Annotated in this window: 105 protein-coding genes, 1 tRNA gene, 5 pseudogenes and 2 riboswitches (1 of these 113 running past the window's edge); of the genes and pseudogenes, 67 read left to right on the forward strand and 44 right to left on the reverse strand. The window is 66.3% G+C overall.

Translation table 11 applies throughout. From position 1 onward, the window contains the following. Positions 1-133: 133 nt before the first annotated feature. The 7 genes and pseudogenes from FCN77_RS00585 to FCN77_RS00615 all read left to right on the forward strand — a co-directional run bounded on the left by FCN77_RS00585 (position 134) and on the right by FCN77_RS00615 (position 7,263). Positions 134-927, forward strand: a pseudogene (locus tag FCN77_RS00585) (alpha/beta hydrolase). Positions 928-1,010: 83 nt separating this feature from the next. Next, positions 1,011-2,366 (forward strand): Na+/H+ antiporter NhaA, encoded by a 1,356-nt coding sequence (gene nhaA / locus FCN77_RS00590; RefSeq protein WP_137320669.1) that lies wholly within the window; start codon positions 1,011-1,013, stop codon positions 2,364-2,366. A 109-nt stretch (positions 2,367-2,475) separates the two neighbouring features. After that, positions 2,476-3,848: pseudogene (locus FCN77_RS00595) on the forward strand (rhodanese-like domain-containing protein). Positions 3,849-3,917: 69 nt separating this feature from the next. Continuing rightward, on the forward strand, positions 3,918-4,928 hold the full coding sequence (locus tag FCN77_RS00600) for a carbohydrate kinase (protein WP_254678783.1): 1,011 nt from the start codon (positions 3,918-3,920) through the stop codon (positions 4,926-4,928). Between the two features lie 38 nt (positions 4,929-4,966). After that, positions 4,967-5,494: a YbhB/YbcL family Raf kinase inhibitor-like protein gene (locus tag FCN77_RS00605; protein WP_137320671.1), complete on the forward strand. Its 528-nt coding sequence runs from the start codon at positions 4,967-4,969 to the stop codon at positions 5,492-5,494. Positions 5,495-5,557: 63 nt separating this feature from the next. Continuing rightward, a complete protein-coding gene (locus FCN77_RS00610) occupies positions 5,558-6,376 on the forward strand; it encodes an HAD family hydrolase (RefSeq protein ID WP_137320672.1) in 819 nt (272 codons plus the stop codon). A 68-nt stretch (positions 6,377-6,444) separates the two neighbouring features. Next, positions 6,445-7,263 (forward strand): glycerophosphodiester phosphodiesterase, encoded by an 819-nt coding sequence (locus FCN77_RS00615; protein ID WP_137324578.1) that lies wholly within the window; start codon positions 6,445-6,447, stop codon positions 7,261-7,263. Here the strand turns inward: FCN77_RS00615 and FCN77_RS00620 are convergent. The 3 genes from FCN77_RS00620 to FCN77_RS00630 form a co-directional block, all read right to left on the reverse strand. Beyond that, the gene (locus FCN77_RS00620; protein WP_137320673.1) at positions 7,169-8,707 is read right to left on the reverse strand and encodes a bifunctional diguanylate cyclase/phosphodiesterase; all 1,539 of its coding nucleotides are present in this window, start codon (positions 8,705-8,707) and stop codon (positions 7,169-7,171) included. The genes FCN77_RS00615 and FCN77_RS00620 overlap by 95 nt on opposite strands. Beyond that, positions 8,697-8,900: a hypothetical protein gene (locus FCN77_RS00625; protein WP_137320674.1), complete on the reverse strand. Its 204-nt coding sequence runs from the start codon at positions 8,898-8,900 to the stop codon at positions 8,697-8,699. Before FCN77_RS00625 ends, FCN77_RS00620 begins: the two co-directional genes overlap by 11 nt. 107 nt (positions 8,901-9,007) lie before the next feature. Next, positions 9,008-10,003: a hypothetical protein gene (locus FCN77_RS00630; protein WP_254678784.1), complete on the reverse strand. Its 996-nt coding sequence runs from the start codon at positions 10,001-10,003 to the stop codon at positions 9,008-9,010. Between the two features lie 177 nt (positions 10,004-10,180). Here FCN77_RS00630 and FCN77_RS25765 point away from each other — a divergent pair, with 177 nt between their 5' ends. Continuing rightward, entirely contained in the window at positions 10,181-10,336 is a 156-nt protein-coding gene (locus tag FCN77_RS25765) for a hypothetical protein (protein ID WP_175417097.1), read from the forward strand. A gap of 61 nt (positions 10,337-10,397) precedes the next feature. Here the strand turns inward: FCN77_RS25765 and FCN77_RS00640 are convergent, their stop codons facing one another. Further along, positions 10,398-12,041 (reverse strand): ATP-binding protein, encoded by a 1,644-nt coding sequence (locus tag FCN77_RS00640; protein WP_254678785.1) that lies wholly within the window; start codon positions 12,039-12,041, stop codon positions 10,398-10,400. A gap of 93 nt (positions 12,042-12,134) precedes the next feature. Between FCN77_RS00640 and FCN77_RS00645 the strand changes: the two genes are divergently transcribed. From FCN77_RS00645 to FCN77_RS00655, 3 genes are all read left to right on the forward strand, one after another. Beyond that, the gene (locus FCN77_RS00645) at positions 12,135-12,506 is read left to right on the forward strand and encodes an STAS/SEC14 domain-containing protein (protein WP_137320678.1); all 372 of its coding nucleotides are present in this window, start codon (positions 12,135-12,137) and stop codon (positions 12,504-12,506) included. An 89-nt stretch (positions 12,507-12,595) separates the two neighbouring features. Further along, a complete protein-coding gene (locus FCN77_RS00650) occupies positions 12,596-13,405 on the forward strand; it encodes a class I SAM-dependent methyltransferase (RefSeq protein ID WP_137320679.1) in 810 nt (269 codons plus the stop codon). 102 nt (positions 13,406-13,507) lie between these two features. Continuing rightward, positions 13,508-14,632 carry a glycerate kinase gene (locus tag FCN77_RS00655; RefSeq protein WP_137320680.1) on the forward strand — a complete coding sequence of 375 codons (1,125 nt, stop codon included), beginning with the start codon at positions 13,508-13,510 and terminating at the stop codon, positions 14,630-14,632. Between the two features lie 52 nt (positions 14,633-14,684). Here the strand turns inward: FCN77_RS00655 and FCN77_RS00660 are convergent, their stop codons facing one another. Further along, positions 14,685-15,347 (reverse strand): DUF6766 family protein, encoded by a 663-nt coding sequence (locus FCN77_RS00660; protein ID WP_137320681.1) that lies wholly within the window; start codon positions 15,345-15,347, stop codon positions 14,685-14,687. A gap of 49 nt (positions 15,348-15,396) precedes the next feature. After that, positions 15,397-15,888 (reverse strand): DUF6328 family protein, encoded by a 492-nt coding sequence (locus FCN77_RS00665; RefSeq protein ID WP_137320682.1) that lies wholly within the window; start codon positions 15,886-15,888, stop codon positions 15,397-15,399. A gap of 204 nt (positions 15,889-16,092) precedes the next feature. Between FCN77_RS00665 and FCN77_RS00670 the strand changes: the two genes are divergently transcribed. Together FCN77_RS00670 and FCN77_RS00675 are read left to right on the forward strand one after the other, a co-directional pair. Further along, positions 16,093-16,992, forward strand: coding sequence for an SDR family oxidoreductase (locus tag FCN77_RS00670; protein WP_137320683.1), 900 nt, complete (start codon positions 16,093-16,095; stop codon positions 16,990-16,992). A gap of 53 nt (positions 16,993-17,045) precedes the next feature. After that, a complete protein-coding gene (locus FCN77_RS00675) occupies positions 17,046-17,597 on the forward strand; it encodes a hypothetical protein (RefSeq protein WP_137320684.1) in 552 nt (183 codons plus the stop codon). Positions 17,598-17,658: 61 nt separating this feature from the next. Here FCN77_RS00675 and FCN77_RS00680 read toward each other — a convergent pair whose 3' ends face one another. Next, positions 17,659-19,014: a uracil-xanthine permease family protein gene (locus FCN77_RS00680; RefSeq protein ID WP_137320685.1), complete on the reverse strand. Its 1,356-nt coding sequence runs from the start codon at positions 19,012-19,014 to the stop codon at positions 17,659-17,661. Positions 19,015-19,242: 228 nt separating this feature from the next. Here FCN77_RS00680 and FCN77_RS00685 point away from each other — a divergent pair, with 228 nt between their 5' ends. Together FCN77_RS00685 and FCN77_RS00690 are read left to right on the forward strand one after the other, a co-directional pair. Continuing rightward, positions 19,243-19,848 carry a malonic semialdehyde reductase gene (locus tag FCN77_RS00685; protein WP_137320686.1) on the forward strand — a complete coding sequence of 202 codons (606 nt, stop codon included), beginning with the start codon at positions 19,243-19,245 and terminating at the stop codon, positions 19,846-19,848. Between the two features lie 210 nt (positions 19,849-20,058). Beyond that, positions 20,059-20,568 (forward strand): 2'-5' RNA ligase family protein, encoded by a 510-nt coding sequence (locus tag FCN77_RS00690; RefSeq protein WP_137320687.1) that lies wholly within the window; start codon positions 20,059-20,061, stop codon positions 20,566-20,568. Here the strand turns inward: FCN77_RS00690 and pgm are convergent. Continuing rightward, positions 20,558-22,207 carry a phosphoglucomutase (alpha-D-glucose-1,6-bisphosphate-dependent) gene (gene pgm, locus FCN77_RS00695; protein ID WP_137320688.1) on the reverse strand — a complete coding sequence of 550 codons (1,650 nt, stop codon included), beginning with the start codon at positions 22,205-22,207 and terminating at the stop codon, positions 20,558-20,560. The genes FCN77_RS00690 and pgm overlap by 11 nt on opposite strands. Before the next feature lie 259 nt (positions 22,208-22,466). Here pgm and FCN77_RS00700 point away from each other — a divergent pair, with 259 nt between their 5' ends. Both FCN77_RS00700 and FCN77_RS00705 read left to right on the forward strand, forming a co-directional pair. Next, entirely contained in the window at positions 22,467-23,330 is an 864-nt protein-coding gene (locus tag FCN77_RS00700) for a nuclease-related domain-containing protein (RefSeq protein ID WP_137320689.1), read from the forward strand. An 88-nt stretch (positions 23,331-23,418) separates the two neighbouring features. Further along, entirely contained in the window at positions 23,419-23,844 is a 426-nt protein-coding gene (locus tag FCN77_RS00705) for a DUF4190 domain-containing protein (protein ID WP_137320690.1), read from the forward strand. 56 nt (positions 23,845-23,900) lie between these two features. On the opposite strand, the gene FCN77_RS00710 is transcribed toward FCN77_RS00705, so the two are convergent. The 4 genes from FCN77_RS00710 to FCN77_RS00725 form a co-directional block, all read right to left on the reverse strand. Then, a complete protein-coding gene (locus tag FCN77_RS00710; RefSeq protein ID WP_137320691.1) occupies positions 23,901-24,803 on the reverse strand; it encodes a phosphotransferase in 903 nt (300 codons plus the stop codon). 4 nt (positions 24,804-24,807) lie between these two features. Beyond that, the gene (locus FCN77_RS00715) at positions 24,808-26,277 is read right to left on the reverse strand and encodes a peptide MFS transporter (RefSeq protein ID WP_137320692.1); all 1,470 of its coding nucleotides are present in this window, start codon (positions 26,275-26,277) and stop codon (positions 24,808-24,810) included. Positions 26,278-26,433: 156 nt separating this feature from the next. Further along, positions 26,434-27,915, reverse strand: coding sequence for an amidase (locus tag FCN77_RS00720; protein WP_137320693.1), 1,482 nt, complete (start codon positions 27,913-27,915; stop codon positions 26,434-26,436). After that, a complete protein-coding gene (locus FCN77_RS00725; RefSeq protein ID WP_137320694.1) occupies positions 27,908-28,651 on the reverse strand; it encodes a peptidase E in 744 nt (247 codons plus the stop codon). Before FCN77_RS00725 ends, FCN77_RS00720 begins: the two co-directional genes overlap by 8 nt. Before the next feature lie 112 nt (positions 28,652-28,763). Here FCN77_RS00725 and FCN77_RS00730 point away from each other — a divergent pair, with 112 nt between their 5' ends. The 3 genes from FCN77_RS00730 to FCN77_RS00740 all read left to right on the forward strand — a co-directional run bounded on the left by FCN77_RS00730 (position 28,764) and on the right by FCN77_RS00740 (position 30,466). Next, positions 28,764-29,090, forward strand: coding sequence for a rhodanese-like domain-containing protein (locus FCN77_RS00730; RefSeq protein WP_137320695.1), 327 nt, complete (start codon positions 28,764-28,766; stop codon positions 29,088-29,090). Positions 29,091-29,180: 90 nt separating this feature from the next. Continuing rightward, a complete protein-coding gene (pheA, locus tag FCN77_RS00735) occupies positions 29,181-30,164 on the forward strand; it encodes a prephenate dehydratase (RefSeq protein WP_137320696.1) in 984 nt (327 codons plus the stop codon). Between the two features lie 92 nt (positions 30,165-30,256). Beyond that, positions 30,257-30,466 (forward strand): hypothetical protein, encoded by a 210-nt coding sequence (locus FCN77_RS00740; RefSeq protein ID WP_137320697.1) that lies wholly within the window; start codon positions 30,257-30,259, stop codon positions 30,464-30,466. 36 nt (positions 30,467-30,502) lie between these two features. Here the strand turns inward: FCN77_RS00740 and FCN77_RS00745 are convergent, their stop codons facing one another. After that, positions 30,503-31,597 (reverse strand): diacylglycerol kinase family protein, encoded by a 1,095-nt coding sequence (locus FCN77_RS00745; protein ID WP_137320698.1) that lies wholly within the window; start codon positions 31,595-31,597, stop codon positions 30,503-30,505. Between the two features lie 77 nt (positions 31,598-31,674). Between FCN77_RS00745 and serS the strand changes: the two genes are divergently transcribed. From serS to FCN77_RS00760, 3 genes and pseudogenes are all read left to right on the forward strand, one after another. After that, positions 31,675-32,955, forward strand: coding sequence for a serine--tRNA ligase (serS, locus tag FCN77_RS00750; protein ID WP_137320699.1), 1,281 nt, complete (start codon positions 31,675-31,677; stop codon positions 32,953-32,955). A gap of 577 nt (positions 32,956-33,532) precedes the next feature. Continuing rightward, entirely contained in the window at positions 33,533-34,147 is a 615-nt protein-coding gene (locus FCN77_RS26515; RefSeq protein ID WP_254678787.1) for a hypothetical protein, read from the forward strand. Between the two features lie 209 nt (positions 34,148-34,356). Continuing rightward, positions 34,357-35,216 (forward strand): annotated as a pseudogene (locus FCN77_RS00760) (HAD family hydrolase). Between the two features lie 69 nt (positions 35,217-35,285). Here FCN77_RS00760 and FCN77_RS00765 read toward each other — a convergent pair. The 5 genes from FCN77_RS00765 to FCN77_RS00785 all read right to left on the reverse strand — a co-directional run bounded on the left by FCN77_RS00765 (position 35,286) and on the right by FCN77_RS00785 (position 39,107). Beyond that, the gene (locus FCN77_RS00765; protein ID WP_137320700.1) at positions 35,286-35,885 is read right to left on the reverse strand and encodes a MarR family transcriptional regulator; all 600 of its coding nucleotides are present in this window, start codon (positions 35,883-35,885) and stop codon (positions 35,286-35,288) included. Between the two features lie 115 nt (positions 35,886-36,000). Next, positions 36,001-36,708: a hypothetical protein gene (locus FCN77_RS00770; protein ID WP_137320701.1), complete on the reverse strand. Its 708-nt coding sequence runs from the start codon at positions 36,706-36,708 to the stop codon at positions 36,001-36,003. Then, entirely contained in the window at positions 36,701-37,336 is a 636-nt protein-coding gene (locus FCN77_RS00775) for an RDD family protein (protein WP_137320702.1), read from the reverse strand. The genes FCN77_RS00770 and FCN77_RS00775 overlap by 8 nt, the downstream gene beginning before the upstream one ends. Next, the gene (locus tag FCN77_RS00780; RefSeq protein ID WP_137320703.1) at positions 37,333-38,133 is read right to left on the reverse strand and encodes a hypothetical protein; all 801 of its coding nucleotides are present in this window, start codon (positions 38,131-38,133) and stop codon (positions 37,333-37,335) included. Before FCN77_RS00780 ends, FCN77_RS00775 begins: the two co-directional genes overlap by 4 nt. Beyond that, on the reverse strand, positions 38,130-39,107 hold the full coding sequence (locus tag FCN77_RS00785; RefSeq protein WP_137320704.1) for a hypothetical protein: 978 nt from the start codon (positions 39,105-39,107) through the stop codon (positions 38,130-38,132). The genes FCN77_RS00780 and FCN77_RS00785 overlap by 4 nt, the downstream gene beginning before the upstream one ends. Positions 39,108-39,299: 192 nt before the next feature. Here FCN77_RS00785 and FCN77_RS00790 point away from each other — a divergent pair, with 192 nt between their 5' ends. Further along, the gene (locus FCN77_RS00790; RefSeq protein ID WP_137320705.1) at positions 39,300-41,690 is read left to right on the forward strand and encodes a phosphoketolase; all 2,391 of its coding nucleotides are present in this window, start codon (positions 39,300-39,302) and stop codon (positions 41,688-41,690) included. Between the two features lie 3 nt (positions 41,691-41,693). Here the strand turns inward: FCN77_RS00790 and FCN77_RS00795 are convergent, their stop codons facing one another. Next, complete coding sequence (locus FCN77_RS00795) at positions 41,694-43,019, reverse strand: carboxylesterase family protein (RefSeq protein ID WP_137320706.1); 1,326 nt, start codon at positions 43,017-43,019, stop codon at positions 41,694-41,696. 95 nt (positions 43,020-43,114) lie between these two features. Then, entirely contained in the window at positions 43,115-43,603 is a 489-nt protein-coding gene (locus FCN77_RS00800; protein ID WP_137320707.1) for an inorganic diphosphatase, read from the reverse strand. A gap of 160 nt (positions 43,604-43,763) precedes the next feature. On the opposite strand from FCN77_RS00800, the gene dacB reads away from it, so the two are divergent. Continuing rightward, positions 43,764-45,326 carry a D-alanyl-D-alanine carboxypeptidase/D-alanyl-D-alanine-endopeptidase gene (gene dacB, locus FCN77_RS00805; RefSeq protein WP_254679073.1) on the forward strand — a complete coding sequence of 521 codons (1,563 nt, stop codon included), beginning with the start codon at positions 43,764-43,766 and terminating at the stop codon, positions 45,324-45,326. Here the strand turns inward: dacB and FCN77_RS00810 are convergent. After that, complete coding sequence (locus FCN77_RS00810; RefSeq protein WP_137320709.1) at positions 45,323-45,550, reverse strand: hypothetical protein; 228 nt, start codon at positions 45,548-45,550, stop codon at positions 45,323-45,325. The genes dacB and FCN77_RS00810 overlap by 4 nt on opposite strands. Before the next feature lie 180 nt (positions 45,551-45,730). On the opposite strand from FCN77_RS00810, the gene FCN77_RS00815 reads away from it, so the two are divergent. The 14 genes and pseudogenes from FCN77_RS00815 to FCN77_RS00880 all read left to right on the forward strand — a co-directional run bounded on the left by FCN77_RS00815 (position 45,731) and on the right by FCN77_RS00880 (position 59,607). Beyond that, positions 45,731-46,849, forward strand: a complete 1,119-nt coding sequence (locus FCN77_RS00815; protein WP_137320710.1) for a zinc-dependent metalloprotease — start codon at positions 45,731-45,733, stop codon at positions 46,847-46,849. A 69-nt stretch (positions 46,850-46,918) separates the two neighbouring features. Then, entirely contained in the window at positions 46,919-47,980 is a 1,062-nt protein-coding gene (tilS, locus tag FCN77_RS00820; protein WP_175417401.1) for a tRNA lysidine(34) synthetase TilS, read from the forward strand. 29 nt (positions 47,981-48,009) lie between these two features. Then, a complete protein-coding gene (gene hpt, locus FCN77_RS00825; RefSeq protein WP_011690021.1) occupies positions 48,010-48,561 on the forward strand; it encodes a hypoxanthine phosphoribosyltransferase in 552 nt (183 codons plus the stop codon). 204 nt (positions 48,562-48,765) lie between these two features. Then, positions 48,766-50,835: an ATP-dependent zinc metalloprotease FtsH gene (ftsH, locus tag FCN77_RS00830; RefSeq protein ID WP_137320711.1), complete on the forward strand. Its 2,070-nt coding sequence runs from the start codon at positions 48,766-48,768 to the stop codon at positions 50,833-50,835. 9 nt (positions 50,836-50,844) lie between these two features. Beyond that, positions 50,845-51,498: a GTP cyclohydrolase I FolE gene (gene folE, locus FCN77_RS00835; RefSeq protein ID WP_137320712.1), complete on the forward strand. Its 654-nt coding sequence runs from the start codon at positions 50,845-50,847 to the stop codon at positions 51,496-51,498. A gap of 10 nt (positions 51,499-51,508) precedes the next feature. Further along, entirely contained in the window at positions 51,509-52,444 is a 936-nt protein-coding gene (folP, locus tag FCN77_RS00840; protein ID WP_137320713.1) for a dihydropteroate synthase, read from the forward strand. Between the two features lie 13 nt (positions 52,445-52,457). Then, complete coding sequence (folB, locus tag FCN77_RS00845) at positions 52,458-52,817, forward strand: dihydroneopterin aldolase (protein ID WP_137320714.1); 360 nt, start codon at positions 52,458-52,460, stop codon at positions 52,815-52,817. Then, a complete protein-coding gene (gene folK, locus FCN77_RS00850) occupies positions 52,814-53,368 on the forward strand; it encodes a 2-amino-4-hydroxy-6-hydroxymethyldihydropteridine diphosphokinase (RefSeq protein ID WP_137320715.1) in 555 nt (184 codons plus the stop codon). The genes folB and folK overlap by 4 nt, the downstream gene beginning before the upstream one ends. 3 nt (positions 53,369-53,371) lie before the next feature. Continuing rightward, a complete protein-coding gene (locus FCN77_RS00855; RefSeq protein ID WP_137320716.1) occupies positions 53,372-53,899 on the forward strand; it encodes a DUF3180 domain-containing protein in 528 nt (175 codons plus the stop codon). Next, on the forward strand, positions 53,880-54,392 hold the full coding sequence (locus FCN77_RS00860) for a PH domain-containing protein (protein WP_137320717.1): 513 nt from the start codon (positions 53,880-53,882) through the stop codon (positions 54,390-54,392). Before FCN77_RS00855 ends, FCN77_RS00860 begins: the two co-directional genes overlap by 20 nt. 32 nt (positions 54,393-54,424) lie before the next feature. Then, a pseudogene (locus tag FCN77_RS00865) lies at positions 54,425-55,939 on the forward strand (PH domain-containing protein); the annotation flags it as partial. Positions 55,940-56,140: 201 nt separating this feature from the next. Beyond that, positions 56,141-57,061, forward strand: a complete 921-nt coding sequence (locus FCN77_RS00870) for a Rossmann-like and DUF2520 domain-containing protein (RefSeq protein WP_137324580.1) — start codon at positions 56,141-56,143, stop codon at positions 57,059-57,061. A 1-nt stretch (position 57,062) separates the two neighbouring features. Continuing rightward, complete coding sequence (locus FCN77_RS00875) at positions 57,063-57,992, forward strand: pantoate--beta-alanine ligase (RefSeq protein ID WP_137320718.1); 930 nt, start codon at positions 57,063-57,065, stop codon at positions 57,990-57,992. A gap of 127 nt (positions 57,993-58,119) precedes the next feature. Continuing rightward, positions 58,120-59,607 carry a DHA2 family efflux MFS transporter permease subunit gene (locus FCN77_RS00880; RefSeq protein ID WP_137320719.1) on the forward strand — a complete coding sequence of 496 codons (1,488 nt, stop codon included), beginning with the start codon at positions 58,120-58,122 and terminating at the stop codon, positions 59,605-59,607. 8 nt (positions 59,608-59,615) lie between these two features. Here the strand turns inward: FCN77_RS00880 and FCN77_RS00885 are convergent, their stop codons facing one another. From FCN77_RS00885 to FCN77_RS26520, 5 genes are all read right to left on the reverse strand, one after another. Further along, positions 59,616-60,443, reverse strand: coding sequence for a sulfurtransferase (locus FCN77_RS00885; RefSeq protein WP_137320720.1), 828 nt, complete (start codon positions 60,441-60,443; stop codon positions 59,616-59,618). Positions 60,444-60,563: 120 nt separating this feature from the next. Beyond that, entirely contained in the window at positions 60,564-61,400 is an 837-nt protein-coding gene (locus FCN77_RS00890) for an alpha/beta fold hydrolase (RefSeq protein WP_137320721.1), read from the reverse strand. A gap of 65 nt (positions 61,401-61,465) precedes the next feature. Continuing rightward, complete coding sequence (locus FCN77_RS00895; protein ID WP_137320722.1) at positions 61,466-62,338, reverse strand: alpha/beta fold hydrolase; 873 nt, start codon at positions 62,336-62,338, stop codon at positions 61,466-61,468. 13 nt (positions 62,339-62,351) lie between these two features. Further along, the gene (locus tag FCN77_RS00900) at positions 62,352-63,164 is read right to left on the reverse strand and encodes an alpha/beta fold hydrolase (protein WP_254678788.1); all 813 of its coding nucleotides are present in this window, start codon (positions 63,162-63,164) and stop codon (positions 62,352-62,354) included. After that, positions 63,143-63,295, reverse strand: coding sequence for a hypothetical protein (locus tag FCN77_RS26520; protein WP_254678789.1), 153 nt, complete (start codon positions 63,293-63,295; stop codon positions 63,143-63,145). Before FCN77_RS26520 ends, FCN77_RS00900 begins: the two co-directional genes overlap by 22 nt. A 125-nt stretch (positions 63,296-63,420) precedes the next feature. On the opposite strand from FCN77_RS26520, the gene lysS reads away from it, so the two are divergent. The 9 genes from lysS to dhaM all read left to right on the forward strand — a co-directional run bounded on the left by lysS (position 63,421) and on the right by dhaM (position 74,457). Next, positions 63,421-64,953, forward strand: a complete 1,533-nt coding sequence (lysS, locus tag FCN77_RS00905) for a lysine--tRNA ligase (protein ID WP_137320723.1) — start codon at positions 63,421-63,423, stop codon at positions 64,951-64,953. 2 nt (positions 64,954-64,955) lie between these two features. Then, positions 64,956-65,168, forward strand: coding sequence for a hypothetical protein (locus FCN77_RS00910; protein WP_137320724.1), 213 nt, complete (start codon positions 64,956-64,958; stop codon positions 65,166-65,168). A gap of 136 nt (positions 65,169-65,304) precedes the next feature. After that, complete coding sequence (locus FCN77_RS00915; RefSeq protein ID WP_137320725.1) at positions 65,305-65,631, forward strand: Lsr2 family protein; 327 nt, start codon at positions 65,305-65,307, stop codon at positions 65,629-65,631. Between the two features lie 415 nt (positions 65,632-66,046). Next, complete coding sequence (locus FCN77_RS00920; RefSeq protein WP_137320726.1) at positions 66,047-68,539, forward strand: ATP-dependent Clp protease ATP-binding subunit; 2,493 nt, start codon at positions 66,047-66,049, stop codon at positions 68,537-68,539. 363 nt (positions 68,540-68,902) lie between these two features. Continuing rightward, a complete protein-coding gene (locus tag FCN77_RS00925) occupies positions 68,903-71,038 on the forward strand; it encodes a prolyl oligopeptidase family serine peptidase (protein WP_175417098.1) in 2,136 nt (711 codons plus the stop codon). Between the two features lie 145 nt (positions 71,039-71,183). Beyond that, the gene (locus FCN77_RS00930) at positions 71,184-71,693 is read left to right on the forward strand and encodes an amino-acid N-acetyltransferase (RefSeq protein ID WP_137320728.1); all 510 of its coding nucleotides are present in this window, start codon (positions 71,184-71,186) and stop codon (positions 71,691-71,693) included. Positions 71,694-72,149: 456 nt separating this feature from the next. Further along, complete coding sequence (gene dhaK / locus FCN77_RS00935) at positions 72,150-73,151, forward strand: dihydroxyacetone kinase subunit DhaK (protein WP_137320729.1); 1,002 nt, start codon at positions 72,150-72,152, stop codon at positions 73,149-73,151. Between the two features lie 2 nt (positions 73,152-73,153). After that, a complete protein-coding gene (gene dhaL / locus FCN77_RS00940; protein WP_137320730.1) occupies positions 73,154-73,786 on the forward strand; it encodes a dihydroxyacetone kinase subunit DhaL in 633 nt (210 codons plus the stop codon). Further along, entirely contained in the window at positions 73,783-74,457 is a 675-nt protein-coding gene (gene dhaM / locus FCN77_RS00945; RefSeq protein ID WP_137320731.1) for a dihydroxyacetone kinase phosphoryl donor subunit DhaM, read from the forward strand. Before dhaL ends, dhaM begins: the two co-directional genes overlap by 4 nt. Positions 74,458-74,475: 18 nt before the next feature. Here dhaM and FCN77_RS00950 read toward each other — a convergent pair whose 3' ends face one another. Both FCN77_RS00950 and FCN77_RS00955 read right to left on the reverse strand, forming a co-directional pair. Continuing rightward, positions 74,476-74,973 (reverse strand): hypothetical protein, encoded by a 498-nt coding sequence (locus FCN77_RS00950; protein ID WP_137320732.1) that lies wholly within the window; start codon positions 74,971-74,973, stop codon positions 74,476-74,478. Positions 74,974-75,048: 75 nt separating this feature from the next. Continuing rightward, the gene (locus tag FCN77_RS00955; RefSeq protein ID WP_254678790.1) at positions 75,049-75,867 is read right to left on the reverse strand and encodes an A/G-specific adenine glycosylase; all 819 of its coding nucleotides are present in this window, start codon (positions 75,865-75,867) and stop codon (positions 75,049-75,051) included. A gap of 254 nt (positions 75,868-76,121) precedes the next feature. Between FCN77_RS00955 and FCN77_RS00960 the strand changes: the two genes are divergently transcribed. Beyond that, positions 76,122-76,799 carry a hypothetical protein gene (locus tag FCN77_RS00960; protein ID WP_137320734.1) on the forward strand — a complete coding sequence of 226 codons (678 nt, stop codon included), beginning with the start codon at positions 76,122-76,124 and terminating at the stop codon, positions 76,797-76,799. Positions 76,800-76,824: 25 nt separating this feature from the next. Here FCN77_RS00960 and disA read toward each other — a convergent pair whose 3' ends face one another. After that, positions 76,825-77,901: a DNA integrity scanning diadenylate cyclase DisA gene (gene disA / locus FCN77_RS00965; protein WP_137320735.1), complete on the reverse strand. Its 1,077-nt coding sequence runs from the start codon at positions 77,899-77,901 to the stop codon at positions 76,825-76,827. A 387-nt stretch (positions 77,902-78,288) separates the two neighbouring features. Between disA and FCN77_RS00970 the strand changes: the two genes are divergently transcribed. Continuing rightward, positions 78,289-79,902: a peptide chain release factor 3 gene (locus FCN77_RS00970; RefSeq protein ID WP_137320736.1), complete on the forward strand. Its 1,614-nt coding sequence runs from the start codon at positions 78,289-78,291 to the stop codon at positions 79,900-79,902. A gap of 39 nt (positions 79,903-79,941) precedes the next feature. Here FCN77_RS00970 and FCN77_RS00975 read toward each other — a convergent pair whose 3' ends face one another. The 3 genes and pseudogenes from FCN77_RS00975 to FCN77_RS00985 form a co-directional block, all read right to left on the reverse strand. After that, positions 79,942-80,808 (reverse strand): class II glutamine amidotransferase, encoded by an 867-nt coding sequence (locus tag FCN77_RS00975; protein WP_137320737.1) that lies wholly within the window; start codon positions 80,806-80,808, stop codon positions 79,942-79,944. A gap of 21 nt (positions 80,809-80,829) precedes the next feature. Further along, positions 80,830-82,229 (reverse strand): annotated as a pseudogene (locus FCN77_RS00980) (glutamate decarboxylase). Between the two features lie 110 nt (positions 82,230-82,339). Continuing rightward, on the reverse strand, positions 82,340-83,542 hold the full coding sequence (locus FCN77_RS00985) for a CdaR family transcriptional regulator (protein WP_175417099.1): 1,203 nt from the start codon (positions 83,540-83,542) through the stop codon (positions 82,340-82,342). A 99-nt stretch (positions 83,543-83,641) separates the two neighbouring features. On the opposite strand from FCN77_RS00985, the gene FCN77_RS00990 reads away from it, so the two are divergent. Together FCN77_RS00990 and FCN77_RS00995 are read left to right on the forward strand one after the other, a co-directional pair. After that, a complete protein-coding gene (locus FCN77_RS00990; protein WP_137320739.1) occupies positions 83,642-84,763 on the forward strand; it encodes a ferredoxin reductase in 1,122 nt (373 codons plus the stop codon). Between the two features lie 13 nt (positions 84,764-84,776). Further along, a complete protein-coding gene (locus tag FCN77_RS00995; protein WP_254678792.1) occupies positions 84,777-86,012 on the forward strand; it encodes an acyl-CoA desaturase in 1,236 nt (411 codons plus the stop codon). Positions 86,013-86,092: 80 nt separating this feature from the next. Here FCN77_RS00995 and FCN77_RS01000 read toward each other — a convergent pair whose 3' ends face one another. From FCN77_RS01000 to FCN77_RS01020, 5 genes are all read right to left on the reverse strand, one after another. Then, positions 86,093-87,214: an FAD-binding oxidoreductase gene (locus FCN77_RS01000; RefSeq protein ID WP_137320740.1), complete on the reverse strand. Its 1,122-nt coding sequence runs from the start codon at positions 87,212-87,214 to the stop codon at positions 86,093-86,095. A 56-nt stretch (positions 87,215-87,270) separates the two neighbouring features. Then, positions 87,271-88,314, reverse strand: a complete 1,044-nt coding sequence (locus FCN77_RS01005; protein WP_137320741.1) for a Gfo/Idh/MocA family oxidoreductase — start codon at positions 88,312-88,314, stop codon at positions 87,271-87,273. Continuing rightward, positions 88,314-89,096, reverse strand: coding sequence for an amino acid ABC transporter ATP-binding protein (locus FCN77_RS01010; RefSeq protein WP_137320742.1), 783 nt, complete (start codon positions 89,094-89,096; stop codon positions 88,314-88,316). Before FCN77_RS01010 ends, FCN77_RS01005 begins: the two co-directional genes overlap by 1 nt. Beyond that, complete coding sequence (locus tag FCN77_RS01015; protein ID WP_137320743.1) at positions 89,093-89,881, reverse strand: amino acid ABC transporter permease; 789 nt, start codon at positions 89,879-89,881, stop codon at positions 89,093-89,095. The genes FCN77_RS01010 and FCN77_RS01015 overlap by 4 nt, the downstream gene beginning before the upstream one ends. Before the next feature lie 121 nt (positions 89,882-90,002). Beyond that, positions 90,003-90,881 (reverse strand): ABC transporter substrate-binding protein, encoded by an 879-nt coding sequence (locus FCN77_RS01020; protein ID WP_137320744.1) that lies wholly within the window; start codon positions 90,879-90,881, stop codon positions 90,003-90,005. 146 nt (positions 90,882-91,027) lie between these two features. On the opposite strand from FCN77_RS01020, the gene FCN77_RS01025 reads away from it, so the two are divergent. Continuing rightward, complete coding sequence (locus FCN77_RS01025; protein WP_137320745.1) at positions 91,028-92,128, forward strand: LacI family DNA-binding transcriptional regulator; 1,101 nt, start codon at positions 91,028-91,030, stop codon at positions 92,126-92,128. Here FCN77_RS01025 and radA read toward each other — a convergent pair. Both radA and FCN77_RS01035 read right to left on the reverse strand, forming a co-directional pair. Then, the gene (gene radA, locus FCN77_RS01030; RefSeq protein ID WP_137320746.1) at positions 92,118-93,491 is read right to left on the reverse strand and encodes a DNA repair protein RadA; all 1,374 of its coding nucleotides are present in this window, start codon (positions 93,489-93,491) and stop codon (positions 92,118-92,120) included. The two genes, FCN77_RS01025 and radA, sit on opposite strands and share 11 nt — an antisense overlap. A gap of 69 nt (positions 93,492-93,560) precedes the next feature. Then, complete coding sequence (locus FCN77_RS01035) at positions 93,561-94,688, reverse strand: aromatic acid exporter family protein (protein WP_137320747.1); 1,128 nt, start codon at positions 94,686-94,688, stop codon at positions 93,561-93,563. A gap of 236 nt (positions 94,689-94,924) precedes the next feature. Between FCN77_RS01035 and pstS the strand changes: the two genes are divergently transcribed. The 4 genes from pstS (at position 94,925) to pstB (ending at position 99,108) form a co-directional block, all read left to right on the forward strand. Beyond that, entirely contained in the window at positions 94,925-96,046 is a 1,122-nt protein-coding gene (gene pstS, locus FCN77_RS01040) for a phosphate ABC transporter substrate-binding protein PstS (RefSeq protein ID WP_137320748.1), read from the forward strand. Between the two features lie 195 nt (positions 96,047-96,241). Next, positions 96,242-97,174 (forward strand): phosphate ABC transporter permease subunit PstC, encoded by a 933-nt coding sequence (gene pstC, locus FCN77_RS01045; protein WP_137320749.1) that lies wholly within the window; start codon positions 96,242-96,244, stop codon positions 97,172-97,174. Then, positions 97,174-98,283: a phosphate ABC transporter permease PstA gene (gene pstA, locus FCN77_RS01050; protein WP_137320750.1), complete on the forward strand. Its 1,110-nt coding sequence runs from the start codon at positions 97,174-97,176 to the stop codon at positions 98,281-98,283. Before pstC ends, pstA begins: the two co-directional genes overlap by 1 nt. Before the next feature lie 45 nt (positions 98,284-98,328). After that, complete coding sequence (pstB, locus tag FCN77_RS01055) at positions 98,329-99,108, forward strand: phosphate ABC transporter ATP-binding protein PstB (RefSeq protein ID WP_137320751.1); 780 nt, start codon at positions 98,329-98,331, stop codon at positions 99,106-99,108. A 40-nt stretch (positions 99,109-99,148) separates the two neighbouring features. On the opposite strand, the gene FCN77_RS01060 is transcribed toward pstB, so the two are convergent. From FCN77_RS01060 to FCN77_RS01070, 3 genes are all read right to left on the reverse strand, one after another. Then, entirely contained in the window at positions 99,149-100,165 is a 1,017-nt protein-coding gene (locus FCN77_RS01060) for an inorganic phosphate transporter (RefSeq protein ID WP_137320752.1), read from the reverse strand. A 1-nt stretch (position 100,166) separates the two neighbouring features. Then, positions 100,167-100,784, reverse strand: coding sequence for a DUF47 domain-containing protein (locus FCN77_RS01065; protein ID WP_137320753.1), 618 nt, complete (start codon positions 100,782-100,784; stop codon positions 100,167-100,169). A gap of 305 nt (positions 100,785-101,089) precedes the next feature. After that, the gene (locus tag FCN77_RS01070) at positions 101,090-101,749 is read right to left on the reverse strand and encodes a hypothetical protein (protein ID WP_137320754.1); all 660 of its coding nucleotides are present in this window, start codon (positions 101,747-101,749) and stop codon (positions 101,090-101,092) included. Positions 101,750-101,962: 213 nt separating this feature from the next. Between FCN77_RS01070 and FCN77_RS01075 the strand changes: the two genes are divergently transcribed. After that, positions 101,963-102,035: transfer RNA gene (locus FCN77_RS01075), tRNA-Lys, on the forward strand. A gap of 172 nt (positions 102,036-102,207) precedes the next feature. On the opposite strand, the gene FCN77_RS01080 is transcribed toward FCN77_RS01075, so the two are convergent. Continuing rightward, positions 102,208-102,630 carry a YkvA family protein gene (locus FCN77_RS01080; protein ID WP_137320755.1) on the reverse strand — a complete coding sequence of 141 codons (423 nt, stop codon included), beginning with the start codon at positions 102,628-102,630 and terminating at the stop codon, positions 102,208-102,210. Positions 102,631-102,902: 272 nt separating this feature from the next. Then, a riboswitch (Fluoride riboswitch) is annotated at positions 102,903-102,984 on the forward strand. 21 nt (positions 102,985-103,005) lie between these two features. Between FCN77_RS01080 and FCN77_RS01085 the strand changes: the two genes are divergently transcribed. The 7 genes from FCN77_RS01085 (at position 103,006) to FCN77_RS01115 (ending at position 108,620) form a co-directional block, all read left to right on the forward strand. After that, positions 103,006-103,866 carry a hypothetical protein gene (locus FCN77_RS01085; RefSeq protein WP_137320756.1) on the forward strand — a complete coding sequence of 287 codons (861 nt, stop codon included), beginning with the start codon at positions 103,006-103,008 and terminating at the stop codon, positions 103,864-103,866. A gap of 43 nt (positions 103,867-103,909) precedes the next feature. Next, positions 103,910-103,998, forward strand: a riboswitch (Fluoride riboswitch). A 21-nt stretch (positions 103,999-104,019) separates the two neighbouring features. Further along, complete coding sequence (locus FCN77_RS01090; protein WP_137320757.1) at positions 104,020-104,526, forward strand: hypothetical protein; 507 nt, start codon at positions 104,020-104,022, stop codon at positions 104,524-104,526. Between the two features lie 25 nt (positions 104,527-104,551). Next, on the forward strand, positions 104,552-105,847 hold the full coding sequence (gene eno / locus FCN77_RS01095; RefSeq protein WP_137324583.1) for a phosphopyruvate hydratase: 1,296 nt from the start codon (positions 104,552-104,554) through the stop codon (positions 105,845-105,847). 11 nt (positions 105,848-105,858) lie between these two features. Next, positions 105,859-106,410, forward strand: coding sequence for a universal stress protein (locus tag FCN77_RS01100; protein WP_137320758.1), 552 nt, complete (start codon positions 105,859-105,861; stop codon positions 106,408-106,410). Next, complete coding sequence (locus tag FCN77_RS01105; RefSeq protein ID WP_137320759.1) at positions 106,410-107,018, forward strand: CrcB family protein; 609 nt, start codon at positions 106,410-106,412, stop codon at positions 107,016-107,018. The genes FCN77_RS01100 and FCN77_RS01105 overlap by 1 nt, the downstream gene beginning before the upstream one ends. A 5-nt stretch (positions 107,019-107,023) precedes the next feature. Beyond that, positions 107,024-107,392 (forward strand): CrcB family protein, encoded by a 369-nt coding sequence (locus FCN77_RS01110; RefSeq protein ID WP_137324584.1) that lies wholly within the window; start codon positions 107,024-107,026, stop codon positions 107,390-107,392. Between the two features lie 121 nt (positions 107,393-107,513). Further along, positions 107,514-108,620, forward strand: a complete 1,107-nt coding sequence (locus tag FCN77_RS01115) for an MFS transporter (RefSeq protein ID WP_217496207.1) — start codon at positions 107,514-107,516, stop codon at positions 108,618-108,620. 155 nt (positions 108,621-108,775) lie between these two features. On the opposite strand, the gene FCN77_RS01120 is transcribed toward FCN77_RS01115, so the two are convergent. Then, entirely contained in the window at positions 108,776-109,579 is an 804-nt protein-coding gene (locus FCN77_RS01120; RefSeq protein ID WP_137320760.1) for a dioxygenase, read from the reverse strand. Between the two features lie 207 nt (positions 109,580-109,786). Here FCN77_RS01120 and FCN77_RS01125 point away from each other — a divergent pair, with 207 nt between their 5' ends. Together FCN77_RS01125 and FCN77_RS01130 are read left to right on the forward strand one after the other, a co-directional pair. After that, a complete protein-coding gene (locus FCN77_RS01125; RefSeq protein ID WP_137320761.1) occupies positions 109,787-111,445 on the forward strand; it encodes a substrate-binding domain-containing protein in 1,659 nt (552 codons plus the stop codon). Positions 111,446-111,449: 4 nt separating this feature from the next. After that, on the forward strand, positions 111,450-111,959 hold the 5' portion of the coding sequence (locus FCN77_RS01130) for a LacI family DNA-binding transcriptional regulator (RefSeq protein ID WP_137320762.1). 504 nt of this gene lie beyond the right edge of the window; 510 of the gene's 1,014 nt are visible here — the first part of the coding sequence; the start codon lies at positions 111,450-111,452; its stop codon lies off the right edge, out of view.

Below are 111,959 nucleotides of genomic sequence, written 5' to 3' on the forward strand. Positions count from 1 at the left end.
CCCAAGGTAGGCTCGGCATATGGCTGATAGGCGGCGCCGGACCCTGCTTACCCGCGGGCTTCCCGGCGCGGCAGCAGCAGTGACACTGGGGGCACTGTCCGCTTCCTGTTCGTCGGGCCCGAAGGAGGACGCAGTGAAGCGGCACAAGTACCAGTACGGCGATGACCCCAGCCAGTGGGGTGAGCTGTTCCTGCCCGAGGCAGCAGTGGCACGCGGCGTGGTGGTGGTCATCCATGGCGGCTATTGGCGCTCTCAGTACGGTGCAGAGCTCGGCGAACCGCTGGCGCGGGACCTCGCCATGCACGGAATGGCGGCCTGGAACCTGGAATACCGGCGCGCAGGCAACGGCGGCGGCTGGCCCCACACCTTCGAGGACGTGCTGGCCGGAATCGACAAACTCAGGGACGTCGCCGCCGCCCACGGGCTGGGCCTGGACAAGGTCGTGGCCCTGGGCCACTCCGCCGGCGGCCATCTCGCCGTCTGGGCGGCTGGCCGGGACAGGCTCGCGCAGCTTGGCGCGCCTGACGCGGACCGCCAGCTGGTCCGGAAGAACGACGGCGGCGCCGTGCACCTCACCGGGGTGGTCAGCCAGTCCGGCCTCCTGAACCTGGCCGCTGCCGACAAGCTCAACCTCAGCAACGGCGCGGTCAGTAATCTCCTGGGCGGTTCGTCCGGAAAGTACCCGAAACGCTACAAGTACGCCGACCCCATGAGCGCGGTCCCGCTGCGGATCCCCGTTTACGCCGTCCACGGCAGCGACGACGAGGATGTGCCCGCCAGCCAGTCCGAGGCCTACGCCGGGGCTGCCAAGGCCGCGGGGGTCCCGTCCAGCTGCTGAAAGTGCCCGGCGACCACTTCTCGCTGATCGACCCCAAAACGCCGGCCTACCGGAAATGCCGGGACCTGGTGCAGGAACTCCTGGGCTGAGCCGGCTTTCCCCTACACTGGATAAAGGTGCGCCGGGAAGTCTGGTCGGCATGATTTTGTCGACTCAACGTTTAGGACGCTTCATGAGCCACACACCTACGCCCGGCCCCGACGCCAAGCCGCGCTTCACCGTCCTTGGCTACGGCAGCTACGCGGAATCGCTGCGCATCGGCGAGATCCTGCGCAAGGAAACGGTGGGCGGCGCCCTCCTGGTGGCCGCCGCCGTCCTCGCACTCATCTGGGCAAATTCACCGGCCTCCGACAGTTTCTTCGCGTTGCGTGACTTCCGGATCGGCTACGAACCCTGGCACCTCGACCTGAGCCTGGGCGCCTGGGCTGCAGACGGGCTGCTGGCCATCTTCTTCTTCCTGGTGGGCCTGGAACTGAAACGCGAGTTCGTGGCCGGCGACCTGCGGCAGCCCAGCAAATCGGTGGTTCCGGTGGCCGCCGCGGCCGGCGGAGTGGTTGTCCCGGCGCTGATCTACGCCGCAGTCAACATCTACAGCCCCGAAACCCTGCGCGGGTGGGCCATCCCCACGGCCACGGACATCGCGTTCGCAGTGGCCGTACTTGCCATCATCGGCTCACACCTGCCCAGCGCCCTGCGCATCTTCCTGCTCACCCTGGCAGTGGTGGATGACCTGATTGCCATCAGCATCATCGCGTTCTTCTATTCCAGCGACATCCAGCCCGCCCCGCTGCTGCTGGCCCTGATCCCGCTGGGGCTGTACGCCTTCCTTGCCCAGAAATACCGCCGCTTCTTCGGTGCCCACTTCATGGCCGCCTGGGCCATCCTCCTGCCGCTCGGCATAGCCACGTGGGCGCTGGTGCACGCCTCCGGCATCCACGCCACGGTGGCCGGCGTGCTGCTGGGGTTCGCCGTGCCGGTACTCCGCTCCAAGGCCAGCGGGGGTCCTGAAGCGGGTCCCGGCCTGGCGGAAATCTTCGAACACCGGTTCCGCCCCATCTCCGCCGGAGTGGCCGTTCCCATCTTCGCCTTCTTCTCCGCCGGCGTGGCCGTAGGTGGCTGGGAAGGACTGGGTTCGGCCCTGGCCGACCCGGTGGCCCTCGGTATCATCCTGGCGCTGGTCCTGGGCAAGCCGCTCGGCATCATGGGCACCACGTGGGCCATCACCAAAGCCACCAGGGCACGGCTGGACGCCTCCTTCAAATGGATTGACGTCTTTGGCGTCTCGCTCCTGGCCGGGATCGGCTTCACGGTGTCCCTGCTCGTCGCTGAACTCAGCTTCGGCCCGGGAAGCCTGCACGATGACCACGCCAAGGTGGGGATCCTGGCGGCGTCACTTCTCGCCGCGATTCTGGCCACGGTGGTGCTGCGGGCTAGGAACCGCCAGTACCGCCAGGCAGAAGAGCGTGAGCAGGTCGACTCGGACCACGACGGCATCCCGGACGTCTATGAGCACGGGAACCGCCTATGAGCACGGGAACCGCGGACGTCCGGACGGTTGTCCGCATATACCCATAGGGGTATAATCCGACTGTAAGCAGGCACGCTGGCCCGACGGGGCCGGGCCGTTGGAGGAAGCCATGGACGTCGTCGTCATCGAGACCCCCAGCTGGGGGACCGGAGCTACCTGGTGCATGACGGTTCGGTGGCACTCGTCATTGATCCGCAGCGGGACACGGACCGGGTGGAAGCCGCCGCCCGCGACGCCGGCGTGAAAATCACCCACGTTGCCGAAACCCACCTGCACAACGACTACGTCACCGGCGGACTTCTTCTCGCCAAGGCCCTCGGCGCCAGGTACCTGGTGAACTCGGCGGACCCCGTGCAGTTCGAGCGCGAAGCCATCGCGGACGGCCAGACGTTCAGCGTTGGATCACTGACGGTTAGGGCCCTCGCCACCCCGGGCCACACGCACACGCATCTGTCCTTCATCGTGGAGGACGGCGAACAGCAGGCCGTCTTTTCCGGCGGAAGCCTCCTCTACGGCTCGGTGGGCCGCACCGACCTGGTTGCCGAGGCTGACACCGTGGGCCTGACCCGGGACCAGTACGCTTCCGTGCGCCGCCTCGTTGCGGAGGCCCGGCCTGACGCCGCCCTCTTCCCAACGCACGGCTTCGGCTCGTTTTGCTCGGTTGGCCCTGCCACGGGCGCCGGCTCCTCCACCGTCGGCGAACAGCTCACCGCCAATCACGCCCTGACGGACACCGATGAGGACCACTTCGTCCGGGAGCTCATCGCCAACCTCACGGCCTACCCCTCCTACTACGCGCACATGGGTGCCCAAAACGCCAAGGGGCCCGGCCCCGCAGACCTCGCGGTGCCGGAGGCGCTCGACGCCGCCGAGCTCACCCGCCGCCTTGACGAGGGCGAATGGGTGGTTGACCTCCGCCGCCGCATCGCCTTCGCCAGCAGCCACCTCAAAGGCAGCGTCAGCTTCGAATACGGCAGCGGATCCAGCTTCACCACGTACGTCGGCTGGGTGCTGCCCTGGGGTGCAAAACTCACGTTGGTGGGGTCGCGAGAGGACGTTGAAAAAGCCATCCGCGACCTCTCGCGCATCGGCATCGACTCGCCGGATGCCGCCGTCGGGACGGAACCGCACGCGCTGGCGCCGGAGGCCGCCGTCGCGTCCTATCCGCGCGTGGGCTGGGACGGCCTGCTGGCCGGCCGTGCCGATGGCGAGGCCGTTGTTGACGTCAGGCGTACCGACGAGTTCGCGGCGTCCCACATCACGGGGGCGGTCAATGTGCCGCTCCATGAGCTGCTGATGCGCCTGGACGAAGTCCCCGGCGGCAAGCTTTGGATCCACTGCGCCACAGGCTACCGCTCAGGTGTTGCCGCCAGCCTCCTGCAGCGCGCCGGCAGGGACGTGGTCCAGATCGATGCGAAGTTCGGTGACGCCGAAGCCGCCGGCGTGCCTGTGGACGGGGCGGACCTGCGGCCGGCCGGTTAGCACCCGCCTCTGCCTTTTTCCGGCCATAACGGAGGAGCGCCGCACCGCGTTCTCTGGCAGAGTATGACCATGCTCACTGTTATTGGCGAAGGCCTGGTTGACGTCGTCCAGCGGTCCTCGGGGATCGAAGCCCACGTGGGCGGCAGCCCCCTGAACGTGGCCGTGGGACTGGCCCGGCTGGACCACCCCGTGCAGTTCATCGGGCGCTTCGGCCGCGACGCCTACGGAGAGGCCGTCGCCGCCCACCTCAAGTCCAGTTCGGTGCTGGTCCCGCAGGCCCCGGACGCCCTGCCCACCAGTGTGGCCACCGCCCTGATCGACGACGACGGCGCGGCCACCTATACGTTCGACCTCGCCTGGGAGCTCCCCGGCCTCGCGGACCGGCTGCCGTTCACGCTGCAGGGCACCACCCTGGTGCACACCGGTTCGATTGCCACAATGCTGGCGCCGGGTGCCGCGGAGGTGCTTGCCGCCGTCGAGCATGCCCACCCGTCCGCCACCATCAGCTACGACCCCAACTGCCGCCCCAGTATCATCACGGACGTGGACTATGCACGCGTGCAGGCCGAAAAGTTCGTGGCGCTCGCGGACGTGGTGAAGGCGTCCGACGAGGACCTCGAGTGGCTCTACCCCGGCGTGGGCGTCCTGGATTCGGCCCGGCGATGGCTGACCCTTGGCGGCTCCGCCGGACCCGCCATGGTGGTGGTCACACGCGGGGCGGCCGGTCCCTGGGGCATCACCGCAGCCGGAGAAACCGAGTTTGCCGCCCCCACTGTGGAGGTGGCGGACACGGTTGGCGCCGGGGATTCCTTCATGGCCGCGCTGATTTCCGGCCTGGTGGACCGCGGCCTGGACGGTGCGCAGAACCGGAAGGAACTGCACGAAATGCCGGCTGAAACACTCCGTGAACTGTTGGCGCACGCAGCGTGGGCTGCGGCCGTGACAGTGTCCCGTCCGGGGGCCAACCCGCCCACCAGGGCAGAGCTCAACCACCTGGAACTCGAAAGCCTGGAACGCGCCGCCGCAGCGCTCGCCGGTGACGAGCCCGCCGGTGACGAGCCCATGGGGGCCGACCAGTAACCGGGCCGGCTCCGCCACTAACTGAAAGGCTGCAGAAGATGTCCCGTCACGATTCCCCTCCCGCCCGCAGTGCTCCGTCCCTGCACCTCAGCAGCGAGTCCGTCCGGGAAGGCCAGACACTGCCCCCTGCCCAGCGCAGCGGCAAGATGCGTGCCGGCGGCAAGGACGAATCGCCGCAATTGAGCTGGAGCGGGGCGCCGGCCGGAACCAGGAGCTACGCCGTGACGCTGTTCGACCCGGACGCCCCGGGCCGTGGCGGATTCTGGCACTGGGCCATGCTGGACATCCCCGCCGACGTCACGTCGCTGCCCGCCGGAGCAGGCGCCGAAGGCGTACGCCAGCTGCCGTCGGGCGCGCTTCAGCTGAAGAACGACGCCGGTTTCCACGGCTACGTGGGCGCCGCGCCGCCACCCGGACACGGGCCCCACCGGTACGTCTTCACGGTCTACGCCCTGGACGTGGAGCACCTCGGGCTCGACGCCGGATTCAGTCCCGCCAAGCTTGAGCCGAAGCTGTCCGCACACTCCCTGGGGCACGGGACGATCACGGGTATCTTCGAGCGCTGAGGCCAAACTCGCGCCGCCGGGCTCAAGGGCACACCCGCCGCGGCCCCCACGTAGACTGGCTGTATGCGGCTGGTAGCAAGTGACATTGACGGTACGATCCTCGGGCATGACGGCAAGATCAGTGATCGCACCATCCGCGCCTTCCACGCGTGCCGCGACGCAGGCGTCGAACTGGTGTTCGTGACCGGTCGCCCGCCCCGCTGGCTGCACCCGCTGGAGGACCAGCTGGGGCATTCCGGAACGGTGATCTGCTCCAACGGCGCCGTAGTGTGGGACCTTGAGGACGGCCGCCTGGTCTCGGCCCGCGCCCTCAGCCTGGACGCGGTCTTCGAAGCGCGCCGCATCATCAAGCAGCTGCGGCCTTCGGCACTGTTCGCCGCGGAAACCCTTACCGGATTCCACCTAGAACCCGGCTTCATCGAAAACGACTCCAGCGAACTGCTGTCCGAGTTCACCCCGGCCCCGCTGGCCAGCACGCTCACGGCGGACGACGCCGTGGTCAAGTTCCTGGCAATTGTCCGCGAAGGCACCGCCGACGAATTCCTCGCCGAAGTCTCACAGTCGGTGGCGCACATCGCATCCGCCACGCACTCGGCACCTACCGTGGCAATGCTGGAGCTTGCACTGCCCGGCGTCAACAAGGCCGTCACCCTGGCCGAATATGCCGCCTCGCTGGGGATCGACGCGGCGGACGTGGTTGCCTTCGGTGACATGCCCAACGACATCGAGATGCTGCGCTGGGCAGGCGACGGCTATGCCATGGCCAGCGGCCATCCGGAAGCCATCCGCGCCGCGGGCCAGCAGGCACCGCACTTCGACGACGACGGCGTGGCCCAGATCCTCGAAGCCAAACTCGCCGAACGTGGCGTGAAGCCCGCCTAGATGGGCGCCCGGGAGTGACCGAGCCGCTGCCGTTCTTCGCCGCCGGCGGTCCAGCGGCACGCATTGCCATGGCGCACCGCGGATATTCGCCGGACGGACTGGAAAACTCCATGGCCGCGTTCCGGGCCGCCGTCGAACTTGGGTACCGGTACCTTGAGACAGATGTCCACACCACCGCCGACGGCGTCCTGCTGGTTTTCCACGACCCCTCGCTGGACCGGGTCACGGACGGGCAAGGCCGGATCGCTCGGCTCCCGGCAGCTGCGGTGGCCCGGGCCAGGATCGGCGGCCTGGAGCCCGTCCCGCTCTTTGCGGAGCTGGCGGCGGCCTTCCCCGGCGTCCGGCTGAACCTCGACGTCAAGGACTGGGGTTCCGTGCCCAGCCTCGCGGCCGCCATTGAGCAGTACGGTGTCCACGACCAGGTGCTGATTGCCAGTTTCTCGGACCGGCGGCGCCGGGCTGTCCTCAGGCTCCTGAGCCGCCCGGTGGCGGGGTCGGCGGGAATCGTTGCCAACGCGCTGTTCACCGTACTGGGCCCGGTGCTTCCGGCTGCGGTTTTGCGGCGAGTGCTGCAGGGCGTGCACGCGCTCCAGGTGCCGGTCCGCTACGGTGCCGTGACGGTGGTGACCCCTGGCTTTGTCCGCCGCGCCCACCGGCACGGACTGCAGGTCCATGTGTGGACCATCAACGATCCCGCGGAAATGAACCGGCTCCTTGATCTCGGCGTGGACGGCATCGTCACCGACCGGGCGGACCTCCTCAAGGCCGTGCTCCAGTCCCGGGGGAGTGGGACTAGCTGCTGCCGTGTGAGGCGCGCTGCGCGTCCAGCACTGCCGCGAAGTCGTCGGCAGAGACCGGTCGGCCAAAGTAGTATCCCTGGGCGCTGATGCAGCCGATGCTGGTCAGGTGCTCCGCCTGCTCCGCGGTTTCCACCCCTTCCCATACGGCTTCGAGGCCGCAGGCGCGGATCAGCTGGAGAATCGCGGCAATCAGGGCCGGCTGGGCCGGGTCCGTCCCCAGGTCCTTGAGCAGGGAGCGGTCCACCTTCACCTTGTCCACGGGAAGCCGGCGAAGGTAACTGATGGAGGAGTAGCCGGTGCCGAAGTCGTCGATTTCCAGCCCCACGCCCAGCTTCCGCAGGCTGTTCAGGGAGTACCGGTCCAGCTCGTTGCCGCTGACGATTGCCCCCTCCGTCAGCTCCAGGACCAGCAGATCCGGGCTGAGCTCCGCACCGCTGAGTGCCTCCCGCACCTCCTCAATGAATTCGAGGCGCTGCAGGTCCGTGGGCGAAATGTTGATTCGCATGGAGAATTCGTCGCCCACCCTGGCCTCTGCGCGCCAGATCCGGAGCTGTTCGACGGCGGTGCGAAGGACCCAGCCGCCCAGCTCGGAAATCAGCCCGGCGTCTTCCGCGAGCGGGATGAACTCATCCGGCATCACCATTCCACGGGCAGGATGCTTCCAGCGGACCAGGGCTTCCGCGCCTTCGATCCTCCCCGAAGCTAGTTCAACCACGGGCTGGTAGAAGAGCACCAGCTGCGATTCCGTGATTGCCGTTCGCAGGTCCTCTATCAGCTGGCTCCTCAGCTGGCGGGCGTGCAGCATGGCCGGTTCGAAGACCTTAAGCCTGTTCCGGCCGCCGGCTTTGGACGCGTACATGGCCACGTCGGCTTCCATAAGCAGCTGTTCCGCGCTTTGGCCGGCTCCGCCGATGCACAGCCCCATGCTGGCGCCGCAGTGGACGGCATCGTTCTCGAGCTCCACCTGGTCTTCCATGGCCGCGAGGATCCGGTTACCCACGCTCGCGGCACGGGCCAAGGTGGTGGCCGGCATGAGCACGGCGAATTCATCGCCGCCCAAGCGCGCCACGGTGTCCGTGTCCCGGACTGATTCCCTGATTCGCTCCCCGACGGCGGTCAGCACCTGGTCTCCGGCGGCGTGGCCTAAGGTGTCATTGATCCCCTTGAACGCATCCAGGTCCAGCAGCAGGACCGCAGGCGGCAGTCCGCCATCTTCCGTCCCGGCCAGGGCTTCGTTCAGGGCGCTGACCAGGGCAACACGGTTCGACAGGCCTGTCAGCGAGTCCGTCAATGCCATCTCCCGCATTTCCAAATGCGCTTCGTTGAGCAACCGGGTGCGGAGTTCCACCCGCTGTTCAAGCTCCTGGTACATGATCTGCAGGTCCTCGGCAAGGAGGTTGGTGCCCATGATGACCGCATCCAGTTCATCCCTGGCGGGGGACACCTCGATCCTGGAATGGAGTTCCCCGGCAGCAAGGCGGACTATGCCGTCCAGCAGCTTGCCCAGGCGCGGGTCGCCGTCAGTGAACATATGCATGCTCCTGCAACCAGTTGACGGCCCCGGCCTCGGAATTGAAGTAGCGGGCCGGACACGACTTGAAGTCGCCGCCGAGGATGAAGTGGGCCAGGATGCGGTCCACGGGTGTCTGGCCCAGCAGCGTCCGTGCCGCCACTGCAGTGACATTGCCGATTTGATCCTGGATCAATCCCAGCGGCTGAGACATTCTTCCCCCGACTCTAAGAGACAAGGCTTTTGGCCTCTCTTGGCGCCACCCGGCGTCCGGTGATGCTGAGACTAAAAATACACGCTCCAGCCGCCGGTGGGGACCTGTCAGCCCTCGCCACCCGCAAACGCACGGACCTGGGCGCTCCGTTCGGAGGCTGCCGCGTCATCAAAGAGCGCGGCAGCGTCCTCGAGCCTTTGCATCCCCTCCGCGTGTTCCCCGCTGGCCAGAAGGGCCTTTCCCAGCAGGAATGACGCTTCCCCTGCTGTCTGGGCCGCCAGGATCCCGGCCTTGGTGCACAGCGGCCTGAGCAGGCTGATGGCCGTATCCATATCGCCGGTCAGGAAGTGCCAGTGTGCCCTCGCAAAAGACATCTCGAGCAAGTCGCGGCCGCTGCCGCCCACAACCTCCGTGGCCAGTTCTGCCCGCTCGATGCAGCGCAGGGTGGCGGGTTCGATGAGTTCCGCCTCAAGGCGCATAACGGCGGATGCGCGGTTGAACCGCGCCCAGAGATCAACGTCCTTCGAGGGCGACAGCCACTCGGCGGCCATGTCGTGGTAGCGGCCGCCGTCAGTCAGCCTGCCAATGAGGAACGCCACGTTCCCAATGACCCAGTAGGCCTTGCCCGCAGTATCCTCATCAACCAAATCCGTGAGCAGCGACTCGAGGAGCAGGCACTGGGTCCAGGCCTCATCCAGGCGGCGGCTTTCGGCCAGGCCCGCAATGAGGGCGCGCTGCGCCTCGATGTAAAGGTAGATGTCCTCCGGCTCGCCAGCCACCAGCCGGGCAGCACTGGTAGCTGCGGCGACGGCTTCCGGAAGGTGGCCAAGCCCCTGCTGCGCCACGGCAAGCAGGGTGTAGGCGCGGGCTGCCATGGACGGATACTCCGACGACAGCGGATCATCCGCGAGGAGCTTTGCCAGTTCCAGGCACTCGGGGATCGATCCCTCGTCCCGGAGGCACTCCGCCCGAAGGTAGTTCATGGTCCAGGCTCCGGACCGGTCGCCGGCTTCCAGCGCCAGTGCTGCGGCTTCTGACGCCCTCGCCTTCGCGGTGGTGTAGTCGCGGTTTTTCCAGCTTTCGCGCGCCTGCAGCTCAGCCACTACGTAGGGTGACAATTTCCGGGGACTCGGCATTCGTCAATTATCCACCCGCACGGCATCTTCCACAGTCACCAACGCAATATTCCAGTCCTATTACGACCCTTCTTATTGAGCATTTGACCGTATACTGTCAAGCGTAATGCTAAACCACGCTCAATTGATTGAAAGGACCAACGGATGAAAAAGTTTGCCGCGACATTCCTGCTCACCGGCCTCCTGGCAGTAGCAGGATTTGCTGCGCCCGCTACGGCTGACCCGAAGTCGGACACTACCGTCAGCAGTTCCAGCAAGACGACGGTAACGCAGTCCTCAATCGGTTGGTGGCCCAACTAGCTCGACCTTCCAGGCTGCCCCCGGATTTCTGATCCGGGGGCAGTTACTTTTAACGGCCGTATTACGGCCCGGAAACGGGTAGCTGCACCGAAATAGTGGTGCCGTGACCGAGCTCGGACGCCACCTCCATGTGCCCGCGGTGTGCCTTCACAATGTCGTGTGCAATGGCAAGCCCCAGACCGCTTCCGGGGACCGCAGTGGACGTTGCATTGGAAGCACGGAAAAAGCGGGTAAACAGATGCGGAATTTCTTCCTCCGGGATACCCACTCCTGTGTCCCTGACGTCAACATTAACTCCCGGAGTCCCGTCGGTCATTGTCTCAATGCGACAGCCGACAACGATGCTTCCGCCGCGTGGCGTGAATTTGATGGCATTTGAAACCAAGTTTGTAAATACCTGTTCAAGTTGCACTTCGTCGGCCGTAATGGTGGGATCACCGCCGTCGAGATCCAGGGTTATGGAGACGTCTCCCAGCTCCGCGAGGGGCCGCAGCGCCACCGTGACGATCTGCAGGGTGTGTCCCAGCCGCACGGGTGCCAGGTGCAGGCTGGCGCCTTCGTAGTCCTGCCGCGAAACGGTGAGCATGTCCTCGATCAGCCGGCGCAGCCGTTCGGAGTTCCGCACGATGATGTCCAGCATGCGGTCAACGTCGGCGGGTACCGGGCCGCCCACCCCGTCCTGGATCATGTCCAGGTAGGCGGAGATGGAGGTCAGCGGAGTCCGCAGCTCATGATTCACCGTGGCCAGGAAGTCGGTCTTTGCCTGGTCGAGCTGCCTGAGCTGTTTTACTACCTGCTGCTGGGCGCTCATCAGATGGCTTTGGATCAGCCCGTAGGCAACGTTCCCGGCAACGTGCTGGATCAGCGAGATTTCGGTGCGTGTCCACTCCCTCGGCTCGTCAAGCTGAGCAATCCAGATGACACCAAGGGAGGACTTTCCTTCCCCCACCGGAACAAAGGCGGAGGCCCGTGGGCTCATCTGCTGTGCCCACGCCTCCAGTTCCTTGTCCCCGGCGGACCAGTCGAGATGGTGGTCATTCACGGCAAGGACTTCCGCATCGGACCAGAGGTGGTCGGCCACGCGGCGGGCGGAGTCTTCGTGGATTCCGAGGCCGGACGTCAGCGGCATCAGGTCCGCACGGTGCCACTGGGCCGAGATTCGGGGCACGCGGTGGTCGTCGAAGGTCGTAAAGATGACGCGGTCGGCGCCGAAAGTCTCGCCGAATCCCCGGACGAGGTAGTTGGAAATGAGGTGGGGATCGTGCGTTGCCCGGACAGCGGCTGAAACGTTGCGGAGCTGTTCGCGCAGCCGCTCGGCGCTTTGCCGCGCATCGGATCGCTGGGCAGCCCGGCTGATCAGGACGTCCGCCCGGTGGATGAGCTCGGCCGGTGAGGCTGGCTTGGCGATGTAGTCCGCCATGCCGAGACTCCGGACGCTGTCAGCCTCCGCTGCTTCGTCTTCCAGATCGATCAGGAGAAGCAGCGGGGCTTCCACGGGAAGTCCCGCAAGGGATTGATCCACGACGACGATACTTGGGTCGCGCTGGTCCAGCAGGGCAGCGAGGCTGTCCCGGCTGGACGCCTGTGAAACGGCAAAGCCCGCGGCGCCCAGGGCTGCCGAGGTCGCGGCGAGGCGCCCGGCATCCGGGTCCGCCACGATGGCCGTGCGTGGTACAAGTGACTTCTCCGCCGATTGTGTTACCACACTGCCCCCTTCGGTCGCGGTTGAGTACATTGTAGGGTGACATGAGTCGCACGCATCCAGTGCGGGCTAACCCTGGCTGGAGAAAGGGTGGAAATGTCCGGATATCGCGAGGAAGGTACGGAGGCAGGCCTGACGCTGGGGGCCGACGGAATGCTCCGGCTGAAGTGGCCCAGGGGTGCCGTGAATACCGAAGCTGATGCCGAGCGCGCCATGCTGAAGGTCAACCAGCTGTGCGGCGAAAACCGGCATCCCATGTTGGTGGACATGGCTACGACCGCCGACGTCAGCCGGGGCGCCCGGTCGGTGTTCGGACGCCCGTGCCAGGCGTCCCGGATCGCGTTGCTTGGGTCCTCGCCGGTTGATCGGGTCCTTGCCAACTTCTTCCTGGGAATCAATGCAGTGCCGTGCCCTACCAGGTTCTTCACGTCCGAGCAGCAAGCCATCGCCTGGCTTGCCGTGAGCTGACGGCACTAGGAGTTCCTGCATTAAGGGGGCCCTGCACAAAGAGACAGTGCATTATGAGCCGGGACGGCTGCTGCACTTATATTGGGACCATGCTGTCCGCCCTGAAGAAGTATCTGATGGTCCCCAAGCTCATGCGGCTGTCCGCGGGGGCGCCCACGGACCACCATGTGGCGTGGGACCTCTTCTGGTCCAAAGTGAAAACCACGGGGGCGGCTGGCGACGTTCTGTGGGACGCCGGCACCGACAGCGAGATGCAGGGCTACGTGGAAAGGCTGACCCGGCACCTGGACGCCGCACTCCCCGTAGTGGATGTGGGCTGCGGCAACGGCAGCTTCACCCGCCGGCTCGCCGCGCACTTCCCGTGCGCCGTGGGAGTGGACGTTTCCGCCCATGCCGTCCAACGTGCCACCGCCGAGTCCGCCGGAACGCCGGACGTCACCTTCGCTGTCCGCGACATGACGGAGCCGGGGGCCGGGAGCCGACTGGCGGAAGAGTTTGAAGAGCTGGGCGGAACAGACGGGGCCAACGTCTTCATCCGTGGCGTCCTCCATGTCCTGAACGAACGGGACCGCGGCGCGCTGGCCGAAAACGTCCGCAGCATCGCGGGGCTGCGGGGCCGGGTATTCCTCGCCGAGACCGACTTCCGCGGAAACGCAATCGAATATGTGTCGCATCTTGGCGCGACGCCCCGCTCCATCCCCGCTCCCCTCGAAGGTGCCATCCGCGGGCTGCCGATGCCCGGGCACTTCGGCCCGAAGGAGCGGAAGCTGGCCTTCCCGTCCGACCGCTGGGAGCTGATCGAGGACGGCCCCACCGTGATCGAGACGGTGCCGTTGTCCGATCCAACGCGGGCGGACCAGATCCCCGGATATTTCGCGGTGCTGAAGCCCCGGAACTGACCCCGCCGCCCGCCCTTTCATTACGGACCGGGCTTCATATGCCCTGCGGGTTTCATTACGATACGGCAAGCGCTTTCCGGGAGTTACTGGCAGGATAGACCCATGCGCATTCTCATCGCCCCGGACAAGTTCAAAGGATCCCTGACCGCCGCCCAGGCAGCCAGCGCCATCGCCGAGGGGGCGCTCCGCGTCTACCCGGATGCAGTGGCCACCCAGTTCCCTGTAGCCGACGGCGGCGAAGGCACCCTTGAGGCGGCCGTCGCCGCCGGCTACGAGGAACGGCTCAACGCCGTCGTCGGTCCCATCCTGGCACCCACCGGCGCGGCCTGGGCCATCCACAAGGATTCCTTCGGCGGGGCCACCGCGGTGATCGAAACGGCCCAGGCGTCCGGCCTTGCGCTCATGGATCCGACGCCCGAAAACGCCCTGCGGGCCCACAGCTACGGCTGCGGCCAGCTGATCGCGGCCGCGCTGGACGCCGGCGCCACCGAGATCGTGCTGGGTGTCGGCGGATCGGCCATGACCGACGGCGGCAGTGGGGCCCTCCGCGCCCTGGGTCTGAAGCCGATGGATGGGGCCGGGAATGTTGTCCCCCTGGGCGGAGGTTCCCTGGCGGACGTTGCAAACATCGACCACTCTGGCCTCGACCCCCGGTTGGCAACCGCAAGAATCCGGATTGCCGTGGATGTGCAGAACCCGCTGTTCGGAACCGACGGCGCGGCGCACGTCTTCGGCCCGCAGAAAGGAGCCGACGCCGACACTGTTGAACTGCTCGACGCCGGGCTCCGCAACTGGGCATCCGTGCTCCGCCAGGCAACCGGACGCGATGTCAACGTGCCCGGCGCCGGAGCGGCGGGCGGATTCCCGGCGTCGTTCCTTGCCTTCAGCGGTGCCACGCTGGAAGGCGGATTTGCCCTGGTGGCCGGTCTGACAGGCCTGGCGGCCCAGCTGGCGGAGGCTGACCTGGTCATCACCGGCGAGGGCTCCATGGACGCGCAGTCGCTGACGGGCAAGGCTCCCATTGCCCTGGCGGACGCGGCACGCGAACGCGGGATCCCGGTCATTGTGGTGGCCGGCCGCATCCTTGTCACCCCCGAGGAACTGGCGCACCACGGCGTCGTGGCCGCCGCGCAGCTGCTGGACGTCGCGGCCAGTCCGGAAGACGCCGTCGCCAACGCCGCAAAGTATCTCGCCTGGGCCACCAGCCAGGTGCTCGAAGGCGCCTAAAGGCAGCCGCAGGAGCTAAGGGGGCTTCCGGGGCTGCCGTATGGCAGCACGGCTAGGCGCCGGTCTCGTAGTGCGGCTCGGCCACGGGCTTGGACTCGGGTGAGCCTTTTTCGCGCAGGTAGACGGATGCGCCAACCAGGACGGCCACGGCCAGGAACTCACTTTGCCAGTTCTGGAAGGACTCGAACCAGAAGCGGCTGGTGGCGAAATAGCCGAGCAGTGTGACAGCCGGCTGGCCATGGCTTAGCTGTTCGTCGCTGTATTCCTGACTGCCGCCGACGGCATGGAGTATGAAGGATGCCAGGAAAAGGAGCAGGAACAGGATGGACAGGGAGTGCTCGTAGAGCTTGAGCACCAAGCCTCCACGGCGTACCGGCCAGGGAGTGGCCGCCTTCACGGTGGCATCGCGCGGATCCTGGTCCTGCGGTGCCGGCCGGTCCATTGGCTTGGACTCTGAGGAGCCCTTCTGGAAAAGGAATACGGTCAGGACGACGTACATTCCCATCTGCAGGAATTCGGATTCCCAGTTCTCGAACGTCGCTTCCAGGAACGCTCCGGTGGTGAGGTAGCCTGCGACAGTCACGGCGGGCTGGCCATGGGCAAGCTGGTCGTCGCTGTAGTCGTTTGCCCCGCTGATGATCATGCCGCAAAAGAACAGCGCGAAAAGTCCGATGTTGGCCAGAAGCAGCCCGTGTTCCTTGATCCACTTGCCCATGGGGCCTCCCCTATTTGTCTGGCGAACATCCTTGATGGCACCCATTGCCCTAGCCTCTCGTGGCACGTCTGTTGAGCTGGACCGGAACGACTACCAGCAGGATCAGCAGCACGGCCAGCAGCGCCCCTCCTGCCGTGAGGCCAGCGTCGCGTCCGGCGGTGACATCGAAGACGAGCGCTGACGTTCCCACGCTCAAGAGGGCGACGCCGCCAAGGGCAATCTTTGTGATCCTGTCCGCACTCGAAACCAGGGTGGCTTTCAGCCGCTGGCGGAAAAGCCTGCGGTGCACGCTGACGGGCAGCAGGATCAGGGCAGTGGTCAGCGCGGCAAGGACAACGTTGGTGAGGTAGAGGCGCACCTGGAAGGTATCGAGTTCCTCAAACCTGGACTGGAAGGGAAGCGTTAGCAGGAAGCCGGCGAGGATCTGGACGCCGGTCTGGAGCACCCGGAGCTCCTGGATAAGTTCCATCCAGTTGCGGTCCATCTGCTGCTCGACCGTTTCGTCTCTTCCGTTGCCCGGCGTCACCTCAGGATCGGTCATTGGCTCACCTCCGGTGCCGCGGGCGGCTGTCCATAGCCGCAACTATCTCTCAACCTAAGCTTGAGGCCTAACAATTACAACCAATACTAAGCTCACTGACTAATTTGCGCGAAACGGTGGACTTGGCCATGACGCTGGGATAGTTTCGAAGGGCCGGTTGCACACCCGAGCCGATAGAAAACCGATACTTGAGCGAGGTGGACTATGACCGATTCTGACAAGCGGCCAGACCAGCCAAAGGACCCCCGGGACAGCTACCACTCGGGCGGATTTCCCGAACAGGTGCAGGAACAGCCGGGGCTTACCGCGCCCATGGAACCCAAACCGGACCACGGCGAGGAAAGCTACGAGGGAAGCAACGCGCTCGCCGGCAAAGCGGCGCTGATCACCGGCGGGGACTCCGGCATCGGCAAGGCGGTGGCCATCGCCTTCGCCCGCGAAGGCGCAGATGTCGCCATCTCCTACCTCCCCGAGGAGGAAGCTGACGCCCAGGACACTGCGGCGTGGGTCCGCAAGACCGGCCAACGGGTATTGCTGTTGCCCGGTGATGGCCGAAGCGAGGAATTCAGCACCAGTATCGTCAACGATGCTTTGGCGGAATTCGGACGCCTGGACGTGGTGGTGCTCAACGCGGCTTACCAAAAGAACCGGGACAGCTTCGAAACCCTGTCCACAGGAGAGTTCGACCGGGTTTTCAAGACGAATCTGTACTCCCTGCTGTGGACGGCACGGGCCGCCGTGCCGCACCTCAAGGCGGGTGCATCCATCATCACCACCGCATCCATCCAGGCGTTCAATCCGTCGCCGGGCCTCATCGACTATGCCATGACCAAGGGTGCGCAGGTGGCGTTCACGAAGGCCCTGGCCCAGGAGCTTGGCCCCAGGGGCATCCGTGTCAACGCTGTTGCGCCCGGCCCCATCTGGACGCCCCTGATTCCCGCCACGGAATGGCCGGAAAAGCTGCCAAAGTTCGGCCAGGACACGCCGTTGGGGCGGGCCGGGCAGCCCGCCGAGCTTGCGGCGGCCTACGTCCTGCTCGCCTCGGATCATGGCTCGTACATCTCCGGCGCAGTGCTCCCCGTGACGGGCGGTAAAGGCCTCTGACGACGGGTGCCACACCGATTTTCCATTCAGACCCGGTCATCAGGAGGAATGAAATGACGAAGGACAGCCAAGGAACGCCCATCGAGGACGAAGGTGGATACGGCACGCCCACAGTGGAGCAGGAATTGGGCGGCGCGGACGCGAAGAAGTTTGCCCAGCCCAGGGAGGAAGAGGCATTCGATGCCGCGGGCCTGAGCCAGGACAGCCCCGACGGCGAGACCTTTCCGGCCGGAGTGCCGGACCTTAGCCAGTTTGGCGCCGAGGACCAAGACAGTGCAGGAGAGCCCGGAGCCGGACGCTTCGGAGGAACAGAGGATCAGATGAACGCGGAAAACGAAAGCACAGACGCTGGCCTCAAGCCGGACAATTCAGCGACGGACAATTCAGGGCCGGGCAATGATTCTGGGGCGGAAAGTGCCGACGTTGCGGTGCCGTCGGCGGAAGCGGAGATGGATGAGTCGAACACCGAGGATCCCGACGCCGGGCGCCCGTTCTCCTCGGAACCGGCCCCCGACGCCACAGGAATCCCCGACGGCAGCGGCACGGACCTGCCGGACAGCAAGTCCCCGAAGGACCGCGACGACGACACGTTCGACGCCGGGTAAGCCTTGGGCCTGTTGCTCGTGACGGGCGGGACGGCCGAAGCGGCTGTCCCGCCCGTGGCTGTTACGGCCGCCTTTTGGGTGTCCGTTTGGCTGCCGCGTTGATCGCCGCCTTGACGGCCGGCGGGAGGCCGGCCTGCTCGGTCTCAGGCTCCGCAACGCTGCCGCGGGCCTTCGCGATCGCCTTCATGCCGTGGTAGATCACCAGTGCGGCGGCTGACCCCAGGGCGATGCCCGTGAACTTCAGTTCGCCGATGGTCCAGGTGTAGTCGGCGATGCCGATGATCAGGGCCACCGCGGCGGTGGTCAGGTTGACCGGGTTGGAGAAGTTGACCTTGTTCTGGACCCAGATTTTCACGCCCAGGATGCCGATCATGCCGTAGAGCATGGTGGCGGCGCCGCCCAGCACTCCCGGCGGAACTGTGGCGATCAATTCGCCGAACTTGGGGGAGAAGCTCAGCACTATGGCGAACATGCCCGCTACCCAGTAGGCCGCTGTCGAGTACACCTTGGTTGCGGCCATGACGCCGATGTTTTCGGCATAGGTAGTGGTTCCGGAACCGCCGCCGAAGCCGGCCAGCACGGTGGCGGCACCATCGGCCAGAAGCGCCCGGCCGGAGACGCCGTCGAGATTCTGGCCCGTCATGGCGGACACGGATTTCACGTGGCCGATGTTCTCGGCGACCAGCACCAGCACTACGGGGACGAACAGGCCCACAACGCCCAGGTGGAACTCGGGCGTCTGGAAGTGCGGGAAGCCAAGCCAGGCGGCTGCGTCCATCTTGGCGTAGTCCACTTCGCCGCGGATCATGGCCACCAGATAGCCCACCACAACCCCCACCAGGATGCTCAGGCGGCCCAGGATGCCTTTGAACAGCACACTGACAAGGATGATGGTGGCCAGGGTGACCACCGCCGTGACAGGGGCGGCGTCGAAGTTGTTTTTCGCAGCCGGGGCGAGGTTCAGCCCGATCAACGCCACGATGGCGCCGGTGACGATGGGAGGCATCAGCCGGTTAATCCAGCCGGCCCCGAACTTCTGCACCACGGCGCCGATGACGGCCAAACCGGCCCCGGCAAGAACCACCCCACCGAGGGCTCCGGGAATCCCGAACTGCTGCTGGGACGCCATGATCGGAGCAATGAACGCAAAGCTCGAGCCGAGATAGCTGGGTACTTTGCCCCGGGTGATCACCAGGAACAGCAGCGTGCCGATTCCTGAGAAGAACAGCGTAGTGGCCGGCGGCATGCCCGTGATGATGGGCACCAGGAATGTGGCGCCGAACATGGCCACCACGTGCTGCATTCCCACCCCGATGGTCAGCGGCCAGGTGAGCCGCTCACCCGGGGCCACCACCTCGCCGGGCCGGACCGACTTGCCGTTGCCGTGAAGCTTCCATTTGGTACCGAGCATGCTCATTGCCGGGAGCCTTTCAAAGAAATGTGTGGCGGGACGGGGAAGGAATCTTCCGGGTGCAACATTACCGCGCAGGACGCCGCGGCTGGAGGCCGCCTCAACCCTTCAGGAACTGTGCCCAAGGTCACGCGCCGTCACGGGAAGAGGAAAGATTCGGTTGAAGTTGCAACTATGGAAAGCAGAACCGCCGGCCACCCTTCCCGGTGCGCGGGCCCAGCGAAAGGTATGCAGATGACAATCGCCCATGAAGAAGCAGTGATCGACGCAGCCGCAGTGGATGCGATTTTCGCTGAAGCCCGGACTGCCAACGCCTTTACCGGCGAAGTGACGGACGAGCAGGCCCGCGCCATCTACGAACTGACCAAGTTCGGCCCCACGGCCTTCAACTCCCAGCCGCTCCGCGTGACGTATGTGCGCTCCGACGAGGCCCGCGCGACGCTCGTTGAGACCCTGTCGGCCGGCAACCGGGCCAAGACGGCGTCGGCGCCCCTCGTTGCCGTGCTTAGTTACGACACCGCGTGGCAGGAACAGTGGGACAACTTCCTGCCCGGCTACAACGCGCCGAAGGCCATGTACGACTCCGCCCCGGAGCTCGCCGCCGCAACGGGCAACAACAACGCCCACCTGCAGGCCGGCTACTTCATCCTTGCAGTCCGCTCGCTCGGCTTTGCGGCCGGGCCCATGACCGGCGCGGACTTCGCTGCCATCGACGCAGAGTTCTTCCCGGCCGGAGACCAGAAGAGCTTCCTGGTGGTCAACATCGGCCAGCCCGGTCCCGATGCCTGGGGCGCGGCCAAGCCCAAGTTCGCTTACGACGACGTGGTCCGCACCGTCTGAAATCGGCACCAAAGGGCGCCCTCTCCCACAGAGAAGCCCCCGGCACGATGGGGGACACGCCGGAGGCACTCTGGGCAACATTTCTGCAGTTAAGTGCAAGGCATGTATCCGGGGCCACTTCCCATTTTAGTCGAATTCGGCACTCTGGCTACTGTGCCGGGCTGTCCGCCGCCGTTCCCGTGCGGGCGGGCACGGTGGCACACTGGCCCTATGCGGAACCTGATCCTGGTGGCCTTCATCGAGCCCGTCGCGGACGGCCTGGTCTTTCCCCGCGACGACTGGCCCCTGCACATCACCCTTGTGAAGTTCGATGTTGACGTGACATCCGATGCCGGGGGTGGCCCGGGCGCCGGGCTCGCCGATCGCATTGCAGAACTCATCGACCAGCCGGTCCGCGCGGCTCTGGGCACCGCCCTCACCATCGGGGCGGACGCCTGCTTCGGCCGGCTGGAGTCCATCCCCGTCAGCCTCGTTGAGCCCAGCGGCCCCCTGCAGGAACTGCACGAGGCACTGATGGGCTCCGTTGTGGAACTGCAGGGCCGGGTGCCCACGCCGCTCTACACAATGGAGAACTACCGTCCCCATGTGTCGCACCACGGTGACAAGCGCGCACAGCCGGGGGACGCCGTCGTGCTGGACCGCGTCGCCCTGGTGGACATGGCGCCGGACGGCAACCATGCCGTCCGGCGCGTCCTCCAGTTGTGGGAACTTACGAAATGACCCCGTCAACCAGTGCCTTGGCTTCGGCCTGGACCTGCTTGAGGTGGTCGGCGCCCTTAAAGGACTCGGCGTAGATCTTGTAGACGTCCTCGGTGCCGGACGGCCGTGCAGCGAACCAGGCGTTGTCGGTGACAACCTTGAGGCCGCCGATCGAGGCACCGTTGCCGGGTGCCTCAGTGAGCTTGGCCGTGATCGTTTCGCCGGCGAGCTCGGTGGCGGTGACATCGGACGGCGACAGCTTTCCGAGCGCCGCCTTCTGTTCGCGCGTGGCCGCGGCGTCGATCCGGGCATAGACGGGATCGCCGAACTGGTCCGTGAGGCCCTTGTACAGCTGCGACGGCGACTTGCCCGTTACGGCGGTGATCTCCGAGGCCAGCAGCGCCAGCAGGATGCCGTCCTTGTCCGTGGTCCAGACGCTGCCGTCCATCTTGTTGAACGAAGCGCCGGCGGATTCCTCGCCGCCGAACGCGCCCTCGCCGGACAGCAATCCGGGGACAAACCACTTAAAGCCCACGGGGACCTCCACCAGCTTGCGGCCCAGGCTCCCGGCCACCCGGTCGATGATCGAGGAGGAGACGAGCGTCTTGCCGATCACCGACTGCGGGTTCCAGCCGGTGCGGTGGCGATAGAGGTAGTCGATCGCCACGGCGAGGTAGTGGTTCGGGTTCATCAGCCCGCCGTCCGGCGTAACGATGCCGTGGCGGTCGGCGTCAGCGTCGTTGCCCGTGGCGACGTCGTAGCTGGCGCCGTCGGCCATTCGGTTGATCAGCGAGGCCATGGCGAACGGCGAGGAGCAGTCCATCCGGATCTTCTCGTCCCAGTCCAGCGTCATGAAGGCCCACTGCGGGTCCACGGTGGGGTTGACCACGGTGAGGTTCAGATGGTGCCGTTCGCCGATCTCGCCCCAGTAATCAACGGACGCCCCACCCATGGGGTCGGCGCCGATCCGGACGCCGGCTTCGCGGATGGCGTTCAGGTCCAGGACGGAGGGGAGGTCGTCCACGTAGCTGCTGAGGAAGTCGAACTTGCCCGTGGTGTCCGCCGCCAGGGCGTCCGCCACGGGGATGCGCTTGACGCCGCGGAGGCCGTTTTCGAGGAGTTCGTTGGCGCGGTTGGCGATCCAGCCGGTGGCGTCGGTGTCGGCGGGTCCGCCGTGGGGCGGGTTGTACTTGAAGCCGCCGTCGCCGGGCGGGTTGTGGCTGGGGGTGACCACAATGCCGTCCGCCTGCGGGGCGCCGGCCGGGGCGTTGTTGTTGTGCGTGAGGATGGCGTGGCTCAGCGCGGGAGTGGGCGTGTAGCCGTGCCGCGCGTCGATGAGGACGTTTACGCCGTTGGCTGCCAGCACCTCCAGCGCGGAATTCTGGGCCGGCTCGCTGAGCGCGTGCGTGTCCTTGGCCATGTACAGGGGCCCGGTGATGCCCTGGCCGGCACGGTATTCCACGATTGCCTGGGTGATGGCCACGATGTGCGGCTCGTTGAACGAAGCCTTCAGGCTGGACCCGCGGTGACCGGAGGTGCCGAACGCAACGCGCTGGCCGGGGTCACTCAGGTCCGGGGAAACATCGTAGTACGCATCCAGGAGCGCAGTGAGGTCAACAAGGTCTTGGGGTTGGGCAACTGTGCCCGCGCGGCTAGCCATGGCTCCAGCATGCCAGACGCTGGCGGCACCGCAAGACGGTTTGCCCGGAATCCGGCCCCTATGACGCCGAATTTCATCCGGCATTTACCAATTCATTCCCATTCGCATTTATCCGGGTCAGTATTTGGCCGTGGAAAAGCGAGTAGCCGGGCGAAAACTACCTATATACCGCACATCCCGCCGGCTGCTAATTTCTAAACAATTACGACGGCGGCTCTCCGCCGGCAGCAGGTTTGCGCTTAGTCAAAGGGGACGTTCAATGGCGGCAGGGGACGGTGCGTCCGAACAGTCGCGGCTGGCTGCGGAGCGCATCGCCCGCCTCAAGCGCCAGCTGGACCATGCCGAGCGCGCAGCCGAAACGTGGGGCGCGGGCGCCGAAGGTGAGCGGCGTACCGCCCGGCGGCTCAGCGAGCTGACCCCGCGCGGCTGGTTCCTCCTGCATGATGTCCACTGGCCTGGCCGCCCGCTGGCCAACCTGGACCACGTCCTGGTGGGTCCGGGCGGCGTGGTGGTGGTGGATGCCAAGAACTGGACCGGCAATGTGGAGATCAGGGCCGGTGTCCTGAGGCAAAACGGCTACAGCAGGAGCCCCGCCGTGGAAGGTGCCTTGGGCCAGGCAGCGGCCGTGGCTGCGCTGCTGGAGGCCCCGCACCGGCACCTGGTCCGGTCCATCATCTGCATGGCCGGGCAGCCGGACTTTGCCGGGACGACCGGTTCCGGAGTCGAGGTCCTGGGCATCAACAAGGTTGTTGCCCGGGTGGCGGCGCTGCCTGCGGTGCTGGAACAGCAGACAGTCGTGGGCCTCTACTCGCACCTGGGCCGGCAGCTGACCCAGCCCCAGGCAGCCTCAGCGCCGCACTATCGCGCCAACACGGCCCGATATCCGGCGCCACGACCCCACCACGGATCCGTGTACCCGTCCCCTGTTTCCGCACGCAGCACCGGCTGGCCGGCCGCCGCATCCCCGTCCGCAGCTTCCCCCAGGTCCGCCGGTTCCAGGTCCGCTGGTTCCAAATCCCGGGCCAGGCCCATCAGCAGCCGCCAGGTGACAGGCGGCCTGTGGAGCCTGTTGCTCCTCGGGATCGTGGTGTTTGCAGTGACGGCCCCGCTCTGGATCCGGTAGTTATTTTCACAGCCGGCAGCATTCCCTGGACGGCGTCGTCATGGCGCGTTGATAGGCTTGGATAAAGCCGCTCAAAAGGGGAATTCCCATGACTAACCAGCCTGCTCCCGGCGACGAAGGGACGCCAAATGGCTACCAGCCGCCGTCGAATATTCCGCCGCAGGGATCCTGGATCCCGCCGCAGTCCAACGGGTACGGCCAGCCGTCCGCGGGGGCGTACGGCACAGCCTACGGGCAGCCTTCCTACTACGGTTTTCCGCCTGAACCCAAAGGCCTGAGCATTGCCAGCCTGTGTTGCGGCATAGCTGTATTCCTGGGCCTGGGGATTTTCATCCTTCCCCAGATTGCTGCCGTGGTCCTGGGCCACTTGGCCTTGTTCCGGGAACCTGCGGGCCGGGGACTGGCCATCGCCGGCCTGGTCCTGGGCTATCTGGGCCTTGCATTGACGGCCATCGTGCTGACGTTTATCGTTGTGGCGATTTTCGCGGCAGCCAACTCCGGCTACAGCTACTAGCCGGCCCGTCGGGCCCGGCCAGCAAGCCGGTCAGTCCGCGAGGTCAGTCGGCAAAGTCAGTCGGCAAAGTCAGTCGTCAGTGCCCGCACCAGGCGGGCGGCGTTCGCCTCCAGCCATGCGGCCCTGCGCTCAATGAGTCCGCCCACGCCTTCGTCCCACATCCGCGCCCAGCCGCCGCCGAGGGTCCGGGCATTGTATTCCATGCGGTCGTAGGACAGGCGGACGGCGTCCGCGCCGAAGTGCGGAAGCCGCCGTCGTTCGTGGTCTGTCCAGCCATACGCATCGGCGAAGATTCGGAGCCGCCGGAGCGGATCCAGTTCCTCCCAGCCGGGCCACGCGTCGGCCGGGTCCCGGAGGGCCACCCAGTGCATCGCGGTGTTAAAGGAGTCCTTGAGGGCAGTACTCGGCCCCGCGAGGTCGAAATCCACCAACCCGGCTGCCCGCCCGTCCCGGACCACCACGTTCTGCGGGGTCACATCGAGGTGGCAGACCAGCCGGGCAGGGTCGCCCGTGAGGGTGTCCTGCCGGACCGGCCGCGGCGGGAAGGGGTGGTCCTTGGGCACGAATCCGGCGGAGGCCAAGTGCAGCCGGCGGAGCAGGCGTCCCACGGACGCCAGGAGCTCCTCCGACTGCGCCCAGCGCTCAGGCAGCGCGCCCGCACAGTCCCCGGGCACGAACGTCAGGACATCGCGGCCTTCGGCGTCGCGGCCCAGGAACCGGGGGGAGCCTTCGAAGCCGGCGTCTTCCAGCCAGTCAAGGTAGTCAGCCACGGCGTAACTCTGAGACTGGTGCGGGCGGCGGATCGTTCCGCCCACCCGCACCACACCTTCGGTGACGTCGCCCGCCGGCATGAGTTCGACGTCGGGCGCCTCACCCGGAGCGGCGCGGTAGAGGCGCCGGCTAACCGGTGACCGCTCGGCCGGTGCCCGGTCAAGTGGAACGCGGCGGTTGGTGCTCATCCGGCTAGCGTACGCCGCCCATGAGTTTCCTGATCGCGGGCGAGGCAGCCGCCAGGCCAACGGCCAGCACCATGGCCGTACCGCCGATGCCGATGAAGTAGGGCAGTTCGTCCTTCGGGTTGTACAGGCCGGACAGGATGCCGGCCAGCGTCGTGCCCAGGGACACGGACAGGAAGAACAGCGCCACCATCTGGGTGTGGAAGGCCTGCGGCGCGAGCTTGGTGGTCACGGACAGGCCGATGGGGGACAGGAACAGTTCCGCCAGGGTGAAGAGGAACAGGATGCCCACGAGTGCCAGGAGCGGCGTCTTGTCGCCGCCGGCCAGCGGAATGAAGGCCAGGAAAGCCAGGCCCATCACGAACAGGCCGATGGAGAATTTCACTGCCGAGCCGGGCTGCTTCTGGCCAAGCCTGGTCCACAGCGCCGCCATGACACCGGCGAAGATGATGATGAACACCGGGTTGATGGACTGCACCCACGCGGCAGGCATTTCCCAGCCGAACAGGTTGCGGTCCAGCTTCTCTTCCGAGTAAACGGCGATAAACGTGAACTGCTGCTGGAACAATGCCCAGAACGCCGCGGACGCGACGTACAGCGGGATAAAGGCCACAACGCGCTTGCGCTCCGTGCCGGTCACCTTCTTGCTGGAGAAGATCAGGCCGAAGTACAGCACGGAGGCTCCAATAGCTGCGTAGGCCATGGACATGGCCAGGTTTTCGGCGTTCACGGCACCGGTGGCCAGGAGGACGGCCACCACGGCGGCGATACCCAGGAAGATCAGGCCGTACCTGGTGCGTTGGGCCGCCGGGAGCGGGTTGGGCACATGGTGTGCCCCTTCAGGGAGCTTCTTGCGCCCCAGTGCGTAGATGGCCAGGCCCAGTGCCATGCCGACGGCGGCGGCGCCGAAGCCCCAGTGGAACCCCTGGCTTTCCTGCAGCCAGCCGGTGACCAGCGGGCCGATCAGGGCGCCGGCGTTGATGCCCATGTAGAAGATGGAAAAGCCTGCGTCGCGGCGTTCGTCCTTCTCGCCGTACAGGGTGCCTACGAGTGCGGTGGCGTTGGCCTTCAGGCCGCCCGAGCCGACGCCCACGAGTACCAGACCAGCGATGAGGCCGGGAATGCCGGGCACCAGAGCCAAGGCGATATGGCCGGCCATGATCAGGACGGCCGAGCCGAACAGGACCCGCTCGGAGCCGAAGAGCCGGTCAGCCAGCCAGGCGCCCAGAATGGTGGAGAGATACACTCCGCCGCCGTAGGCGCCCACCAGGCCGGCGGCGAGGCCCTGGTCGATTTCCAGGCCGCCCTGCGCAGCAGTGAAGTACATGTAGTAGAGGAGGATGCCCTGCATGCCGTAGAAGGAGAATCGCTCCCACATTTCTACGGAGAAGAGGCTGGCCAGCATCTTTGGGTGGCCAAAAAATGACGTATCGCCCGGCGTTGTAGCGGGGCGATCGGATAAATGAGTTGTGCTCATTTACTTAAGGGTGACACCGGATCGCGCGATTGTCACATTCCCGCGGGCCGGACGCAAGGCCGACACGCGGCACCCGGTCTCCCCCGAGCCCGTGATCGGACCCGGAAGCTGTGACCCGGTTGGTTCTAGCTGCCCAGGCGGCTGGAACCCGGGCAGCTAGAACCCGATCTGTGCTGCGAGCTGCAACAGGAGGGCCTCGGATCCCATGGGCCCCACGAGCTGGATCCCCATCGGCAGGCCGGCGCCGCGCGCGCCTCCCGTCCAGTGCACGGGAATACTGATGGCGGGCAGGCCGCACACATTGACCATCGAGGACCAGGGCGCATATTCGCACTGTTTCCGGTAGTCGCCGTCGGCGTCCCCGGCCCACTCGGAGGCGGGCCAGTATCCGCCCCCGTGCGAGGCCCCCGTAAACCAGCCCACGGGTCGCGGTGTCTGGGCCAGCGCCGGCATCAGGATGAGGTCCCAGCGGGCGTACTGCGCGATGGTGTCCCGCTCAAACTGCCGCAGGAAACCCAGCGCCTCGTTCAGTTTTGACGCGCTCCGTTGCTGTGCGCGCCGGCGGAACGTGCGCGTGAGCGGGGTCAGGAGTGCTTCCCGTTGCGGCGCAATCCGCGCGCTGCCCACCCCGGATGTCCACGCGGTGGTGAACGCATCGGGATACCGGTTGTCATATCTGACGGCGGCTTCCGCGGTGGCATGGCCGGCCGCCTCAAGCAGCCGGATTCCCTCGTTCAGGGCGTCCATTGCTTCCGGCTCCGGGGTAAAGGGGAAGATGCCCTGCCAGGGGCTGTCCAGGCTCACCCCGATCCGCAGTTTGCGCGGCTGTCCGGACAGGGACGCGAGGTAGGTGCCGGCGCGTCCTGAACTACCGTGGACCGCAGTCTCAGCTGGCGGCGCGCCCGTTCCCGCTTCCGGCGAGGCCACCAGGGCGTCCAACATCAGCGCGGCGTCCTCGGCGGAGCGGGCCAACGGGCCGGCCACCACCAGGCGGGCGGGATCGCCCGTGCTTTCGCCGGCGGGAACCAGCCCGCGCCCCGGCTTCAGCCCCACCAGACCGCAGGCGGCCGCGGGAATCCGCACCGAGCCGCCGCCGTCGGACCCCGGCGCAAACGGAACAAGGCCTGCGGCCACTGCGGCGGCGCTCCCGCCCGATGATCCCCCGGAACTCCGGCTCAGGGCATAGGGATTGCGCGACGGCGGGGCGATCAGGTTCTCGCTGTAGGCCGTCAGCCCGAACTCCGGAACCTGGGTTTTGCCCAGCGAGATAACTCCTGCACTCTTCAACGCAGCCGCGAGGGCGCCGTCCACGGGAGCAGGCTTATGTTCCAGAGCTGCGCTGCCATGCGTGGTCACCACGCCGGCAACGTCCGTTAGGTCCTTGAACGCCACCGGCATCCCATGCAGCAGCGGCAGCTCCCCCGGCGAACGGGAGTGCGGAGAACGGGCGTACAGTGCATCGGCGCTCGCAGCTTCGGCCAGGGCCCGCTCCCCGGTCACCGTGATGAACGCGCCAAGGCCGGGATTCCGCGCCTCGATCCGGGACAGGAAATGCCCAGTCACTTCCCTGGCGGAGAGCTCGCCGGATCGCAGGGCATCACGGAGCCTGACGGCGGACAACTCGTGGATGTCAGCCAAGGAAACGTGGCTCCAGGCGCTCTTCGGCCGCCGCGGGAGCAGCGCCGTGCCCTGCCTCCCTGGTGACCCGGTACGCAGCCTTGCCACGCACTTCGCTGACCGCCTCCACAAGGTCAGTGCCGAAATAGACCAGACCCACGCCGTCGTCCGTGCAGTGGGTTTCGCCGAGCGTGCCGTCAGCCACCAGCCGGTGGACCAGCGGGCGGCGCTGCTCCTCGGAGTCGTAATGCACGCCGTTCGCGTACGGCAGGAAGCCCAGCGCGTTCGTCACCGGACGCAGCTGCGGGCCGAACGAGTCCGTGGTGCCGCCCTGGTACCAGCAGATGGACCCCGCCGACACGCCGGCCAGGACCACGCCGCGTTCCCATACCCGCCGAAGGATTCCGTCGAGGCCATGGGCCCGCCACACGGCCAGCAGGTTCACTACCGATCCGCCGTTGACCCACACCACGTCCTGCTCCATGAGGTGCGCTTCCGGATCCTCGATGCTGGGCATGGTGAACAGGTTCAGGTGGCTGAAATCGAAGCCTGCGGTCCTCGCGGCCTGGTCCATTTCCGCGTTGAACCATCGCTGGTCTCCCGCCGCCGTGCCGATGTGGGTGACGCGCGGGGTGCGTCCCGTAACGCCGGAAAGTTCGACGGCGTGGTGCAGCAGGGCATCAAACTCCAGCCGTGAACGCCGGCCGGCTTTGTAGCCGCCGGACGTTGCCAGAATGGTGGGCTGTTGGGCTGCCATCGAAGACTCTCCTTTGCGATCCCCTTGAAGCGTAACGTGCCACCTGAATCGCGGCGCCGTCTCCGGCGGGGATACGCTGGAGACAGACCTTCATTCCCTGGAGAGGACTAGTATGGGCGAGTTCGAAACCGTGACCGTGACCGACATTCCCGGCGACGCCAGGATCCTCGACGTGCGGGAGGACTACGAATGGTCAGCCGGGCACGCCGAACGTGCACTCCACATTCCGCTGGACCAGCTGCCGGCCCGGCTCGGTGAGCTGGACCCGGACGAGGACCTGTACGTCATCTGCCGGACGGGCGGACGTTCCTTCCGCGCGGCCAAGTGGCTGGTGGGCCAGGGCTACTCCGCATTCAACGTGGGCGGCGGAATGGACCAGTGGCTCGAGTCAGGCCTGCCGCTCGTCTCGGACAACGGCCTCAAGCCGGTCATCCTCTAACCTTTGCGGCCGGTGCCGTCCTTCGGTGCCCGACAGCCCGCTGCGCCTGCCGCCCGCCGGGCGCCCCTGAAATAAAGACAAGGACCGTCCATGCCCGCTTCGCCCGTCACCTACACCTTCCTCGGCCCGGAGGGCACGTTCACTGAGGCTGCGCTGATGCAGGTGCCGGGCGCCGTAGAAGCCATCCGCATCCCTTCCTCCAACGTGAACACAGCCCTGGACAAGGTCCGCAACGGCTCTGCCGACGCCGCCATGGTGCCGATCGAGAATTCCGTGGAGGGCGGCGTGACCGCCACGTTGGACGCCATCGCCTCCGGCCAGGAGCTGAGGATCGTCCGGGAGGCGCTGGTGCCTATCAGCTTCGTGCTTGTTGCCCGCCCTGGCGTGGAGATCGCGGATATCCACAAGATCTCGACGCACGGCCACGCCTGGGCCCAGTGCAGGCTCTGGGTCGAAGCCAATATGCCTGATGTGGAATACATCCCGGCCTCCTCCACCGCGGCGGGAGCCATGGGCCTGCTGGAAGAGGATGGCGTCCACTACGACGCCGCGATCTGCGCGCCGATCGTGGCCACAGAGCAGCCCGCGCTGCGCGTGCTGGCCGAGAACATCGGCGACAACCCGGGGGCGGTTACCCGCTTTGTCCTCGTCAGCCGGCCGGGAGCGCTGCCGCACCGCACCGGCGCGGACAAGACCACGGTGGTGGTTCCGCTGCCCGAGGACCGTCCGGGTGCGCTGATGGAAATCCTGGACCAGTTCGCTACCCGCGGCGTGAACCTGAGCCGCATCGAATCACGGCCCACGGGGCAGTACCTTGGGCACTACTTCTTCAGCATCGACGCTGACGGTCATGTGGAGGATGCCCGCGTGGCCGATGCCCTGGCGGGGCTGCACCGGATCAGCCCGGCCACGCGCTTCCTGGGGTCCTACCCGCGTGCCGACGCCCAGAGGCCCCAGGTGGAACCGCACACCTCGGACCACGCATTCCAGGCGGCACATGAATGGGTGGCAGGCATACTGCAGGGGGCATCAGTCGAGCCCGTGCATGCCCCGCAGGGTTCGCCCACAGCTTAGGCAAATGCCCTTCCGGGTACTTCCCCGCCTGCACCGCAGTGCGTATGCTTGCCTGATCCATTGGGGAAGGCCTCTAGCGGAAGGAGCAGGTCATGTCAGGAACCAGCACAGACAACGACGGCCAGGGAATGATTGTCAATCCCAAGCCGACCGCCGACAACCAGGACTGGGACGGCGACGATGCGGACAGGGCGGATCGCCTGCGCTTCGAGGAGGAGCAAGCCATGATCCGGGAGCAGTCCGAAGCCCGGGCCGCGGCGAAGGCCGCCGCCGAGGCGGAACAGAAGAAGGCCAGCGCCTGAGCGTCGGTCCTCCGGGGAGCCGTGCTTCCCGGAGGCCTACTTCGGGGCGGTACTTTCCCCTGCTGCCGCTTCGCTGCCCATGCTTTCGGCGACCCGGACCAACAGCGATCCCGGCTCAATCTGGACGGTGACGTCGGTCGCCTCCCCGGAGGGGTCGCCGTCGATCTGCGTGGCCACCGGCTCAGCACACCTGATGACAATCTTGCCTGACCGGTAATAGCTCATCACCGGCAGGTTCCGCTTGTGCTTGAACATGATCTTGGCGTACATGGCTATCCACCCGATTGCACTGCGAGGGCTCATCACCACAACGTCCAGCATCCCGTCGTCGATCATTGCCTGCGGGATGAAGTCGATGCCGCCCGGGATGAGGCCGCAGTTGGCGAACAAAACGCTGCGGATCTTCCGTGACTGTTCCGGCTGGTCATCCAGGGCGATCGACACTTTTTTGCGCCGGCCGGGAAGGTGCCGCACTCCGGCCTCGGTGTAGGCCAGCCAGCCCACGGCCTTCTTCAGCCCGTCGTTGGTGTCGCCCACTACTTCTGCGTCCATACCCATGCCCGCAATCACCAGGAAGACGTGCTCTGAAGAGTGGCCCGTCCGCGAGTTCCGGATGCCCATGCGCGCGGTGTCGATGTGGCGCTGGTGCCCGAACAGGGCCGTCTGGATGCTGCCGTGGAGGTCGTAGACGTCGAGGTGAAGGTTCCTGGCCAGCAGGTTTCCAGTGCCCAGCGGGATCAGGCCCATGGCCACGTCCGTATGGGCCAGCTTCTCGGCCACCACGCGTACCGTCCCGTCACCGCCGCCCACCAGGACAACGTCGGCCCCGCTCTTGAGCGCTGCCTCGGCCTGGGAGAATCCGGGATCCGCGGCGGTGGTTTCGAAGAAGACGGGAGCTTCCCACCCCGCGGACAGGCAGGCGCGCCTGATCAGGGCGCGGGCTTCGGCGGACTTTGCCTTGACCGGGTTCATCACCACGGCCACCTTCTGCCGGGACATGCCCGGGTGGTACGTATCCTCCTGGACGGCGCTGCGTGTATGGAGTGCCTTGAGGCTCCGCACGCCCCACCAGCTGGAGACCGCGAAAGCCAAGGCCGCAGCGATGATGAGGTATAGCAGCCAGTCGTTCATGGTGCTCCAACACTATCCCGCGCGGGCACCCGCCCGGCCCACCATGTAATGGCGGGCCGATTCGATACTCTTGTCTGGTGATCGACGTAAAAGACCTCAGCGAAAATCCGGACAAGTTCCGTGCAAGCCAGCGCGCCCGCGGCGCCGACGAGTCAGTGGTGGACGCGATCATCTCGGCGGACGCGGCCAGGCGGGCGGCCCTGATCCGCTTCGAAAACCTGCGCGCCGAACAGAATGTCTTCGGCAAAAAGGTGGCACAGGCCAAGGGCGAGGAAAAGCAGGCCCTGCTGGCAGAGGTCAAGGTTCTCGCGGCATCAGTCAAGGCAGCCTCCGCCGAGGCCGACGTTGCCCAGGCCCAGCAGGAGGAACTGCTCCGCGCCATCCCGAACCTGATCGTGGACGGCGTGCCGGAAGGCGGCGAGGACGACTTCATTGTGGTCAAAACCGTCGGCGAACCGCGGGAGTTCCCCGATTTCGAGCCGAAGGACCACCTGGAGATCGGCGAGCTGATCGGTGCCATTGACATGGAGCGCGGCGCCAAGGTGTCCGGTTCACGCTTCTACTTCCTCCGCGGCGTGGGGGCCCGGCTGGAAATGGCGCTCCTGCAGATGGCCATGGAGCAGGCCATCGACGCCGGCTTCGTCCCGATGATCACCCCTACGCTGGTGCGCCCGGAAACGATGCAGGGTACAGGCTTCGACGTGAAGCACGACGCCGAGATCTACCGCCTCGCCGAAGACGACCTTTACCTGGTGGGCACCTCCGAAGTGGCCCTCGCCGGGTACCACGCAGACGAGATCCTGGACCTCTCCGCCGGCCCCATCCGCTACGCCGGCCAGAGCTCCTGCTACCGCCGCGAGGCAGGTTCGCACGGCAAGGACACCCGCGGGATCATCCGGGTCCACCAGTTCAACAAGGTGGAAATGTTCATTTACACCACGGTGGAAGAGGCTGCCGCCGAACACGAGCGGTTGCTGGCCTGGGAAGAGGAGATGCTGGCCAAGTGTGAGCTCCCGTACCGGGTGATCGATACGGCTGCCGGCGACCTCGGCAACTCGGCCGCCCGCAAGTTCGACTGTGAAGCCTGGGTGCCCACGCAGGGCGCGTACCGCGAACTGACGTCCACCTCGAACTGCACCACCTTCCAGGCGCGCCGCCTGAACATCCGTGAGCGCGTCCTGAACGAGGATGGCGCGCCCAAGGGTACCCGCGCCGTCGCCACCCTGAACGGCACGCTGGCCACCACCCGGTGGATCGTGGCCATCCTTGAGCACCACCAGAACGAGGACGGCTCGGTGAACGTCCCCCGGGCGCTGCAGAAGTACCTCGGCGGCCTGGAAGTACTGCCGGTCCTCTAGCATTCAGTTTTCCTAGGCTTGTCCGCGGTTGCTGCCCTTCACAGGGCATATACGCGGACAAGCCACGGATTCTGTGGGCTGCACAGCTTAACTGTTCCTCCACACGCAGCCCTGTCCACATGACGCGCCAGGCCCGGCGACATCCGCGGCCCGGCGCTTCATCCTGTTGATATGGAAATCCCGCCTGGACTAATCGACTCCGCCGCCGTTCTGCGAACGCGGGCCGGCACCGATCTTACCCATCGCGAGTTCCGGGCGGGAAAGCTCGTGCGGATCCGCCGCGGGTTCTACGTGGGCACAACTGAATGGATCCGCGCTCATCGTTCGCACCGCTTCGCATGGAGGACGGCGGCGGTTGCCAGATCGGTGAAAGGCGCCGTGCTGTGCGGCGAGACTGCCGCCCTGGCTAGACGGTTTGCCTACGCTCAAGACGTCTGCATGCGTTGAGCTCGCAACAACCCTGCCCGGACGCAGCGGGAGAAGGAGTTCGGCGCTTCTGGTATTGGGAGAAGACCGCACCGCCAAGGAAGTTCGGGACATTCGTTCATACCCTCTTCGATATTGCCTCAAGGCAGCAGTGGAGCCCGTGCAGCACGGCGAGTTTCGGTGCACGGGGCTGATGCAGACCGCGGTGGACGTGATGGTGTCCGGAAGGCTGAGCAATGAATTAGTGGTTGCTGATGGCGTGGCGCGAAGGCTTCACAGTGACGGTGTGCTGGCCGCTGACTCCAGCCTCCTCAGCGTGCCCGGAATTGGAATTGCAGACCGCATCGCCGCCCACCCGTTTGGAGCTGCGCGGCGCCGCGCGGAACTGGCGGCTGCCCTCGCCAGCCCCTTAGCTGAGTCCGTTGGCGAGTCCTACAGCCGTGCCGCCTTTGAGTATCTTGGCTTCGAGCAACCCGTGCTTCAGCACGTCTTCAGCGATGACGATGGATTCATCGGGAGGAGCGACTGCTGGTGGCCAGGGCAGGGTGTTGTGGGGGAGTTCGACGGGAATGCGAAGTACGTGGACGCAGCGCTCCGCGTCGGTATCACGGCGGAGGAAGCCGTGTACCTCGAGAAACTTCGCGAAGACCGGATCCGTTGCCTGGGTTATGGCTTCGTGCGCTGGAGCTGGGCGGATGTGGATAACCCAGACCGCCTGCGGGGCAAGCTCCTGGCCGCAGGGCTTCGCCCACGGAACCCGCACTAGTCGGCGCCTCCGAAGGCTCAAGGGCCGGAACTGCGAACAAGCCTCGGAACCCGGGCTGCGAGGCGGGGATTTGAGGCCGCGCGGGCTGCGGCATTAAGTGGGGGTAAACATTCACAGTGTGGACAACGCTGTGAGTGTTTACCGCGAGTTCACAGCGGGCTGTGGCCTGCGTCCTAGCGGGTGCCCGGGGTGTCTGCTGTACTAGTTGAATGACAACACTGACTGAAACCTCAGTCGCTGGCAACGATGACCAGCGAAACAACGGCAAGAACAACTCAACCCGGAAGCTCATGGTGGCACTGGATGTCGACGGCACCCTGGTCAACCACGACGGCCACATGTCGGCCCCGTCCGCGAGGCCGCCCAGGCGGTGGTAGCCGCGGGCCACGAAGTCCTGATCGCCACCGGCCGTTCCCTGAACGCCACCCTGCCCATCATCGAGCAGATCGGGATCGAGACGGGCTACGCAGTGTGCTGCAACGGCGGCGTGACACTCAGGCTCGATCCGGCACACCCCGAGGGCTACGAGGTGATCCGCAAGGCCACGTTCGACCCGGGTCCCGCGCTCCGGGCCCTCCGCAAGCGGCTTCCGATGGCCAAGTACGCGCTGGAGGACGAGGACGGCAACTTCCTGTCCACCGAGCGCTTCCAGGACGCCAGCTTCGGTGTGGAGGCAATCGGCGTGGACTTCCAGACCATGCTCGACGCCACCGCAGTGCGCGTGGTGGTGTTCAGCTCGGAGAACACCTCCGAGGACTTCAACGAGGCCATCAAGCACATCGGCCTGGCGGGCGTGACCTACTCCGTGGGCTGGACCGCCTGGCTGGACATCGCAGCCGAAGGGGTCACCAAGGCCAGCGCCCTGGAACACCTCCGCGGGCACCTGAGCATCGAGTCGCATCTCACGGTGGCGATCGGCGACGGCCGCAATGACATTGAGATGCTCACGTGGGCTGGCCGGGGCGTTGCCATGGGCCAGGCTCCGGACGAAGTGATCGCCGCGGCGGACGAGGTCACCATGTCCGTCCACGACGACGGCGCCGCGCACGTTCTCCGCAGCCTCCTCTAGCGCGGGGCTGCTTCGGGTTCGGCCGTGCAGAGCGGAGCCGGCGTCCTGGCGGAAGCGGGGCCAGCGGACCTAGCGGACTTCGAGGATCAGCTGGAGCAGCCGGGCAGCGGCCGGGCGGGCCGCATGTTCCTCGTTCCACTGTGCCCTGGCAACGGCCTTGCTGACCGCCTGCGTGGTGATGCCAAGCTCCTGGGCCACAGCTTTCTGCTGGCCGCGTACTCCGGGCGTCAGCAGGTCCAGGACGCGCCACTCGGCGGCGCTGCGGTCATGCACGATGTGGCCGAGAAGCTTCAGTACGGCCTCGGATTCCGCGGCGAGATCGGCAAGCGGGCCGTCAACCGCGACCGGGATGCGTTCCTTGCCGTTCCGGAGCCGGTCCACCGCCCGGCGGGCGTAGATCAGGCCGTGCCCGGTGGCGTCCTTGATCTGGTTGGGCAGCGGCTCATTCACCGGCCCCACACCAATCCCCACAAACCAGCTCCCGCAGCGAAGGGCGATCAAGGCCGCCTCCACCGCCTGGTGCGGGCAGTCCACGATGCCCTGGACTTCGTCTTCCACGGAGCGGTCGAAATCAAGGCGCGCGGGGATGTGCCGCAGGTCCTTGAGCAACTGCGGCACCCGGTCGCCATCGCGCCGGCTGTCCGTTTGATTGATGGTCAGCGTGAACATTGTGGATCACAGAATACCCGGTGGCGGCCCCGGGTTCAGCGGCAATGTGTCAGGCGGGCATCCCCGCGCTGTTGCCGCCCACCTTGGAGGCGGCGGGCTCCTGACCATCCATCACCTAATCCAAAGACACCGCGGAATGGACGACGGCGGGCGGCAGGGCTTGGAATGCTGCTGCGGCTTCCGGGACACCAGTATTTCTAAGACCCTCCTGGATCATGCCCACCAGCTGTTCAGGGCTATTCCGTGTGGTGAAGGTGAAGAAACGGAGAGGCCTCCCTGCGCCGTCCGGACCTCGTGCGGGCAGTGCTGTAGCCGTTACCCGTGATTCCCTTGCGCGGAACACTACCGCAAACTGTCCCCGCACGCCGAGGGAAATCTTGTCCTCAGGATTCAGTGTCCTCAGCAGCCGGTCCGCGTCGGTTCCTGCCGGAGCCACAACGGCGCGGAGGGTTCCGGCGTCGATGTCCTCCCAGAGGACTGCCCTGGCGGCGTGCTTCTGGCTGTAGCGGTAAAGAAGGCCGCGGTCGAAAACGAGGAGCCGCCGGAAGCTCCACAGGAGCGTTAGCGACCACAGGGCCAGGCCAGTGAGAATGCTCGCCACAACGTACAGCGGAAGGTTGGAGAATAGTCCGGGACTTCGGGAGGACGTCGGTTGGCCCGTGAACTCGGCTACGGCGGCGAAGACGAAGCCTGCGCCGATGAACCACGGCATCAGCTTCCAACTGATGTGCCATGACAGCTCCGAGTGCCGCAAGGGGCCCAGTTCCTGACCGTACTGTCGCTCAGCCTGGCGTACCAGCCAGGTCCTTCCGGGTTCAGCCACGCCGGTTGCCATTGTTGTAGAGATTGGGCAGCTGATGGTGCTGTTCAGCGGCGGCCTGGTCAGCGGCAGCCAGCTGGGGATCTCGTACGGGTGCAGCCCCCTGGGAGACGCCTGACCGGAGGTCTACGGCAGTGAACTTCGCGTCGAAGGTGTCCCCGCCTCCTCCACTGAGGGCGGAAGCGAAGGCCACCAGGTAATAGAGCGGTGCGAAGGACCAGCAGATGGCCCTCCAGCCGCCCAGCCAGGCTCCCGACGTCGTGCCGTCCGCGATTCTGACAGAACGCATACCGGCGGCTGCGTCGCCCAGGCTGCCGGTAGACCCCATGATCATGCCGTAGGCAAAAAGCACCAGGAACCAGACGGCTGCGAGGGTCGCGAGGAACAGCCCGTTGCTGGCAAGAAGTGCAAGGGAGGCCGAGCCCAAGACGAGGTTCTGGATCAGGGAGTTCAGCACCGCCATAAGGATTCCAGCAACAGCAAACACTACGACGGCATCCAGCGCACGTCCCCAGAAATGGGGCCAACCGGCCTTGCGGACGTAGCGCTCACCCGTGCGGGTGTAGGCCAGCACGGGGCGTCCCGTGACTGTGTCCAGCAGCCCCGTGCTGCTTTTCGGGGCGCGGCTCATGCGGTGCGGACCAGCGAAGCGAGGGCGGATTCAAGGGTGACCGTGGAAGCTTCCCGCAATTCGAGACGGACCGAGTCCCCGGAAAGCCCTGGAGTCGCCGCGCGCGATACTTTAGGCGTCAGGAGGTGTACGCCGGAGGGACCGGTGTAAACGGTCACCGTGGGAAAATCGTCCGAGCCGGTGCTGAAGGCGACGACATTGCTGGCCGCGAGCGTGTCGGCGAGAGCGGTGGAGGCGTGGGCTTCGAAATCGGATTCGGAATAGCTGGACGGTTCCGAGTCCCGGGCAGCGGCCCCTTCGGGGTCGACGAATTCCGCCAGGCGGGCCGGCAAACGTTCGGGCGTGATGACGGTGAAGCCGTGCAGCCCGCCGTCGTCCACTTCCTCCAGTAGCACGCCTTCCACATGGACGTAGGCATAGAGCCAGCGTTTCCCGGTGGAGACCGTCCGTTCAATGGAGACGACGCTGTCGCCACTGCGACGAAGGGTCAGCGCTCCGGTGATTTCCTCCACGGCGTGCAGCCTGCTCGGCTCGCTCTCGCCTTGGAAAATCACCGGGTACACGATCTCCTTGGCCAGGAGGCCACGCAAGGCAACGGCGCACAGGACTGCTTTTTCGGTGGGCTGGGCCGAGAGCCAGGGCAGGGCGACAACCTGGTCATGCTGGACGCCATCGAGGGCGACAACTTCCTCGTCCGTAAGCGTTGGCAGGACCGCCCCGTCAGCAGTAGCCGATTGCAGGACTTTGGCCGCACACTGAACGTCGCGTTCCGTCCATTTCATGGTGTTTGTGGTCATCCGAATATTCCTCCGACAAATTTACCGACTGATTTGGCCGCATCGCCGACCCCATCTGCCACCTTACTGCCTGCATCTTTTGCGAAATCGACAACCTCACCGGCGCCGTCCGCGATGTAGCTACCGGGGTTCCGTGCGAAATTGCTGATGGAATCCCAGTTGTCGGCCACCAGGTTTCCAAGGGCCCACGCGCCGGCCACGATGCCCGCACCAACGATGATGGGGGCGCCGATCGGCCCCAGTAGTGCCGCACCGCCGGCTGTCATGAGCATGATGCTTCCCACGCCGCCTACCACTGAGAGCCCGCCGGCCACCTGGTCACCGGTGCCGCGCCAGCCTTCGTGCTGCGGATTCACGATGTCGCTGATGCCGCCCACAATATTAAGGGGCGCGGTTAACGCCCCCGCAACGCGGAGTCCCTTGGAAAACTTGGTGGCGTCCTGGAAGGCTTGGCTGTAGGGAATGTTGGCCTTGAGGTCGGCGATGACGTCAGTGATCTTGCCGCCGCTCCGCAGGGAGTCAAGGGCCTCGTTGAGCACAGTGCCGCCGGCCCGCCAGTTGGTCAGGACTTCCCGTGTCTTGGCGAAGTCCTCCCAGCCCAGTGTTCCGAGCTTGTAGGCAGCCCAGAGCTGTGATCCGAGGTCCTTGGCCGCCATCCCTGTGTCGTACACGTCCTTGATGACGCCCACCGAGCTTTCGCCGCCTTTGTGGCTGGCGAACTCCTGCTGCTCAGCTTGCGCCTTGAGTTCTTTGGCGCTGGCCTGCAGCAGGCTGACAGCCTTTATGAGGGTTTGCCGGTGCTGGCCGTTCCAGTCGGCCGTGAAGCGAACGGCATCCTGGCCTCGCCAGGAGGTGTCTGCGTTGATGACTTTGCTTAGCTGCAGGCTTTGCAGGTTGATGCTGTCCGCAGCTTTGCTCATGGTGCCTGCAAGCGTCCGCAGCTGGGCAATGTCTGCCCCGTATAATCCGGCCATCTGGAGTCCCCCGTGGTGCTTCGCTCTCAAGTTTCCAAGCCAGCCTAGACGTTCCCACGGTCTGGCGCGATGGAGAGACCTACCCATCGCTGTGAAGGGGCCCATCGAACTGTCCGGGGTTGTTTCAGCCGCCCGGAGATGTTGCGATGGGAGTTGTGCCACCGACGGAGCCCGAGTGAAGCGAGGACTGCAGTGACCAGTGACGTGAATGATGCCCTGCTTGGTGACACCGAACTTGAGCTGGTGGACCGCTGGTGGCGGGCGGCCAACTATCTGTCCGTGGGCCAGATATACCTCCGCTCCAACCCGTTGCTGCGGGAGCCGCTCGGTGCCGAAGATACCAAATCCAGGCTCCTGGGCCACTGGGGCACCACGCCCGGGCTCAACTTCATCTACGCCCACCTCAACCGGGTCATCCGCAGGGACGGGCAGCAGATGCTGTTCATCGCGGGTCCCGGCCACGGCGGACCCGCGGTGGTGGCCAACGCCTGGCTGGAGGGCACGTACTCCGGGATCTTCAGTAATGTGGGCGACGACGAGACCGGGTTGGCAGAGCTCTTCCGCCAGTTTTCCTATCCCGGCGGCATCCCGAGCCACGCGGCCCCCGAGACTCCCGGGTCCATCAGCGAAGGCGGCGAACTCGGGTACTCGCTGGCGCACGCATACGGATCCGTCTTCGACAATCCTGAGCTGATCACCGCCGTCGTGATCGGCGACGGCGAGGCCGAAACCGGTCCGCTGGCCGCCAGCTGGCACTCGCACAACTTCCTGGACCCGGTGGCTGACGGGGCAGTGCTGCCCGTCCTGCACCTGAACGGCTACAAGATCGCCAACCCCACGGTCCTGGCCCGGATGCCGGAAGCCCAGCTGGAACAGCTGCTCCGGGGCTACGGCCACAATCCGCATTTCGTCACCGTGGCGGACCCCAGCGATACGACGGCCGCACACCGGGACTTCGCCGCTGCCCTGGAAAGCTGCCTTGCGGAGATCCGTGGCATCCAGGCAGAGCGCCGGGCGGCTCCGAACGCGGACGGCGCCGCGGCCCGGTGGCCCATGATTGTGCTGCGTTCACCCAAGGGCTGGACCGGTCCCAGGCGGGTGGACGGCAAACAGGTGGAGGGGACCTGGCGCAGCCATCAGGTGCCGCTGGCAGAGGTCCGCACCAACCCGGAGCACCTTGCACAGCTGGAACAGTGGCTCGAGTCCTACCGGCCCCGTGAGCTCTTCGACGATCACGGCCGGCTCCGTGCCGAGGTCGCGGAAAACGCACCCGCGGGGGAGCTGCGCATGAGTGCCACGCCGCATGCCAATGGCGGCATCCTGCTACGCGACCTGAAACTGCCGGACTACCGCAAACACGCCGTCGAAGTTCCCCGGCCCGGGGCGGAGCGGGTCAGCGCCATGGCCACGCTGGGCGCCTGGATGCGGGACGTCATTGCGCTCAACCCGGAAACGTTCCGGCTCTTCGGCCCGGACGAGACCGCCTCCAACCGCCTCCAGGACGTCTACGACGTCACGGACAAGGTGTGGCAGTACCGGATCGACGACGTCGACGAGCACCTCGCGCGCGCCGGCCGGGTAATGGAGGTGCTCAGTGAGCACCTGTGCCAGGGTTGGCTGGAAGGCTACCTCCTCACCGGCCGGCACGGTGTTTTCAGCTGCTACGAGGCCTTTATCCATATTGTCGACTCGATGTTCAACCAGCATGCGAAGTGGCTCAAGGTCCACCGGCAGCTCGCCTGGCGCCGACCCGTTGCGTCGCTTAACTACGTCCTTTCCTCGCACGTCTGGCAGCAGGACCATAACGGCTTTTCGCACCAGCACCCGGGCTTCATCGACCACGCGGTGAACAAGAAAGCCGAGGTCATCCGCGTGTACCTGCCGCCGGATGCCAACACCCTGCTGTCCGTAATGGAGCACTGCCTGGATTCCCGGGACTACGTCAACATCGTGGTCAGCGGCAAGCAGCCCTCACCCGCCTGGCTGGGGCCGGCAGATGCCGCCCATCACTGCCAGCGCGGACTGGGGATCTGGGAATTCGCCGGCTCCGAAGTTCCCGGAGAAGAACCGGACGTGGTGCTGGCCTGCGCCGGGGACGTGCCCACCGTGGAGACGGTCGCAGCCGCCGAACTGCTCAAGGAGGGCGCGCCGGGGCTGAAGATCCGGGTGGTCAACGTGGTGGACCTGATGCGGCTGCAGGACGCCAGCGAGCACCCCCACGGCCTGACATCGAGGGACTTCGACGGCATTTTCACCGCGGACAAGCCGATCATTTTCGCCTACCACGGCTACCCGTCCCTAATACACCGGCTGGCCTACCGGCGCACCAACCAGGAGGGCATGCACGTCCGCGGCTACAAGGAAGAGGGGACCACCACCACGCCGTTCGACATGGCCATGCTCAACGGAATCGACCGCTTCCAGCTGGCCATCGACGCCATAGACCGTGTCCCGGGCCTGGCGGAGCGGCACTCCCTGCTACGTCAGTCCCTGCAGGACCGCCGCATGCGGGCCCACAACCACACGCGGAGCCACGGCGAGGACCTGGAGGAGATCCGGAACTGGTCACTGAACGCGGGGTAGCGGTCAGACCAAGCAGTATTCGAGGGCATCATCGACGCCGCCCGCTGCGCCGAGGCCGTCACCGCGGGCAAAAGCGGCCCACAGACCGCGCACACTCCTGCCAACGGCGTCGATCTCGTTCCAAGTGGCACCCTCCAGGAGTCCGGCGCCTTCCCAGGTCCGCTGGTTTCCGAACAGCAGCGGCAGATCCACGGTGTGGGCGGCGCCGTAGTAGTTGCCCGGCGCGGCCCAGGACAGCACGTAGTTGTATGCCTTGCCTCCGGCGCGGGCGTGCCGGCGGGCAAACCTGCGGGCTGACCTGCCGTATACCGCTTCGGTCACAACCCAGCTAATGCCGTTAACCACCGCATTGCCAAGGACCGGGATCTTTGCCAGCCGCCTTGCCAGGGGGCTGCTTGGCAGGAACAGGCGCGTTTCCTCGGAGGTGTGGCCGATCAGCACCTCGATGTTCGGCGCGGTGGTGTTCCACGCGGCTTCGATGCCGTATTCCGGCGGTAGCGGGGCATGCCCGTATTGGGTGCCGAACGGCATGGCGGCCATCAGCCCGTACTTCCGGGCCACCTGGGAGACATGGTCCTCGATGGCGACGACGTCCATGGCCGGGGTGTCCTCGGTGACGGCTTCCGCTGCGACGCCCATGGCGGCGTTCATTTTCGCCCGGCCCCTCGCAATTCCTAAGGGTGCACTCTGGATGATGGCGCGCTGGAACAGTGTCGGCGCCTCCGGCGTCGCCATGAGGTGGGCGACGGCGTCGCCCCCTGCTGACTGCCCGAAGGCGGTGACGCGTCCAGGATCGCCGCCAAAGGCGCCGATGTTGCGCTGCACCCACCGGAACGCCTCAAGCTGGTCCAGCAGGCCAAGGTTCGCAGGCCGGCCCGTTCCGGTTGCAAGGTAGCCGAACAGGCCCAGGCGGTACGTCACGGAGACGACGATGACGCGGTTCTCGGCCACCAAAGCCTTGGGGTCGAAGATGGCCAGATCCCCGGAACCTGACGTATAGGAACCGCCGTGCAACCAGACCATGACCGGCACCCGTTCATCGTCGCTGAGGTCGGCCGGTACCGTGATCGAGAGATTCTGGCACGCCTCACTGCCGGGAAGCTCCCCGTAGCGGGTGCCGAGGATATCGTCCAGGAAAGGCACCGGACCCTGCGGGCAGGCCGGGGACAGCGAGGTGGCCGCCAGGGCCCCGGTCCAGTCGGCCGCGGCCACCGGCGGCCGGAACCGGCCTGCTGTGGCATAGGGGATCCCCGTTGCCCGCAGCACGGCACCGTCCCGCCATCCGGTGACGGGACCGCAGGGCGGATTGAAGGAAGGCTCGGAAGTCACAGGGCAACGATTCCACAGGTTCCTGACCCGCCGCTGAAAACGACGACGGCGGGTGCCGGTTCGCGTGAACCCGGCACCCGCCGTCGAACTGCTTGCTAGTGCGCTGCCGGAACGTAGCGCTTGATGGAAGCTTCGAGTTCGGCCTCGGCGGCGGCGCGGTCGCCCCAACCCTCGGCCCTGACCCACTTGCCCGGCTCCAGGTCCTTGTAACGGGTGAAGAAGTGCTCGATTTCCTTGATCAGGTATTCGCTGACGTCGCTGACCTCTTTGATGTGGTCGAAGCGGGCGTCGGTGGGCACGCAGAGGACCTTGGCATCGCCGCCGCCGTCGTCCGTCATGTTGAATACGCCGATGGGGCGGGCTTCAACGATGACACCAGGGTGCAGATCGAAGTCCTGCAGGAGCACCAGCGCGTCCAGCGGGTCGCCGTCTTCGCCGAGGGTGTTCTCGAAGAAACCGTAGTGGGTGGGGTACTGCATGGACGTAAACAGGACGCGGTCCAGGCGGACGCGGCCGGTCTCGTGATCGACTTCGTACTTGACGCGTGATCCCTTGGGGATCTCGATGGTCACGTCATGCTTCATGGAATGCTCCTCGACTTCAGGGGTGTTCGCGGCACACTTGACGTTCGACGAAAGAAGTGTCGGTGCCGCCGACTACTATTGAGGATATAGCGATAGGCCCAGGTTTCATGAACTAGTGGGGACATTTCAGGACTAAAGGACCAACAGCAGCATGAAACGCATGATGAGCCGCGCGGCCAGCCATCCCTGGTTCGCCATCATCGGGCGCCAGCTCCCACTGGTTCTGCTGACCATCCTGGTCGTGGCGCTCGCCGTCCCCGCGGCCACGGTGCTGGCTCCCGCCTTTACCGGCCGCGGCACCGGGCCGGAAGCCCCTGCCGCCACAGTTCCTGCCTGGCAGCAGGTTCCGCGCGATCTTTCGCTCCCGCAGGGCATTGCGCCCCTCAAGGGCTCGGCGCCTGTCCCGTGGCCGGACACGCTCGCCGCCCAGCTCAACGCCACACTGAAGACCGACGGCGGCGGAACATTTACCGGCGTTGTGAAGGATGCCGCCACCGGCCAGGTGCTCTTCGACCGGGGCGGGGCGGAAAGCCGGGTGCCGGCCTCCAACATGAAGCTCCTGACCGCCGCCGCCGCCGTCCGCGCCATGGGCCCGGACCAGCGCTTCAGCACCAAGGCCATTGCGGGCGCCACGCCGGACCAGGTGGTCCTGAAAGGCGGTGGCGACGTCCTGCTCGGTGCGGGGGAGTCATCCCGGGACGCCGTGATGGGCCACGCCGGGCTCGCCACCCTGGCGCAGCTCACGGTCAAGTCCCTCCAGGAAAGCGGAGTCAAGGGGCCGGTCCGCATACAGCTGGACGACACTCTTTTCAGCGGCCCCGCCCTGAACCCGAGCTGGAGCCCGGAGGACGTGGCGGCCGGTGAGACCGCCCCGCTGTTCCCGATGGCCCTCAACTCGGCCCGCTACGATCCCGCCGTCACCACGGGACCGCGTCCGCAGGACGCCGCCATGACGGCGGCCGAGGCGTTCTCGGCCCAACTCACCGCGGCGGGTGCCGCTGCAGGACTGACTGTCACACCCGGCGTCGTGCGGGGCCAGGCTCCGGCGGCGACTGGGGTGCCAACCGAAAAGCCGGCGGGCGGGGAACCTGACGGCAGTGCCGCGCCATCCGGAAATGCCCCGCCGGGCGCCGCCGCGGCAAGCAGCCCCGGCAAAGTGCTGGCGGAAGTTCAGTCGGCGACCCTCCGGCAGCAGGTGGACCTGATGCTGCAGACCTCGGACAACTATCTGGCCGAAGTGGTGGGCAGGATGGCTGCTCTGGCCGCGGGACAGCCCGGCAGCAACGACGGCGCCACTGCCACCGTGTACAAGCAGGTCCAGGACCTGGGCATCCCCACTGACGGTCTGCGCCTGGCGGATGTGTCCGGGCTGTCGCTGGGAAACCAGGTCTCGGCCGGGCAGCTGTCCGAGATTGTCCGTGCAATTACATCGGGCACTGAACCGAGCCTGCGGGCAGCCATCGGCGGCTTCCCGGTGGCAGGCCTGACCGGAACGCTGGGCAACAGGTATACGGACCCCTCCACCGAACGGGGCGCGGGGCTGGTGCGGGCCAAGACCGGGACCCTGAACTCCGTCATCGCCCTCAGCGGGTATGTAGTCGACGCGGACGGACGGCTCCTGGTGTTCTCGTTCATTGGAAACGGACTTGACCCGGGCGCGGCCGGAAACAAGACGGCGCTGGACCGCTCGGCGTCGGCCCTTGCCTCCTGCGGCTGCCGCTAGCTCGCCGCCACCTCGGCCGCGTCGCCTGCGCCTTCGCCCGCCGGGCCGGCGTCCGCAGTGCCAGCAGCCGAACTGAGCTGAAGACCGGTGGCCGGGGCAGCCGCCGGGGCGGCGCCGAACGCGGCGGTGCCCAGCAGGCCCGCCATCACCACGGACGCCAGGACTGACCGCCAGCCGGTGCTCTTACCCAGGGTCAGCGGCGGAACGGGACGGTACGCAATCATCGGACTCTCCTCTGTAGGGCTGGCTTCTGCATCAAGTCTGGCCCCGGACAATTGCGTTCTTCTGTTTCAATCCTGTGGCTCGCCTGTGCTTTGCAGGCGGCGTTGCGGCCGGGGCACAGGCCGTTCGTCGCACAGCGAACTTAAGGCGCAACCGCGGTGTGCTGTGATGTGATGGACGCTATGGAGTCAACTGCAGGCGATTCATCAGCACCGGCCCAGGCACTCATCAACTGGGAACTCGCAGCATCAACGGCAGCCCGTCTGGCTCCGCCCGGCCCGTCGCTGGGGTCCGCCGAAATCGGCACGGCCGTTGACAACCTGCGCCTCATGGCGGACATCTCGGTGCCGCACGTCCACGACATCACCGGGCTGGAGGCGGCACGGGACCTTCGTGATTCCTCAGTCCTGGTGGTGGACCGGGCCTCGTGGGCCAAGGCCAACACCCAAAGCTTTGCCGTCATGCTGAAACCGGCCATGGAAAAGATGCTCGAAAGCCGGCACGGCACCCTCAGCCCGGGTGCGGCGGCCGTCGGCGGAGCCATCACCGGAAGCCAGCTGGGCGCGGTGCTGGCCTTCCTCTCCAGCAAGGTCCTGGGACAGTACGACCCCTTCTCCGCGCTTGCCGAAGACTCCACCGCGCCGGCGGCGGGGCGCCTCCTGCTTGTGGCGCCGAACATCGTCCAGGTGGAGCGTGAACTCAACGTTGCGCCTGAGGACTTCCGGCTGTGGGTCTGCCTCCACGAACAGACCCACCGGGTGCAGTTCGCCGCGGCACCCTGGCTCCGCCACCACATGCTGAATGAAATCGACAACCTCAGTGAGCATTTGCTGGGCAACGTCGACTCCCTCCTGGAACGGGCCTCAGCCGCTGCCAAGTCGCTCAGGGACCGCACTGCGACCGGATCAGCCCCGGGCCGCGGCGCCATCCTGGACCTGCTGCAGGACCCGGAGGAAAAGGCTTCACTGTCCCACCTGACCGCCGTGATGAGCCTGCTGGAAGGCCACGCCAACGTGGTGATGGATGCCGTGGACTCGAGCATCGTTCCCTCGGTCAGGACAATCAGGCAGCGCTTCAACGCCCGGGGCAAGGACCGCGGCGTCGTGGAGAAATTCATCCGCAGCCTGCTGGGCCTCGATGCCAAGATGCGCCAGTACACGGACGGCGCCAAGTTTGTCCGGGCCGTGGTGGATGTTGCGGGAATGGAAGGCTTCAACCGGGTTTGGGAATCCGCCGGAAACCTGCCCACCGAGCCGGAAATCCATGACGCAAAGCTCTGGCTCGAGCGGATGGGTCTTTAGTTGTCCCAACCCAAAACCGGACGACGGCGGCCCGGCCGGCTGTCGCCGGTCGTCGGCAAGGCACGCAAGATGCTGCAGAACGCACTGGCCGACGCCGGTTACCCCCAACGGGTGCTCGTCGCCTGCAGCGGCGGTCCGGATTCCCTGGCCCTCGCGGCCATCGCGTCCTACTTCGGCCGCCGCGGCCATGTGGACGGCCACCCCGTTTCGGTGGGGGCCGTCGTCGTCGACCATCAGCTGCAGCCCGGCTCCGCCGGCGTCGCCGCCCAAACCGCCGACACCCTCAGGGAGCTGGGGCTCTCCCCGGTGGAAGTGCAGCAGGTGGACGTCGCATCGACCGGCATCGGCCCCGAAGCCGCGGCACGGGACGCCAGGCACGCTGCCCTGGAGAACGCCGCAGCCCGGGCCGGTGCCGGTGCGATCCTCCTCGGGCACACGCTGGATGACCAGGCGGAGCAGGTGCTTCTTGGCCTGGCCCGCGGCTCCGGAACGCGTTCCCTTGCGGGAATGCGGCCGGCCCGCGGGCTTCTCCTGCGGCCATTCCTGGGCCTGCGCCGCGCTGACACCCTCGAAATCTGCGCCGTCGAGGGCCTTGACCCATGGCATGATCCCAGCAACTCCGACCCCTCCTTTGCCCGCTCGCGGACCAGGGTGGAGGTCCTGCCGATGCTGGAGGAAAAGCTCGGTCCGGGCGTCGCTGAATCCCTGGCCCGGACGGCAGCGATCCTGCAGTTGGACGCCGACTACCTCGACGACGTGGCGAACAGCACTTATGGGCAGCTGGCGGAGCATTCCGGCACCGAAATCAGCCTCCCCGAGGCTGCCCTGCGCGAGCTGCCGCCGGCCATCCGGTTCCGTGTCATCGCCAAGGCGTCCGCCGCCGTCGGGGGCCAGCAACCCAGCTACCAGCGGCTGCTCGCCGCGGAGGGGCTCCTGCGCCGGCAGGGTTCCGCCGGCCCTGTTGAACTGCCCGGCGGCGTCAGCGCCTACCGGCTTTCGCTGGCGCAGATCCTCGCCGGCGAAGGGCGGAATCAGCCCGGATCGGCGCGGGATGGTGCCGACGCCGGTCCCCGCGAAGGCGCCCGCTGTGGGAAGCTAGTATTCCGGCTTCAAAAGCCACCCCAAAAATAGTCGCACCCGCATCTACACAGGAGCCATTGGTGGATTCAAACGACGTCCAGGCAGACCTCAAGCACGTTCTCTACACCAAGGATCAGATCCAGCAGCGGATTACCGAACTCGCTGCCCAGATCGACAAGGACTATGAAGGGCGGGAGCTCCTGATCGTCGGCGTCCTCAAGGGCGCAGTCATGGTCATGGCAGACCTGGCCCGGGCACTTCACAGCCACGTTTCCATGGACTGGATGGCAGTTTCTTCCTACGGCTCCGGCACGCAGTCTTCCGGTGTTGTGCGGATCCTCAAGGACCTCGACACGGACCTCATGGGCAAGGACGTGCTCATCGTTGAGGACATCATCGATTCCGGCCTGACGCTTTCCTGGCTCAAGACCAACCTGGAATCCCGCGGCACCGCGTCCGTGGAAATCTGCACCGCGTTCCGAAAGCCCACGGCCGCCAAGGTCCAGATCGACGTCAAGTACGTCGGCTACGACATCCCGAACGAATTCGTTGTGGGCTACGGCCTGGACTACGCCGAGAAATACCGCAACCTGGACTTCGTGGGCACGCTGGCCCCGCACGTTTACGAGTAGTCGAATCCGCCGGGCTCCCTCCTGGCCTTGCCGGGCCCGTCGCGGGCCACGGCCGGTGCCGCTACGCCTAGAGGGAACTTTTGCCCCTGATCGTGCGTGAATCATTCCGAACGGTGTATAGCTAGTAGCTGACGCAGCACCACACGCGCGCAGACCAGTCGCCGTGCAGCACTACCAGGAGGGACGGGGCCAGCCCCCGATCAGATGAAAGCTAAGAGTTTCTTCAAGGGCCCGGGCATCTGGATCGTAGTTGTGGTCGGAATGCTTCTACTGGCCTTTGCCATGCTGGCTCCGGGCGGATCAACCCGGATTGACACGAAGCCGGGCCTCGAGCTCCTCGCGGACAACGGCAAGGTGGAGCAAGCCAAGATCTTCGACGCGGAGAACCGCGTGGACCTGGTGCTCAAGGACAACCTGGTCATTGACGGGCAGGACAAGGGCAAAAACGTCCAGTTCTTCTTCGTCAACGCCCGCGCCGCGGATGTGGTCAAAGCCGTCACCGACGCGAACCCTCCCAGCGGCTACACGGACCAGCCGATCGAAAGCAACTGGTTCTCCGGGCTGTTCTCCCTGATGGTCCCGGTGCTGCTGCTTGGTGTCCTCTTCTGGTTCCTGCTGTCCCGGATGCAGGGCGGCGGCTCCAAGATCATGCAGTTCGGCAAGTCCAAGGCCAAGCTGGTCAACAAGGACATGCCCCAGGTGACCTTCAACGATGTCGCCGGCGCGGACGAGGCCGTGGAAGAGCTCCAGGAAATCAAGGAATTCCTCGCGGAACCGGCAAAATTCCAGGCCGTGGGGGCCAAGATCCCCAAGGGTGTGCTGCTCTACGGCCCTCCGGGCACCGGCAAGACCCTGCTGGCGCGCGCCGTCGCCGGTGAAGCGGGCGTGCCGTTCTTTTCCATCTCGGGTTCCGACTTCGTCGAAATGTTCGTCGGTGTGGGTGCGTCCCGTGTCCGAGACCTCTTCGAGCAGGCCAAGGCCAGTGCGCCGGCCATCATCTTCGTGGACGAGATCGACGCCGTCGGCCGCCATCGCGGCGCCGGCATCGGCGGCGGCAACGACGAACGCGAACAGACCCTCAACCAGCTGCTGGTTGAGATGGACGGCTTCGACGTCAAGACCAACGTCATCCTGATCGCCGCCACCAACCGTCCCGACGTCCTGGACCCGGCCCTGCTCCGCCCGGGCCGCTTCGACCGCCAGATCACCGTGGAAGCCCCGGACCTCGTGGGCCGCGACCAGATCCTGCAGGTCCACGCCAAGGGCAAGCCGATGGCTCCCGGCGTCGACCTGAAGGCTGTTGCCAAGAAGACGCCCGGCTACACCGGTGCTGACCTGGCGAACGTCCTGAACGAGGCCGCCCTGCTGACGGCCCGCTCCAACGCCAACCTGATTGACGACCGCGCCCTCGATGAGGCGATCGACCGCGTCATGGCCGGCCCGCAGAAGCGCAGCCGCGTCATGAAGGAACACGAGCGCAAGATCACGGCCTACCACGAAGGCGGGCACGCCCTGGTGGCGGCGGCGCTGCGCAATTCGGCCCCGGTCACCAAGATCACCATCCTGCCCCGCGGCCGCGCCCTGGGCTACACCATGGTGGTCCCGGAGAACGACAAGTACTCCATCACCCGCAACGAACTCCTGGACCAGATGGCCTACGCCATGGGCGGCCGAGTGGCAGAGGAAATCGTCTTCCACGATCCTTCCACCGGAGCATCCAACGACATCGAAAAGGCCACCTCAACGGCCCGCAAGATGGTCACGGAATTCGGCATGAGCGAACGCGTCGGTGCCGTCCGCCTCGGCCAGGGCGGCGGCGAACCGTTCCTGGGCCGCGATGCCGGCCATGAGCGCAACTACTCGGACCAGATCGCCTACATCGTGGACGAGGAAGTGCGCCGCCTGATCGACCAGGCCCATGACGAGGCCTACGCGATCCTGACCGAAAACCGCGACATCCTGGATTCGCTGGCCCTCGAGCTCCTTGAGCGTGAAACCCTGAACCAGACCGAAATTGCGTACGTCTTCCGGGACATCCGCAAGCGCGACTTCCGTGAAGTGTGGCTCTCCAAGGAAACCCGTCCCGTGCAGTCCTCCGGTCCCGTGGAATCCCGCCTGGAAAAGGCGGAACGTGAAGCCCAGGAAGAAGCCACGGAAGCCCGGCTGGAGGAGCCGCTCGACGCGCGGCCGCCGCACCCGCAGGGTGTGGCCGGGCACGAGACCTTCGGGGGCGGTGTTACGGACGTCGGCACCGACGGACCGCAGCACGGCTAAGCTTCTGCTGTGAATCATTTCGACGACGACGACGTTTCCGCCTCCGCCGATCCCTCGACGGGCCGCTCCTCACATGGCTCCGGGAGCCGCTCCGACCACAAGGTTGACCGCCGCCGGATCGAGGCGGCCGTGCGGGAGATCTTGCTGGCCATCGGCGAGGACCCGGACCGCAGCGGGCTCCTGGACACCCCCAAGAGGGTAGCCAAGGCCTACTCGGAGGTGTTCGCGGGCCTGCACCACGATCCCGCGGAGATCCTGTCCACCACCTTTGACCTGGACCACGAGGAACTGGTCCTGGTCAAGGACATTCCGTTCTACTCCACGTGCGAGCACCACCTGGTGCCGTTCCACGGAGTGGCGCATGTGGGCTACATCCCGTCCCATGACGGCAAGGTCACCGGACTGAGCAAACTCGCCAGGCTGGTGGACATGTTCGCCAAGCGGCCGCAGGTGCAGGAACGCCTCACTACCCAGATCGTCGAAGCACTCGTAACGCACCTCAAGCCGCGCGGCGCAATCGTGGTGATCGAATGCGAACACCTGTGCATGTCCATGCGCGGCATCCGCAAGCCCGGTGCGAAGACCGTCACCAGTGCCGTACGCGGTCAACTGCATGACCCGGCCACCCGCGCCGAAGCCATGAGCCTCATACTCGGAAGGTAATAAACAGACTATGGACTCCCTAGCTGCAGCCCCTGGAACCGGACCCGCAACAAGCCCCTTGCCAATCCTGCGCAAAGCGCGGCCGGCAGCCAAGTTTGAAGATCTCCCCACGGACCGCACGCTGGTGATGGGCATACTGAACGTCACCCCGGATTCCTTCAGCGACGGCGGCAAGCACCCGACGCCGGACACTGCCATCGCCGCCGGCCTCCGGATGTTTTATGCCGGCGCCGACATCATCGACGTCGGCGGTGAATCCACCCGGCCCGGGGCGGAGGAAGTCAGCCCCGAAGAGGAACAGCGGCGCGTCCTGCCCGTCGTCGAGGCAATGGTCAAGGCCGGCGCCCTGGTAAGCATCGACACCACGCACGCCTCGACCGCGGCCGCCGCCCTGAAGTCCGGTGCCGCCATCATCAACGATGTGTCCGGGCTGACGATGGAACCCGAAATGGCCGATCTCGCCGCACGCACCGGCGCTCCGTACGTGCTCACGCACCGCCGTGGCGACGCCAAGACCATGAACTCCCTGACCGAATACGGCAATGTGGCGGAGGAAGTCGCGGCCGAACTGGTGGGCGTCCGGGACAAGCTGTACGCGGCCGGCGTGGCGCCGGAACAGATCATCGTGGACCCGGGCCTGGGCTTCTCCAAGAACGATGAGCAGAACTGGGAACTCCTGCGGAACATGGGCCCGCTGGAGTTCCTTGGCCACCGGATCCTGGTGGGGGCTTCGCGCAAGCGCTTCCTCGGCACCCTCCTGGCCGTGGCGGGCAAGACTGCCGCCCCTGAGGAACGGGACCACGCGACTGCCGCCATCACTGCCATCAGTGCCACACGCGGCACGTGGGCGGTACGGGTGCACGACGTCGGACCCAGCCTTGACGCCGTCAAGGTGGCTGCCCGGATGACTCCCGGGCCGCTCGGCGACACCGGCACCACCAACTAGGCAGGCAGCCACGATGGACAAAATAACGCTGAGCGGTGTTACCGCCGTCGGCCATCACGGGGTGTTCGATTTCGAACGCCGCAACGGCCAGCCGTTCATCGTTGATGCCGTGCTGCACCTGGACTTCAGCAAAGCCGCGGCATCCGACGATGTCCTCGACACCGCCCACTACGGTGAGGTGGCCGAACGCATCAAGCACTGGATTATTGGCGAGCCCCTGAACCTGATCGAGGCCCTCGCCGTGCGTATCGCGGAAGACCTCCTGCAGGAATTTCCGCTCGCCGCCGTGGACATCACCGTCCACAAACCCAAGGCACCCATAGAGGTTGAGTTCGGCGACGTCTCCGTCAGCGTCCATCGGAAGCGGTCATGAACCCGCCACAGTCGAACAACCCGTACATCCGCGCTGTGCTTGCCCTGGGCAGCAACCTGGGGGAGCGGAACGACACTCTCTCCAGCGCCGTCGCGGACCTTGTGGACCGGCCCGAGGTGCGGCTGACCGCCGTGTCCCCGGTGGTCCAGACGAAGGCCGTGGGCGGCCCCGAAGGCCAGCCGGACTTCCTGAACATGGTGATCACGGTGGAGACATCGCTGCCGCCTCTCGAGCTGCTGCGCCACTGCCAGGCGGTTGAAAACAAGCACCTCAGGGTGCGCGAGGTGCGGTGGGGCCCCCGGACCCTGGACGTGGACATCATCGCCTACGGGGACGTTGTGAGCTCCGACCCCGTCCTGACGCTGCCCCATCCCCGTGCCGCGGAACGGGCGTTTGTGCTGTATCCGTGGTCGCTCGTCGACCCGGCGGCCGAGCTTAATGGCGTGCGCGTGGGCGAACTGGCCCTCCGGGCCACCGATTTCCCGGACCTCGCCATGTTTGACGGTTTTGGCGACTTCGACGGCCTGCCCACCGCCGGTGCGGTGGAGTAGCCCGTGAAACCCATCAACCCGTTCCTGCTGACCGTGGTGGGGCTGATCCTGGCCATTGCCGGATGGTTCGCAACGGTCATGGCCACCCGCTACAGCATGGCCACCCCGGTGCTGCCCCAGACTGCCCTGGTGACCATGGGGGTGATCGTTGCGCTCACCCTGGTTTTGGGGATCCGTGTGCTGCGCTGGCGGAACGGCAAGAAGAAGAAAATGCTGAACCCCATCCTGGCTGCCTGGACCCTGGTCCTCGCCCAGGCCTGTGCGTACACCGGAACGGTGCTGCTGGGCTGGCATGCGGGGATTTTCCTGGACCTGCTGCGGCTGTGGAACCTGCGCAGCGACCAGGGGATCACCTGGCTTACGCTCTCCATGGCCGGCGGCGGCCTGGCCATGATCATTGTGGGACTGGTAGTGGAACGCTTCTGCCGGATCCCGCCGGAGGACGGCGATGCCGAAGGCACCCCGGGGCTGCCCGGACGGGGCGCCCGCAAACCCAAGGGGGAGGGCGAATATGCCTACCGAGGCGATTGACCCGCCGGGCATCGCCTGGCTCCGCGTTTCGCCAAAGTACGTGACCGTCCGACTGGTCGGGTGGGCGGCCGGAAACCTGATTGCCGTGGCGCTGTTTTCGCTGCCTCTGGTTTTCACCTTGCTGGGCTGGTGGACGTGGCCGCCGCTCTGGCTGGCCGTTACGGTTCCGGCGGTCATGCTGGTGCTGGCCCTCTGGCGGCTCGCGCTCATCCCGCGGCAGGTCCGGGCCATCGGCTACGCTGAGCGCGATGACGACCTCCTGATTCGCAGCGGTATCTTCTTCCAGCGCGCAATGGTGGTTCCGTACGGCCGGATGCAGTACGTGGACATCGGCGTAGGCCCGGTGGAACGCGGCCTGGGCCTGTGCACCCTGAAACTGCACACCGCCTCGGCCGGCACCAACGCCGAGATTCCCGGCCTGCCCGCCGACGAAGGGGCCAGGCTCCGCGAACAGCTTTCGGCCCGCGGCGCGGCACGGCTGGCCGGGCTGTGACCTCTGACCATCCCGTGACCTCTCACCACCCCGTGACCGCCGACGGAGCGGGACCGGTTTCCGTTAAGCCCGACGGCGAGTGGCTGCGGGTACATCCCGCGTCACCGTTCATCCGGGGCTGGGTGGCGCTTGCCGCCATCGGCTTTTTCTTCGGCCGTGACACTTTCGAACGGTTGCTGCAAGGCCGGCCTCTCCTGGACGAGGCGTATTCCGGACGGGTGCCGTTCCTGGTTGCGGGCGGCGGGCTGGTCCTGGTGCTGTCCGTGCTGGGGTTCATCCTGACGTGGTATTTCACCCGCTACCAGGTTGCCGAGGGCTATGTCCGCGTGAACACCGGCTTCCTGTTCAAGCAACAGCGCCAGGCCCGGCTTGACCGCGTCCAGGCCATCGACATCGTCCAGCCGCTGCTCGCCAGGATCTTCGGCCTGGCCGAACTCAAGTTCGAGGTGGCCGACGCCGGCGAATCAGCCGTGCGCCTGGCCTACCTCCGGATCGGCGACGCCCGCCAGCTGCGGGCCACCATCCTGGCACGGGCGGCGGGGCTGGAACCCGACCCGGAGCGCCCCGAAGAAGCCCCGCCCGAGGCGCCGGAATTTCCGGTCCTGTCTGTCCCGCCGTCGCGCCTGGTCGGTTCGCTGCTCCTGAGCGAGCAGAGTTTCTTTGTGGTGCTGGGCGCTGTCGCGTCCGTGGTGCTGTCCGCCGTCACCGAGAACCGCGGCTTCTACTTCTACCTGATCCCCGCCGCCCTGGGCCTGGCCGCCGCCTACTGGGGGTCCTTCAACAAGGGCTACAACTTCACTGCCGCCATCTCGCCGGACGGCATCCGTCTCCGCTACGGGCTGCTGGATACACAGGCGCAGACCCTTCCGCCCGGCCGGATCCAGGCGCTGAAAATTACGCAGCCGCCGCTGTGGCGGATCTTCGGCTGGTACCGGATGCAGGTCAATGCGGCCGGCTACGGCGGCCCCGGCAGCAACGGTGAGGGCGCCTCCCGCACCACCCTCCTACCGGTGGGTGTGCTGGCGGACGTCATGAGCATGCTGTCGCTGGTGCTCCCGGATCCGGGAACCCCGGATCCGGCACGCGTCTTTACCGCCGGACTGACCGGGCTCGCTCCCGCAGACCGGAAGATTCCGGCAAGGCAGCCGGCCGCCGCGCCGGCTTCGGAGGCCGTCACAGCAGTGGAGCCCGACGGCGGGTTCGTCACCAGTCCGCGCCGGGTGCGGCTGCTGGCTCCGCTGGGCTGGCGCCGCAACGGCTTCACCGCCACGGACACCGCGCTGCTGCTCCGTTCCGGCCGCCTGTGGCGTGAGCTGGTTGTTGTTCCCCACCAGCGCACGCAGTCGATGGCCCTGCAGCAGGGGCCGCTGGCACGGCGCTTCCGTGTGGCCGACCTTGTCCTGCACACCACCGCGGGCCCCGTGTCGCCGCGACTCATCCAGGCCGGCCTGGACGAAGCCCGGACCCTGTTCGATGCCCAGGCCGCCCGCGCGCGGGAAGCGCGCAAGCGCCAGACCAGCGAACAGTGGCTTGCGCAGGTCGCCCCGGCGGTGGCGGTTGAGCATCCGGTGGTTGAGGCTGGGCCCACGGCCGCAGGATTCCCTGACCGAGCTCGCGAGGTTAGGGAGCGGCTGGGGAGCGAAACAGGGCCCGCCGAAACCGCGGATCCCGGAAAGCTTGATCCCCAGGGACATCCGATCTCCCGGGGCAGCCCGGTAACCGACAGAACTACCAGGAGGACCCGCAACATGGCTAAGCCAGGACGCCTCGGCGTCGGAATCATCGGTGCCGGCAAAGTGGGTGCCGTCCTCGGTGCGGCGCTCCGCGCTGCCGAACACGCCGTCGTCGGCGTTTCAGCGGTCTCGGACGCGAGCCGGGAACGAGCCGAAACCCTGCTGCCCGGCGTTCCGGTGCTCGACGTGCAGGACATCGTGGAACGGGCCGAGCTGGTGCTCCTGGCCGTACCGGACGATGCCCTCGGCGGACTCGTCAAGGGCCTGGCGAAACTCGGGGCCTGGCAACCCGGACAGCTCGTGGCGCACACGTCCGGCCGCTTCGGCGTCGGAATCCTGCATCCGGTGCGGGCCGCAGGCGCGGTCCCGCTCGCCTTGCACCCGGCCATGACCTTCACCGGCATGAGCCTGGACCTCACCCGCCTGCTGGACTGCACGTTCGGCGTCACGGCGGATGCCGCCATGCTCCCCATCGCCCAGGCCCTTGTGGTGGAGATGGGCGCCGAGCCGGTGGTCATCGCCGAAGGTGACCGCACGCAGTACCACGCCGCCCTGGCGCACGGCTCGAACCATCTGGTCACCCTCGTGGCGCAGGCCTCGCAGCTGCTCCGCGAGGTGGGGGTTGAGGCGCCCGAGCGCATGCTGGGGCCGCTCCTTCGTGCCACGCTGGAGAACGCCTTGGCCTCCGGCGAAGGAGCCCTGACCGGCCCCGTGGCCCGCGGCGATGTTGGCACGGTCGCCGCCCATGCCGAAGCCCTGCGCGAGCACGACGCCGGTGCCGGCGGCGATATTCTGGAGGCCTACCTGGCCATGGCGCGGGCCACCGCGAGCCGCGCCGGGAGCCGCGGACTGCTGAAGCCGGATCAGCTGAATGCGATCCGCGCGGCCCTGGAGGGCACAGGAAATGACGGGCCGCAGGCCACTGAAGGAGACTGACTTGGCGATCAAAGTCGTAACCACCGCGGCGGCGCTGCGGGCCGAGAGCGCGCGGCTGCTGACGGAGAAACAGGGCGCATCCCAGGGTCTTGTTCCCACCATGGGCGCCCTGCACGAAGGGCACGCCATGCTGGCGCGCACCGCCGTCGAACAGAACGACGTTGTGGTGGCCAGCATCTTCGTCAATCCGCTGCAGTTCGGCGAGGCCGCGGACCTGGACCGCTACCCGCGGACCCTGGAGGCGGACATGGAGCTGCTCGATGCAGAGGGTGTGGACCTGGTGTTCGTGCCGCCGGTGGACGAGGTCTATCCCGGGGGCGAACCGCTGGTCCGGGTGACCGCGGGCCGCCTCGCCGAGAAATGGGAAGGCGCTTCCCGCCCCGGGCACTTCGACGGCGCGCTCACCGTGGTGGCCAAGCTGCTGCACTACGGGTTTCCGGGTGCCGGGCTTTCGGGCCGCGGCGCCTTCGTGACCGGCACCGTCGCTGGCCAGCCTGCCTACCGCGCCTACTTTGGCCAGAAGGATGCCCAGCAGCTGACGCTGGTGCGGCGAATGGTGGCGGACCTGAATTTCCCCGTGGAAATCGTGGCTGTGCCGACGGTCCGATCCGAGGGCGGTCTGGCCCTGAGCAGCCGGAACAGGTTCCTTTCCGGCGAGGAACGCGAGGCCGCCCTGGTCCTGTCCCGGGCCCTTCGGCTCCTCGAGGAACGGGCGAATGCCCACGAACCGCTTGACCTGGAATCAGCACAGGCGCTGGTGGAGTCCCAGCCTTTGGTGGGGCTGGACTACTTCGACGTGGTGGACCCGGACACGCTGGAGCCCCTGGCCGAGAACTGCAAGGAGACACCGTTCCGCGGCGAAGGCCTGGCCATCATTGCGGCGAAGGTGGGGCCGGTCCGGCTCATCGACAACGTGCCGCTGAGCTCCTGACACGGGAAATTTCCGGCTTCTCCGCCGCTTTTCTCTAATGACGGGAATTACCCTGGGGATACACTGTTGGAATCTGCAGCGACGACGCTCGCCGGAAACCACATCGCATCTCCCTGAGGGAATCCCCATGTCTACAGACGTCTCTTCCAACGCCCACGGCGACCCAGCACGGAGCCAGGCAGCAGCAGGGGCGCCGGCAGCTGCCCCGGTGAAGATGTCCCGTGAATCGGTCACCATCATCACCACGCTGTTGGTTGCCACCTTCGTGGTGATCCTCAACGAAACCATCATGAACGTCGCACTCCAGCGGCTGATGGTTGACCTCGGTGTTGACGCGCCCACCGTGCAGTGGCTGTCCACGGGCTTTATGCTCACGATGGCCGTGGTGATCCCCACCACCGGGTTCATTTTGCAGACTCTCTCCACCCGGGCCGTGTTCATGCTGGCAATGGGGCTGTTCTCCGGCGGCACACTCCTGGCCGCACTGGCCCCCGGCTTCGAAGTGCTGCTGCTGGCCCGAATTGTGCAGGCCGGCGGCACAGCCATCATGCTCCCCCTGCTGATGACCACCATCCTCACCCTCGTTCCGCCGGAACGCCGCGGCGCCGTTATGGGCAACGTGAGCATCGCGATCTCCGTGGCACCGGCAATGGGGCCAACGGTGTCCGGTCTGATCCTTGAGCACTTCACGTGGCGCTTTATGTTCGTCTTTGTGCTGCCCGTTGCCCTCGCGGCCTTCGCCATCGGCGCCCGCTTCCTCACGAACGTCGGCGAATCCGAGAAGACCAGGCTGGACTTCCTGTCGGTGCTGCTGACCATGCCTGCGTTCGGCGGCGTGGTTTACGGCCTCAGCCAGATCGGCGGCGGCCACGGCGGACAAAGCGGACCCGGCGCGCCCGCGGTGGCGGCCCTGGCCATTGGCGTGGTGGCCATGCTCGCCTTCGTGTTCCGCCAACTGAGGCTGCAAAAAAAGGACGCTCCGCTGCTGGACCTGCGGGCATTCAACTTCCGCATGTTCACGGTGTCAGTGCTGCTGATGGTGGTGGCGATGGTGGCCCTGTTCGGTGCCGTCATCCTGCTGCCGCTCTACCTGCAGGAGATCCGCGGACTGAAGTCGCTCGAAACCGGCCTGGCGCTCCTTCCCGGCGGCCTGGCGATGGGTCTCCTCGGGCCGTTCATCGGGCGCCTGTTCGACAAGGTGGGCCCGCTGCCGCTGACAGTTTCCGGCTCCGTCCTGATGGTGCTGTCGCTGTGGCAGTTTTCCATGCTGAATGCCGAGTCCGCCGTGTGGTGGATCGTGGCGCTTCACGTGGCCCTGAGCTTTGGCCTGGCGCTCCTGTTTACCCCGGCGTTCACCACCGGGCTCAACCCGCTGCCGCCGCACCTCTACTCGCACGGATCGGCGATCATGAGCACACTGCAGCAGGTGGCCGGTGCCGCCGGGACGGCGTTGCTGGTGTCGATCTACGCCGTGGTGTCGGCAGCGTCAGGCATCGTCGCAGGCATGCACGCGGCGTTCCTGACGGCAGCCATCATAGCCGTCGCCGCCGTCGTGCTTTCCGCCATGATGCGCAAGACGGCCGGTGCGGAGCACCCCGCCCCGGCCGCCCACTAACGCCCGGGTCAGGCCGTCTCGACAGGCCTGTCCGTGGCGTGTCCATACTGCGACCAGCCGCCGACGAACAGCCTGCCTCTCCCCGCCCCCAGTTGCTCCAGGACCAGCAGGTTGTGGCAGGCAGTCACTCCGGATCCGCAATATGCAATGGTGTCCTGGGCGGAGACAATTCCCGCACGCTCGAAATTCGCGCGTAGCTGGTCCTCGGGCAGCAGTCTTCCTGAGGAGTCGAGGTTCTCGCGGCAGGGAACATTCACGGCACCGGGTATATGCCCGGGGCGGGGGTCCACAGGGTCTTGGCACCCGTCGAAGCGGTCACGATTCCTCGCGTCCACCACCTTGTACTGATCAGACGACGCCTCCGAGATATCGGCAAGCAGGCTCTTAGGCCATGCATGGGCCGAGAATTCTCCCTCCCTTATTTGCGGGGCATCCTTGGCGAGTTGTCCTGGATAGCTGGCGATACCCCCGTTCAGGATCGCGGCGCTGCGGCCCGTGGATCGGAGCATCCAGACAAGTCGGGCCGCGATGACCCCGCCCGCGTCGTCGTAGGCGATCACGGTGTCTGAGTCATTTATGCCGGCTTCCCGCATCCCCTGGGCAAACACTTCGGGATCGGGCAGCGGGTTCCTCCCGGCTTCTTGCGAAGCTGGCCCGGAGAGCCACTGATCCATGTCGACGAAGACGGCATCCGGGATATGGCCGGCATCGTAGGCGTCCTTCCCCGAGGACCCGTCCAGGTACCAGCGGGTATCCACGAGAACGAACCGCCCTGCGTTGCCCGCGCACCAGTTCCAGTCGACAAAGGGCTGCAAGTTGGAGTCGCTATTGCTCATGATCGGCAGTCTAGAGCGATAGATCATATGTTGAGATTTCGATCTCAATATATGGAACCCGGGGTTCCTTCGCGGGAAGGCCCGAAGCGTCCCTTGGCGCGTTGGGGCCTGTAAGGAACGTCAGCCGGCGAAGAACTCGCTCAGTTCGGTGATCAGCTTGTCTGGCGCCCTGTTGACGCCGTCGTGCCCTGACCCGGGCAGGATGGTGTAGCTGGAACCTGAGAGGACGTCGTGGATCTGCCCGCATGCGATGCCGAAGTAGGCCGGGCTCTTTTCGCCGACAATGATGAGGGTCTCGAGGGGCAGCGCCAGGAAAGGCTCGGCCGGCATGTCCGCGGCGATGATCGCCTTGATCTCCCGGACGCCGGTCTTCATCAGGTCGCGGTGCTGTTTGCCGATGGGCGTCCCGGCGATGAGCTTGTTGGCGAGCGTCAGCATCGAAAGCGGCATCCGTGAGGACAGGGCCCCGCCCGTCTCGAGACCCCTGACCAGCACGGCGAGGGCGCGGTCGTCGTCGCCGGCCGCCGTCGCGCGTTCGTATTCGGAGATCCAGTCAGCCTTGACGCTGTGGTTGACGGACACGGCAGGATCGTAGACGGCGAGCCGTTCAACCGGAAGCGTGCGCGCCGCGTGCAGAGCAACCGCGCCGCCGAAGCTATGGCCGAAGACGTCCGTGCTGGCCGTGTGCTTCATGACGGTATCGAGGTCCCTGATGTCTACATCCAGCGTGTAGTCCCCGGGCTGCGGCGACGATTCGCCGCGGCCGCGCCGGTTGAACGTGTGCACCGGCCGACCCAGTGAAGCACTCAGCTTCTGGGCAAAGCGGGTGTAGTCCGCGGCGGTGACCATTGAAGCCTGCACGACGACGACGCCCGAGCCTGCCGAGGCCAGCTCGGCGCCCGTGGTGTACAGCTCCAGCGTTCCGCCGTCGGGTGTTGTGATGTTCTCGCGCGTCATGTTCCGAGCCTACCTGTGGCGGCTGGAACCGCACAGCAGCCGGGCGTCACAAGGCCCACAGGGCGTCAGCCCTTGAAGTAAGCGGAGATGTCCTCCACCAGCTCCTTGACCGCGGCGGGAATGGAGGCGTGGACGCATTTGGGCGAGACCTGGAAGGCGCTGCCGGGCACGGCCCGGTGCAGCAGTTCCGCCGTCACGTTGTAGTAGCTGGGGCTCTTGGCGCCCACCATGAACCTGGTGTTCGGCGGCAGCACGGAGAAATCGCGGGCGTGGTCGGCTTCGTCGAACGCGGCCTTGAGCTCACCCACCCCGCTGGGCATGAGCTCCTTGAACAAACGGTTCACTTTGGTCCGAGACACCAGCGCCATCAGCCCGGCGAGGACCGGCTCGGGGATTCTGGCCAGGGCTGTGCCGGGCTGCATGCCCTTCTTGAGCTTGGCCAGTGCATGGGGGACGTTGCCGGCATTGACCGAGCGTTCGAAACTGTCCAGCCATGACGTGTCCACGCTGCCGTCGATATTGACTGCAGCGTCGTAGACCGCGAGTTTGTCCGGCTGGTGCCGTGTTCCGGCGAACTCCTGGACAGCGTTCAGGGCCACCGAGCCGCCCAGGCTGTGGCCAAAGAGGTTGCGGGCGCCGGTGGTGTCCATGATGGTCCGGACGTCGGCGATCTCGGTGGCCATGGAATAGTCCGGCGGCTGCGGTGTGGAGTCACCGCGGCCGCGCCGGTCATACACGTCCACCGCCCAGCCGTCGCCGAGGCCTTTGGCCAGGGCTTCCGAAAACGGCCGGTAAATCAGTGCCGTGAGGAATGCCCCGCCGATCACCACGACCCGCCTCTCGCCGGGGGCATCCACCGTGCCGTAGCTGTAGAGAGCAAGCCGGCCGCCGTCGTGCGTGGGTACGGCCTGCTGCTTTACTGCTGCCCATTCCTTCACTGGTGCTTTTCCATCACGGGCCCATCCTAAAGCGGTGGCCCAGCGGGTGCCTGGCGGCCCGGATGCGCCGGAGCCGCAGCCCGACGTCGTCGGCCAGGAACCTTGCGGTGGTGAGCGCCAGGCGGTGGCCCGGACGGAGCGGCCCCTCGTGGAGCTGCCCCGGGACCAGTGCGAAGTCGATTGCCGGCACCGCCGCGGCGAGCTGGCGGCCGGTTTCGGCAAAGTACGCCGGGCTCCAGCCGCCGCTGAGCATCAGGGTGGGGGTGGTGATGCCGGTGAAGTCCTGGAGCTCGGCGTCGGCCTTGAGCACGGCCTGCATTTCGGCGAGGGCGGTGGGCAGCAGCTGCCGCATCTCGGCGCCCAGGCGGGTCCGGGCGGACAGGATGCTCAGCATGCGCAGCGCCCCGAGCGGGAGTTTGGAGACCGGGCCGGCCGTTTCCAGGCCCTGGACCAGATGCGCCCAGGCGTGGTCCAGCTGGCCGGCCGCCATGGTTTGCTCCAGTTCAGGGCGCCACCGGCGGCTGAGGCTGCCAGCGACGGAGACAGCCGCGTCATAAGTCACCAGCCGCCGGATCAGCCCGGTCCGGGCGGCCTGCAGCGCCACGAATCCCCCATAGCTGTGGGCCGCCACGTCAGTGGAACCAGTGGATCGGAGGACAGCGGCAAGGTCGCCGACTTCGGTGGCCGCGGAATATCCTCCCGGCTGTTCCGAGGAGCCCGCACGGCCACGGCGGTTGTAAGTGTGCACCGGCCGCCCCAGGAGGCGGGCAAGCTTCATGGCGAAGGGGCCGTAGAGGGCATCCGTCACCAGGGTTCCGTGAACCACGACGACGCCGGGTTGCGCCGGGGCGTCCGGGTCACCGGCCGCTGCGGCCGCGGAGGGGCCACAACAGGGCTGAAGGAGTGCACCTCAAGGTGCCCTTCGCCGTCGTCCGTCCTGATGGTCCGAGTCTCCACAGCTTCGAGTCTATTCCCCTCCCGAGGCCGCTCGGCCCGGCTCGTCCGGGCGAAAACGGCGAGGTGAGGGGGATCATGGCGGCGGGAAAAACCATGCTGCTGAACTCCCGGTAAACTTAGGGACTGTGACTTCCCAAAACACCCCCACCCCGACCAATGCTGCCGAGCCGGCGGACGCCAGCGAGCAGATGCGCATCCGCATGGAGAAGCGCGCCAAGCTGATTGAACGCGGCGTCGAGGCTTATCCGGTGGGTGTTGAGCGCACACATTCCCTCAGTGAGATCCGCGAAAAGTACGCGCACCTCGAAGCCGACGAGACCACCGGGGACACTGTCGGCGTCACGGGCCGGATCGTGTTCATCCGCAACACCGGCAAGCTGTGCTTCGCCACCCTCCAGGAAGGCGGCACGGACGGCAAGGGCACCCGGCTGCAGGCGATGCTGAGCCTGGCCAACGTGGGCGAAGAGGCCCTGGCTGAATGGAAGGCCCTGGTGGACCTGGGTGACCACGTGTTCATCCAGGGCGAGGTCATTTCCTCCCGCCGCGGCGAGCTGTCCGTCATGGCCGACTCCTGGTCCATGGCGTCCAAGGCGCTGCGTCCGCTGCCCGTGCTGCACGCCGGCCTCAACGAGGAAACCCGCGTCCGCCAGCGTTACGTTGACCTGATGGTCCGCGACGAGGCCCGCGAGATGGTCTACACCCGCGCCGCCATCACCCGCTCCATCCGAGAGAGCCTGCACCGCCGCAACTACGTCGAGGTGGAAACCCCGATGCTGCAGCTGGTCCACGGCGGTGCCCTGGCCCGGCCGTTCGAGACCCACATGAACGCCTTCGACCAGAAGATGACCCTGCGCATCGCCACCGAGCTGTACCTCAAGCGCGCCGTGGTGGGCGGCATCGACCGTGTCTACGACATGGGCCGGGTGTTCCGCAACGAAGGCGTGGACTCCACGCACAGCCCCGAGTTCACCACGCTGGAATGCTACGAGGCCTGGGCCGACCAGTTCGTGATGGCGGACCGGATCAAGGAAATCATCCTGGACGCCGCCGACGCCGCGGGTGTGGGACGGACCCTCCAGACCGAAGCCGGGGAGATCAACCTCGACGGCGAATGGGCCTGGCTTGCTGTCTACCCGGGTCTCTCCGAGGCCGTGGGCCAGGAAATCACGCCGGACACCACTGTGGAAGAACTGCGTGCCGTGGCGGCCAAGCATGACGTCAAAGTGGATCCCAAGTGGGATGCCGAGAAGCTGGCCGTTGAACTGTTCGGCGAAATAGTGGAACCCACGCTGCTGAACCCGACGTTCGTCTACGACTACCCGCCATCGGCGCAGCCGCTCGCCCGCCAGCACCGCGACGACGACCGGCTGATCGAGGCCTGGGACCTGATTATCGGCGGCATGGAACGCGGCACCGCGTTCTCTGAGCTCATCGACCCCGTGATCCAGCGTGAACGCCTCACCGAGCAGTCCAGGCACGCCGCAGCCGGCGACGTGGAGGCCATGCAGCTGGATGAGGATTTCCTCCGGGCGCTGGAGTACGGCGCCCCGCCCATGGGCGGCATCGGGCTGGGCATCGACCGCCTGGTGATGCTGTTCACCGGGGCCGGCATCCGCGAAACCATCCTCTTCCCGCTCCTGAAGCCCGAAGGACACTGACCGTGGAGTATGTAGCAGTCCTCCTGCCGTCCCTTGTTGTCGGGTTGCTGTTCTGGTTTGCCATGAAATCGATCTTTAATGCGGACAAGTCCGAACGGCAGGCCGAGGCACGCGCACAGGCTGAGGCCGACGCGCACGGCGGCGAATCCAATCATGGACCGAATGGCTCACCCAATACCGGCACCAATGCTGGCAATGGATCAAGCACAAACTAATACTTCCTGCTAATTCCTGCCCACCATTCACAGGAACCTTTTGCCGCTTTGACGTGTTGCCATAATAAGAGGGATACTTTTTACTGATACATCCTGCTTTTCTGCATACCCGTCCTTTCCAAAAGAGAGAATTTTTATGGCACAGAAAGTAAAAATCATCCTCGTAGATGATCTGGATGGGGGAACCGCGGACGAAACTGTCCGATTTGGCCTTGACGGCGTCAGTTACGAAATTGACCTGTCGGCGGCCAATGCTGCAGAACTCCGCTCCTCCTTGGAGCGGTTTGTTTCCAGCGCCCGCAAGACGTCCACCGGCCGCGCCACCCGTACAAAGGTCTCAGGCGGCAGGAACCAGGACTCTGCACAGATTCGTCAGTGGGCCAGGGAGAATGGCTATGCGGTTAACAGCCGCGGCCGCATCCAGGCTGAAATTCAGGAAGCCTACCAGAAGGCTAATTCCTAGCATCGACGCAGTTTTGCGCGCAAAAGCAATGCCCCTGCCAACTGGCGGGGGCATTGCCATTTGAATAGCGGAACCGCGGGGGTTGGGGCATCCCGTAAAGAGTCCGGATATTTCCGGTTATTACGCTTCGGAGCATGCTCTGTCGGGGTCCGCGGCAAATGGGCCGGCAGTTGGCCTGATTCCGGACGGCATTCAAAGCAATACGCGGCCCTGTGGTCAAAGTGCTGAAACTTGGGGGCCATCACTTCGTCGGATTCCCGGGCGGAATTCCGCCGGCGGGGCACTGTCGGGGCAGCCTCCGGCAGGTCGACCCAAGCTGCGCAACCTTCCCGGGTTTCCCCTGTGGCGAACACGCTCCACAAGTCGGGGTCTGCCACGTAGCATCAAAGTACGTCGTAGCTAGGAGTGTGGCGAAATGTTTGAGCGATTTACGGACCGTGCCCGTCGCGTAGTTGTGCTTGCCCAAGAAGAGGCACGCATGCTGAACCACAATTACATCGGTACTGAACACATCCTCTTGGGTCTGATCCATGAGGGTGAAGGCGTTGCCGCCAAAGCTCTGGAGTCCTTGAGCATTTCGCTCGACGGCGTACGCGAGCAGGTGCAGGAGATCATCGGCCAGGGCCAGCAGGCCCCGTCCGGCCACATCCCCTTCACTCCGCGCGCCAAGAAGGTGTTGGAGCTCTCGCTCCGCGAAGCGCTGCAGCTGGGCCACAACTACATCGGCACGGAGCACATCCTGCTGGGGCTCATCCGCGAGGGTGAAGGCGTGGCGGCCCAGGTGCTGGTGAAGCTCGGAGCGGACCTCAACCGGGTCCGCCAGCAGGTGATCCAGCTCCTCTCTGGTTACCAGGGCAAGGAGACCACCGGCGCAGGAGTCGGCCCCGGCCAGCCGGAAGGCACGCCTGCCGGATCCGTGGTCCTGGACCAGTTCGGCCGCAACCTGACCCAGGCCGCGCGCGAGAACAAGCTGGACCCTGTCATCGGACGCGAACAGGAAATGGAACGCGTCATGCAGGTCCTGTCGCGGCGCACCAAGAACAACCCCGTCCTCATCGGTGAACCCGGCGTCGGCAAGACCGCCGTCGTCGAGGGCCTCGCCCAGGCGATCGTGCGCGGCGATGTCCCGGAGACCATCAAGGACAAGCAGCTCTACACGCTGGACCTTGGCTCCCTCGTGGCAGGCTCCCGCTACCGCGGTGACTTCGAAGAGCGCCTGAAGAAGGTCCTCAAGGAGATCCGCACCCGCGGCGACATCATCCTGTTCATCGACGAAATCCACACCCTGGTGGGTGCCGGTGCAGCCGAGGGCGCCATCGATGCAGCTTCGATCCTGAAGCCCATGCTGGCCCGCGGTGAGCTGCAGACCATCGGCGCCACCACGCTGGACGAATACCGCAAGCACATCGAGAAGGACGCAGCGCTGGAGCGCCGTTTCCAGCCGATCCAGGTCAAGGAGCCTTCGGTTGCGCACGCGATCGAGATCCTCAAGGGCCTGCGTGACCGCTACGAGGCGCACCACCGCGTGACCATCACCGACGGCGCCCTCGCCTCGGCAGCCAACCTGTCCGAACGTTACATCTCGGACCGCTTCCTGCCGGACAAGGCCATCGACCTCATCGATGAAGCCGGCGCACGCCTGCGCATCCGCCGCATGACCGCTCCGCCGGAGCTGAAGGCCATGGACGAGCGCATCGCCGAACTCAAGATGGAGAAGGAGTCCGCGATTGACGCGCAGGACTTCGAAGGCGCCGCTTCGCTGCGCGACAAGGAGCAGAAGCTCATTGCCGAGCGGGCAGAGAAGGAACGCCACTGGAAGACCGGCGGCATGGACGACATCTCCGAGGTGGATGAGGATCTCATCGCCGAGGTGCTGGCGAACTCCACGGGCATCCCGGTGTTCAAGCTGACCGAGGAAGAGTCCTCGCGCCTGCTGAAGATGGAAGACGAACTGCACAAGCGCGTCGTTGGCCAGAATGAGGCCATTAAGGCCCTGTCGCAGGCCATCCGCCGCACCCGTGCCGGCCTGAAGGACCCGAAGCGTCCCGGCGGCTCGTTCATCTTTGCCGGCCCCACCGGCGTCGGCAAGACCGAGCTCGCCAAGGCCCTCGCCGAGTTCCTGTTCGGTGAAGAGGACGCCCTCATCACGCTGGACATGTCCGAATACTCCGAGAAGCACACGGTTTCGCGCCTCTTCGGTGCCCCTCCGGGCTACGTCGGGTACGAAGAAGGCGGGCAGCTGACCGAAAAGGTCCGCCGCCGTCCGTTCTCCGTGGTCCTGTTCGACGAAGTTGAGAAGGCCCACGCGGACCTCTTCAACTCACTGCTGCAGATTCTGGAAGACGGCCGACTGACCGACTCCCAGGGGCGCGTTGTGGACTTCAAGAACACCGTGATCATCATGACCACGAACCTTGGAACGCGGGACATTTCCAAGAGTGTTGCCACGGGCTTCCAGTCCGGCACGGACACGCAGACCGGCTACAACCGGATGCGCGCCCGGGTCACCGAGGAGCTCAAGCAGCACTTCCGCCCCGAGTTCCTGAACCGTGTTGACGACGTTGTGGTCTTCCCGCAGCTGACCCAGGACGAGATCATCGAGATCGTGGACCTGTTCGTGGGCCGCCTGGAGAAGCGCCTCAAGGACAAGGACATGGGCATCGAACTCACCAAGGCTGCCAAGGTGCTCCTGGCCACCCGCGGCTACGACCCGGCCATGGGTGCCCGGCCGCTGCGCCGCACCATCCAGCGCGAGATCGAGGACCAGCTGTCCGAGAAGATCCTCTTCGGAGAGATCCACCCGGGCGACATCGTGGTGGTGGACGTTGACGGCGAAGGCGACGACGCCAAGTTCACCTTCGCAGGGAACGCCAAGCCGCGTATCCCCGAGATCGCCCCGAGCGTCTAAGCACCAAACCAACGGCCCCGTCATCCCGCAAGGGAAGGCGGGGCCGTTGTCATGTCCGTCGCCTCCAGCTCGACACCGGCGACATTTGCCGCTTGCTGCTCCTTCGTCGCTTTGACGCAAGCTACACAAATGCCACCGATGCCTTCGCTTCTGTGATGGGCGGCTCGGCGACTCCACACGCGGCGGTGGCGGTCAGGCATTTGTGTAGGCGCCGTCTAAGCGAGGTACGAGCGAGGCGCCGGCAAATGTCTCGGCCGTCAGCGCCGCTCCCAGGTTCGTGCCTCGCCGTCGGGGTCTGAAAGTACCGTTTCACCGGTAGTGAACTTGCTGTGATCCAGCGCACAGCAGGTGTTGAATCTCCTCATGGCTTCCCAAGACTCAGCGATCCTGAGCGAACAACCCGCGACCCCATTTCACGACGTCGACCACTATCTCGCCATCCCCCGGGTGAGTGGCCTTGCGCTGAGCCCTGACGGAAAGCGGTTGGTGACCACTGTTTCCACACTTAACGGCAAGGGCACCGAATATGTAACGGCCCTGTGGGAATTGGATCCCGCGGGCGGGAAGCATGCCCGCCGGATCACCCGCAGCGCCAAGGGCGAGGCCGGGGCTGCGTTTGCCTCCACCGGCGACCTCTACTTCACGTCGGCGCGGCCCGATCCCGAAAGCCCGGACGCCGACCCCGTCAGCGCGCTCTGGCTGCTGCCGGCCGACGGAGGCGAGGCCCGTGTTGTGCACTCGCGGGCTGGCGGAATCAGCCACGTGATGTCGGCCGGGGACTCCGCGGCCACCTTCGTTACGGCCTCAGTTCTCGCGGGCTCCGCCGACGAGGAGGCGGACGAGGCGCGGCGAAAGAACCGCAAGGACAACAAGGTCTCCGCCATCCTGCACAGCGGGTACCCGGTGCGTTACTGGGATGCGGACCTGGGCCCGGACCAGCCGCGGATTTTCGCCGTGGAGCCTGGGGAGGAGAAGGAGCCCGGCAAGCCGGCAACGGTTGACGCGGCCGCCCCGCTGGAGCTCCGCAACCTGACGGCGGACGCGGCCGGATTGCTGCGCAACGCCGATTCGGTGGTCAGCCCCGACGGCAAAACCGTCTACACCAGCTTCAACAAGCCCCTCGCCAAGGCGGACTCCCGCTCGGTCCTGGTGGCCGTCGACGTGGCCACTGCGACGCATCAGATCCTGCTGGACCGCGAGGGCGTAAGTTATTTCGCCGGGCCGGTGAGCCCGGACAACCGGAGGCTGGTGGTGATGAGTGAAACCGACACCACGCCCCACCAGGCGCCGCAAGTCGGGCTTCAGCTGCTGGATCTGACGGGGGAGGGGCCGGCGGAAAGCCGCCTCCGTCCGCTTGCCGCGGACTGGGACCGCTGGGCCATCCAGGCGGTCTGGCTGCCGGACGGCTCCGCCCTGCTGGTGACGGCCGACGACGACGGCGCGTCCCCGGTTTTCCGGGTCAGCCCTGCCGGGGCGGGGGCCGGCGGCGGGGCCGAGGGTGCGGAGGTCACCCGGGTGACCCGCGCCGCGGCGGCCTACACCGATGTCGTGGTTTCGCCGGACGGGCTGAGCGCCTACGCCCTGCGCAGTTCCTATGAATTTCCCCCGGAAGCAGTCCGGATCGACCTGGCGACCGGTGACGTCACCCGGCTTCCGGCGCCGGCAGGGCGCCCACGCATCCAAGGATCCCTCGAGCGCCTCGAAACCACTGCCGCCGACAGGTCGAGGGTTCCTGCGTACTTGGCCCTGCCGGAAGGGGCCTCGGCGCAGAACCCCGCACCGCTGCTCCTCTGGATCCACGGCGGTCCCCTGGGCTCGTGGAACGCTTGGACGTGGCGCTGGAATCCCTGGCTGCTGGTGGCCAAGGGCTACGCAGTGCTCTTGCCGGACCCGGCCCTTTCCACGGGGTACGGGCAGGCCTACATCCAGCGGGGCTGGGGCCAGTGGGGCAAAGCGCCCTACACGGACCTCATGGAGATCACCGACGCCGCGGTGAAACGACCGGACATTGATGCATCGCGGACAGCCGCGATGGGCGGCTCCTTCGGCGGCTACATGGCCAACTGGGTGGCCGGCCAGACGGACCGCTTCGACGCGATCGTGACCCACGCCAGCCTGTGGGCCCTTGACCAGTTCGGCCCAACCACGGACGACTCACAGTACTGGCTCAAGGAAATGACCGCCGAGATGGCACTGGACAACTCACCCCACCTGCACGTCGGGAAGATCAGCACGCCCATGCTGGTGATCCACGGAGACAAGGACTACCGCGTTCCTGTCGGCGAGGGCCTGCGGCTCTGGTACGAACTGCTGTCCAAATCGCAGCTGGCAGCCGACGACAACGGCGAGACGCCCCACCGCTTCCTCTACTACCCGGACGAGAACCACTGGATCCTGCAGCCGCAGCACGCCAAGGTCTGGTACGGCGTCGTGGAGCACTTCCTGGCGAAGAACGTGCTGGACCAGGACTTGCCGCTTCCCGCTGACTTGGGGCTCTAGGCGAAGGAGGCTGGGGCATTTATGTAGCGTGCGTCTAAGCGACGAAGGAGCGAGCACGCGGTAATTGTCGCAGGCTCCGAGGCGGAGGTGGGGCGGACGTGAGTGTGGAGCCGAGCCGAGCCGGAGCCGCCGTAAGATTGGGGCTGTGACTGAGACTTTCCGCATCCGCCCTGCCCGCACCAGCGACGTAACTGCCATCAAGAGGCTCGTGGCCCCGCTGGCGGACAAGAGGATCCTGATGGCCAAGGAGACGGTGGCCTACTACGAAAGCCTGCAGGAGTTCAGGATCGCGGAGTCGGCCGACGGCGAGGTGATCGGCTGCGGCGCCCTGCACGTCATGTGGGAGGACCTGGCCGAGGTGCGCACGTTGGCGGCCTCGGACGCCTGGCGCGGTAAGGGCGTGGGCCATGTCCTGGTGGAAAGCCTCCTGGAGGAGGCCAAGGCGCTGGGCGTCTCCCGGGTGTTCTGCCTGACGTTCGAGGTGGCCTTCTTCAAGAAGCACGGGTTCGACGTCATGGCCGACCAGACGGCCGTGGACCCTGAGGTTTACTCCGAGCTGCTGCGCTCGCACGACGAGGGCGTGGCGGAGTTCCTGGACCTTGCCAGGGTGAAGCCGAACACGCTGGGAAACACGCGCATGATCAAGGCGCTCTAGGTCCTTCCCCGGGCGCGTCCCGATTATGTCTGACTTCTGGGGTCTTCCCATATATCGAATCGATGTATAAAGTTACTAAAGCTTGCTTAGTAAAACCCGAACCCCGAACCACTCGAAGGACTGAAATGCGCGAGCACGCCATTTTTCCGGATTTTTCGGCGTTTCAAATGGATCTGCCAACGGCGCTGACCGCACGCGATCCACTGAGCTGGCCCCGTGAGGCGTCGGCATTCCACATAGGCGCCGCGGCGTGGCCGGATTCCGTGCCTGACTCAAGCGGGAAGCGCTGAGGCGGGCTGGGAACACAAGCTGGGAAAGAAAAGGGACAGTCAATTGGGGGCTGTCCCTTTTCCTTTACCCCCCGGCTGACTGCCGTTTGGCGGAGGCGCTACCGTAGCCGGGGTGGCGGTAGTAGGGTCAAGACAAAGCCGCCAGGACACTCCAGGGAGCACTCCAATGAAGAAGCTGATCAACGATCCCCGCGCCGTAGTGGACGAGTCCGTGGAAGGCTTCGGTCTTGCCCATGCGGACCTCGTCACAGTCAGCGCCGAGCCGAAATTCATTACCCGCAAGGACGCCCCGGTGGCCGGGAAAGTGGGCCTTGTCAGCGGCGGCGGCAGCGGCCACGAGCCCCTGCACGGCGGATTCGTTGGGATGGGAATGCTCGACGCCGCGGTACCCGGCGCCGTGTTCACGTCGCCCACGCCCGACCAGATCATTCCGGCGACGCTCGCCGTGAACTCCGGCGCCGGCGTCGTGCACATCGTCAAGAACTACACCGGCGACGTCCTCAATTTCGAAACGGCCGCCGAAATGGCGGAAGCCGAAGGCGTGCAGATCCGCACGGTCCTGGTCAACGACGACGTCGCCGTGGAGGACTCGCTGTACACGGCCGGCCGGCGGGGTGTTGGCGGCACTGTCCTGGTGGAGAAGATCGCCGGTGCCGCGGCCGAACGTGGGGACGACCTGGATGCGGTCGCGGCCATCGGAGACCGTGTGAACCAGAACGTCCGCAGCATGGGCGTCGCGCTGTCCGCGTGCACGGTCCCGCATGCCGGCGTGCCCAGCTTTGACCTGGAAGAGAACGAGATCGAGATCGGGATCGGGATCCACGGTGAGCCCGGCCGGCACCGGATCCCCATGGAAAATGCCGATGCCATTACCGACCGCCTTCTTGAACCGATCCTGAGCGACCTGGGCATTGCCTCCGGAGACAAAGTGCTGCTGTTCGTGAACGGCATGGGCGGAACCCCGCAAAGTGAGCTCTACATCGTGTACCGCCGCGCAGCGCAGGTGCTGGCGGACAGGGGCGTGACGGTGGAGCGCTCGCTGGTGGGCAACTACATCACGTCGCTGGAGATGCAGGGCTGCTCCATCACGGTGCTGCGGCTCGACGACGAACTCACCGGTCTCTGGGATGCCCCGGTCCACACCGCCGCGCTGCGTTGGGGCGTCTGACCGTGGGGCTGGACGTTGACTGGGCCGTACGGTGGCTGACTCTTTCCGCGCAGGCCATGGCGGACCACCGGGTGGAACTGATTGAACTGGACCGTGCCATCGGGGATTCCGACCACGGCGAAAACATGGACCGCGGCTTCAAGGCCGTCATGGCGAAGCTTGCCGAGGCGCCGCCCGCCACGCCGGGGGCGGCATTGAAGCTCACGGCCATGGCCCTGATGTCCAAGGTGGGCGGTGCAGCCGGCCCGCTTTACGGCACCGCCTTCCTGCGTGCTTCCACTTCGCTGGGCGAGGTCGCCGAGATTGACCCTTCGGCCCTGGCAGCCGCGATCCAGGCCGCCCGGGACGGCGTTGTGGCCCGCGGCAAGGCGGAGTCCGGGGACAAAACCATGGTTGACGCCTGGACGCCCGCCGTCGACGCGGCAGCTGCGGCGGCCGCCGCAGGGGACGGCGACGTCCTCAAGGTCCTCCTCGCGGCGGCTGAAGCCGCGGAGGCCGGTGCCGTGGCCACTGATCCGCTCATCGCACGCAAGGGGCGTGCCAGCTACCTGGGGGAGCGCAGCGCGGGCCACCGCGACCCCGGGGCGGTTTCCACCGCCCTCATCCTGCGCGCCGCGGCCGGGGCGGCCGAATGACGGTCCGCCTGGTGGTGGTGTCCCATAGCGAAAAGATCGCCGACGGCGCGGTGGAGCTGGCCGCGCAAATGGCGCCCGACGTGGTGATCCTGCCTGCCGGCGGAACCGACGACGGCAGGATCGGCACCAGCCTGGAAAAGGTCATGGCCGCGCTGGACCAGGCAGCCGGCGAAGACGGCATCGTGGTGCTGACCGACCTCGGCTCCGCCGTGATGACCGCCGAATCGGCGGTGGAGTTCCTGGCGGATCCCGGCGCGGTCCTGTTGGCTGATGCGCCCTTGGTCGAGGGCCTGGTAGCGGCTGCCGTCGCGGCGCAGTCGGGGGCGGACGCAGCCGCCGTCAGGCAGGCCGCCGAGGCAGTCCGGCGCGCCCCGGCACCCGGGGCGCCTGGCGAAGCGGAGACGCTGGGGCCGCCCGAAGCTACTGGCGATTTCGAGCTGGTCAACCAGGCAGGCATGCATGCCCGTCCGGCGGCGAAGATCGCCGGGGGACTCGCGGGCCTGGACGCCGAGGTGACAGTCAACGGCGTGGACGGCGCCTCCATGACCGGCCTCATGACCCTGGGCGCGGGCAAGGGATCGGTCCTCCGCATCGAGGCCTGGGGGCCGGATGCCGCAAAGGCGGTCGAGTACGTCGGCGCCATGGTGGAAGCAGGATTCGGGGAGCCCTGACGGGGGCTGCTGTGCTGGTCAGCTTTCCTGCCGGAGGCCGTCGGCGTCCAGCACTGTGCCGGCCGTGATGAACTTCCCGCACTGCTCCCCGTACGGGTAGGCCGCCTTTGGCATGAAGCTCAGTTTGCGTTCAGGCAGTGGCGCGCCGACGCTGGAGGTGCCTGTGGCCGTGGCGTCAATCCGCGATTCCGTCAGGACATCCATCATCAGCATGCCCCGGAGCGTGCCGTCCGGCGAGGACGTTGCCGAACATGTCCCGTCGGGGCCGGACGCCGGTTCGCAGCCCAGGTCCACGGATACGCTGCCCGGCATGAGTTCCAGGTCGGCTTCCCGGCACGTACCGTCCTGGCAGGCTTTCAGATGGATGCCTTTGACGCTGGGCGCATAGCTGGCCGCAACTGTCAGGGCCACCACAGGCGCCTGGGCGATCGCCGGACACGGCACTGCCTCGGGCAGGCACGCGGACGGAATCAGCGACGTCGTGACCACCGCGAGAAGTACGCCCAAGCTGCGCATGCTTCAGGGTAGATCCGGCAAGGCCGGCGGCGCCAGCATCCGCGGGAACCATATCCGCGCCTTGACGGACAGGCCTCAGGCGGGGAGCCTGAGGCCGCCCGGGTGGAGCTCGGCCAGGCCATCGCTGACGAGCCCCGCCACGGCACGCTCCAGCTGTTCCGGTGCGGAATTCAGCCGGTGCAGCGCCGCGAGGGGGATGCCGATGCCGTCCGCTTCAAAGCCAAGGTCGGCGGGCGCCTGGTGGAACATTTCCGGTGCCACCGGCGCGTCCGCCATGCGGAGGACTGCCATCACGGCGCCCCGCACCTGCCTGTCAGTGCCGTGCCAGGACTGGCCCTTTGGCGTATACGACGGCGGCGGCTCGCCCGCGGCCAGCCACGCGCAGGCGCCCCGCACGGGGCAGTCACCGCACTTCGGCGCCCGCGCCGTGCACACCAGCGCTCCCAGCTCCATGACCGCCGCGTTCCAGCGGACGGAGAGCCCGACGTCGGCCGGCAGCAGTTCCCCCGCCAGCCGCATCTCCGCCGCGGTCAGCGACTGTGACGGCAGCGCAGTGCCCGAAAAGAGCCGCGCATGGACGCGGCGGATATTTGTGTCCACCACCGTCTCGCGGCGGCCGAAGGCGAACGCCGCGACGGCGGCTGCCGTGTAGCTGCCCACACCGGGAAGCTCCAGCAGCTCGGCGTAGTTACCGGGAACCTCGCCGTCGTGCTCTTCCACGATTGCGACGGCGGCCGCGTGCAGGCGCAGGGCACGCCGCGGGTAGCCCAGCCTGCCCCAGTGCCGGACTGCCTCACCGGACGCTTCGGCGGCAAGGTGTGCGGGCGTGGGCCAGCGGCTGAGCCATTCTTCCCAAACGGGCAAAACGCGGACCACCGGCGTTTGCTGCAGCATGATCTCGCTGACCAGGACTCCCCAGGCGGAGCACTCGGGCTCCCGCCATGGAAGCTCCCGGGCAGTGGCCCCAAACCAGGTGTCAAGGGCTCCGTGGAGGGCGGCCAGTGGCGGCAGCGCGGGGCGACTCGCCGGGGGCGTGGCAGTGGGTACGGCTAAGGCTTTGATGCAAATACTGTAGTGGATACCTGCCCGCAGTCCGCCTTCCGGCGTGGTGGTGCCCCAATGCGCCCGCTGTTCTCTAGCCTAGAAGGATGGTCAGGCAAGGCACTTCAGGAAAGAACCGTTCAAAACCGAAGGGCACCGCCGGCCGGCAATCAGGACGTCCGCCCTTGACGGCCGTCTACCGCCGTCGCAGGCTGTTCGTTGGCCTGGTGCTGCTTCTTATCCTCTCGGTGGCACTGGGAGGATTCGCTGCCGTGTCCGGCGCCATGAAGGGCGCATCCGAACAGGCCTCCGCCACGAACCGGAACGGTTCCGACGGCGAAACCGCCCCGCCCGTACCTTCCGCCTCGGCCACCCCCAGCATCCCGGCGACCCCCACCTGCGACCAGAGCCTGGTGACGGTCTCGGCATCGACCGACAAAGCAGCCTATGCCGCGGGGGAGAACCCGCTGCTCACCCTGAAAGTCACCAACGGCGGGAAGGTCGCATGCGAGGTAAACCTGGGCACGTCCCAGATGGAGTACACAGTGACCAGCGGTTCCGACCGGATCTTCTCCTCCGTTGACTGCCAGTCCGAGAGCGGCGACCTGGTGAAAACCCTCGCGCCGGGGCAGAGTGAAACCGCAAACTTTCCGTGGCAGCGCAACCGGACAGTGCCAGGCTGCGGTGCGGTGTCTGCCAAGCCCGGTGCGGGCGGCGCCTATTACATGTTCGTTGCCCGGTTGGGGACCAAGTCCAGTTCAAAAGCCGTCTTCCAGCTTAACTGAGCCCCCTGATGGACCGATGAGGTGTTTAGAGGAACCGGTCCAGCAGGCTGGCTTCGGCCATCCGGCTCAGGCCCTCACGGACTGAGCGGGCGCGCTGGTCGCCGATGCCGTCCACGGTCATGAGGTCGTCGATGGTGGCCGCCATCAGGTACTGCAGGCCGCCGAAGTGGTCAACGAGCCGGTCCGCCACGGCCTTGGGTACGGCCTTGAGGCCGGACAGGAGGCGGTAGCCGCGCGGCTGCACCACAGCGTCGAGCGTGTCCACGCCGCCTGCGAAGCCGATGATGCCGGCGATCTTGCTGAGGTCGATGAGCTCGGTGGGGCCAAGGTTGAGCAGGGCGCTGACTGCGCCGTCGATATCCTCCGGGGACGCGTTCGGTCCGGCGTAGTCGCGGATGATCACATCGCTGCCGGGTCCGCGGCCCACCGTGAGCTCGTCCAGCTGGAGCGAAAGCAGGCGCCCGTCCTCGCCGAGTTCAAGGACGTACTGCGAGATCTCCTCGGAGATCCGGCGCACCATTTCCTGGCGCTGCAGTGTCACGGCGACGTCGCGGACCGTGACCATGGCTTCGATCTCCAGGGCCGAGAGCGAGCTGGTGACCTGGTCCAGGCGGGAGCGGTAGCGTTCCAGCGTGGCCAGTGCCTGGTTGGCGCGGGCCAGGACCTTCTCGGAGCCCTCCAGGACGTGGCGCAGCCCGTTCACGTAGAGGGCGATGATCTGCATTGACTGGCTGACGGAAATCACGGGGACGCCGGTCTGGATGGCGACGCGTTCGGCGGTGCGGTGCCTGGTGCCGGATTCCTGGGTTTCGATGCTCGAGTCCGGAACCAGCTGGACGGCGGCCCGGAGGATGTTGCCGGCGTCCTTGTCGCAGATGATGGCGCCGTCCATCTTGGCGAGTTCACGCAGCCGCGTCGGGGAGAAGTCGATTCCGATGTCGAATCCGCCGGAACAGATGGACTCGATGGTCCGGTCCGAGCCGAGGACAATCAGCGCGCCGGTGCGTCCACGAAGAATACGTTCCAGGCCATCCCGCAGTGGGGTGCCTGGAGCCACTCTGCCCAGAGTCGCCTTCAGCGAATCTTCAGGGCTCCGAGCCATAGATTTTCCCTTCAAAGGTGCAGACTGCTGCCTGCAGGTATGCCGGTTTTACCATTCCGCCGGCAGGATCAAAAGTACTCAATTTCCCGTCTGCTCCATCCTAGGGCCAAAGAGGGCATTAACCGCACGGACAAGCCTCAAAGTGGCCCATTTGGAATGCGCGGAAAATGCGCCCGGACGGCCCGGACGGTGGCGCCGGCAGGGGCCAGTTGGGAGTCCACCGGCGTCTCCTCCCACCCTGCGATAAACTGGGACCCTTGGCTGCACAGTCAGCACCGGCCGGCCCCACGTTGATCGCGTCAGTTCAGCAGCCCGGCCGACCAGTGCAGTTCAGCACCCGCGTTCGAATCCCTGACAAGCCCTCCATGCCGCAGCGAAAGTAGCACCGTGTCTCAAGAAGTCCTTAGCCCCGCCCGAGTCCATGAGATTCACAAACAAGCGGCCCGGCGTCGGACTTTCGCGGTCATTTCGCACCCCGACGCCGGCAAGTCCACCCTGACTGAAGCGCTTGCGCTGCACGCCAAGGTGATCGGTACGGCCGGCGCGTCCAGCGGCAAGGCCAACCGCAAGGAAACCGTCTCGGACTGGATGCAGATGGAAAAGGACCGCGGCATCTCCATCAGTTCCGCCGCCCTGCAGTTCGCTTACCGGGACACTGTGATCAACCTGCTTGACACCCCCGGCCACGCCGATTTCTCCGAGGACACCTACCGTGTCCTGGCAGCCGTCGACTGCGCCGTGATGCTGGTGGATGCGGCCAAGGGCCTGGAAACGCAGACCATGAAGCTCTTCGAGGTCTGCAAGCAGCGCAACTTGCCCATCATCACCGTGATCAACAAATGGGACAGGCCCGGCCTGGATGCGCTGGCGCTCATGGACGAAATCACCGAGCGCACGGGCCTCCAGCCGATGCCGCTGACCTGGGCCGTGGGCATCTCCGGTGACTTCCGCGGAGTGTGGGACCTCCGCAACGACCGCTTTGCCCGGTTCCAGCGCAACAACGCCGGCGCCAACATTGCCCTCACCGAGTACTTCACCCCGGAGGAGGCCGCCGCAAACCAGGGCGACGACTGGTCCAACGCCGTGGACGAAGCCGGGCTGGTGATCGAATCCAACCTTGAGTTCGACGTCGACGCCTTCCACGCAGGCAAGGCGACGCCCATCCTGTTCAGCTCCGCCGCCCTCAACTTCGGCGTCAAGGAAATCCTGGACGCACTGGTGGACTTCGCCCCGCCGGCGGCTCCCCGCCCCGACGTCGACGGCGACCCCCGCCCCGTGGACGCGCCGTTCGCCGGCTTCGTCTTCAAGGTGCAGGCCGGCATGAACAAGGCGCACCGCGACCACGTCGCCTTCATCCGAGTGTGCTCCGGCGTGTTCGAGCGCGGCATGGTGGTGACGCAGACCCGCACCGGGAAGTCGTTCGCCACCAAGTACGCCCAGCAGGTGTTCGGCCGTGAACGCGAGGTCATCGACGAAGCCTTCCCCGGCGACGTGGTGGGCTTGGTCAACGCCTCATCGCTCCGGGTGGGCGACAGCCTGTTCCTGGAGCAGCCCGTGGAATTCCCCGCGATCCCGCTGTTCGCCCCGGAACACTTCCAGGTGGCCCGCTCCAAGGACCCCAGCCGGTTCAAGCAGTTCCGCCGCGGCATTGAGCAGCTGGAACACGAAGGCGTCATCCAGGTGCTCCGCTCCGACATCCGCGGAGACCAGGCACCGGTGCTCGCCGCCGTCGGCCCCATGCAGTTCGAAGTGGTGGAGGACCGCATGGCGCACGACTTCAGCGCGCCCATGCGCCTGGAACGGCTCCCGTACTCCATGGCAAGAATTTCGACGGCGGACGCCATGCCTGCGCTGGCCAACGTGCCGGGCGCCGAGGTGCTGCTGCGGTCCGACGGCGAATACCTGGCCCTGTTCAACGACGTCTGGGCCCTGCGCCGGATCGAGAAGAACCACCCGGACCTGACCCTGGTGCCGATCGGCACGCACAACCCCGCGAAGTAGGGGCTGCCGGGTCCTTGCTTGGCGCGGACAGCAGCCGGGTCAGTGCTTCTGGGACTCCGCCGCAGCCTCGTCAAGGTCGGCCAGCGCAAGCGGATGCGCCGGTGCCTCCGCGAACGGGAGGGTGGCGGTCACCGCCAAATCCGGACCGACGTGCACCAGTTCACCGGCCGCCATGAGTCGCCACCCCGGGTTGGGATCCATCGGCTCGGTGGCGATGAGGACATGCGCCGAACGGGAAAGATCCCTGCTGCGGGCGTGGATTCGGGCGCTCCGGGCATCCAGGGGAGCAGGTTCGGCAGAAGCGGCGGGGTTCCGTTCCAGAATGTGCAGCTCATGGGTGGCCGGGTACCTGACCGCCCAAAGGTCCGTCGCCGTCGTCATGATGAGGTTGAGGCTAAATACGGGCAGCTCCCTGGCGACCCACCTGATGGCCTGGGTGATGCCTTCCCCGACATCGCCGCCTGCGCGCCGGCTCTCGGCAGTGATCAGCGCGAAGAGGCGTTCGCTGTCGGTTTGGCCGTGCACCAGATCCGCCGCCCCAAGCTCGGCCAGGCGCTGATTGATCCGCTCGAGGCCACCGAAGGCGCCGTTGTGGGCGAACAACCGCCCGTCCTGTTCAAACGGGTGGGTGTTGGCCATCGTGTGCGCCCCGGTACTGGCATAACGCACATGGGCAAGAAACGTTGTGCTCCTCAGATCCCGGGCCTCGCGTGCGAACGCGTGGTCCTCCCACGCGGCAAGCGGCTGCTTTGCCACGCGGGCTCTACCGTCCGTGTCAAAGGTGCCTATGCCGGCGCCGTCGGGCTCCCGCCGGCTCTGGGCCGACAGACTGTCCGGGGCGTCCAGGAGCCAGAAAGTCGCCCTGACAGGTCTGGAACCGGCGTGCAGGCCGAATAGTCGGCACATGGGCCCTCCTTTTTGTGCCGGCTAGTGGTGGAAAGCCTGGGTCTGCCCGCCCGGGGCATCGGTGCGGTGAGGCCGTCCAGGTAGGCGACCTCTTTCTTCAGGTCGGCCAGGAAGCTGGCTGCAAGGTCGCGGGTGAAGCCGTTGCGGACAACGATCCTCTGGACCGTAATCTCGCTCAGGCCGTCAGGCATCGGGTAGGCCGGCACGAGCCAACCGTTCATCCGCAGGCGCTCGGACAGGTGGTGAAGGTTCCAGTTCCCGGTGTGGCCGTCAGCGAGCTGCCACGCAAAAACCGGTATGTCGGATCCGTCGCTCCACAGGGTGAAGGCGTCCATCGCTCCGATTTCACCGGACAGATACAGCGCAACGTCCCGGGACGTGGCCTGGACCGACCTGTATCCGGCAAATCCGAGCCGGAGGAAGAGGTAATACTGCAGCAGCACCTGTGCGCCGGGCCGGGAAAAGTTCAGCGCGAAGGTGGGCATGTCCCCGCCGAGGTAGCTGACATGGAAGACCAGGTCATCCGGGAGAGCCTGCGCATCCCGCCACACGATCCAGCCGAGCCCCGGATACACCAGGCCGTACTTATGGCCCGAAGTGTTGATCGACGCGACACGGGGGAGGCGGAAGTCCCAGACAGTGTCCGGCTGCAGGAACGGGGCAATCATTGCTCCGGAGGCGCCATCCACATGGATCGGAATATCAAGGCCACGGCGTGCCTGGATCTCGTCCAGGGCTGCCGAGATCCGGTCGACGGGTTCGTACGCTCCCGTATAGGTCACGCCCATGATGGCGACGACGCCGATGGTGTTCTCATCCACGTACGTGTCCAGGTCGTGGCCGTCAAGCATCCGGTGTTCCATCGACACAGGGACAAAGCGGGCTTCCACGTCCCAGTAGTTGCAGAATTTCTCCCAGCACACCTGCACGGCTGAGCTAAGGACAAGGTTTGGTTTGTCCGCCGCCAGGCCGGCTGCTCGCCTGGCGTGCTGCCATCGGCGCTTCAAGGCAAGACCGCCCAGCATGCATGCTTCGGAGGAACCGATGGTGGATGTGCCGATAGCCTGGGCCGGATCGGAGGCATTCCACAGGTCGGCGAGCATGCGCCAGCAGCGGGTCTCGATCAGTGCCGTCTGCGGGTATTCGTCCTTGTCGATCATGTTCTTGTCGAAAGTCTCGGCATAGAGCTTCGAGGCTTCCGGTTCCATCCACGTTCCGACGAACGTCGCCAGGTTCAGCCGCGAGTTTCCGTCCAGCATCGCTTCGTCGTGGACAACCTGGTAGGCGGTCGACGGCAGGGATTCGCCGTCCGGAATCACGAAACGCGGGAAGATAGTGGATTCGCCGGGCCGGCTGAACAAGGGGTTCAGTTCAACTGCAGCGTTGGGTTCATGGCCTAATGTCCGGTGTGACCTGCTGATGGTTCGCTCCTCGGAATCGTCGCGGCACAGGCACGGCCTGCCTTGGTTGCCCACGCTACCCCGGGCAACCCCCGCGCCCAAGGCCCGCGCGTCCCCAAGGCCTGCGCGTCTTAGCGCCGCCCGGCGTGCAGAGCCAGCTCCAGTTCGAAGCGGGCGCGCGGGTCCTCCAGCGCGTCACCGAACAGTTCGCGCAGCTGCGCCGCCCGGTAGCCCACTGTCTGCGGGTGGATGCCCAGCTCGGCAGCCACCGGGGCGCGCTGGCCCCAGTTCCGCAGCCAGGAGAGAAGCGTCTCCGCCAGCCGCTCGCGCTGTGCCGGACGCAGCCCTCCCAGGGGTGCCAGGCGGCGCTCGGCGAGTTCCGCGATGGCCGAAGGTTCGGAGCCGAGAACAATCTGGGCCAGGTGTTCATCCGCCCAGATGGGCGGGTCTTCCGGGGCTTCACGCGGCGGCAGCACCGATGCGGCACCCACAGCGAGCCGCAGGGAATCAGGCACCTTTTCCCACCCGCCGGCAGGCCCCACGGAGGCGGACCTGCCCTTCAACACTCTCTCCAGCCCGGCCCTCCCGGCCGCGGATTCCCGTGCCGGGACAAGTGCAACGGCGTCCGTTTCGCGTTCAACCACCAGCGTGCCCGGCCCCAGCTGCAGCCGGAGCCCGGCGGCCCGGTCCAGAGGCAGCGTGACCACCACCAGCCTTGCCGGCAGGGACCAGTCGGCCATGGATGCGGCCTGGCGCAGGGCGGCCTCATCGGCCTGCCCCATCAGGAGCAACTCCAGGAGCTCGGTCCGCCGCCGGTCCACCGCTCCGGCGCGCTCGGACTGCTCAAAGGCGTAGGCTTCCGCGCTCACGGCAGACAGTTCGTCGATATAGGCCAGGATTGATTCGCCCAGGTCAACAACAACATTGAGGCCCAGGTCCTTTTCCACCGAGATCCGCGACATTTCCCGGAACGTCACCCGTGCACCCATCCGGTAGGCGCTCAGCAGCGCGTCCATGCTGCGCCCCTGGCGGAATTCGCCGCTGCCCAGCCCGGCCACCAGTTCCCGGCTCTCCTCGGACAGCGCTGGCAGCTTGGTGCCCGGCAACTGCAGGAACCGGTCCAGTGCCGCAGCCACGCCCCGCCGCAGGCCGCGTCCGAATCGTCCTTCGATGGGCCTGGCATAGGCGGGAACCAGCTGCGGAACGGCGTCGATGATGGCTTCCACAATGCCCGGCATCATAGGGCGGAGCAGATCGCTGACCTCGCGGGGCAGGGCGAGCCACGGCGGGTCGTACGTGGGGGCGGCAGGACTCTTCGACGCCGTAGGGTTCATGAGAGACTTCCATAAGTTGTTTCGGGGGAACAGTTTAGAACGTTCGATCGTATGCCTTGGGAGAAGAAATATGCCTCGGTCTAACATAAGGTTAATAACATGATCCGGCTCCGTAAGCTGGCGCGCGCCGCATCTGTACTCACCACCCCGCTAGCTCCAGAAGACATTCTGTCGCTTTTCAATCCTGTGTTCTCCGCACGCCAGCTCCGCGGCGTAGTCACCAGGGTGGTTGCCGAGACGGCCGATTCCGCCACCATCTTCTTCCGTCCAGGCCGCGGCTGGAAGGCCCACCAGGCCGGCCAGTGGGCACGCATCGGCGTCGAACTCGACGGCGTGCGGCACTGGCGTTCCTATTCCCTGAGTGCTCCCGCCGGCCAGGATCCCGCCATCACCGTGACCGACGTCGGCGCCGTTTCCGGCGTCCTGGTCCGCAACACCCGCCCCGGTGACGTGCTGTTCCTGGCTCCGCCGCAGGGCGACTTCGTCCTCCCCGAGCACCCCCGGCCGCTGCTTATGCTCACCGCCGGCAGCGGCATCACGCCCGTGATGTCCATGGTCCGCACGCTGGTGCCGCACCGCCCGGACGCCGACGTCGTGCTGATCCATTCAGCCCGGACCCCGGAGGACAGCATTTTCCGGGAAGAACTGTCGGAGCTTGCCGACCAGTTCCCCAACTTCAAGGTCATCCACTGGTCTACCGGCGAACGCGGCCGGGTGGACTTCTCCTCTGCCGCCGTGCTGGACGAACTCTGCCCGGACTGGCGCCACCGCGCAGCCTACGCCTGCGGCCCTGAAGGGTTCCTGGACGACGCCGAGGCGCTGTGGTCTGCAGAAGCAGCTGCTGCGGCAGCGGGCAGCGCCGCCGACGGGGAATCCCACCAGCCGGAGGGGCCGTTCGCGGCCGACCCGATCAACCTGATCATCGAACGTTTCACCACGAGCCTGGCCGCCGGCGCCGGGCACGACGGCGGACTGGTCACCTTTGAGGCGTCCGACCGTGAGGTCGAGGCGGACGGAAGCACCCCCCTCTTGGACGTCGGCGAAGACGCCGGAGTCCTGATGCCCAGCGGCTGCCGGATGGGCATCTGCCACAGCTGCCTCACTCCACTGCGGGCCGGACATGTCCGCGACCTCCGCACCGGCGAAGTCCACGGCGAACCGGGCCAACTAATCCAGACGTGTGTTTCGGCAGCCGCCGGACCCGTTAACCTCGACATTTGAGGAGCACCACCGCATGGCAATAGTTACCAACCACGAAGCCGAGACCACGGAAGACACCGTTGTGCCGTCCTCGGGCGACGACGCCGCATTGCAGGCGAAGGAGGCAGCCGCGGCTGCCTCCGGCGTTGTTAAGACGCGCCGCGGGGCGCTGGCCACTTCCGGCAGCCCGTTGGTCCGTCCTCCGGCCGCAGCGCACCTCTCCGACGAGCAGGTGGCCGAGCTGGGCCGCGAACTTGACGCTATCAAGGACGACATCCTGGCCAAGCGCGGTGCCTCCGACGCCGCCTATATCCGCCGCATGATCAAGATCCAGCGCGGCCTGGAGATCTCCGGCCGTGCGACGCTCCTGGTGAGCCGGAACAAAGGCGCCTGGATTGCCGGCACCACCCTGCTGAGCCTGGCCAAGATCCTGGAAAACATGGAGATCGGGCACAATGTGCTGCACGGCCAGTGGGACTGGATGCGGGACCCGGACATCCACTCCACCACCTGGGAATGGGACTTCGTCACCCCGGCCCGCGCCTGGCAGCACACGCACAATGACCTGCACCACCGCTGGACCAACGTGGTGGGCAAGGACAACGACGTCGGATATAACCTGCTGCGCATGGACGCCCAGCAGGAGTGGAAGCCGTTCAACCTCGGCAACCCGCTCTACAACGCCATCCTGGCCCCGGTATTCGAGTGGGGCATCGCGATCTACGATCTCGAGCTGAACGACTACAAAGAAGGCAACAAGTCCAAGGAAGCGCTGGTCAAGGATCTCAAGGCCCTCGGTGTCAAGGCGCTCAAGCAGTTCACCAAGGATTACGCCGCCACCCCGGCAGTCGCCATGCTGACCGGTTCCGGCAAACAGGCGCTCTACGGCACGCTGACCGCCAATGCGGTACGCAACGTCTGGGCCCACGCCGTGATCTTCTGTGGTCACTTCCCCGAGGGGACGGACACCTTCACCGAGGAAATGGTGGAAGGGGAGACCCGCGGAGACTGGTATGTGCGGCAGATGATCGGCTCCGCCAACATCTCCGGTTCCAAGTTCATGCACCTTATGACCGGCAACCTGTCACACCAGATCGAGCACCACCTTTTCCCGGACATTCCGTCCAACCGCTATGCCGAGGTGGCGCCGAAGGTGCAGGAGATCTGCAAGCGTTACGGCCTGCCGTACACCACGGGCCCGATCTGGAAGCAGGTCGGCTCCACGTGGGCCAAGGTCTTCAAGCTGGCACTGCCGCCCAAGAAGGCGTAGGCACCGACGCCCGGGGACTGGTTTGAAGAAGGGGCGCCTGCCATTGCGGCAGGCGCCCCTTCTTGTGGCCTGATGGTCCCTCAGGCGAAGCGGGCCGGGCGGAAGGTGGCCAGCATGGGGTGCTTGTTCCCTGTCATGATCTCGCCCGCGAGAAGTTCTCCGGCGATGAGTCCGAGCGTGGCCCCGGAGTGGGTGAAGGCCACGAAGCAGCCGGGCACTTGGCCCAGCTCGCCGAGGACGGGTTCACCGTCGCCGGGAATTGGCTTGTAGCCGATCTTCCAGGACGCCGGCTTGAGCTCGGGGTTGCCGGCGATGAGCCTGGATGCCTCATCGGCCAGTTCCTGGACCACATCATCGGGGATGCTGAACGAGCCGTCGGCATGCTCTGTGATGTGCTCCTCGTACCAGTCGTGGTCCAGGGCAAAGGTGTTTCCGGGGTTGGGGCGGACAGCGGCCCGCGGGGTATTCATCACGGCCTTTACTTCATGGTCTACCGGCTTGGTCAGAACAAGCATCGAGACCGGGGAACCGTTCGGGATCTCGACGCCGAGCGGTGCCACGACGGCGGGCGTTGCGGCGCCGCAGGCCACCAGCACCGCATCGGCCTGGTAGGTCTCGCCGGCCGCCGTCTCGACGCCGGCGGCCCGCCCGCCGTCGACCGTTACGGATGCTTTGCCGGCGTTGAGGACGAGCTGGCCGCCGAGGGCGTGGAATTCCTCCATGAGGAATTCCACCAGGTCCGGGAGGCTGACCCAGCCTTCCCCGGGATTGAAGATGGCGTTTTCCGGTACTGCACTGGAATCGATGCCGGGGGTGACGGCGGCGATGTCCGCGGGTGCAAGCAGCCTGGAGTCGTAGCCGACGGACTTCTCGTAGGCATGCCGGGCTTCGGTTACGGCATGTTGTCCGGCTGCCTTCCACATCAGGCCGCCATCGAACTGCAGCCATTCCCTGCCCGGATCTGCTGCGAAGAGGGTGCGGTAACGGTCCACGCCGGCGAGGCGCAGCTGGTGATACGGGGTGGATCGCTCGCCGGCGGAATTCAGCCAGGAGAGCGAGCGGCCGGTGGCTTCACTCGCGAGGCCCTGTTCGGTCAGCAGGACCACGGATGCGCCTTGGCGGAGCAGGTGGACCGCGGTGGAGACTCCGAGGATGCCGCCGCCGATGATGGCGACAAGTTTGGTTGAGGCGGTGGAGGACATGCGTCTTCCCTTTCTTCGGTGATTGATGTGCTTGGTCGCGCGGGATGTCCCGCGGGCTACGCGAATGCGTGGATTTCTTCGATGATCTTGAGGACTGCGAGGGACTCGGCGGGCTGAACCGGTAATGGCCCCTGGCCCCGGAGGGCCGCAGCGAGCTCCGCGTAGAACCGGGGGTAGTTACCCCGTTCGGCCGGCACGGGTGTGGCATCTCCGTCAGTTCCCAGGACCCCCCAAGAGTCCTGGGGATCCACGCCGTAGGCAGGATCCGACGGCGTCTTTCCAGCCGCGAGGGCCTGCTCCTGGCTGTCCAGGCCCCACTTGGTGTAGCCGGCCGCCGAACCCAGGACGTGAAAGCGCGGACCGACCTGGGCGGCCATGCCGTTCATCCACAGCCTGGACCGGACTCCGGATTCGTGGAACAGGGACACGAACGCTTCGGTGTCGGCACCCTCCGGGTGGGAACTGTGGTTTGCCGTCACCCCATGGCTGTCCTGGACAGGCCCGAACAGCTGGACGGCCTGGTCTATCAGGTGGGCGCCGAGGTCGTGGAGGATGCCGCCGCCGTCCGCCAGGGTGGCGGTGTCGCGCCAGTTCCCGAACCCTTCCGGCCGCCACCATTCAAAGCGCGACTCGAAGGTGCGGATTTCACCCAGAGCGCCCTCCCGCACGAGCTTTTGGAGCGTCAGGAAGTCGGCGTCCCACCTTCGGTTCTGGAATACCGTCAGCTGCACGCCGGCGTCGGCCGCACGGGAGATGAGCTCCTCGCCGTGAGCCGGCGTGGTGACGAACGGCTTGTCCACCACCACGTGGAGGCCATGGGCCATTGCCGTTGCGGCCAGGTCGAAATGGGTGAGCGGTGGGGTGCCAAGGACGACGAGGTCAAGGCTGGCGGACAGGGCGAACAGGGCCTCCGGCGTCGGAACGATCCGGGCTTGCGGGTAGCGCCGTGCCGCCTCGGCGGCGCGCTCCGGGTCCGCCGTCACGATCACGTCGAGGGAGTAGGCAGGATCAGCCGCGATCAGCGGTGCGTGGAAAACACCGCCCGAGACCCCGAAGCCGACGACGGCGGTCCGGATGGGTGCCGTTGAAGCATCAGGCATTACAGCACCTCCGAAAGGAAGCGCTGGAGACGTTCGCTGCGGGGGTTGTCGAACAGTTCGGCGGGTGTTCCGGACTCCACGACTTCACCTTCGTCCATGAAGACCACCTGGTCGGCGACTTTGCGGGCGAAGCCCATTTCGTGGGTGACCACGAGCATGGTCATGCCGCGCCTGCCGAGGCCGGCCATGAGGTTCAGCACGCCCTTGACGAGTTCCGGGTCCAGGGCACTGGTTGCCTCGTCAAAGAGCATCACTTCCGGCTCCATGGCCAGGGCGCGCGCGATGGCGACGCGCTGCTGCTGCCCGCCGGAGAGGTCCCGGGGCCGGTGGTCAGCGCGCTCCGCGAGGCCCACCTCGGCGAGGCGGCGCCGGGCGCGTTCCCTTGCCTCCGCCTTGGACATGCCCTTGACGCTCCAGAGCGCCAGGGCCACGTTTTCCAGGGCCGTGTGGTCCGGGAAGAGGTTGAAGTGCTGGAAGACCATGCCGATGCGGCTGCGCAGGAGGTCCGGGTTGACCTCGAGGGCGCTCTCGCCGGCCAGCAGCACGTCCCCGCTCTTGGGTTCATGCAGGCGGTTGACGCCGCGAAGCAGCGTGGACTTTCCGGAGCCTGAGGGCCCGATGATGCAGGTTGTGGTTCCGGGGGCGACAGTAAGGCTGACGTTGCGGAGCACCTCGATGTCCCCGTACGCCATGGTCAGGTTCTTCAGTTCCAGGCCGGAGCCGTGGAAGGTCTGGCTTTCCGCGGCGGCGGCCGTGTTGGCGGTGTTGCTTGCGAGGCTCATGTGTTGCTCCCGGTGATCAGCGGCGAGGCCGCGTCGAGTTCTTTGACTTCATTCAGTCCGCTGCTGGGGGCCGAGGGGCGGCGGCGGCCGGTCCGGAACCTGTTGTCGAAGTAGTTGACCAGGTGGGTCAGGGGCACCGTGATCACCAGGTAGAAGATGCCTGCCATGACCAGCGGTGAGAGGTTTCCGGACAGTACGGCCGCGTCCTGTCCTACACGGAAGAGCTCACGCTCGCTGACGAGCAGGCCAAGGAAATAGACCAGGGATGAGTCTTTGACGATGGCGATGAACTGGTTGACCAGGGCCGGGAGGACGCGGCGGATGCCCTGCGGCACCACCACCAAGGCCATGGACTTGGCGTAGCTCATGCCCAGTGCGCGGCAGGCTTCTCCCTGGCCTTTGTCCACGCTTTGAATGCCCGCGCGGAAGATTTCGCCGATGTAGGCGCTGGCGATCAGGCTCAGTGCGATGATCCCCAGCGGGTACGGAGAAGGGCCGAAGATCGACTGGCTGAGCCGGGCAAAGCCCTGCCCGATCAGCAGGATGGTGAGGATGGCGGGCAGGCCGCGGAAGAGGTCGGTATAGATTCTTGCCGGGACACGCAGCCATTTGGACGGTGAGATGCCCATGACCGCGACCATCATGCCCAGGGCGACCCCGATGATGGTGGCGGCGATGGAAATGATCAGGGTGTTGAGAAGGCCCACTCCGAGGAGTTGGGGCAGGACTTCGGCCATTGCGCCGAAGTCGAAAAAAGTACGGATGATGGTGTTGAGCCAGTCCATGGTTGCTCTCAGACGTAGGTAGCTTGTGAATCCCGGGCCGGCCGCGGATGGCGGCCGGCCCGGTCATTGGCAGCCGGACTCTTTACCGGGCAGGGGCGCCCGGCGATCGGCTTGTGTCGGACTACTTGCTTGGGGCGGGAGTAGCCGTCTGTTCTGCCTTGGGCAGGTACTGCTCGGGCATCGGGGACCCCGGGAACCACTTCTGGTAGAGCTTCTTCCAGGTGCCGTCTTCCATGGCTTCTGCCAGTCCCTTGTTCAGGGCGTCCTTGAAGGTGGTCTTGCCCTTTGCCACGGCGAACCCGGCGGGAGCATCGAAGGACGGGATATCGGCGGCGCTGACCAGGCCGAACTGTTCCTCGTAAGCCTTGGCGGCCTCGTAGTCCAGGAAGTGCGCATCCACTGAGCCACTGTTGACCGCCGAGATGGCCGTGTTATTGTCCGGGAAGCGCACGAGGTTGGCCGAGGTGAAGTTCTTGACCGCATAGGCTTCCTGCAGCGTTCCCTGGACCACGCCAAGGCGTTTGCCGGAGAGCCCGTTCGCGTCCTTGATGCCTGAGGTCTTGGTGGTGATGACCGTCAGGTAGCCGGCGAGGTATCCGTCGGAGAAGTCGACAGTCTGCTTGCGCTTGTCCGTGATCCCGATGGCGGCGACGCCGGCGTCGAACTGGCCGTTGGCGACGGCGGAGAGCAGTCCGGAAAAGTCCTGTCCGGTGAAGACCACCTTGTCCACACCGGCCCGGTGGGCGACGTCCTTGAAGAGCTCAACGTCGAAGCCGGTGAAGTTGCCCTGCGCATCAGCGAAGGCGTAAGGCTTGGAATCGCCGAGGCTCGCGACGCGGATGGTGCCGGGCTGGATAAGGCCGTAGGGGTTATCGGCGGCAGTGGAGGACGAGGCGGGCGTTGATCCGCCGCAGCCTGAAAGTGCCAGGAGGGTGGCGACGGCAGCCGCAACGATCACCCCCGGGCGGAAGTTCAGTCGTTTAGTCACAGAGTTTTCCAATCTTGGGAAGCAAGCGGCCTTCGGCCTTTTCGAGGACCCTTGCTGAGTCCGGTCTCACCAACTAGGATTGAGACCGGACTCACAGTGGGTTGCTAAAAATGTAACCTAAGCCACAGTGGCCGTCAAGGCCCCTCCGGAAGGCATAAATGAGCAGTAATGGTTCGAGGCGACGGGACACCACAGTCGCCGATGTCGCAAAAGCCGCCAATGTGTCCAAGGCACAGGCCGCACGCGCCCTGGGGAACTACGGGGCCGTAAGTGACGACGTGCGGGAACGGGTGCTGGCCGCTGCGGAGGAGCTTTCCTATCGCCCCAATGAACTCGCGCGCAGCATGAATACCGGGAAATCCAACACCATCGGGGTCGTAGTGGGGGACATCGAAAACCCTCACTTCGGACTTGCCACGAGGGGCATCACCGACACTGCGAAGAAGAGCGGCTTCAACGTCATCCTGATCAACACCGATGAGGAAAGGGCGGCGGAAGTCGAAGCCGTCCAGGTGCTCTTGGACAAGCGGGTGGACGGCCTCATCGTGGCACCCGCGTCGTCGGTCGAAACACAGCATCTGCAGCACGTCCAGGATTCCGGGCGCCCCCTGGTGCTTCTGGACCGCGCTGCAGACGGCCTCCAGGCGGACACCGTTACCGTGGAAATGACCGGCGTGGCATATGAATCCACCCGGTACCTCATCGAAGCCGGGCATCGGAGAATCGCGTTCATCTCCACTCTTAAAACCGCTGCCCCCTACCGCGAGGGGGCGCAGTTGGATTCCTCGCAGATAGCCGAGCGTGTCAGCGGCATGAGGCAGGCTTTCCTTGAATCGGGCCTGACGCTTCCCGAGGACCTGGTGCGCCTCAACGCCGGCGACGCCGAATCCATCCGGAACATCACACGCGAGGTTCTCCTCAAGCCCGATCCGGCAACCGCAGTAGTCGCCTCGGACGGCCTCATCGCCCTCAGCGTCGTTGAAGCCATCCAGGAGCTGAACCTCTCGATCCCCGAAGACGTCTCGTTCCTGATGTACGACGACTTCGCCTGGACGCGACTTACCAATCCGCCGCTAACTGTCATCGCCCAGCCTGTCTACGAGATGGGCGTGGCGGCCGCGGAAGCACTGATCCGGCAGATCGAAGGCCGCAAACCCGCAGCCATCGCTCCCACGTTCAGCGCACGGCTGATCAAGCGGAGCTCAGTCGGCGCACCACGGTCATCGGAGCGCCCGAGCAAAGCTGTCCCTAGCCGATAAGCAGGCTCAGCGCTTCCGTCAGGTGTTCCACTTCCCGGACGGAGAAACCGGCCGGAATGGGGCCGGGGCCGTTGTGGCTTGCCGGGACCACGGCGTGGGTGAAGCCTAAGCGGTGGGCCTCCTGGATGCGCTGGTTGATGCCGGGCACGGGCCGGACTTCGCCCGCCAGGCCAACCTCGCCGAACGCGATCAGCCGGATGGGCAGGGGCTTCCGCGCCTTGGCCGAGGCCACCGCCAGCGCAACCGCCAGGTCCGTGGCGGGTTCGCTGAGCTTCACGCCGCCCACCGTGGCCACGTAGGAGTCGTCCTTGTGCAGCAGGCACCCCGCGCGCTGCTGCAGGACGGCCAGCAGCATTGACACGCGCGAACTGTCCAGGCCACTGGTGGCGCGGCGGGGCTGCGAGTTGGGGCTCTCGGCGAGGAGCGACTGGACCTCGGCAAGCAGCGGCCGGCGGCCTTCCATGGTCACGGTGATGCAGGTGCCGGACACGGGCTCCTTGGTGCGGCTGACGAACAACCCGCTCGGGTCCGCCAGGCCAACGATGCCGTCCTCGTTCAGGTCGAAGCAGCCCACATCGTCGGTGGGTCCGTAGCGGTTCTTCACCGCCCGCAGCAGGCGCAGCCTGGAGTGCCGTTCGCCCTCGAACTGGCACACCACGTCCACCAGATGCTCCAGCAGGCGGGGCCCGGCGATGGAACCGTCCTTGGTCACGTGGCCCACCAGGAGTGTGGTCATGTTGCGACGTTTGGCCGCGGCGATGATGGAGGCGGCAACTTCGCGGACCTGCGAGACGCCGCCCGCACTGCCGTCCACGTCCGCGCTGCTGAGGGTCTGCACGGAGTCCACAATGAGCAGCCTCGGCTCGATTTTCTCCACCTGGCCGAGGGCCTGGCCCAAATCCGTTTCAGCCGAGAGGTACAGGGAATCCGCAACCGCGTCTATCCGCTCGGCCCGGAGCTTCACCTGCGCCGCGGACTCCTCACCGGTGACATAGAGGACGTCCTGGGCCGTGCGGGCGAACTTGGCCGCGACGTCCAGCAGCAGGGTGGACTTGCCCACTCCGGGTTCGCCGGCCAGCAGGATCACGGCGCCCGGCACCAGTCCGCCGCCCAAAACGCGGTCCAGCTCGTCCACTCCGGTGGGCAGGAACGCCGCCGTCGTCGCGTCCACCTCGGCAATCCGGCGGGCCGGCTCCAGAACTGTTGTTGCCGCCGTCGTGCGGGCCACCGCGGCGCCGGTTTCCTCAACGGTGCCCCAGGCCTGGCACTCGCCGCAGCGTCCCACCCATTTAATGGTGGTCCAGCCGCACTCGGCGCACTTGTAGGCGGGCGCCTTGGACGCCCGGGAAGTCTTTGTTGCCATGGGTTCCACCCTAGCCGGGGGCAACGACACCGGGGCGACCGCCACTTTCAGCAGCCGCGTCAGCAGCAGTTACAGCGGCGGGAGGATGTCCCGGGCTTCCTTCGAGTCCATCCCGGTGGCCTCCAGCAGGTCCACCATCAGCGGGCGGAACAGCATGACCACGGTTTCGCCCTCCAGCCGCTGCACGTCCAGCAGCCGCGGATGCAGCCGCCCGGCGATCTCGGCCAGCTCCAGCCGGGATGTGCGGAGGTGTGCGCGCCGGGCGCCTTCATGCATTTCCGCCAGTCCCAGCGACAGTTCGTCGATGGCTGCCGCGGTCTCCTGCAGGACCTCCGCGATGTTCTCCGTTGCTTCGTCCGACAGTGCCGCATGGTTGATGGCGCTGGTCAGGCGGCGGGCGAAAACGCGGCTATTGCGCAGGGCGAGGTCGATGTAATCCAGCGACTGCTCCAGCCGGTCGATCTCGTCGCGGTGGCGCCGGTAGGCCGGGGCCAGCGTGGCCACCTCGCCGGAGGCCCGCAGGGACTGGCGCATCGAGTCCACCAGCGGCTGGCAGTTCCGGCCGCGGACCAGGGCGTGCCAGGCCTCGGTGGAGTCGCTGTTGGTCAGCGCGGAGGCGCATTCCCGGAGCACCTCGGCAAGTTCGTGCAGCAGCTTCTGCACATCCTTCCGCGGTTCCCGGCGGGGATCCTTGGGCACCAGGATGGTGACGAGCAGGGCACAGGCGCCACCCACCACGGCATCGAGGCTCCGCGTGAAGGGGCCCCCGGCCGGAGCCGGGAGGAGCACCACAAGCAGCGACTGCAGCGCCAGCTGCGTGGTGAAGATGGTTCCGCTGTCCAGGAAGCGGGCCAGCAGAATGGAGAACAGAAGTACGACGGCGGCCTGCCAGATCCCGGCGCCCAGCCAGTGCAGCAGCAGGTCACCCACCGCAATGCCGATGGTGCAGCCCAGTCCCACTTCAATGACCCGGCGCAGGCGCGGGTCCCGGGAGAAGCCAAGCGCAATGAGCGAGGACGTGGCGGCAAAGAGCGGACCGGAATGCCCCAGGACATACTCGGCGAAGGCATAGGCTCCCACGGCGCAGACCGTCATCTGGATGGCCGGCACCAGGGAATTCCGGCTCCGGACCACACCCGTACGGATCCTGGCTCGCAGGAATCTTCTGCTTGCGGAAATTCCAGTCGCGGCGGCCATGCGTTCCAGTCTATTCACAGGCGTTGTCCTACGGCCGGAGATGTGATGTGCGCAATGGTGACGCTGCACATGTAAGCCGATGTCCCGCCGTCGTTCACCCTCCGTTCACCTTGGTCCACATATCCCGTTACCTGAGGCCCATACCTTCAATGGAGGTACAAAAAGTACGCAACTTCTTATGTTCGGACGTCTCCGGTCCGATACGCATCAGAAAATCCCTGGAAGGGGTACATCTAGTGAAGGCATTCCGCTTCGGCCGCCACGCGGCTCTCGCTGTCATCGCAGCCGGCGCACTCGCGCTCACCGCCTGCGGTTCCGACAACCCCGCGGGTACCGCGCAGTCCGGTACACCGTCCGCCGCGGGAACCAAGGTCACCGGCACCCTGACCGGCATCGGCTCGTCTGCGCAGGGTGCAGCCATGGACGTCTGGAAGACCAATTTTGCGTCTGCAAACCAGGGCGCCTCGGTGCAGTATTCCCCGGACGGCTCCGGCGCAGGACGCAAGGCAATCATCGACGGCTCGGCCCAGTTCGCCGGTTCCGACGCCTACCTGAAGGATGAAGAGCTCGCCAGCTCCAAGGAAAAGTGCGGCTCTGAGGGCGCCATCAACATCCCCGTCTACATTTCCCCGATCGCGATTGCCTTCAACATTCCTGATGTCAAGGAACTGAAGCTGGATGCACCCACAGTGGCGAAGATCTTCCGTGGCCAGATTGCCAAGTGGAACGACCCCGCCATTGCCTCCATGAACCCGGACGTCACCCTTCCCGACCTGAAGGTCACCCCGGTCAACCGCTCGGATGACTCCGGCACCACCTCAAACTTCACGGACTACCTGGCCGCCGCCGCACCGGAGGCCTGGACCGACAAGGCTTCCGGCGTCTGGCCCGCATCCCTGAAGGGCGAAAACGCCAAGGGCACCTCCGGCGTGGTCAAGACCGTCACCGACACCGCGGGCGCCGTGACCTACGCCGACGACTCCGCAGTCAGCGGCAAGCTTGGCATCGCCCAGATCAAGGTCGGCGAAACCTTCACCAAGATCTCCGCTGAGGCTGCCGCCAAGGCCGTTGACGCCGGCAAGCCGGTGGAAGGCCGTTCGGCCAACGACCTGTCCATCAAGCTGGACCGCAAGACCACCATCGAAGGCGCCTACCCCGTAGTCCTGGTTTCCTTCCACGTTGTCTGCTCCACCTACGACAAGCAGGAGACTGTTGACCTGGTCAAGGCCTTCGAGACCTACGTGGTATCCGACGCCGGCCAGACGGCAGCAGCCGACGCCGCGAAGTCCGCGCCGCTCTCCAAGACCCTGCAGGACAAGGCAGCCAAAGCCATCGAATCCGTCAAGGTCAAGTCCTAAGGATTTACGTTCCACAAACAGGCATAGTGGAAACACCAGCCTGACCCAGGTTCCCTGATCCGGGGGCGGTCACCGACCGTCCTACGGCGCAGGGAACCTGGGTGTTTGTCCGAAGTACAGCCAGTTTCACGGCTGCTGATGCCGGATCAGTCCGGACGCGGCAGTCGGTTCTATTCGAACCCAAAGGATCGTTTTGTGACCACCACCTCCCTGACACAGTCCCGGGGCGCAGGCCGCGCCGGGGACAAAGTCTTTTCCGGAGCCGCCCTGGCCGCAGGGTGCCTGATCCTTGCCGTCCTCTTTGGCGTTGCCCTGTTCCTGGTGATCCAGGCGATCCCGGCCCTGGTGGCGTCCCCGGACAAGATCCAGGGCGGCGAAGGATTCTTCGCCTACATCTGGCCCATCGTCGTCGGCACCCTGAGCGCGGCCGTCATCGCCCTGGTCATCGCCACTCCCGTTGCCATCGGGGTTGCGCTGTTTATCTCGCACTTCGCACCCCGCAGCCTGGCCTCCGGCCTGGGCTACGTGATCGACCTCCTGGCAGCCATCCCGTCAGTGGTCTACGGTGCCTGGGGCGCCGCCTTCCTGGCCAAGGAAATCTCCCCGGCCTACGAATGGTTGGCCACGAACATGGGCTGGCTGCCCATCTTCCAGGGTCCTGCGTCCGCCACCGGCAAGACCATCCTGACCGCCGGGATCGTGCTGTCCGTCATGGTCCTGCCCATCATCACCTCCCTCAGCCGCGAAATCTTCCTGCAGACCCCCAAACTGCATGAGGAAGCCGCCCTGGCACTGGGTGCCACCCGCTGGGAAATGATCAAGATGGCCGTGCTGCCCTTCGGCCGCCCCGGCATTATCAGTGCCGTGATGCTTGGCCTGGGCCGCGCCCTCGGCGAGACCATGGCAGTGGCCCTGGTGCTCTCCTCGGGCGCCCTGACGGCCAGCCTGATCCAGTCCGGCAACCAGACCATTGCCGCGGAAATCGCCCTGAACTTCCCGGAGGCCAGCGGACTGAAGGTGAGCACGCTGATCGCGGCAGGCCTGGTCCTGTTCGTCATCACCCTGGGCGTCAACATGATTGCCCGCTGGATCATCAGCCGGCACAAAGAATTCTCGGGAGCCAACTAATGACCTCCACGCTTACCCCGGTCCGCAAGCGTTCCGCGCTCACCAAGGGCCAGCTGCCCAAGGTCGCGCCGTACCTTGTCCTGGCCCTGGCGCTCATCATCGGCGCCGCCATCCTGGCCCTGGTCGGCTTCAACGCCTTCGGCTGGGGAATCGTCTCCGCGATCCTTTTCACCGTCGGCCTGGTGGGCTGGAGCGCCGCGGTGGAAGGAGGCCGCAAGGCCAAAGACAAGCTGGCTACGTGCCTGGTGGTCGGTTCCTTCCTGGTGGCCCTGCTGCCCCTCGTCTCCGTGATCTGGACCGTGCTGGTCAACGGACTCCCCGGCCTGTTGGATCCCGGCTTCCTCACCACCTCCATGAACGGCGTCACCGGTGCCTTTGACAACAAGAGCGTTGAGGAAGGCGCCCCCGTTATCGGAGGCATCTACCACGCGCTCATGGGCACCATCCAGATCACCCTCCTGGCCACGGTCATCTCCGTTCCGGTGGGTCTGCTGACCGCCGTGTACCTCGTGGAGTACGGCGAGGACCGTACGCTGGCCAGGGCAATTACGTTCTTCGTGGACGTCATGACCGGCATTCCGTCCATTGTGGCCGGCCTTTTCGCCGCGGCCTTCTTCTTTGCCATCGTGGGGCCGGGCACCAAAACCGGCGCCGTCGCCGCCGTCGCGCTTTCCGTCCTGATGATCCCGGTGGTGGTGCGCTCCAGCGAGGAAATGCTCAAGATCGTCCCCAACGAACTCCGCGAGGCGGCGTACGCCCTGGGCGTCCGCAAATGGCGGACCATCCTCAAGGTGGTCATCCCGACGGCGATCTCCGGCATTGCCTCCGGCGTCACCCTGGCCATTGCCCGGGTGATCGGCGAGACCGCCCCGATCCTGGTGACCGCGGGTTTCGCCACCAGCATCAACAACAACATCTTCAGCGGCTGGATGGCCTCGCTGCCCACGTTTATTTACACCCAGATCCTGAACCCCACGTCGCCGTCCACCCCGGGCCCGTCCTCCCAGCGGGCCTGGGGTGCCGCGCTGGTGCTCATCATCCTGGTCATGCTGCTGAACCTCGGCGCCCGCCTGATCGCCAGGATCTTCGCACCCAAGACCGGCCGCTAGGCAGCCGGTAAAATTCAATTCGTACCCAGCAAGTGAAGGAATACCATGTCTAAGCGCATCGACGTCAAGGATTTGAACGTCTACTACGGCAAGTTCCTGGCCGTTGAAGACGTCAACATCAACATCGAGGCCAAGTCCGTCACGGCATTCATCGGCCCGTCCGGCTGCGGCAAGTCCACATTCCTGCGCACCCTGAACCGCATGCACGAAGTGATTCCGGGCGCCCGGGTGGAAGGCGAAGTGCTGCTGGACGGGGACAACCTGTACGGCCCCGGCGTGGACCCCGTGACAGTGCGGTCGCAGATCGGCATGGTGTTCCAGCGCCCCAACCCGTTCCCCACCATGTCCATCCGGGACAACGTCCTGGCCGGCGTGAAGCTGAACAACCATAAGATGTCCAAGGGCGAGGCCGATGCCCTGGTGGAGCGTTCCCTGCAGGGCGCCAACCTGTGGAACGAAGTCAAGGACCGCCTCGCCAAGCCGGGATCCGGACTCTCCGGCGGGCAGCAGCAGCGCCTCTGCATCGCCCGCGCCATCGCAGTGGAACCGCAGGTCATCCTGATGGACGAGCCCTGCTCGGCGCTGGACCCCATCTCCACCCTGGCCATTGAGGACCTCATCAACGACCTCAAGGACCAGTACACGGTGGTCATCGTGACCCACAACATGCAGCAGGCCGCACGCGTCTCGGACCGGACCGCGTTCTTCAACATCGCCGGAACCGGCAAGCCGGGCAAGCTGATTGAAGTGGGCGACACCCACACCATCTTCAGCAACCCCACCCAGAAGGCCACGGAAGACTACGTCTCCGGCCGCTTCGGATAACCGCACCTGCGCGTGCGCCGGTGGTTGAGCCTGTCGAAACCTAAAGGTCCGTGAGTGGGGAGAGCGACAGCTCCAGCACGAAAGCCGCCGCCGCCGTGACTACCGGCGTGAGGACCCAGAACGCCAGGATCCGGAGCACGAGCCTGCGGTTGGACACCGGGAAGCCCTGGTTGCTGCCGGCGCCCAGCACGGCCGCCGTCACAGTGTGGGTGGTGGACACGGGCCAATGCAGCCCGATTGCGCCGAGAAGCAGGATGACCGAGCTGTACAGCTGGGCCACGAAGCCGCGCAGCGGATCGATTCGGGTCAGCTTGTAGCCGATGGTGTACGAAATGCGCCAGCCGCCTGCCAGGGTTCCGGCGGTCAACATCGTGGCGGTGAGCAGAGCCACCCACGCCGGCATGGCGCCGCCGTCGGACAGCCCCGAAGCCAGCAGTGCCAGCAGCAGCACCGCGCTGGCCCGCTGGCCGTCCTGCAGGCCGTGGCCGAAGGCCACCGCCCCGGCCGCAATGGCCTGGGTCCGGCGCGAGCGGCTGTTGACCACGCTGGGCGGCGTGTAGCGTGCCGCCCAGGTGGCCGGCCACACCAGCAGGTAAGCGCCCACGAAGGCGATCACGGGGGACAGGACGAGGGGCAGCACCACTTGGAACAGCAGGGAGTCGTCCACGCCGCTGACGGCGTTGCCGCCCACCAGCACGCTGGCCAGTCCCGCGCCGGCCAGCCCGCCCACCAGGGCATGCGTGGATGAGGACGGAAGGCCGCGCCACCAGGTATAGATTCCCCAGAGTACGGCGCTGATCAGGCCGGCGATCAGGATGGTCAGGCCGTTGTCGCCTTGCGGGAGCGAGACCCAGCTCCTGCTGACCTCCAGCGCCATGGCCGCGCTGAGCGCCGCGCCGGCGAAGTTGAACAGGGCAGCAAGCAGAACCGCCACCGTGGGCGTCAGCGCCCGGGTCCGCACCGCCAGCGCCACGGACGCCGAAGCGTCCCTGAAGCCGTTGAGGAAAGTAAACCCGGCAGTGGCCGCAACTACCACAGCAAAGAAAAACATGGTCACGTCAGGATTCCTTGACGATGATGCTGCCTACCTGGGTGGCGATGCGCCGCATGTCCTTGGTGACCTCGACCAGTTGGTTGGCGATGTCCCGGTTCCGGGCGTACTGGGTGGACTTCATGTCTTTGAGCATGTCCGCAACCCAGACGCGGTGTGTCCGTTCCGCCCGTTTGGCCAGGCGGAGAATCTCGATCCAGTAGTCCTCGAGATCGTCCAGGTTGTTCAGCTTCCGCATCGCATCCACGGTGAGCTCGGCCTGCCGGCTGATGATTTCCAGCTGGTCGGCTGCTCGTTTGGGGAGGCGTTCAAGCTTGTAGAGGGCCACGAGTTCCGCGGCGGCGTCCAGCTTCTCCATGGCCTCGTTGAGGTAGCGGGAGAGGGCATACATGTCTTCGCGGGGCAGCGGATTCACGAAGCTGGTGCGCATGTGGGTGAGCAGGGCGAACTGCAGCTCAGCAGATTTTGCCTCGTGATTGTGCATGTCTTCGACCAGCCGGTTATGTTCCGTAGCCGGGACACCGAGGATTTCGGCCAACGTTCCGGTGGCGAGGACGATCTGGCTGGCCATCTGCGAGAGGAGGTGCAGCCCCGCGGGCTCCTGCGGGAAGAGGCGGAGCTTCACCTTCGGGTTCCGGTGAGGGTAGGGGACTGCAGGGAAATTGGCCTCCGGGCCATGGGACTTGACGTTGACCCGCACATGGGGATTACTTTACCGGCAGATACACCCGGGCATAAAAGTGGTGCCGAACCGGATACGCCTCTCGGCGGTAGGCCGCTCTAGGCGGCTAAATGTTGAAGCCCGGGGGTTTCGCGGTTCGGCACCAGTTTCAGTTTTCTACTTTGGCTGAACCAAGTCAACATTGACAGCCGGGCCCCTCCGTGCGTAACAGGGGCGGACTTTCGGATCAGCCGCCGTCGATTGGCGGGTCAGTCCAGTTCGCCGAGCCGCCAGGCGTTCGCGGCGTGCTCCAGGTCCTCGGCGGTCTTCACCAGCAAGTGCGAATTCCGCGTTAGTTTGCTGGCATGGTTCTCGTTGGTGTGGTCGGCGCCGTCGGCCAGCGTGGCCTGGCCCAGGGCCACCACGCGGCAGAACGCGGCGGAACGTTCCAGCGCGACGTCGAACTCGCCGTCGAACGCGCCCGAGAGGATGGCATCCGCCATGGTCTTCATTTCGTCCGCTCCGGGCGGCTCGGCAGCGCCGGCCACCACATTGGAAACCTGGGCGGTGTCCTTGCCCGCCTTGAAGTAGACGGAGATACGCTCCGGATCCTGGATGGTCGCGGCGCGCAGTGCGTACAGGCGCCAGAGGGCGCCGGGCAGGGAGCGTGCCGGACTTTCGGCCCACATCTCGGCGATGGCGTCCAGGCCCTGCTCGTCCGCGAGCTTCACTAGGCGCTTGGTCACCCTGGGGTCATCGCTGTCGCGGCCGTGGCGGACCAGCGCCTGGGCTGCCAGGTGCGCGGCCTCGGACACGCGCGCAGGATCCGCGCCGCCCGCGAACGGCTCAAAGTCGATGGGCGCAAACGGTTTGGGCTTGTGATGCCGGTTTGCGCCGCCGTAGGCCTTGGATCCTGCTTGCTCGCTCATGCCCCCACGCTACTCCTGTGCTGTTCTGTTATCGAGCTTGCCGCCGGGCGGCTTAAGGAGTATTGGAGGCAAGCGGAATAAGTGCACGACGGCGGCACTCGCCGTTGTGCAAAAGCTGCCCCCGCGGTGGGGTACAGTGTTTAAGGTCCAGAAATGGACTGGGCTGACAGTCCGATTGCGTACGTTCGCCGTCCGCATTTTGGCCGTTAGCTGGGGCCTTTAGCTCAGTTGGTAGAGCATCGGACTTTTAATCCGTGGGTCGTGGGTTCGATCCCCACAGGGCCCACTCTTTTAGCGAAGAGTGGAAAACCTCCGGCTTCCTGGTAACAGGAGGCCGGAGGTTTTTTGTTGTGCCCCGTCAATTCGAGCGTGTTGAAGTTACGCGGGCAGCCCCAATCCCGAACGGCCCCGCAGACAACCTCTCCGGACAGAGAGGTCAGGGCCCGGCGATCTGCAGCTCAGGCCGGCTTGGTGGTCGTACCGGCAAGGCGGCGGATCAGGGCGAGGCCTGCCGGTGTTCCCGGCCAGTGCCGGCCCAGGGGAGCGTCGCCGGCTTTGCGGATGATGGCGCGCAGGACCACGGCCACGATGATGACGTCGTCTGCGTAGCCGATCACGGGAAGGAAATCCGGGACCAAGTCGATGGGAGAGGCAAGGTAGACCAGCAGCAGGACCAGCCTGATCCGGATCCCGCGAGGCAGTGTCCGGTCCGCGGTCAGCCTGCGCAGCAGTGTCAGCAGGTCCGGCAGCAGCCGCATCGCCTCCTTCATGCCAACCGTCTCCGGGTGTTTACGGGCGTAGAGCGCCAGAAGGACCAGCAGGACAGCGTAGATCAGGACCACGCCGCCGATGATGGCGATCACCGCGTCCCACCAGTTCATTCAATGACCTCTTCGCTGGTCGTGTAAGTGAGTGCATGGCCGCTCCGCGGGCCGCATCAAACGATCACGGCGGCTGCGGACTGAGGCTCATCCCCGCCGGACCACACACCGATAATCCATTTAGCCTAACGTGCGGGGGCACTCCGGACTTCCGGACGGCACCCTGACGCTCCTGCAGGAAACGGGCCCAAGGAGGGCAAAGTCCCTCAGGTGGACGGGGCAAGGCAGCTCGTGACAGATGCTGCCCAATTCTTCCGGTGCGGGCTTAGCCTTGTTGTAATGGTGATGGATCCCACCGGAACCGGCTGCTTGCCGGTTCGGACCGCCGAGGTGGCTGATGGGTCCTGCCCCGAGTGTGAAGGGCAGGTAGTCGCCATGGCAGGAAATCGAATCGACCCCGGGATCCCGGCAACGCCGGAAAGGGATAGGCTCACCGGCGTCTTGGTGCCCGTGCGCCCGTTGGATCTGTCCGTGGAGGAAGTGCGCCAACTGTGGTCGTTCATTCACGGGGACATCATGGACGGGAGCATGCGCCGGTTGCTGCGGGCATCCCTCGGGTTGTGTCCCCGGCACAGCTGGGCCTACGCGGTCGTGGAGATCGAATTGTGGCAGGCGGGCGCGGGAGTTCGGGGAGGGCACCAGCCCTTCGACGTCACGGTCCTCTATGAGGACCTCCTGGACCACGTCGCCGATGGGCTGGACCGGAGGAGCTCTCTGTTGCTGCGGCGTCCGGACGATGTTCTCCTGCCGGTCGGGCCGTGCCGGATCTGTGAGGACATGGCCTCGCCTGCCCTGCCCGGTCTGCGGATGGGCTATGCGAACTCCAACACCGAAGCTCTTACCGTGGAAGCGAACGGGCTCGCACACACCAAGGCATGGTGCCGGGAAACCCTTCCGCTCTGGCGGAGCAGGACCTGCCCCGACTGTGACCCCGGCACACCAGAGGGTGCCGGGGATCCGGTTTTGTTGTGCCGGTTCCACCTGGCGGCACGCCGTCCCCTGCCTGAGCGGCTGCGGCACGCGGTGGCCTCGCGGCTGCGGGCGATCCGTAAACGGGTGAGGCACCTGACCGAATCCATGACGGACTATGGGGCGCCGGTTGGGGCCGAGGAGAACGCGTCCTGGATCGAAGCCATCGGTTCTTTCGCCGGCTGGGGCCTGCCCCTGTACCTGGCTGCCGATTACACGGAACCGGGGACCGAAGAAGACAGCCAGGGCGCCGGGCAGCGGGATTGACCGCGTCACAGGGTGGCGGCCCCCGCTTCTGTCCCTGTAGTCTCTGTTTCACGGTGATGGATCCCGCCGGAACGGCCCGCGTCTAGGTGTGGCTGTTCGAACCGCCTCCTGGCTAATGGTTCCTACCTTTGCTGATACGAAGGTAGGTGAGCCATGCCCGCACCCGGCACACTTGTTTTCCTCCGCCGCGGCCAAAGTGTCCTGAACGCCCAGAAGCGCTTCACCGGCCTGCCCGACCCGCCCCTAACCCGGGACACTACTCGAATGGTCCTGGACGTCCTTGGCGCCGCAGCCGCCCCATCGCTTGCGGCATGGGAGTTGAACGAACGCAGCAACGGCTCCCTGACCGGCAGGGACAGGAGTGAACTGCTCAGCGAGCTCGGGCCCGAGGTGTTCCGGTTCTGGCACCAGCACCTCCGTCCCCGGATCCGGGAGGAAGAAGACGTCCTCGTGATCGGGCACGGCAACGCGCTACGGGCCCTGTGCCTTGTCCTGGACCGGCTCTCCCATGTTGAGGTCGAGGTCCTGAACATCCCCACCGGACACCCGCTGGCCTATCAAGTCAGCCCTGACCTCGTGCCCGTGGTGCGGGGCGGAGAGTATCTGAATCCGCTGGCGGCGGCCGTCCGCGCTGGTCGCCCCGGGCGGAACCTGAGATGAAGACGAGGAAATGGAGACACTCATTATGAATGAACTACAGATCACCGGCGTGCGCGCCCTGCAGATCCTGGACTCCCGCGGCTATCCCACAGTGAAAGTCTGGCTCCAGCATTCCGATGGGGCCGTGTCCGTTGCTTCCGCGCCGTCCGGGGCGTCCACCGGCGCGCATGAGGCGGTCGAGCTGCGCGACGGAGGCCAAGAGTACTCCGGCCGCGGCGTGCAGAAAGCTGTGACCAACGTCAGGACCGAAATCGCCCAACTGCTTACCTCGCGGAGCTGGAAAACACTTTCGGACGTAGACCAGGCACTCCTCGGGCTGGACGGGACACCAGGCAAGTCACGGTTGGGGGCCAATGCCATTGTCGCGGTGTCGATGGCCGCCACACGGGCCTTCGCGACAGCGGCCGGGCTGCCGCTGCATGTCTGGATCGCCCAGACCCTGAGCCGGTCCGGGCGGCTGCCGGTGCCGCACTTCAATGTCCTCAACGGCGGCCAGCACGCCGCGAACCCCCTCGAGTTCCAGGAATTCATGATCGCCCCCGCCGGTGCGCCCTCCTTCGCCGACGGGCTCCGCTGGGGATCGGACGTCTACCACGCCCTGTCCCGGCGGCTGCGCCAACAGGGCCTTGCGACCGGTCTGGGCGACGAAGGCGGCTACGCCCCGGCCATCGCCCGCCCCGAGGAGGCACTGGATTTGATCGTGGCCGCCATTGAGGACGCCGGCTACACGCCGGGCCGGCGCGGGATCGCGATCGCCCTGGACCCCGCCGCGAACTCCTTCTACGCCGACGGGACCTATACGGTCGCCGGCAAGGCCCACACACCGGAGCAGATGATCTCCTACTACGACAGGCTCATCACCGATTACCCGATCTGGAGCCTCGAGGACCCCCTCGCCGAAGAAGACATCGACGGGTGGACGGCACTTACTGCCGCCCTGGGGAACAGGGTGCAGGTCGTCGGGGACGACCTCTACGTGACCTCCGCGGATCGGGTACGGGACGGCATCCGGGACCGCTCCGCGACAGCGGTGCTGATCAAACCGAACCAGGCCGGGACCGTGAGCGAAACGTTCGACACACTCACGGCCGCATCCAAGGGAGGATTCGGGGCGATGGTCTCGCACCGGTCCGGGGAAACCGATGATACGTTCGTGGCGGATCTCGTCGTGGGATCAGGCTGCGGGCAGCTGAAATCCGGGGCGCCGGCCCGCGGGGAACGCGTCGCCAAGTACAACCGGCTCCTGGAAATCACCGACGAGGACCCCTCGATGCCCTACGGCCCCACGGGAACACATCTCAACGACGCCAACGCCAAATGACAGGAGTGCCCATGAATGAACCAGCCAACGAGACCCGGCCCACCACGGGGCCGACGCCCTATCTCCCCCGCCGGATCACCGGTCCCGTGCTGATGGGCGTCGTGCCCGGCCAACCCCTGGCCGTCGCTCACCGGGCCGCGGAACTGGCCCACAGCCTGAACGTCAAACTGATCTGCGCGTACGTGGACGTCACCACCTACCTCGCCGAAGAACCCGACGGCAGAGTCGAAGCCCTGCCCATTGATCCTGACGGGATCGATGACGACATTGAAGGGATCCGCGCCGGCATCAGGGAACGGCTCCAGGACGCCCTGGACGGAAGCGGGATCCGCTGGTCCTTCGTGACCCTCGCAGGGGACCCCGCGCGGGCCCTGGGACGGCTGGCCGAGTCGGCGGAGGCCTCCATCATCGTCGTCGGCACCCGTGAACGCGGTCTGGGAGCCCGGTTCGAGGAGCTGCTCGTCGGCTCCGTTGCGGTCCACCTCACTCACCGCCAGCACCGCCCCGTCCTGGTCGTCCCCCTGGCACCCCACACCAGACACCACCGGCAGGAGGGCCACTGATGGAACCGCCCGCCCACGAAACCACCGCGGCCCGCCGCCCCGAAACCGACGTGACGGGCACCAACCGGCCACCCATCGACAGCGACCCCGCGCAGACCAGCGCTGATGAAACAGATGCGGGCACGCTTGGTGAGGCGCGCGCCCACCGCCCGGTGCACCTGCACCCCGGGCTCGTGCTCGTCGTCATCACCGGGGGTGTGTTCGGAGCCGTGGCCCGTTACGGCCTCAGCACGGTCCTGCCATCCCCGGGCGGCTGGCCGCTGCCCACCCTGATCATCAACCTGGCCGGGGCGTTTTTCCTCGGTGTCCTGCTGGAGGCCCTGGTGCGCCGCGGTCCCGACGCCGGCAGGCTGAGGATGGTCCGGCTGCTCGCCGGCACCGGCTTCATGGGCGCCTTCACCACGTACAGCACCCTTGCCCTGGAAACGAACACCCTGCTCGGTGCAGGACGGACCACCGATGCGCTGGCTTATATGGCGGCCACGTTGATCGGCGGCGCCGCGGCAACCGTGGCCGGGATCCGGGTTGCCTCGGGCCAGCACAGCAGGATGACCGCCCGACGCCGGAAAGCGACCCTCCACCCCGACCGGCAGGAGAGCAACCCGTGAACGTCCTGACCATTCTTTTGCTCGGACTCGCCGGCGGTCTCGGTGCCGGGACCCGCTTCGTGGTCGACGGGCTGGTCCGCTCCAGACTCCGCACCGCCCTCCCCGTCGGCACGATCGCCATCAACATCACCGGATCCTTCGTCCTGGGACTGGTCGCCGGGGCCGTGATCGCCCACGCCGCGCCCCTCGAGCTCCAGGCCATCGCCGGCACCGGGTTCCTGGGCGGCTACACCACGTTCAGCACGGCCAGTTTCGAGACCATCCGGCTCATCCAGTCCCGCCGCACCGGACTGGCTCTCCTGAACAGCGTCGGCACCGCCGCAGCCGCGGTCGGCGCCGCAGCCGCCGGCCTCGCCCTGGCCAGCCTTCTGTGAGACCGACGAGCCCCGGAATCATACCCACGAACCCGAACGGGGAGCGGCCGTGCCTGGAATGAACCAAGAGCCCGTAACAGCGGAGCAGACAGGGAAGAGCCGGAGGAACAGGCTCGGACCCATGGGGTTCGTGCTGACCTTCGGCGTGGTCAGCATGCTCGCCGACGTCGTTTACGAAGGCGCCCGGTCCATCACCGGCCCCTACCTGGCCACACTCGGCGCCACCGCGGTCATGGTCGGCTTCATCACCGGATTCGGGGAAGCCGTCGCCCTGGTCCTGCGCCTGGGCACCGGACCCCTCGCCGACAGGACCCGCAAATACTGGCCGCTCACCATCGCCGGGTATGCCCTGACAGTGCTCGCCGTCCCGCTCCTGGCCCTGGCGAGCTCCCTGTGGCAGGCCTCGGCGCTGGTCATCATGGAGCGGTTCGGCAAGGCCGTCCGCACCCCCGCCCGGGACACCATGCTCTCCCACGCGGGAACAGAGATTGGCAGGGGAAAGGCCTTCGCTATCCACGAAGCCCTCGACCAGTCCGGAGCCCTCCTGGGTCCGCTGCTCGTCGGGCTCATGATCGCAGTCTCCGGCTACCAGCTCGGATTCGGCGTCCTGGCCATCCCGGGCGCACTCGCCCTCGTCGCCGTCCTCCTGCTACGCCGGGCCGTCCCGGCCCCGGAGCGATTCGACGCCCAAGCAGTAACCGCCCACGCTGTTGAACGGGGCAGCCGGGCACCGCGGGTCCCGTTGCCGGCCCGGTTCTGGTGGTACAGCGCGTTCACGGCCGTGTCCATGTTCGGGTTTTCCACCTTCGGGGTCATCTCCTACCACCTTGAAGTCCAGCAGGTGATGCCGTCCGCACTGATACCTGTCACCTATGCCGTCTCCATGGGAGCCGCCGCCTTGGCAGCACTGGCCTCGGGGGCGCTCTACGACAAGATCGGGCTGCGCGGTCTGCTCATCGCCCTGCCGCTGACCGCAGCCGTACCGTTCCTGTCCTTCACCACCACGCCCGGCCTGGTCTGGGCCGGTGCCGTCGTCTGGGGGCGGCCCTTGGAATCCACGAATCCACCCTCCGGGCCGCCGTCGCGGACCTTGTTCCGGCTGCCAGGCGCGGGACCGGGTACGGCATCTTCACCGCCATCTACGGCGTGGCCTGGCTGGCGGGGTCCACCATTATTGGGGCCCTCTACTCGGCCTCCCTCACAGGGCTCATCATCTTTACCGTCGTAACCCAGCTCGTCGCGCTGATCGCCTTCATCCCCTTGCTCAAACCCGCTCCCGCGCTGGGCCGAGCCACCTAGCCGGTCTGGAACTGACCGGCAATGGCCATCACTGTTGCAGCTCCTGCGAGAGAAACGAGCGGCGTTACCAGCAGATGCGGCGTGTTATTTGCCGGTCAGGGTCCAGGAGCGCTTGGACAGGCCGAACCAGAAGCCGTCGATGGCTGTCCTGGCGTGCAGGTCGCCGGACTCGTAGGCGGCACCGAGAGCCACGTAGAGCGGAGCCCAGTGCTCGCTGCGCGGATGCGCCTCGCGGGCCGCCGGTGCCTTGTGCAGGAAGTCCAGGATGGAATCGATGTCGCCGGCTTCCATGGTTTCCTGTGCCCAGTGGTCGAACTCGCTTGATGCGGACGGCGGCGCGGTGTCCGGTCCGCCGGCAGGGTTGAACCAGCGCAGGTTGTGCGTGGTGAAGCCGGAGCCCACAATCAGCGTGCCGCGGTCCCGCAGCGGCGCCAGTCTCTTGCCCAGGTTGAACAGGCCCTGCGGATCCAGCGTGGGCATGGACATCTGCAGCACCGGGATGTCTGCCTCGGGATACATTTCCACGAGCGGGACGTAGGCGCCGTGGTCCAGGCCGCGCTCCTCGTCGCGTTCCACGTGATGGCCGTGGGTGGAAACAAGCTTTTCAACTTCGCCCGCGAGTTCCCGGGCCTGCGGCGCATCGTATGTGACGTCGTAGTATTTCTGCGGAAAGCCCCAGAAGTCGTAGACCAGGCCGGGGTTCCGCGAGGTGGCGCTCAGGGTCACCGGCGCGTTCTCCCAGTGCGCGGAAACCATCAGGATGTCCTTGGGCTTGCCATAGGTGCGGGACCAGGCGCTGAGTTCGCTGGTCCAGCGTGCATCGTCAGCCAGGGGAGGGGCCCCGTGGCTCAGGAAGAGTACCGGTGGGCGGTCGAGGGTCTGCGTCATATCCCCATTCTACGAGCATTTGGTTGAATCTTCAACCATTAGTTTTTTGTTAGGCCATGCCCGCATGCGCCCCGATGTGATGCCGGACACTCACTTACGTATACTGGAACGGTTTTGCAGCCAGACTTGGGGCTTCCCGCATGCGCGGACAGTGGCCGGCAAACGCCAACCGCCCACCAGGACCCCCACCAGATAGGTACCGCGCCCATGTCAGGTCGCCGAGCAGCAGGCCCGCAGCGCCACGGCCGATTCCCCCGCAAGTCGCCGTTTTTCTGGCCCCGGATAGTGATGATCGTCGGCGTGATGGTGGTCATTGCCGTGGCCGCCGCTGCCGTCATCTGGATCACGGGCAGCCAGTCGCCCCTGGCGGCTGCGCGCTGTGGCGTCCCCGCCGAAGTCCGCGTCGGCGCCGACGCCACCATTGCCCCGGCACTGCAAGGCGCGGCCGCCAAGGTGCCCACCGGCGCCTGCGTGAAATACACGATTGAGACCCAGGCGCAGCCTGAGCTCGCCGCCAGGGTGACCGCGGGCAAAGACGCCCCGGACCTGTGGGTGTCCGACTCCGCCGTCAGGATCCGGCGCGTCGTGGCCGCCACGGCACCGGAAATCGCCGTGCCATCCCTTGCCTCGACGCCGGGAGTGATAGTTGGCCGCCAGGGGGACGATCCCGGGTTTGCCACCTGGCTCAATGCGCTGCAGGCCCCCGGTGTCCGGTTCGGTGATCCGCTTCTGACCGGCAGCGGGGAAGTGGCGCTGCTGGGAGCCCTCTCCGAAGTGGAGGCCGGCCGCGCGGAAGCGAAAACACTTCAGGCCGCCACTGCCCAGCTCGTCCAGAGCGAGAGCCAGCGCACCGGAGAGAAGCTGACCGACGCCAAGCAGCTGGAGGCCGTGGCTTCCGCCGGGGGATTCGCAATCGTCACCGAGCAGGCCTGGCTGGCCTTCGCCAAGACTGCTCCGGCGAGCCACCTGTCCGCGTCGATGCCGCACACCGGCTCGGCGTCCCTGGACTACCCGATGGCGCTCACCGCCGCAGGCCAGGCACGCGGCCAGGTTGTTGCTGACGCCGCGAAGGCACTCGCCTCGGCGACGGCCACCGAGGACGGAAGTAAGGCTCTCGCGGACAACGGACTGCGGCCCGCAGACGGCAGCCGGACCCCGGACCAGCGCGGCGTGGGCAGCGTCGTCGCGCTCAAACCCGCGTCAGCCGAAAGCGTCCAGCGGACCCTGAAAGGCTGGTCCCTCCAAGCCATTCCCTTCAGGTCGCTGGTGGTCATGGACGTCTCCGGGTCCATGAATTTTCGGGCCGGTGGCCAGACCCGCATGCAACTTACGCAAGAGGCGGCCATCGCCGGCAGCAAGCTGTTTCCCAACACCGCCGCACTGGGGATGTGGGCGTTTTCGATCGGCCTGGGCGGCGGCAACCAGGACTATGTGGAACTCGACCCCATCAGGAAAATGGACCAGGTGGTGGACGGCGTCACGCAGCGGGACCGCCTCGTGGCGGACATCTCCGGCCTGGACAAGCGGACCGGCGGCGCCACGGGACTTTACGACTCCACCCTGGCCGCCTACCGGACAGTCAAGGCGAACTATGACGCCCGGGCCATCAACAGTGTGATCCTGTTCACCGACGGAGCCAACGAAGACGCCGATTCCCTCAGCCGCGAGGAGTTGCTGGAGGCCCTGCAGCGCGAGCGGGACCCGGCGAAGCCCGTCGTCATTGTCAGCATCGGGATCACCGGGGACGCGGACGCCGAGACCCTCCGGAAGATTTCCGAAGCCACCGGGGGCACCAGCTATGTGGCGACAAATCCGCAGGACATTCCGAGCGTTTTCGTGGATGCGCTGCAGGCTCGAGCACAATAGCTTCATGGCCTATAGCAGCGAGCGGCGCCTTCCGCGACTTGAAGACGTGGCGGAACGCGCCGGCGTCTCCCATCAGACAGTGTCCCGGGTAGTCAACAACCACCCCAATGTCAGCAAAGCGACGCGCGAACGCGTAGAGGCTGCCATTGCCGAGCTGGGTTACCGGCGGAACACCGCGGCGCGAAGCCTGGTCACCCGGCGTTCGCACACCATTGGCGTACTGGCCAGCGAACTCTCCCAGTATGGACCCGCCAACACGCTGCTCGGGGTTGAGCAGGCGGCACGCAACGCAGGCTACTTCGTCAGCATCGCCGCGCTCCGGGAGGTCAGCGCCGATTCGATTGCCGACGCCGCGCGCCATTTCATGGACCAGGGAGTGGACGGGATCGTGGCCCTGGTGCCGCACACCGGAACCCTGCAGGCGCTTGAAGTCCTGAACCTGGACGTCCCGGTGGTGGTGGTTGGCTCCGGCGGGGAAGGCAGGTTCAGTGGCGCCATGGTGGACCAGAAGCTG

Source organism: Arthrobacter sp. 24S4-2 (assembly GCF_005280255.1).
GTDB lineage: Bacteria > Actinomycetota > Actinomycetes > Actinomycetales > Micrococcaceae > Arthrobacter.

What these genes read in the sequence shown, in the direction of transcription:
- nhaA (WP_137320669.1), top strand. Translation starts at nt 1,011, where the DNA reads ATGAGCCACACACCTACGCCCGGCCCCGACGCCAAGCCGCGCTTCACC.
- FCN77_RS00600 (WP_254678783.1), top strand. Translation starts at nt 3,918, where the DNA reads ATGCTCACTGTTATTGGCGAAGGCCTGGTTGACGTCGTCCAGCGGTCC.
- FCN77_RS00605 (WP_137320671.1), top strand. Translation starts at nt 4,967, where the DNA reads ATGTCCCGTCACGATTCCCCTCCCGCCCGCAGTGCTCCGTCCCTGCAC.
- FCN77_RS00610 (WP_137320672.1), top strand. Translation starts at nt 5,558, where the DNA reads ATGCGGCTGGTAGCAAGTGACATTGACGGTACGATCCTCGGGCATGAC.
- FCN77_RS00615 (WP_137324578.1), top strand. Translation starts at nt 6,445, where the DNA reads ATGGCGCACCGCGGATATTCGCCGGACGGACTGGAAAACTCCATGGCC.
- FCN77_RS00620 (WP_137320673.1), bottom strand. Translation starts at nt 8,707, where the DNA reads ATGTTCACTGACGGCGACCCGCGCCTGGGCAAGCTGCTGGACGGCATA.
- FCN77_RS00625 (WP_137320674.1), bottom strand. Translation starts at nt 8,900, where the DNA reads ATGTCTCAGCCGCTGGGATTGATCCAGGATCAAATCGGCAATGTCACT.
- FCN77_RS25765 (WP_175417097.1), top strand. Translation starts at nt 10,181, where the DNA reads ATGAAAAAGTTTGCCGCGACATTCCTGCTCACCGGCCTCCTGGCAGTA.
- FCN77_RS00645 (WP_137320678.1), top strand. Translation starts at nt 12,135, where the DNA reads ATGTCCGGATATCGCGAGGAAGGTACGGAGGCAGGCCTGACGCTGGGG.
- FCN77_RS00650 (WP_137320679.1), top strand. Translation starts at nt 12,596, where the DNA reads ATGCTGTCCGCCCTGAAGAAGTATCTGATGGTCCCCAAGCTCATGCGG.
- FCN77_RS00655 (WP_137320680.1), top strand. Translation starts at nt 13,508, where the DNA reads ATGCGCATTCTCATCGCCCCGGACAAGTTCAAAGGATCCCTGACCGCC.
- FCN77_RS00660 (WP_137320681.1), bottom strand. Translation starts at nt 15,347, where the DNA reads ATGGGCAAGTGGATCAAGGAACACGGGCTGCTTCTGGCCAACATCGGA.
- FCN77_RS00665 (WP_137320682.1), bottom strand. Translation starts at nt 15,888, where the DNA reads ATGACCGATCCTGAGGTGACGCCGGGCAACGGAAGAGACGAAACGGTC.
- FCN77_RS00670 (WP_137320683.1), top strand. Translation starts at nt 16,093, where the DNA reads ATGACCGATTCTGACAAGCGGCCAGACCAGCCAAAGGACCCCCGGGAC.
- FCN77_RS00675 (WP_137320684.1), top strand. Translation starts at nt 17,046, where the DNA reads ATGACGAAGGACAGCCAAGGAACGCCCATCGAGGACGAAGGTGGATAC.
- FCN77_RS00680 (WP_137320685.1), bottom strand. Translation starts at nt 19,014, where the DNA reads ATGAGCATGCTCGGTACCAAATGGAAGCTTCACGGCAACGGCAAGTCG.
- FCN77_RS00685 (WP_137320686.1), top strand. Translation starts at nt 19,243, where the DNA reads ATGACAATCGCCCATGAAGAAGCAGTGATCGACGCAGCCGCAGTGGAT.
- FCN77_RS00690 (WP_137320687.1), top strand. Translation starts at nt 20,059, where the DNA reads ATGCGGAACCTGATCCTGGTGGCCTTCATCGAGCCCGTCGCGGACGGC.
- pgm (WP_137320688.1), bottom strand. Translation starts at nt 22,207, where the DNA reads ATGGCTAGCCGCGCGGGCACAGTTGCCCAACCCCAAGACCTTGTTGAC.
- FCN77_RS00700 (WP_137320689.1), top strand. Translation starts at nt 22,467, where the DNA reads ATGGCGGCAGGGGACGGTGCGTCCGAACAGTCGCGGCTGGCTGCGGAG.
- FCN77_RS00705 (WP_137320690.1), top strand. Translation starts at nt 23,419, where the DNA reads ATGACTAACCAGCCTGCTCCCGGCGACGAAGGGACGCCAAATGGCTAC.
- FCN77_RS00710 (WP_137320691.1), bottom strand. Translation starts at nt 24,803, where the DNA reads ATGAGCACCAACCGCCGCGTTCCACTTGACCGGGCACCGGCCGAGCGG.
- FCN77_RS00715 (WP_137320692.1), bottom strand. Translation starts at nt 26,277, where the DNA reads ATGAGCACAACTCATTTATCCGATCGCCCCGCTACAACGCCGGGCGAT.
- FCN77_RS00725 (WP_137320694.1), bottom strand. Translation starts at nt 28,651, where the DNA reads ATGGCAGCCCAACAGCCCACCATTCTGGCAACGTCCGGCGGCTACAAA.
- FCN77_RS00730 (WP_137320695.1), top strand. Translation starts at nt 28,764, where the DNA reads ATGGGCGAGTTCGAAACCGTGACCGTGACCGACATTCCCGGCGACGCC.
- pheA (WP_137320696.1), top strand. Translation starts at nt 29,181, where the DNA reads ATGCCCGCTTCGCCCGTCACCTACACCTTCCTCGGCCCGGAGGGCACG.
- FCN77_RS00740 (WP_137320697.1), top strand. Translation starts at nt 30,257, where the DNA reads ATGTCAGGAACCAGCACAGACAACGACGGCCAGGGAATGATTGTCAAT.
- FCN77_RS00745 (WP_137320698.1), bottom strand. Translation starts at nt 31,597, where the DNA reads ATGAACGACTGGCTGCTATACCTCATCATCGCTGCGGCCTTGGCTTTC.
- FCN77_RS00765 (WP_137320700.1), bottom strand. Translation starts at nt 35,885, where the DNA reads ATGTTCACGCTGACCATCAATCAAACGGACAGCCGGCGCGATGGCGAC.
- FCN77_RS00775 (WP_137320702.1), bottom strand. Translation starts at nt 37,336, where the DNA reads ATGAGCCGCGCCCCGAAAAGCAGCACGGGGCTGCTGGACACAGTCACG.
- FCN77_RS00780 (WP_137320703.1), bottom strand. Translation starts at nt 38,133, where the DNA reads ATGACCACAAACACCATGAAATGGACGGAACGCGACGTTCAGTGTGCG.
- FCN77_RS00785 (WP_137320704.1), bottom strand. Translation starts at nt 39,107, where the DNA reads ATGGCCGGATTATACGGGGCAGACATTGCCCAGCTGCGGACGCTTGCA.
- FCN77_RS00800 (WP_137320707.1), bottom strand. Translation starts at nt 43,603, where the DNA reads ATGAAGCATGACGTGACCATCGAGATCCCCAAGGGATCACGCGTCAAG.
- dacB (WP_254679073.1), top strand. Translation starts at nt 43,764, where the DNA reads ATGATGAGCCGCGCGGCCAGCCATCCCTGGTTCGCCATCATCGGGCGC.
- FCN77_RS00810 (WP_137320709.1), bottom strand. Translation starts at nt 45,550, where the DNA reads ATGATTGCGTACCGTCCCGTTCCGCCGCTGACCCTGGGTAAGAGCACC.
- FCN77_RS00815 (WP_137320710.1), top strand. Translation starts at nt 45,731, where the DNA reads ATGGAGTCAACTGCAGGCGATTCATCAGCACCGGCCCAGGCACTCATC.
- tilS (WP_175417401.1), top strand. Translation starts at nt 46,919, where the DNA reads ATGCTGCAGAACGCACTGGCCGACGCCGGTTACCCCCAACGGGTGCTC.
- ftsH (WP_137320711.1), top strand. Translation starts at nt 48,766, where the DNA reads ATGAAAGCTAAGAGTTTCTTCAAGGGCCCGGGCATCTGGATCGTAGTT.
- folP (WP_137320713.1), top strand. Translation starts at nt 51,509, where the DNA reads ATGGACTCCCTAGCTGCAGCCCCTGGAACCGGACCCGCAACAAGCCCC.
- folB (WP_137320714.1), top strand. Translation starts at nt 52,458, where the DNA reads ATGGACAAAATAACGCTGAGCGGTGTTACCGCCGTCGGCCATCACGGG.
- folK (WP_137320715.1), top strand. Translation starts at nt 52,814, where the DNA reads ATGAACCCGCCACAGTCGAACAACCCGTACATCCGCGCTGTGCTTGCC.
- FCN77_RS00860 (WP_137320717.1), top strand. Translation starts at nt 53,880, where the DNA reads ATGCCTACCGAGGCGATTGACCCGCCGGGCATCGCCTGGCTCCGCGTT.
- FCN77_RS00870 (WP_137324580.1), top strand. Translation starts at nt 56,141, where the DNA reads ATGGCTAAGCCAGGACGCCTCGGCGTCGGAATCATCGGTGCCGGCAAA.
- FCN77_RS00880 (WP_137320719.1), top strand. Translation starts at nt 58,120, where the DNA reads ATGTCTACAGACGTCTCTTCCAACGCCCACGGCGACCCAGCACGGAGC.
- FCN77_RS00885 (WP_137320720.1), bottom strand. Translation starts at nt 60,443, where the DNA reads ATGAGCAATAGCGACTCCAACTTGCAGCCCTTTGTCGACTGGAACTGG.
- FCN77_RS00890 (WP_137320721.1), bottom strand. Translation starts at nt 61,400, where the DNA reads ATGACGCGCGAGAACATCACAACACCCGACGGCGGAACGCTGGAGCTG.
- FCN77_RS00915 (WP_137320725.1), top strand. Translation starts at nt 65,305, where the DNA reads ATGGCACAGAAAGTAAAAATCATCCTCGTAGATGATCTGGATGGGGGA.
- FCN77_RS00920 (WP_137320726.1), top strand. Translation starts at nt 66,047, where the DNA reads ATGTTTGAGCGATTTACGGACCGTGCCCGTCGCGTAGTTGTGCTTGCC.
- FCN77_RS00925 (WP_175417098.1), top strand. Translation starts at nt 68,903, where the DNA reads ATGGCTTCCCAAGACTCAGCGATCCTGAGCGAACAACCCGCGACCCCA.
- dhaK (WP_137320729.1), top strand. Translation starts at nt 72,150, where the DNA reads ATGAAGAAGCTGATCAACGATCCCCGCGCCGTAGTGGACGAGTCCGTG.
- dhaM (WP_137320731.1), top strand. Translation starts at nt 73,783, where the DNA reads ATGACGGTCCGCCTGGTGGTGGTGTCCCATAGCGAAAAGATCGCCGAC.
- FCN77_RS00950 (WP_137320732.1), bottom strand. Translation starts at nt 74,973, where the DNA reads ATGCGCAGCTTGGGCGTACTTCTCGCGGTGGTCACGACGTCGCTGATT.
- FCN77_RS00955 (WP_254678790.1), bottom strand. Translation starts at nt 75,867, where the DNA reads ATGCTGCAGCAAACGCCGGTGGTCCGCGTTTTGCCCGTTTGGGAAGAA.
- FCN77_RS00960 (WP_137320734.1), top strand. Translation starts at nt 76,122, where the DNA reads ATGGTCAGGCAAGGCACTTCAGGAAAGAACCGTTCAAAACCGAAGGGC.
- disA (WP_137320735.1), bottom strand. Translation starts at nt 77,901, where the DNA reads ATGGCTCGGAGCCCTGAAGATTCGCTGAAGGCGACTCTGGGCAGAGTG.
- FCN77_RS00975 (WP_137320737.1), bottom strand. Translation starts at nt 80,808, where the DNA reads ATGTGCCGACTATTCGGCCTGCACGCCGGTTCCAGACCTGTCAGGGCG.
- FCN77_RS00985 (WP_175417099.1), bottom strand. Translation starts at nt 83,542, where the DNA reads ATGAACCCTACGGCGTCGAAGAGTCCTGCCGCCCCCACGTACGACCCG.
- FCN77_RS00990 (WP_137320739.1), top strand. Translation starts at nt 83,642, where the DNA reads ATGATCCGGCTCCGTAAGCTGGCGCGCGCCGCATCTGTACTCACCACC.
- FCN77_RS00995 (WP_254678792.1), top strand. Translation starts at nt 84,777, where the DNA reads ATGGCAATAGTTACCAACCACGAAGCCGAGACCACGGAAGACACCGTT.
- FCN77_RS01000 (WP_137320740.1), bottom strand. Translation starts at nt 87,214, where the DNA reads ATGTCCTCCACCGCCTCAACCAAACTTGTCGCCATCATCGGCGGCGGC.
- FCN77_RS01005 (WP_137320741.1), bottom strand. Translation starts at nt 88,314, where the DNA reads ATGCCTGATGCTTCAACGGCACCCATCCGGACCGCCGTCGTCGGCTTC.
- FCN77_RS01010 (WP_137320742.1), bottom strand. Translation starts at nt 89,096, where the DNA reads ATGAGCCTCGCAAGCAACACCGCCAACACGGCCGCCGCCGCGGAAAGC.
- FCN77_RS01015 (WP_137320743.1), bottom strand. Translation starts at nt 89,881, where the DNA reads ATGGACTGGCTCAACACCATCATCCGTACTTTTTTCGACTTCGGCGCA.
- FCN77_RS01025 (WP_137320745.1), top strand. Translation starts at nt 91,028, where the DNA reads ATGAGCAGTAATGGTTCGAGGCGACGGGACACCACAGTCGCCGATGTC.
- radA (WP_137320746.1), bottom strand. Translation starts at nt 93,491, where the DNA reads ATGGCAACAAAGACTTCCCGGGCGTCCAAGGCGCCCGCCTACAAGTGC.
- FCN77_RS01035 (WP_137320747.1), bottom strand. Translation starts at nt 94,688, where the DNA reads ATGGCCGCCGCGACTGGAATTTCCGCAAGCAGAAGATTCCTGCGAGCC.
- pstA (WP_137320750.1), top strand. Translation starts at nt 97,174, where the DNA reads ATGACCTCCACGCTTACCCCGGTCCGCAAGCGTTCCGCGCTCACCAAG.
- pstB (WP_137320751.1), top strand. Translation starts at nt 98,329, where the DNA reads ATGTCTAAGCGCATCGACGTCAAGGATTTGAACGTCTACTACGGCAAG.
- FCN77_RS01070 (WP_137320754.1), bottom strand. Translation starts at nt 101,749, where the DNA reads ATGAGCGAGCAAGCAGGATCCAAGGCCTACGGCGGCGCAAACCGGCAT.
- FCN77_RS01080 (WP_137320755.1), bottom strand. Translation starts at nt 102,630, where the DNA reads ATGAACTGGTGGGACGCGGTGATCGCCATCATCGGCGGCGTGGTCCTG.
- FCN77_RS01085 (WP_137320756.1), top strand. Translation starts at nt 103,006, where the DNA reads ATGGCAGGAAATCGAATCGACCCCGGGATCCCGGCAACGCCGGAAAGG.
- FCN77_RS01090 (WP_137320757.1), top strand. Translation starts at nt 104,020, where the DNA reads ATGCCCGCACCCGGCACACTTGTTTTCCTCCGCCGCGGCCAAAGTGTC.
- eno (WP_137324583.1), top strand. Translation starts at nt 104,552, where the DNA reads ATGAATGAACTACAGATCACCGGCGTGCGCGCCCTGCAGATCCTGGAC.
- FCN77_RS01100 (WP_137320758.1), top strand. Translation starts at nt 105,859, where the DNA reads ATGAATGAACCAGCCAACGAGACCCGGCCCACCACGGGGCCGACGCCC.
- FCN77_RS01105 (WP_137320759.1), top strand. Translation starts at nt 106,410, where the DNA reads ATGGAACCGCCCGCCCACGAAACCACCGCGGCCCGCCGCCCCGAAACC.
- FCN77_RS01115 (WP_217496207.1), top strand. Translation starts at nt 107,514, where the DNA reads ATGGGGTTCGTGCTGACCTTCGGCGTGGTCAGCATGCTCGCCGACGTC.
- FCN77_RS01120 (WP_137320760.1), bottom strand. Translation starts at nt 109,579, where the DNA reads ATGACGCAGACCCTCGACCGCCCACCGGTACTCTTCCTGAGCCACGGG.
- FCN77_RS01125 (WP_137320761.1), top strand. Translation starts at nt 109,787, where the DNA reads ATGTCAGGTCGCCGAGCAGCAGGCCCGCAGCGCCACGGCCGATTCCCC.